Below are 112,071 nucleotides of genomic sequence, written 5' to 3'. Positions count from 1 at the left end.
CGAACGAGTCGAGCCCCGAGCTGACGTTCGCGGAGCCCTATGTCCTGGCGATGGCCAACGCGGGCCCCGACACCAACGGTTCGCAGTTCTTCATCACCGTCGCCGAGACCGAGTACCTGAACGGCGGCTACACCGTCTTCGGCGAGGTCACCGACGCCGCGAGCCGTGAGGTGGTGGACGCCATCGCCGCCACCCCGACCGAGGGCGAGCGGCCGGTGGAGGACGTCGTCATCGAGTCGGTCGAGGTCACCGGCTGACCGTCCGACCTGGTGGTTCCTCAGCACACGCCGTTGCGGGCCTACCGTCCGGACATATGCCGATCAGCCGATATGTCCGGATGGTAGGCTCGCGGCCGTGACCGCGCACGTACCCACCGAGGAGACAACAGCCAGGCCGCTGGCTCCCGTTGATGTGCCGTCCGGTGTGTACGGCGACGAGATGTCCACCTACGCCGTCGATCTCTGGGTCGCCGACCCGGCCGTCCTCACCGACGAACCGCGCCTCCTCGGCATCCTGCGGACAGCCGCCGCCGCGGGCGGCGCCACGGTCCTCGGCGAGGCCACCCACGTCTTCCCGAACGGCGCGGTGACGGCGATCCTCCTGCTGTCCGCGTCCCACATCAGCGTCCACACCTGGCCGGAACACCGGCTCGCGCACGTGGACGTCCTCGCGTACGGCCGGGGGAGCGGCGCCCGTATGGTCGCCTCGGTCGAGGCCGCGCTCTCCCCCGTGCACGTCACGACGGCACACGTCCCACGCGCCGTCACCTCCCTGACCGTCAGCACACCCTGACGGCCCGGCGCGTCAGGCCGTGAGCCGCGCCATCCACGCCTCGACGTCGTCCGCCCGACGCGGCAGGGCCGCCGACAGGTTGCGGTTGCCGTCCTCGGTGACGAGGAGGTCGTCCTCGATCCGGACGCCGATGCCCCGGTACTCCTCCGGCACCGTCAGGTCGTCCGGCTGGAAGTAGAGCCCCGGCTCCACCGTCAGGCACATGCCGGGCTCCAGCGTGCCCTCGACGTACGTCTCGCGGCGGGCCGCCGCGCAGTCGTGCACGTCCATCCCGAGCATGTGTCCCGTGCCGTGCAGCGTCCAGCGGCGCTGGAGCCCGAGGTCGAGCACCCGCTCGACCGGCCCCTCGATCAGGCCCCACTCCACCAGCCTCTCGGCCAGCACGCGCTGCGCCGCCTGGTGGAAGTCGCGGTACTTGGCGCCCGGCCTCACCGCCGCGATGCCCGCCTCCTGGGCGTCGAACACCGCGTCGTAGATCTTCCGCTGGAGCGGCGTGAAGCGGCCGTCGATCGGGAGGGTGCGGGTCACGTCCGCCGTGTACAGCTCGGTCGTCTCCACGCCCGCGTCGAGCAGCAGCAGCTCCCCGGCGCGTACCGCACCGTCGTTGCGCACCCAGTGCAGCGTCGCCGCGTGCGGACCTGCGGCGCAGATCGAGCCGTAGCCGACGTCGTTGCCCTCCAGGCGGGCGCGCAGGAAGAAGGTTCCCTCGATGTACCGCTCGGACGTCGCCTGCGCCTTGTCCAGCACCCGGACCACGTCCTCGAAGCCGCGCGCGGTGGCCTCGCAGGCGTGGGTCAGCTGGGCGATCTCGAACGCGTCCTTGACGAGGCGCATCTCCGACAGGAAGACGGTCAGCTCCTGGTCACGCTCGCCGGTGATCTTGTCCGCCAGCGCCGCCTCGACCTCGGCGTCGTGCGAACGGACCACGCGGACCGGGCCGGTCGCCGAGCGCAGCAGCTCGGGGACGGTCCGCACGTCGCCCACCGGCAGGCCGTAGAGCAGCCCGGCCTCGGTCAGGCTGTTGCGGCGGCCGACCCACAGCTCGCCCTGGCCGCTGAGCCAGAACTCGCCGTTCTCCCGGTCGGAGCGCGGCAGCAGGTAGAGCGTCGCCTCGTGGCCGCCCGACGCGTCCGGCTCCAGGATCAGGACGCCGTTCTCGGTCTGGTCGCCGGTCAGATAGGCGTACTCGACGGCGGCGCGGAAGGGGTAGTCCGTGTCGTTGGACCGCGTCTTCAGGCGCCCGGCCGGAATCACCAGACGCTCGCCGGGGAAGCGGGCGGACAGCGCGGCGCGGCGGCGTGCCGTGTCGGCGGCCTGGGGGACGGGGGCGAGGTCGGCGCGCTCGGTGTCGGCCCAGCCGCGCTTCATGCTCTCGGCCAGCTCGTCGGAGATCTGCGCCGTGACCTTGTTCTTCCGGTCCTGGCGCTCGTCGGGCTCCTCGGCGGGCTGCTCACCGCCGTTCACGTCCGGGGTGGTGCTCTCCGGGGTCTCCCGCCGGGCCTGCTCCTCGGCCATGCCACGCCTCCTCGCCTGCCGGTGCGCCGGTCGTCGGCCGGCCCGTCCATCGTATGCGGCGGGGGGCGGCGCGCGACAGGCCGGTGAGGTGGCGGGGACGGGGGCGGGGGTGGGCTCAGCCGAAGCGCGCGGCCAGCAGGACGGTGTCGTCGGCGCTCCCGGCGGACGGGTCCGCGGCGCCGTCCTGGGCGGGACGGACGGTCCGCAGGACGTGGTCCACGAGCAGTTCCGGATCGGCGCGCGCCTCGGGCCCGGCGCTGAGCGCGGCGTCGCGCAGCCGTCCGAACGCCCGGTCGAGCGGCTCGCCCGTACGGTGCAACAGCCCGTCGCTGTACAGCAGGACCGTTTCTCCGTCCGCGATGTCCAGCTCCACGCTCGGCGCCTCCCAGCAGGCCAGCATGTTGAGCGGCGCGGACAGCGCCGTCTCGGCGAACTCGGCACGCGCCGGGCCGACGACCAGCGGCGGCGGATGACCGGCCGAGGCCACGACGAGGCGGCGTGCGGACGGCTCCGCGTAGCCGAAGAGCGCGGTCGCCGGGCGGCCCGGCTCGGTCAGGCGCAGCAGGAGTTCGAGGTCGGACAGGACGGCGACCGGGTCCTCGCCCTCCATCACCGCGTAGGCGCGCAGCCCGGCCCGTAGCCGTCCCATGGCCGCGAGGGCGGCCGGGCCGCTGCCCGACGTGCCGCCGACCGCGAGGCCGAGCGCCTGGTCGGGCAGCGCGAGCGCGTCGTAGAAGTCCCCGCCGCCGCGCGGGCCCGTGCAGTGCCTGACCGCCAGCGTCACGCCGGGGACGCGCGGCAGGCGCGGCGGCAGCAGGCCCTCGTGGACTGCCGTGAACGCCGAGCGCGCGCGGGCCAGTTCGAGCCGGTTGGCGACGTGCTGGCCCGCCTGGCGCAGGTAGAGGGCCAGCAGGTGCCGCTGGCGCCGGTCCGGCTGCCCCGGCTCGTCGTACAGCCACACCGCCGCGCCGAGCGGCCCGGGGCCGTCGGCCGTCAGCGGCACGGCGTAGCTGGCGGCGAAGCCGAGGCGCGCGGCGACCTCGCGGTGCCGTGGGTGCAGCCGCTCCTCCCGCGCGATGTCGCGGTGCACCACCTCGGCCGTCTCGCCGTCGCCGCCCGGCACGGTGTGGAAGCCGCGCGGCACGGTCTCGATGTGCCCCAGATCGGCCCGGCCGAGGCCGAGTCCCGCCAGCTGTTCCGGGCCGAGCCCGTCCGCCGGGCGCAGGCTCACCAGGCCGCGCCGCGCCCCCACGAGCCCGGCGCCCGCCCGCAAGGTCTCATGCAACGCGTCGGCGAGGGTACGCGTACGGGCGAGCCGTTCCGTCAGGCTGTGCAGCGTCGTCAGGTCGGAGATCCAGGACGCCAGCCGGTCCTGGACGTCACCGGGGCGGGCGGCGCCGTCGGGGGGCCGCGCGGACTGCGGCACGGTGGACTGCGGCACGGAATTCTGCGACACGGAGGGAAGTGAAGAGTGGATTCCGGCCACTTTCGGCGAGGGGGATGTGCTCATGTGGGAGGACTTTCGTCAGGGAGCGCAGGCCCACGGAGGTCAGTATTGTCCTGCCGTGATGGATGATGCCCAGGGAAGCGGACCGTTCAGGGGCCGACAGGCCGGGCCGTGTGGACTTTGGCGGAAAACGGACTGCGGTGTCCCCGGGGCGCGATCCACTGGGCGGCCACGGCCGAGGGGCGGATCGGACGGACCGTGCACATATCGGAACGGATGGACGAGTTCCGGCGTCCTACAGGGTGAGGCGGTCAGGTCCCCCTCCCTCCGCTGCTCCTCACTGCGCGACCCGCTGCACACGGTGATCTGAAGTTCCACGTGGTGTATCCGAACCCGCGAAGGAAAGGAACGAGCGCTGATGCGCGAGATCCTCGGAGAGCGACGCACGAACGGAAACGGAGACGGCAAGGACGGCGACCCCGCCCTGCGCCGCTCCGCCCTGCGGTACGCGCGGGACTGGCGCTGGCCCGTGCTCCCCGGTGCCCTGGGCGCCCCGGACGGTACCTGTTCCTGCGCCAGGCCCGACTGCGTGGTGCCAGGCGCGCACCCGGCCGACCCCCCGCTCCTGGCCGCCACGACGGACCCTGCGATGGTCCACTGGTGGTGGACGGAGCAGCCCGCCGCGCCGATCATCCTGGCCACCGGCGGCCAGGCGCCGTGCGCCCTCGGCCTCCCGGCGCTGGCCGGTGCCCGCGCGGTGGCCGCCTGCGAACGGCGGGGCGTCACGACGGGCCCGGTGCTGGCGACCCCCACGCGCTGGATGCTGCTCGTCGAGCCCTACGGCCTGCCGGAACTCGGCGAACTGCTCGCCGAACGGGAGCACGTGCCCAGTTCCCTGCGCTTCCACGGCGAGGGCGGCTACGTGCCGCTGCCCCCCTCGTGCACCGGCGCCGGGAACGTCTGGTGGGTCCGTGAGCCGAGGGCGGACGGCGGCCGGATCGCCCTGCCGCGCGCGGCTGACCTGCTGGACATCCTGGTGGCGGCCGGGCTGACCGCCCCCGACCAGGGCAGCAGACTCGCGTACTGACCGCGCGCGCCCGGCCCCTGACCTGGGGGCGGACGCAAGAACGCCGCCCGGGAGGCGGGCGGCGCGACATGGACGGACCCGGTCGCTGGCGACGGGGGATGCACCAGCGACCGGGCCCACCTCAGAAGGTAACAACTGATCGGGGATTCGCAAATCCCGCGTGGCCGCACATTGGCCGAAGACGCCGCTGTGGCGGGGCGTTGTGACCGGAATCACTCGCCCGCCCGGCGGCGTGGCCCGCCTCAGCTCAGGGTGATCTGACGGTTCGTGAGACCGCTGCGCGCCCGGCGCTCGTCCGCGGAGAGCGGCGACGTGGCGGCCAGCGCCTCGGCCAGGCGTTCACCGAACGCCGCGGCGGGCTTCTCGCACTCCTCGGCGCCCATCGCGCCCGGCAGGTCCCACACCGGCACGGTCAGCCCGTGCGCGCGGAACGAACCGACGAGACGCGTCCCCTCGCCGAGCGACGACGCGCCCGCCGCGTGCAGCCGGGCCAGGGCGTCCAGCAGGTCGTCCTCTGCGTGCGGCATGACCCAGCGCAGGTGGTTCTTCTCCGGCGTGCGGCACCAGTAGGCGGCGGACACGCCCGCCAGCCGCGCCGTGGGCAGCGCCGCCTCGTTCGCCCGCTCCAGGGACGCGGTCACCTCGGGCGTCGCCTGCGCGGCGTCGTCCAGCCAGAACTCGAAGCCCTCGTGCACCTGCGGCTCGAACGGCGAGGACAGGTCGAGGAGATCCTGGAGACGCGGCCCGTCCGGCGCGGTGCGGGCGGAGGGGACCGGGTTCCCCGGCTCCGTGGCGAGCGCGCGGGTGAGGACGTCGGCGAGGTCGCGGCTCAGGTCGCCGGTGGCCGTGTCGTTCTGCACCCCGAGGAGCACCGCGCCGTTGTCGCGGCGCAGCGCGGGCCAGGCCATGGGCAGGACCGTCGCCAGCGTCACGGAGGGCACGCCGTCCGGCAGCCCGTCCCGCAGCGTCAGCGGCACCGTCGCCGCGGGCACCAGCTCGCGCAGCGCGACCCAGTCGCACTCGCCCGGCAGGCCCTCGAAGGGGCGCCTGACCAGCTCGGTCGCGGCCTGCGCGGCGGCGCGCCCGTGGCATGCCTTGTAACGGCGGCCGGAGCCGCACGGACACGCCTCGCGCGCGCCGACGACGGGGACCTCACCCGTGACGGGCTTGGGCGGGGAACTGGGACGGCGCTTTTTGGCCATGGCGGACGGGTCTCCTGCGTGCGGACGGCGTACGGGTACCGTCCGGGAGCCTAGCCGTCCTCCCCGTCGAGCACCGCCCATACGGTCACGGTGCCCGTCGCCTCCGCCTCGCGTACGCCCCAGGCCCGCGCGAGGGACCCGATGATCGTCAGCCCGCGACCGCCGCGGGCCGTGAGGGACGGCGAGCCGGGTCTCGGCCGCGTCGGGCCGCCGCCGTCCGTGACGGCCACCGTCACGGCGCCGTCGGTGTCGTGCGACCAGGCCGCCCTGACCTCCTGGCTCGCCGGGAGGGGGCGGGCATGCCGCCATGAGTTGCTGAGCAGTTCGGAAAGGATCAGTGCCGCGTCGTCGATGACGGCTTCCGCGGCGCCGCTGTCGGCCAGTTCGGCGCGCAGCCGGCGGCGAGCCGTCGCCACGCCCGACGGGCCGTGGAACACCGACATGGACGAAGACGTCGGTACCTGTTGTGTCACCACCAACGCCACCCCCGAGACCTCCTTAGCCCCACGCCACCTGATTCGTGCCCTTGCGCCATGGTCGGGAAACCGTTCGCCGGTTCCGTGTTGACGCAGTCGTAACGGGGGGACGCACAGCGGATGCGCCGGGGCACACGCGGTGAGATCAGGCCGCCGCCCGGCCGAGCTGTTCGCGCACGGCGCGTGGCCGGTTCGTGATGATGGCGTCCACGCCCAGCTCGGCGCAGAGCGCGACGTCCGCCGGTTCGTCCACGGTCCAGACGTGCACCTGGTTCCCGGCGCGGTGCGCGCGCTCCACGTATCCGGGGTCGCGCCGCAGGATGCGGATGCCGGGACCGGCGATCCGCATGCCGTCCGGCAGCCGCCCCGTCCGGTGCCTGGGCAGGAGGAACTGCATCAGGTAGACCGTGGACATGTCGGGCGCGGACTCGCGTACGCGGTGCAGCGAGCGGGCGGAGAAACTCATCACCCGCACGGGCCCGGGGACGGGATGGCGCTCCAGCAGGTCGAGCAGCCGCTCCTCCACGCGGCCCGCCCAGCGCGTCGGGTGCTTCGTCTCGATGGCGAGGCCGACCGGGCGGTCCGCCTCGGCGACCAGGCGCAGCAGCCGTTCCAGGGTGAGGACGGTGGTGCGCTCGGGGTCCGCGGTGTCGGGGGTCTCGGCGCCGGTCGGCGTCTTCCAGGAGCCGAAGTCCAGCTCGGCCAGCTCGGCGAGTTCGAGCGCGGCCACCGCCCCGCGTCCGTTGGACGTACGGTTGACACGCCGGTCGTGCACGCAGACCAGGTGCCCGTCGGCCGTCAGCCGGACGTCGCACTCCAGCGCGTCCGCGCCGTCGTCGATGGCCTTGCGGTAGGCCGCCAGGCTGTGCTCGGGCGCGTCCTCGGACGAGCCCCTGTGCGCGATGACCTGGATCCGGTGGCGGTCGGCAGTCACCGCGTCATGGTGCCACGTGCCGGGGACGGGCGGGGCTTATGCCCGTCTGACAGGTCATGGGCAACACTGGTCACCTACTTTGTCGTGCACCCGAGGAGATAGCTGTGAGCACCGAGAACGAGCGCTCCGGTCAGCCGGACGGGCCGACGGCCGGTGCGCCGGAGACCGGCAGCGGTCCGGCGGCCCCCGCAGCACAGCCCCCCGCCCAGCCGCCGGCCGGTGCGCCGTCCCCCTATGCTCCGCCGCCCCAGCAGCCGACCCCGTCCTACGGGACGCCTCCGGCCCACCCGGTGCCGCCGTCGCCCTACCAGTCGGCCCCGCCGCCCCACGCCCAGCCTCCGCAGCAGGGGCCGTCCCCCTACCAGCCGCAGCCGCAGCCCCAGCCGCCGCACCAGGCACAGCCGCCGCAGTCGCCCTACCAGTCGGCGCCGCCGCCCCAGGCCCAGCCCCCGCACGCCCCGGCCGCCCCTGCCGGTCCGCCCGCCGATCAGCCGTCGGGCCCCGCGACCACCGTGCTGCGTGCGCTGCCCCCTTCGCCCCCGGTCGGCCAGGTGCCGGGCCAGGGCGGCGTGGGGCCGCTGCCCCCCGCCGAGCCGTGGACGGCGCTGCCGCCCCCTCCGCCCAAGAAGAAGCGCAACGGGCTGCTGATCGGCATCCTCGTCGCCGCGGTCGTGGCCGGTTGTGTCGGCGGCGGTGTCGGGTACCTCGTCGCGGACGACGACGCGTCCCCGGCCGCGTCGGCCCCCGGCCGCGGTGACGGCGACGACGTGGTGGCCCGCCCGCCGGACTCGGTCGCCGGGATAGCGGAATCCGCCCTGCCCAGCGTCGTCACCATCGAGGCGGGCAACGGCGCCGAGGCGGGAACGGGCACCGGCTTCGTCTACGACGAGGAGGGCCACATCATGACCAACAACCATGTGGTCGCCCCCGCTGCCGACGGAGGCACCCTCAGCGTCACGTTCTCCGACGGCGAGAGCTACGACGCGGAGGTCGTGGGCCGTGCCGAGGGGTACGACGTGGCCGTCATCCGGCTCACCGACCTCGACGGCAGGGAACTCGCCCCGCTGCCGCTCGGCGACTCCGACGGCATGGCCGTCGGCGACGCGACCATCGCCATCGGCGCGCCGTTCGGCCTCTCGGGCACGGTCACCACCGGCATCATCAGCGCCAAGGACCGGCCGGTGGCCTCCAGCGACGGCCAGGGCGCCAGCGCCTCGTACATGAACGCGCTCCAGACGGACGCGTCCATCAACCCGGGCAACTCGGGCGGCCCCCTCCTGAACGCGAACGGCGAGGTGATCGGCGTCAACTCGGCGATCAGGTCCACGTCGAACGGCATGGGGGAGGCGGGCAGCATCGGCCTCGGCTTCGCCATCCCGATCAACCAGGCCGCGCGCGTCGCCCAGGACCTGATCGAGGGCGGCGAGCCGATCTACCCGATCATCGGGGCCTCGGTGGACAACGGCGCCTCGGGCGCGCAGACCGCCGGTGCGCCGATCGTCGAGCAGACCAACGACGGCAGCGAGGCCGTCGTCGGCGGCGGCCCGGCGGACGAGGCCGGCCTCCGTCCCGGCGACGTCATCATCCGCTTCGGCGACCGCCCGATCGACAGCGGCCCGACCCTGATCAGCCAGATCTGGACCTACGAGCCGGGCGACTCCGTGGAGATCACCTACACGCGGGACGGCGAGGAGAACACGACGACCCTCACCCTCGGACAGCGCGTGGGTGACTGACGGCCCAACCGCTAGGCTGTGCGGGCACCTCAAGGAGGCGTGCCCGAGCGGCCGAAGGGAACGGTCTTGAAAACCGTCGTGGCAGCGATGTCACCGTGGGTTCAAATCCCACCGCCTCCGCAGCGGAAGGAAACAGCAGGTCAGAGCGGCCCCCGGCATCCGGGGGCCGCTCCGCCGTTCACGGACAGTACGGGCGTGTCCCGCCCTGTCTCACCCTTGACCAGCCTGTGTGGCCAACCTGCGGCCAGTCGATCAGCCGGTCTCGCTCTCCAGATGGGCGTCGATCAGGGCGTTCGCCTGATGTTGCTGGCCCCGCAGGATCTTCGCGTAGAACCGCCACAGGACGGCCGGACTGTGGCCGGCGCGACGGGCGACCTCGGCCGGATCGACACGCGACTTGATCCACAGCGAGACACCCGCGTGCCGCAGCGAGTACGGCACCTCGGCCAGCGGCGACTCAACTTCCTCCGGGCTGAGTGCCCGGACTCGTGCGCGCTTCCACACCTCGGTGTACTCCGTCGAACGCACCCTGCCGCCGTTGACCGCCCGGAACAGCCGACCGTCCGGCGCGGTCCCGTACGCCGCCAGGTGGCGCCTGAGAAGCTGCACGAGAACCGGCGGAATCGGCACCGCACGGGTCGCGTTCCGCGCCCGTCGCTTGAGCGCTCGCGCCTCGAACGACCGGCCGTCGTCCGTCCACCCCGATCCCACCTCGGGGCGACTCCCCCGCAGCAGCAGTTCGCCCCACCCAGTCTCCGGCAGGCGGCAGTTCGCCTTGGTCAGCGCCGCCACCTCGGACGGCCGCATCGCGGCGTAGTACAGGCACCCGAAGAAGGCTTCCAGGTGCTCTCCGCGCGCCCCGTCCTCGGCGATTCCCCGTAGCAGGGCTTGGACCTGCCGGGGGTTCGGCACGTACTGGAAGTCCACCTCGTCGTCTGTCTGGGGAGGGTCCCAGTCGATCCGCCCGAGGGGGTTGCCAGGCAGCAGTTCCCGTTCCACCGCGTACCGCAGCGCGTTGCTGAACACGGCCCGCTTGCGCCGGAAGGTGTTCTCGGCGGCCGGGAGTCCGTCGAGCCGCAGCGACAAGGCGGTGAGCGCCAGCCGGACTTTCGTGGACTCCGCGACCTCGGTGACCTTCATGGAGTTCTCCGCGATCCAGTCGAGCGCCGCCGCCACCTCGGCCGGCGGCGTCTCCACGGCGGCCCGGTTCCTCCACTGGTTGCCGTCGTCCCTGCGGCACTGGAACGCCCACTGCTGCAAGGCGAGCCGCAGGAGCAGAGCCGAGGGCGCCCCGCGCTTCTTCTTGGCCAGCGCGGCCGTCACGACGGACAGCGACTCGGCGATCGAGGAACGGTGCTTGGCCGCCGCCTTCGGCCACTTCATCACCGCGTAGTCGCACGCGTGGGCGTACCACGTCGGCGAGGTCAGCTCCCGCAGCTCGGCGGCCGGAAGGCCGGTCTCCGTGTCGAACTGCTGCCCCTCGCGCAGGGCGGACATCAGTTCCGAACGGCGGCCGTCCGCCTGGGTCTTCGTCTGAAACGGCTGCTGGTGTCTCTCCGTCCCGACTCGCCAACGGAGCTGGAAGGGAGCCGTCTTGCTCGGGCGGGACCGGATGCCCCAGATACGCACGTCGTAGGTAAGCAATTCCGTCCTCGGGAAACGCAGGTGGGGTGCGCCGACTCGGCGCACCCCACGGTGGTGAAGAGGGAGGGTCTGATCAGGCGGCGGCGCTGTCCTGCTCGCCCCACCAAGCGTCCAAGTCCGTCCGGCGGCAGCGGAGCTGCCCGTTCGGCAACTTGACGAGCCTCGGCGCCTGCCCACGCGCACGCATGCGGTAGAAGGCGGCACGGCTCATACGGATTTCGTCCAGGACTTCGGCCAGCGTCAGCCGGATTTCGATGCGGGGCACGTCGTGTCTCCTCAGAGGCAGGTCCGCCGATCGGTCTGAAGAGACCACCCCCGCGCCGGGGTGGCTTCTTCACCAGGGAGGCCGTTCCGGCGGTCAGATGTCTTAGGTTCGGATTTGTGCGTCCCCTTCGTCCCCTGCGTCCCCCCGGGGCGTGTGACCTGCGACGTTGAGGGGACGCAGAGGGGGACGCAGGGCCGCAGGGGGGACGCAGAGACCACGGGAGGGGGGACGCAGGGGACGCAGAGGGGACGCAGGGATTCAGCTCTGCGTCCCCCCTATTTGCGCAGGTCACGGGGTGTGGAGAGGCGGAGGGGGACGCAGGGGACGCAGAGCTTTCCTACTTAGGACAGAAGCCGGTTGAAAGCACTACTGGGGGTCACGTGTGGGCGGTGGCGGTGATCTCGATGTATCGGGACCGCCCGGGGTCCTGCTGGCCCGGGTGACGGCCCCATTCGACCGCGACGCCGCGTGCGGCGAGGGTGGGCTGAAGGCGCTTGAGCCGGTCGGAGAGCACTTTGCCGGTGGTGGGCCATCCCTTCGGCAGGGGCCGGTAGGGGGTGTCCTCGGCGCTTCCGGCGTAGAGGCGGGTGAGGTTGTCCAGCCACACGGTTGCCGACTGACGGACAGGTCCCCCGCCCGCCGTGGCGGCGTACCGAAGCACGGTCTGCGCCACGACATCGCCCTCGATCACGTCGTCCGTCAGGTCGTCCAGACTGGCCCGGTAGGCGGTCAGCGCGCCGAGGTGGTGCACCTGGTCGAACTGGGCGCACAGCCGGGCGAAGTCGGCCATGCGCAGGTCGGCGGGCACTTCGGTGTCCTGTGCGCGAACGGTGACGGCCAGATCGAGCAGGCCGCCGAGGATCACGGGAAGGACTTCGGCGAACTCCGCCCACAGGTCGGCTTCGGACCTGCGCTGTCCGGGGCGTTCGAGCTTGAGGTGGAGGAGGCGTTCGCCGAGATCGGGCCGGATCACGCCCACGTCGATCCCGGTGATCAGCAGCGGCTTGCGGTAGCGGGAGCGGTGCACGTCGCCGTCCGTGAACAGCGCGCGCTTGATGGTTTCGGCGCCGGTGACGATGCAGCACATCAGGTCGGACATGTCGGCTGAGAGGTGCGAGAGGTTGTCGAGCGGGGTGATCCATCCGGCTGCGACGGCGGTGATCAGGCCGTCCTCATCCTTCGGGGGACGGCGCAGGTCGGCGCTCATGCCCTCGATCACCCGGGTCAGCATCCGCGCCGTGGTGGACTTCCCCGCTCCCTGCGGCCCGGTGAGGAACGGCGCCGGCACGGGCACTCCCGGATCGAGGCAGCCGAGCAGCCATGCGATGGCCAGGGCGGAGGACTCGGGGTCGGAGAAGTTGCACAGGCTCCACAGCCGGTCGATGCCCGCCAGGCCGTGACCGGTCGCGGGTTCGGGGAGTTCGCCGGTGAGCTGGGTACGCCGCCACACCACTTCGTCGGCGGATGGCACGCGCACCTCCCATCCGCCGGGCGCGATGCGTACGGATCGGCCGTCGTCGCGGCCGAGGTCGAGCCAGGTGACCCCGGGCGTGGTGCCGCAGGGGGCGACGCGGATGTGCACGGGCCGCAGGGTGCCGCTGATGGTCAGGGCCTCGATCAGTTCCAGGGCTTCCTTCATGGCCGTGCCGCTGAACAGCCCCAGTCCTTCGTGGAACATGTCGAGCATGAGTTCCTGCCGGTGGCTGCCGGCGACTCCCTGGCTCTTGAGCGGGCGGGCGATGGGGCGGCCGTTCCGCTGGGCGTAGGGGGTGCCGTCCGGGGTGCGGAAGTACGCGAAGTGCTCCATCGCGTACTTCACGATCACCTCGCGCACGGCCGGCTTGTCGTCCTCCCCGCTCACGACACCAGCTCCGCCCCGGCCTCGGCGAACCCGCGCTCCACCGCGCGGACCGCATACGCCTCGGGCACCCCGACCGCGACGGCCGCCCGGACGATCTCCCACCCGATCGCCTCCAACCCGCACGGCCCCGCGCACCCCGCGTGCCGCGCCGCGAGGAACCGCGCCACCCCGAACGCCTGCGACCCCGCCCCCTGCTCGGCACGCGCACGCACCATGGCCAGACCGCGCTCGACACCGCTGGTCACGTACTTCTGCGTGTGACGGCACCCGGCCGCCGGCGTGCGGTCCCAGCGGGCCCTCGACACGACAGCCCCGCCGCCCGGCGAGCCGTCCTTGCGCGGGAGGGCCCGCACGGCGTCCGGCAGAAGCGCCACCGCGCCGCCGCCGGGCCCGCGCCAACGGGCGTAGGCCATGGACGACTTGATGTCCACACCAGGCCGCACCGCATTGTGAGACGTCATGGCGCCTCGGTAGATCCAGTGCTCACCACGCGCCGTCGGAACGGTGCGGGTGGGCGGCAGCGTCTCGCGGGCCCAGGCGACCGCCGCCGCACTGTCGAGATCCACCACTGTCACCCCGGCGCCGCCAGGGTGATAGCCCACCCCACCCGCGTGGGCCCAGGCGCGCGCCCACGCACGCGAGGTGAGGACGGCCGGATCGGTGGTCGAGGCGGCCCACGCGTGGCACGGCGCCGCACACAGGCACGGCCCGGCCACCTTCATGTTCGGCCGGCCACCGCACCGGTTCCGCTCACAGCGGGCGCAGTTGGCAACCGGCCGTTTGTCGGCGTTCAGCGGCAGCACGGGCACACCCCGCGCGGCCAGATCGAGCGCCGCGTTCAGCCACGCGGCGCGGGAGTCAGATGTCATGCTGGGTCTCCGGCTTCTCTCTTGAGGGGCTGGGACCCGGGGCGACCGCGAGTCTTTGGTCAGAGGAGCGGTCACCCCGGGGGCAAAGTCAGGTGTGCTGGATGACGACGACGGTGGCGTCGTCGCGGTATCCCTCTAGGTCCGGCTGGACAGCGGCGACAAGAGCGTCGGCGAGGGTCTGCGGGTTGTCGGCGTGTTCGGCAACCAGACGTTCGATGTCGCCCGGGGGGATCTGTGCGTGTACGCCGTCGCTGGTGAGCAGTACCAAGGGGGCGGCGGTGAGGATGGTGTGCACCGTCCACACGTCGGCCCAGCCGATGTGGCCCCTGCTCCAGTTGTCGTGCGCGGCGGCCAGCAGTTCGATTCCCTCGTCCGTGTTGTGGCGGAGCCAGTTGCCGACGCTGTGGTCGGTGGTGAGCAGGTCGAGGGTGCCGTCCGCCCAGCCGTAGGCCCGGCAGTCGCCGATCCAGGCGATCTCAGTCTTGTGCCCGGGGCTGGTCACGGCGGCGATCGAGACACCGTTGGGGGCGTCGCGCGGGTGGTCCGCCGGAACGGAGACGACGCTCCCGGCGGCGAGCAGGGCGCTGAGGGCGTGGCGTCGGGTCGCGACGCGGGCGGCGACCTGAGCGCTGATTTGGCTCATCTCGGCGACGGCGGGGCCATGGCCGATGCCGTCCGTGATGGCGGCACCGACGATCTGGGTGCCGGGCAGGGTGTGGATGGCGTAGGCGTCCCCGGACGGACCGCCGGACCCCTCGCGGGTAGCGGCGGCCGTGGTGATGCGAGCAGTGTTGCTGGTCAAAGGATCTCCTGTTCGGAAGATTTGCTGCTGAGAGAGGAATGCACTGCTGTCAGTGGTGCCCGGTAGGTTTCTGGTATGGCGTCTTTCGAATTCGCTCCTGGTGTGATCACGACTCGGCAAGATGTGGTTGATGTGTACGGGGGGTCGGTGTCCAGTGGCGGGATCGTGCCTTCCGTGTCTGCCAAGAAGGTGTTCGTGTACTCGGACCCCGAGGTGGGGAAGAAGCACGGCTACACCTTTGATGGCCAGGCCGAAGACGACGAGTTCGGCACGCTCTACCTCTACACAGGCGCAGGAACAGAGGGGCACCAGCAGTTGGCCGGGGGAAACAAGTCGCTGCTGGAGGCAGGGCAGATGGGCCGCGAGGTTCACCTTTTCGTCGCGGCTGGCAAGGTGCTGAAGAAGAAGGAGAAGTACCAGCGGTACGTCGGGCAGGTCGTCATCGACCCGGTGCTGCCCTACGAGGAGCGCATGGCGCCCGACAGGAACGGCGCCATGCGCCGCGTCTTCGTCTTCAGGTTGCGCCCGGCGCCCGGCGCCACCTTGCACCTGACGGACGCAGATGCCGTGAAGCCGGCGACGAAGAACACCGTCGTGGAGGTGCCGACCCTCCCCGAGCCTGTGAAGCTGCCGGCCCAGACGAGCGCCAAGGACAAGAAGACCGAGAACCACGCGACGGACGAGACCACTTCGAACGTTGCAGGAGGAGCACGCAAGGTCATTCGCCGTGAGGGCCAGCTCACCAAGGCGTTCCAGGCGCATCTGACCGCGGCCGGCCACACGCACAAGAGCTTCCAGATCACCGTGGCCGGTGAACGAGGCACCCTCACGCCCGACATCTACGACGTCACCGACAACGTGCTCTACGAGGCCAAGGGCCTGTCCACCCGCGCCCACGTCCGCATGGCCATCGGCCAGCTGCTCGACTACCGCCGGCACATCAACGTACCGCCCGGCCTTCGCCTCGCCGTGCTCTTGCCGAGCAAACCCACCGCGGACATCCAGGCACTCCTCGACAGAGAGAACATCGCGCTGGTCACCCAGAAGGAGGGTGGCTTCGAAGGCTTCCCCCTGCCGCCAAGCTCCAACTAACGCACTAACTTTGGTTGGTGATGGTGCCGTTGGCCTTGCCGAACAGCCCAGTGGCAGTGACCTGTTGGGCGTTGTGGGCGGCGGTGTCCCTGGTCCTTGTTGAGGGAGTGACCGCCCCGGACGGGGGCTACCAGGTGGAGCGGAAGCCGGTTCCTCGGGCGGCGTTGTTCATGGCCTGGTGGTGTCGGCGGCTGCCGAGGAACTGCGCTTCGAACTTCTCGTCGTACTCGCGGTGTTCGCGCCAGGTGCGCAAGTCGCGGATATCGGGGTGGTCGCGGCGGTCGTAGACGTGGCCGTACCGCATCCACATCTCTTCGGGGGTGGGTCCGGCCGCGCCGTTCCCGGCACACAGGCCGATGAGGGGGACCCTGGTGAAGCGGAACTCCCAGACGCGCTTGCCGGGGTCGTGGCCGCCCGCCGTCTGGACGACGTAGTAGGTGCGGCCGGTGCGGGCGCGGCGTGCGAAGTCGCGCGCTTCCCGCTTCATCTGGCGGTACTCAGCGCCGCTGAGCGTGGACATGCTTCGCCTCCAAGAATGATCACGGTGTGTGACTGGGGAGGGGTGGGGAAGGCTTGCCGGGCCGTGTTTCCGGGGGGTTTTGGCAGGTCGGAGGGGGTGCTTCCCTGCCTCCCTCACGGGCTGTTGGTGCTGATCAGTGCGGGGAGGAGCGGCGGGGGAGGCAGTGGGGGAGTTCTCCCCGGCTCCCCCGCCGCCTCCCCTTACGGAGCGTTAGTCTTCGGGGGTGTCGGTGTCCCGCTCGGCGAGTGCTTCGAGGACGCGGGCGCGGCTGACGACCATGACGCCGCCGGACTTGTAGGGGGCGGCGTCGGCCGCTTCGAGCGCGCGGGTGAGGTCCTGCGCGGTCCATCCCCGGTACTCGCCCGGGTTGAGTTCGGCGAGCCGCTGCCGTACTTCGTCGGTGCGCACCCGCTTGTCCTCCCCGAGCGCGGCGGCGATGTCGGCGAGGTGATCGGCCGGTTCGTCGGTGCCGGCGGCGGTGCGGGTGGTGATCCCGGCGCGGCGGGCTTTGGCCCGGTCGGCGATCTCGGCGGCCTGCTCGGTGTCGATGTAGTGGGTCCGGATGGTCACCGACGACTGCCCCGCCGCGACCTTCACCCCGTCACCGGCCATGATGAGGGTGCCCTTGTCGAGGCCCTGCCGCAGCAGGTGCGGGGCGGCGCCGCCGTCAACGGCCTTGTCCCCCAGCGCCATGCGCGCCTGGGACTCGGTGCCGAGAGCGAGGGAGCCGCGCAGGTGCGCGCCCTCACGGACCAGCTTGGGAAGGTTCTGGTCCGTGGGGTCCTGCGTGCCCTGCCACAGGGTGACGTTGACCGCCCGTCCCTGGTTGTGGAGCTTCCGCGCGGCCATGAAGTAGCGGGAGGTGGCCTTCGAGCCGCCGTAGGGCCGCTTGTCCGCCCCGACCGCCGGGCACATGAACGCGACCTGCGCCTCATCGACCAGCAGGACCAGCGGCGGGAAGACAGTGCCGGGCGGCGAGGTGAGACGCCGCTCCATCTCCGCCACCCCGTCTTCCAGCATCTCGGTCGCCGCGATCACATCGTCATCGGTCGGGCCCTGGATCAGCACCGTGGCAAGGCCGTCGAACATGGCCCAGTCCCCGGCGCCCTTGAGGTCGGCGATGCGGAACTCGACGGACGCGTCGAGGGACAGCCACAGGGCCAGGGCGCGCAGGGCGGCGGTCTTGCCCTGGTTGGACAGGCCGGTCATCAGCAGGTGCCGCTGGAAGACGCTGACCAGCGCCGCGTCCCCGCGCAGGTCCTGGCCCCAGGGGGCGCGGCCGGTCTTGTAGCTGGCGGTCAGCTCGGGATCGATGACCAGCGGGGACGGGCCGATCGGCTCGTCCAGCGCGCCGGAGTCGGCGATCCACAGCCGCACGGTGCGGGCCGCCTGGGGGATGGTGATGAACACCTCGTGCTCATGCCGCGCGAGGTTTTCGGCGAGCTTGCGGCGCTTGTTCTGCACCTCGTCCGTCGAAACCCCGGACGGCAGTGTCACGTCCACCTCGACACCGCACCCGGCGATCGTGATCGGCCCGAGCATGGCGGCGCCGTTGTCGCCCATCTGCTGGACGGCCTTGCGCAGCGTCGCGACGCCCAGATCCCGCAGCGCGACCACCACGGCGGACGGCGTGATCGGCGTGCTGCCGCTGTCGGCGCGCTGGGCGGCGGGCAGCGTCCAGTTCGGCGCGGCCTGTTGCTTCCTGCCGACACCCCACAGGCCGGCGAGGACGAGCCACGGGGCGACGGTCACCAGCGGGCCCCACACGACTGCGGCGGCCATGACCGTCCAGCGGATCAACTCGACCATGGCGAGCGCCGGGGCGGCGACATCGCGCGGGTCGCCGTTGGCGTAGGCGAGGGCCACGCCGAGGGCGAGCAGCAGCCCGCCGGTCAGCCCGCCGCCCCACAAGGCGGCTTTCGCGGCCCGCTGCGGGGCGGCCAGCAGCTCCATGCGGCGCTGATGACGTGCCTCCCGCGCTGTCCGGCCGCGCGCCTCCCACTCCATGGCCATCTCGTGGTTGCCGGCCGCCTCGGCGGCCCGCATCATCCGCTCGTAACGGGCGGCCGTGCGGGCGTCCCACACCCGCCGCGACACGATGCGGGTACCGCCGACGACGAACAGGCCGTGCCGCACGGCAGCCTGGGCGACGGTGCGGGTGCGCTCATGCCGGGCGGCCGTGACCACGGCGCGGGGTACCTGCCGCAGCCGAGTATGGCGCCGCTCTACCGCCACCTCGGGAGCTTCGGCGGGCGGCGGCGGGTCGGTGTCCTTGACGAGCCGCAGCGGCGGACGGGTACGCGGCCCGGGGGCGTCGGGTACGGGCGTACCCGCCGTACCCGCCGGGTCGGGTACGGCCGGAACGCGCGCATCCCGGTCGTACCCGTTGAGGACTTCGGACATGATGAGGATTCCTCCAGTAGCCCCGCACGGGGGCGGTCGAGGGCCCGGGGCCGGTCCGGTTGCTGCCAGGCGAAGAGGACCGGCCCCGGGGCGGATTCAGCGGCGCCCGTCGCCCTGGATCTCGCGCCACAGGGCGCGCAGGACGAGCAGGCAGGTGGTCAGGGCCACCGCCGAGATGGCGATGGCCACGGCGAACAGCGCCACGGCCATGACCGTGAAGACCACGACGGCGGCGGCGCCGCCGTACTTGGCGATCTGCGCGGCGCGGTCGGTCTGCGGCACCGGGTACGCGGCGTGGGGCGGGTACGGGTGGACCGTGTACGGGCCGCCGGCCTGCTGCGGGGGCAGGTACACCGGCATGCACGGGTTGCTGTCGGGCGTGGCGTGCGGCTGCTGGTAGCAGCCGCACCCGCCGTGGTGGTCGTGTGCGGGCAGGTTCATCCCACCGGCTCCTTCGTCAGTTCGTCCCGGATGCGCCGGGCGCGGTCCTGGTTGATGCGGTACTTCGTGCGCAGAACGCGGAACGGCGGGACCTGACCAGCGGCCAGGTACTCCGGGAAGTCGCCCCGCGCCTGCGCGGTCAGCGGGTCCTCACCCGCGCCTTCGAGGGGCCCGGCAGGCTCCTCGGACGGTTCGGGTACGCGCGCTTCCACGCGGGTACGCGGCGCCGCAGCGGCGAGTACGGCCGCCCGGGGCCGCTCGCCCCGGGCCGTGAAGTCGGGCTCGGGGTCGGCGGCCGGCCGGGCGACGATCGGCAGCAGCCGCACCCCGGCGGGTACGGCCTCGGGCGGTCGCGGGTACGCCTCGGGTACGCGCACCCGCTCCGCCACCGCCACGGGTACGGGCGCCGGGGCGGCCGGTTCGAGCGGCGGCGTGTCGTCTGCTTCGAGTTCGGCGACCTTCGCCAGGATCGCCCGGCGGTAGGCCGTGACCGCTTCGGCGAGCACGATCAGCAGAACGGGCGGGATCGAGTGCAGGACCAGACCGGCCGCGTCCACGTGGTGCGGCACCCCGAACGGGGTGCCGGGCGGCCAGACGGACGACCAGCAGTTCATCACCCATGTGGCCAGACCCGCGAAGTACCGCAGGGCGGTGGACCAGCCGCGGGGCTTGATGCCGTACTCGGCCAACACCCCGTCCGTGATCAGCACCGCCCCGAGAGCGAGCGCCACCATCGGGTCGAGCAGCCACGCGATCCCCGGGTGTACCCCGTGCCGCATGGCGAACAGCGTCACCGACGTCGCGGTGAACACCAGCGCGATCACCGCGATCACGACCAGCACGGCGGTCAGCCGTTTCTGCACCCCTCGCAGACGGCGGATGTCCCGGGCGCTGTGCCTCACGACACCCACCCCCGACGACGCCGACCCGCCGCACGAGCCCCGGCGACCATGCCGACAGCGAAGGCGACGAGGAACGGCTGAGCCACCGCCCACACCGTCACCGCACCGACCACAGCCAGCAGAGCGCCGACCATGGCCATGAACCAGGCGGGAACGACGACCGCCAGCAGCAGAGCCAGCAGCAAGAAGAGCTTGGTCATGGCCGTTCAGCTCCCTTCCGCCAGGTCGAACAGCCCGCCCTGATCCGCGTCAGGCTCAGCGCGCGCGGCGCGCTTGGCGGCGCGTCGGGCGCCGTCGTGGCAGTCGGGGCACCACGCGCGCAGCTCGCCGCGCGGCAGGCGTGCGGCGGCCAGACCGGTCACCGCCGGGTCGGCGGGGGCGGCGGTCAGCCGCACCGGGGCACGGTGCATGCCCGGGTGCTTGTCGTGCTCGCGCGGGCAGCGGCCCTGGCCCTGTTTGTGAGGGTTGCCGCACTCGCCCCGGCACTGGCATTGGTATCCGGCCGCGCGCATGACCGCGTGCCACAGCCGGGTGTAGACGATCGGCTCACTCACGCCGCCACCTCCGCCGCTCTCTGGGTGTGCCGGTGGCGGTAGGCGCGCTTGCGGCAGGCGACGGTGCAGTACCGGGGCGGGCGCCCGGGGCCGGGCGGGAGAGGCACAGAGCGTCCGCATGCGGCGCACTGGATTTCGTCCCGCAATTCGTCCCGCAGCACCCCGATGGGCGGCAGCGGCAGTGCCCCCGCCCGGGTCTGCTCCCACAGGGTCCGGGCGATGCCGTCCGTGCCCCGGCCGGTCCGGCGGCGGGACGGCGTGTCCCACCCCGTGCGCGGGCGCAGCTCGGCGGCGCGGCGCCATCCGGCCGCCCGCAGGGACGCGCCGGACTCGCCGTCCTGGGTGTAGGTCAGGGCCCGGCGGAAGCCCATGGCCCGGGCGGTCTGCCACACCCCGCCGTACAGCGCACTGCACGCGTTGGGGCAGCCGTCTGTCGCGACCCGGGTGACCTCCACCGTCCAGCCGGTGTCCAGCACGCGCGCAACGGGGCGGCCGACGATCGCCACCCCACGCAGACGATCCGCGCCGTCGAGGACGCCCAGGGAGAAGCGGTGCCCCTGCGGGCGCCGGTGGTGGCGGTGCCAGCGGTCCACCGCCGCCCCCGCGTCCGCCAGCGTCAGCGGCACGACCGTGAGCTTCACGCCGCCACCCCCGCCGGTTCGGCCGTCGCGGGGACGGTTACGCCGTGGCCGGTCAGCTTGACTTCGGCGCCGCCCCACGTGCCGGTGACCGTGAGCCAGTCCGCTACAAGCTCGACCCCGGCGAGGTCCAGCCCCAGGGCCGCCCGCCACTCCTCGAACGCGGCCAGGTCGTTGTGCAGCGACAGGTCCAGCCGCCCGGGGTAATGCCTGGACAGCCCCACACTGACCGGCGGCAGATCCCCGAACGCAGCCAGCATCGCGGCCAGCGCGGTCACGGCCGGGCTCTGCCCGGTGAACGTTTCCGTGCTCACAGCGCACCCCCCACAGCGATGAGGGCGGCGACCACCAGCAGAACACCGGCGGCCAGGGTGAGGGTGACCGCCCGCTGCACCTGCCCGTACTTGGCCATGGCCAGACGGGACAGGGCGACGACGGCGCCCGCGCGCCGGTCGGCCGTCAGGTCCGCGATCAGGTCCTCGGCGGTCAGGGTGGCCCAGTGCGGGAACGTCCCCGCCGCACGCGGCTTCAGCTTCGGCCGCGCCGCCCACAGCAGCACACCCGCCGCCATCACGAGCAGCGCGACGCCGGCGCCGCCGACCAGGCAAGCCGCGAGCGGCAGAGGCATCGCGCCGCCCGCCAGCGTCACCCCGGTCAGCAACAGGCCGATGAACGTCGTCTGATTCGCGGTCTTGGTGTCCGTCCGCGCGATCTGCCCCTGCACCTCGGCGAACGCCGCGTCCAGCGCCGCGCTCACGTCACGGTCCGGCAGGCTGCTCATGCGCTCACCCCCAGGTGACCGCCACGGTTGGCCAGCTCACGGCGAGCGGCCAGCACCCGCCGGGCCGCCCGCCGCAGACGCCGCACATCCAGCTCGGACAGCGGCCGGTCAAGGGTGATGATCTCCGCGTCCAGCAACTCGACCTCCGCCAGAATCAGCGGGATCTCACGCTCGATCGCGTCCAACTCCGCCTTCGACGGCTCACCGTCCAGCGGATCGGCGGCCGACGCCGCCTGTGGAACCATGTACATGGGTCGTGGTCTCCCTAGCAGGTGGAACGGCCCGAACAGCACCCCCGGAGTTCCAGCTCCGGGGGTGCACGCCGTTCGTTGTCGGGTGGGGCAGTCCTGCATCCCCCCGAACACCACCGCCGCCGAACGCCGATGAGGCGCGGGGCGGTGGTCACGGGCAGCTCAGGTGTCTGCGGTTCGTGTGGCCTGAGATGACGCGGAAGGGCTCAGCTGCCGTGCCGGTCGAGCGCTGGCAGCCGCCCGTGTACTTCGCGGCATGAAGACCTCTTTGGTCGGTTCGGATATGCGTGTCGCACTGCAAAGGGCTCTCGTAGTCCCACTCTCCGGCCGTTGCTCGCGGTCGCCGGGCCACCTCGCCAGTCGGGCACCGAAGCGCCCTGTCCCCTGGCCTTTAGCGGGATTGCAGCGTCCCCGCCCTCAGCATGAGCAGCCCGAACGGGCCCCTCTGGCTCGTAGTCCTAGGACTGCGAGCCGTTGGACAAGAGAATGCACCACAGTCCCGGGACTGTCAACAGTCCCGGGACTGTGGCCCCTGTGCTTCACTGGCAAGAGCGAGAGGAGTCCTGCGTTGGTGTCGAAGTGGCGAGAGCTGGCGGACAGGCTGCGCGCGGAGATCGAAGCCGGCCGGTACAAGCCGGGCGAGCCGCTCCCGCACATCAGGGAGTTGGTTGACCGGGGTGAGGGATCGAAGACCACCGTGCAGACCGCCTACAAGGCGCTGGAAGCGGAAGGTCTCGTCATGTCCTCCCGGGGGCACGGGACCGTGGTGCAGGAACGCCCGACGTTGAAGAGGCTGGGGACCCAGCGGTACGACAAGGTGAAGTGGCGTGACGATGATCAGGTGGCGTTCATCGCCGACCGCGTGGCGTCCGGCCGTGAGTACAAGCGAAGTGACCAGACTCAGACGATCAGCCGAGTACCGGCCTCGGCCGACGTGGCCAAGGCGCACGGGCTTCCCGAAGGGGCCGAGGTGTACGCCCGCGCGCGGTTGGTGAAGGAGAAGGGCCGGCCGACCCACACCCTTACGAGCTACTACCTCCCGGAGCACGTCGAGGGGACGCGGCTGATCGATCCCACCCCCGGGCCTGCGGGAAAGGGCGGTGGCTTCCGCGTCCTGTACGAAGCTGGCTACGAGCCGGACTCCATGACGGAAGTGCTCAGGGCGCGGAAAGCGACGCAGGACGAAGCCGAACTACTCCAGATCCGATCGGGCGAACCGGTTGTAGAACTGCACCGGACGACCCGGACGGCGGATGGAACGGTGATCGAGTACGCCATTGGCGTTCACATCGCATCCCGATTTTCCTGGGAGTATGAGTTTCGGATTCCTGACTCGGCGCGGGATGGACAGGGGAGGGGCTGATGAGTGAGATTTCGGCGGATTCTTGGAAGGACGCTCAGGTCATCTGGGACTATCACCAGATGCATCACGAACCCCGCCCCTGCTCGGTCGCCATCGGACTGGGAAGCCATGACCTGGGTGTCGCCGATGCCACGGTGGGCTACTACCGGCAGGGACTCGCCCCGGTCATCGTCTTTACCGGGGCGACAAGTCCAACCAGCAAAGAGCGAATGCCCAAGGGGGAAGCCGTTCATTACCGAGAACGTGCGCTTGAACTCGGCGTGCCTGACTCGGCCGTTCTCGCGGAGCCGAGAGCGCGAAATACCGGCGAGAACATTCGGTTCTCGCGCGCTCTGCTGGAAGAGCGCGGAATCGAAGTGCGCTCCGTGCTACTGGTGAGCAAGCCCTACGAGGAACGACGGGCCTATGCCACCGCGCGGAAGCTCTGGCCCGAGGTTGAGGTAGTGAGCGCGTCCACGTCGATGACGCTCGCCGACTACGCCAAATCCGTGGGGGACGCCCGACTGGTCATCGACATGCTGGTGGGCGCCCTGCAACGGCTCCTGATCTACCCGGCGCAGGGCTTCATGGTCAGTCAACCCGTCCCGCCGAGCGTGTACGCGGCCTTCGAGCGTCTGTGTGCGGCCGGTTTCACCAGCCGCCTCGTCCGCTCGTCCGCCGCCTCCTGATCGGGCCTCGTTCGGCCTCTGTGGCCATCCTGTGGCCAAGGGGAGGGGTTCAGAAGGGCTGAGTGGTGGATAGGCCGAGGTCAGGCGGGTGAGGGGCACGTTCGGCTGCCCGGTCTTGAAAACCGTCGTGGCAGCGATGTCACCGTGGGTTCAAATCCCACCGCCTCCGCATCGCTAGCGGAACAGCAGCTCACAGCGGCCCCCGACCGGTACGAACCGGCGGGGGCCGCCGCTGTGTCCGCGCACCGCTCCCCGCCCGACACGGCACAACGAGGGGCCCGCGGCCACCCGGGCCGTGGCACGTACGTCCGGCACCGGCTTGAGGTCCTCATCGGCACGAGCGTCCTCCCTGGGCAAGCGAGTCGGCCTCCGTCGCCGGGGCGGAAATCGTGTGCGTGTCTCGGCGTGGGACCGGTAGCGTGCGCCGGATCGTGGTGCCGTGGGGGATGGGGTGAGGGACATGGATCTGCTGGTGACGACCGCCGAGCAGCGGCCCGACCTCGTGCCGCTGCTGGGGGACTTCGACGACTGGCCCCCGTTCATGACCCAGGACCCGGTCGCCCCGCTGTACTTCGGCGACCTCGACGCGGCGTTCCCCGAGTTCGTCCTGATCGCGATCGACCGGGACCGGCCGGATCGGCTGGTGGCCAAGGGGTACTCCGTGCCGTTCACCTGGGACCGCGCCCCGGACGCGCCGCTCCCGGCCGGTGGCTGGGACGAGGTCATCCTGACCGCGACCCTCGACCGGCTCGCCGGGCGCCGGGGCACGACGGTGTCCGCGCTGGAGATCTCCGTCCGTCCCGACCTCAGAGGCACGGGCCTGTCGTCGGTCATGCTCGCCGCGATGCGCCGCAACGCCGCCGACCGGGGGTTCGCCGACCTGGTCGCGCCGGTCAGGCCGAGCGCCAAGCACGAACACCCGGACGTGTCGATCGCCGACTATGCCCGACTGCGCAGGGACGACGGCCTGCCGGTCGATCCGTGGCTGCGGGTCCACGTCCGGGCCGGGGGCCTGATCAGCGGCGTGTCGGTCCGCGCGATGACCATCGCAGGTACCCTCGCGGACTGGCGCGCGTGGACGGGGCTGCCGTTCGACGCCACCGGCCCCGTGGAGGTGCCGGGCGCCCTGGTGCCGGTGCACTGCGACACGACGCACGGCCACGCCGTCTACTGCGAGCCGTGCGTCTGGGTGCGCCATCGGCTGTCGTGACGCACCGAACGCCGTGACGTCGGTGTGGGGTCGGGCGGGCCGGGGAGCTGAGAGAGTGTGAGCCCCGTCATGTCGGCGCCGCTGAACCCGTGTTCGGGTGCGTCGGGGCGCGGGGCGTGGTGAAGGTCTCGCGCCGGGCGTTTTTGCGTTCGCCCGTCCGGCTGGGAAGCTTCTCCCGTAGGGAAGTTCGACCGGTCCCGGGTGGGACACGGAGCGGGGACGACGAGAGGACCAGGAGGTCCGTGAACGAGCAGACCGCCGGGCGCCGCGGCGCCCAGGGCGCGGTTCCGCGGATACGGGAGGCCCGGCCGTGACCGGAAGCCCCTCGCCGCGCCGCCACGGTGTCGGCCGGCTGATCCCCCTGCCCGCGGATCTCCGCGCCTTCCACCAGCTCTACCGCCCCGCCTACGTCAGATGGGCCGAACTGCACCTCGGTGACCGGCAGGCCGCCGAGGAGACGGCCGACCGCATCTTCGAGCAACTGGCCGCCGAGTGGGGCGACGTGCTCCGGCTGGACAGCCCCGCCGGGTACGCGTGGACGGTCCTGAAGCGGTGCGTGCTGGACGCCGCCCGCGACCGCGGCCGACGCCCCGTCGTCATGGACACCGCGGCGTTCGAGACCGAGGCCCTGCGTACCGCCGTGGACCCGGTCGGCGAACTGGCCGACAGCCTCTCCCTCTACCAGGCCATCCGCGAGCTGCCCGAGCGTCAGCACGACGTGATCGTGCTGCGCTACTGCATCGGTTACGGCCCGTCGGAGACGGCGGACATCCTCGGCGTCACGGTCCCCGGCGTCCGGTCCACCGCCCGCTACGCCAAGCACCGCCTGAAGGAGTCGCTCGGCCTGGCCACTCCTGAGAAGGAGGGCGGCGACGATGACCCCGAGCATTGAGGACCTGCTGACCCGGGCCCTCCTCGCCCGCCCGCTCCCCGTGTACAGCCCCGCCGAACTCGACGCCGCCGAGCGGCGGATCGCCGTCCGGTTCGCCGCCGGACGCGCGCGCTCCCCGGGGCGGTCGGAGGAACGGCCCGGCGGGGTCGGCGGTCAGCTGGCCACGCTGTGCAGGACCGTGGCCGAACGGGACGGCGCCCTCCAGCACATGGCGGCCTTCCTCGGCGGACGGGTCCCGCAGCCGGAGGGGGCGCGTGTCCTCGGGTGTGTGCTCCAGCTGGCGGGGCGCGAGGACAGCGCGAGGTTCTGGTGGCAGTTCGCGGCAGGCGCAGGTGACGCCGCCGCCGCGTACTGCCTCTACCTCCACCATCTCTCCCTCGGCGAGGAGTGGGAGGCCGAGCTGTGGCGCCGCCAGGCCGACCCCGGGCATCCGCCGCGCGCCCTCCAGGACGGTGACGCGGACGACGGCAGCGACCCCGCGCTCGTGCTGCGCGTCCTCGCCCTGCTGCACGGCGACCACGCGTACCTGACGGACACCACGGCCGCGGTCGTGCACTACGTCCCCGAGGCGGTGCAGTTCGTGGACGAGATAGAGCTTCCGCTGCCGGGACCCGACTTCGTCCGGCGCATCGAGGAACTGACGGCCTGAGCCGCCGTGCGCCCCCTGTGCCGCGTGGGGGCGTTGAAAGGGCGTTTATTCCGCACCCGTCATTCGTGCGGGGGAATCGGGCCGGTACGGGTGGTGAGCCGGTGATCCGGTGGGCAACTCTGGTGTCACGACGTCGTGGTCCGTCCGAGGCAGTTCGGCCAACTGCTGTGCCACACCAACCGTCCGATCCCACGGAGGAATTGACTCATGGCAAGCATCCGCACCGCCCGTACCCTCGCCGTCCTCGCCGCCGCACCGCTCGCCCTCGGCGTCCTCGCCGGTGTCGCCCAGGCGGACAGCGTGGACGGGCTCAGCGGCAACTCCATCATCGGCGGCGGCGTCGGGGACGACCTGGAGGGCAACTCCACGGTCACCCAGCAGTCGTCGGTGGGCTTCGGCAACTCGAACGAGAGCAACGCCGCCAGCGTCAACGGCTTCGGGGTCATCGACCAGTCCGACAACACGTACACGCTGGTCGTCGCCAACTTCCTCCTGTGACGACGGGCGCACGGTGACGTCCCGGGGTACGTCACCGAGCTGATGGCAGGGTCAGCCGCGCGGTCCGCGCCTTCGGGTGCGGGCCGCGCGGTCGCGTGTGCGGCGGGCGCGCACTGCGCCGTACGGCTGAACCCGGCCCCGGCCGTGGGGAGTGTCGCGCCCTCCCCCGGTCGGCGACACATTGACTCATTCTCATGCGATATGCCGATCACATTCAGCACACCCGTCGGGCCCGCCACGCGCGCCCCGCCCAGCGGCACGCGCCGCACCTGCGGCACGTCCTGCTCGCGTTCGTCCTCAGCGTCCTGCTCGCCACCCCGGCGACCGCCGCCGAGGACCCCCGGCCCCTTCCCGCCCCGACCCTCATGAACGGCGACCTCGCCGCCGAGGGCGCGGAGATCTACGAGGGCGCCGCGTTCGACACGTGCGAGGCACCCTCCCTGGACACGATGCGCAGCTGGCTCGCCTCCCCCTACCGGGCGGTGGGCGTCTACATCGGCGGCGACGGCCGCGCCTGTCCCGCCCAGCCGAACCTGACGCCCGAGTGGGTCACCGAGGTCTCCGCCCTCGGCTGGCACCTCCTCCCGCTGCACGTCGGCCCCCAGTCGCCCTGTGTCCTCGACGCCGCAAAGAGCGCCGCCGCGATCGACGCCGACCGTCCCTGGCAGCAGGGCGTCGCCGAGGCCGCCGACGCCATCGCCTCGGCCGAGGCCCTGGGCCTCGCCCCCGGCAGCCCGATCTACCTGGACATCGAGGCGTACGACCACCTCGACAGCTCCTGCGCCCGCACGACCCTCGCGTTCGTCCAGGGCTTCAGCCGCGAGCTGCGGACGCAGGGCTGGATTCCCGGCCTCTACTCCAGCTCCTCGTCCGGCATCACCCACATGGAGAGCGTCCGCGCGGCCGGTGCCGTCGATCTGCCCGACGTGCTCTGGTTCGCCCGCTGGGACGCCCCGCCGTCGCTGGACGACGAGCCCGCGCTCGACCCCGCCGCATGGCAGCCGCACCGCCGCGTCCACCAGTACGCGGGCGACGTCAGCGAGACGCACGGGGGCCGCCGTCTGTCCATCGACCGCAACCTCGTGCACGCCCCGGTGGCCGTCCTCCGGTGAATCCCTGATACCCCTGGGGGGTCGGCGACCCGTCCCCTACTCCTGTGGGAGGTGCACTCCACACCACCTCTACTCCTTGGGGCGGATACGTCATCAAGACCTCTGGGCGATCCGCCCGAGGGGTGCCCCGGCCTAGTTTGTAGAGCATGACCACGCCCACCGCGGCCCAGAAGGCGCCACCGCCGACCTTCAGCTCGTACGTGCGGGCCCGCGGCCCGATGCTGCTGCGTACCGCCCGTTCCCTGACCTCGAACCCCTCCGACGCCGAAGACCTCCTCCAGACCGCCCTGACCAAGACCTACCTGGCCTGGGACCGTATAGAGGACCACCGCGCCCTCGACGGCTACGTCCGCCGCGCCCTGATCAACACCCGCACCTCCCAGTGGCGCAAGCGCCGCGTTGACGAGTACGCCATGGAGGAGCTGCCCGAGCCCGACCGCCGGCCCGACACCGACCCCGCCGAGCAGCAGGCCGTCCGCGACGCCATGTGGCGCGCGATAGTGAAGCTGCCCGACCGGCAGCGCGCCATGGTCGTCCTCCGCTACTACGAGGACCTGAGCGAGGCGTCCACCGCCGAACTTCTCGGGGTCTCGGTCGGCACGGTGAAGAGCGCCGTCTCCCGCGCCCTCGCCAAACTGCGCGACGACGAGCAGCTGATAGACATCCTGCGCGGCGCGGCTCCCACGGCCGCCGCCCCGGCGCAGCACGCCATGGCCGCCTGACCCCGACGCCGCCACCCGCCCGCGTACCCGGCCCCTCCCGGGCGCGCCACCCCTGGCCAAGAGCGCTGCCGACCCCGCAGAATCACCGGCACGGACGCACCACCATCGCTCAGCGGGAGGCCCTTGGTGTACGGCACGATGCAGGACACGCCCCTCCTCGTCAGTCGCATCCTGCGACACGGCACGACGGTCCACGGAGCGTCGTCCGTCACGACCTGGACCGGAGCGCCCGACGGGCCGCGCCGCAGCACGTTCGCCGCCGTCGGCGAGCGCGCCGCCCAGCTCGCCCACGCCCTGCACGACCACCTGCGCGTCGAGCCGTCCCAGCGCGTCGCGACCCTCATGTGGAACAACACGGAGCACCTTGAGGCGTACTTCGCCGTGCCCTCGATGGGCGCCGTGCTCCACACCCTGAACCTCCGGCTGCCCGCCGACCAGCTCGCCTGGACCATCGACCACGCGGCCGACCGCGTCCTCCTCGTGGACGGCACCCTCGTCCCCCTGCTCGCGCCGCTGCTCCCCGCGCTCCCGTCGGTCGAGCACATCGTCGTGAACGGGCCGGGCGACCGCACCCCCCTCGACGGCGCCGCCGCCGCCGTCCACGACTACGACGAGCTGCTCGCCGGGCGCCCCACCACCTTCCCCTGGCCCGAGCTGGACGAGCGCACCGCCGCCGCCCTCTGCTACACCTCAGGGACCACCGGCCACCCCAAGGGCACGCTCTACACCCACCGGTCCATCTACCTGCACTCGATGCAGGTCGGCATGGCCGAGTCGATGGGCCTGAGCGCCGACGACACGTCCCTGCCGGTCGTCCCGATGTTCCACGTGCTCGGCTGGGGCCTGCCGCACGCCGCGTTCATGCTGGGCACCGGCCTCCTCCTGCCCGACCGCTTCCTCCAGCCCGCCCCGCTCGCCGCGATGATCGCCGCAGAACGGCCCACGCACGCCGCCGCCGTCCCCACCATCTGGCAGGGCCTGCTCGCCGAACTGGCCGAGCGCCCGCAGGACATCGGCTCCCTCACCCGCGTCACCATCGGCGGCTCCGCCTGCCCGCCCGCGCTCATGCGCGCGTTCGACGAACGGCACGGCGTCCGCGTCGAGCACGCGTGGGGCATGACCGAGACCTCGCCCCTCGGCTCCGTCGCCCGCCCCCCGGCCCGCCTGACGCCGGAGGAGCAGTGGCCGTACCGCGTCAGCCAGGGCCGCTTCCCCGCCGGGGTCGAGGCGCGCCTCGCCGGGCCCGACGGCGCGATCCTGCCCTGGGACGGCGCGTCGGCCGGTGAGCTGGAGGTCCGCGGACCGTGGATCGCCGCCGCCTACCACGGCGGCGCCGACGGCGAACCCGAGCGGCCCGCCGACCGGTTCAGCCCGGACGGCTGGCTGCGCACCGGCGACGTCGGCGTCATCTCCCCCGACGGCTTCCTGACGCTCACCGACCGCGCCAAGGACGTCATCAAGTCGGGCGGCGAGTGGATATCGTCCGTCGCCCTGGAGAACCACCTCATGGCGCACCCGGACGTCACGGAGGCGGCCGTCGTCGCCGTGCCCGACGACCGCTGGGGCGAACGCCCCCTGGCCACCGTCGTGCTCACCCCGGGGACGGCGCCCGACAGCGCGTTCCCCGCCCTGTGCGCCTACCTCGCCGACCGCGTGCCGCGCTGGCAGCTCCCCGACCACTGGGCGGCCCTCGACGCGGTCCCGAAGACGAGCGTCGGCAAGTTCGACAAGAAGCTGATCCGCGCCCGGCACGCCGCGGGCGAGCTGACCGTCGCCACGCTGCCCCGCCCCCGGTCCGGCGAGGACCGCTGAGCGGGGCGGCGGACGGCCGTCAGTGCGCGCCGATCTTCGTCAGCAGGTCCACGATGCGCTCCTGCACGTCCGCGCTGGTCGAGCGCTCGGCGAGGAACAGCACCGTCTCGCCCGACGCCAGCGACGCCAGCTGCGCGGGCTCGCTCTCGGCGGCCGTGTAGACGACGAACGGCGTCCGGTGCAGCAGCCCGTTGACGCGCAGCCAGTCGATGATCCCGGCACGCCGTCGCCTGACCTGGCCCAGGTCCATGACCACCAGGTTCGGCCGCAGCTGCGCGGCGACCTCCATCGCCTCCGCGTCCGACGCGGCGTGCGCGGCCTGCATGCCCCGGCGCTCCAGCGAGGCGGCGAGCGCGCTCGCGATCTCGGGCTGCTCCTCCACCAGGAGGACGCGCGGCGGGTGCTGCTCGCTGTCGCGCGGCGCGAGCGCCTTCAGCAGCACGGCCGGATCGGCGCCGTACGCCGCCTCCCGGCTCGCCTGCCCGAGCCCCGCCGTCACCAGCACCGGCACCTCGGCCGCCACCGCCGCCGCGCGCAGCGACTGGAGGGCGGTCCGCGTGATCGGCCCGGTCAGCGGATCGACGAACAGCGCCGCGGGATAGGCGGCGATCTGCGCGTCCACCTCCTCGCGCGAGTGCACGATCACCGGCCGGTAGCCCCGGTCCGTCAGCGCCTGCTGGGTGGACGGGTCGGGCTCGGGCCAGACGAGGAGCCGACGCGGGTTGTCCAGCGGCTCGGGCGGCAGTTCGTCGTCCGCGGGGGCGGGCGGTCCCGCGGACGCGGGGTTGTCGGTGACCTCGACGGCGCCGTTCGGCCCGTCGAGCGGTTCCGGGCCCTCGGCCGCGCCCGCGGCCGGGGCGCCGATCGCGAACCGGCGGCCTCTGCCGTGTGTGTCGGGCCCCTGCTGCTTCGGCACGGGCGCCGTGGCGCCCGGCGTGCCGTCGCCCTGCTCGGGCTCCTCCGCGGGCGGCGTCGCCAGCTTCCTCCGCCGCGCGGGCACTTGCTGGGGCACCACGGCCGCCTGCATCGGCGGCGCGGGCGGCGAGGGGACGCCGGGCAGCGGCCGTCGGTCCGGCAGCGCGGGGGGAGCCGGAGGCGGCACGGGCACGCCCTGGCCCAGCGTCTGCACGCTCACGCCTGGCAGGGCGCGCTCCACCCGCTCGCTGCCCGGCATGGGCAGGGGCCGCGGCTGCCGTGGCGCGTTCACGGGCGGGGGGGCGCTGCCGTCCAGGATGGGGCTCGCCGCGACCACCGAGTGCTCGACGGGCGGCGGCTCGTCCTGTTGCTGCTGTTGCGGGGCGTCCGGCTGCTGCTGGTCGGGCTGCTCCACCACCTGCTGCTGCGGCGGTTCCGGCGCCTGCGCCGGTAGGTGCGGCTGCTGCGGGGGGGCGTGCTGCTCGGCGACCGCGACCTCGACGGGCTGCGGTCCTTCGCCCTCGGACGCCTGCCTGCGCCGCCGCCCCGTGGGCTGCGCCGCGGGGGGCGTCGGCTGTGGGGCCTCCGGCTGGGCGGCGGGGACGTCGGGCTGTTCCTCCACCGGCCCGAGCGCGCGCCGACGGCGTCCGCGTCCCGACGAGTCCACAGAACCGGTGTCGTCACCGCTCGCGGCCGTCTCCTCCGGCGCCGGAGCGCCCGCCCGGCGGCGTCGCCCCGTGGGCGTGTCCTGCACCGGCTCGATCGCCACGGCGGGCTTCCCCGACCGCGCGCGTGCCATCCCCCGCGCGGGCTCGACGGGCACGGGCATCACGGTCGTGTCGCCGCTCGCGTCACGCGTCGCGGGCGCCGCCGACACGGCCCCGCCCCCGGCCAGCACCGGTACCTCCAGCACGTACGCCGACGCGCCACCCACCTCGTGCGTCTGCAACACACCGCCGTGTTGACGGACGATGCCCCGCACGATCGGCTCGTGCACCATGTCGCCGCCGGGATAAGGACCGCGCACCTCGATGCGCACCACGTCCCCGCGCTGCGCGGCGGCCACCACGATCGTCGAGTCCCCGGCCGCCGCGCCCGTCGCGGCGCGCCCGGTCGCGTCCACCCCGGCGACGTCCGCCACCAAGTGCGCCAGCGCCTGAGCCAGCCGGTCCGGATCGACCTCGGCCTCGATCGGCGGCGCGTGCACGGCGAACTGCGCCCGTCCCGGGCCGATCAGCTCCACCGCGCCCTCGACGCCCGCCGCCACGACGGCGTCGAGCGACACGCGCTTCACCGACAGCTTCTCGTGCCCCTCGTCCAGCCGCTGGTAGCTGAGGACGTTGTCCACGAGCGTGGTCATCCGCGTGTAACCGGCCGCGAGATGGTGCAGCACCTGGTTGGCCTCGGGCCACAACTGGCCGGCGGGGTCCGCCGCGAGGGCCGTCAGCTCGCCGCGCAGCTGCTCAAGCGGACCGCGCAGGCCGTCCCGCAGCACCGACAGCAGCTGCTGGTGGCGGGCGGCGAGCGCGTCGTAGGAGCGCCGGTCGGTGAAGGCGAGGACCGCCCCGACCAGTTGGTCGCCGTCACGCACCGGCGCGGTCGTGAGGTCAACGGGGACGGCCCTGCCGTCCTTCGTCCACAGGACCTGCCCGCGTACGCGGTGCTTGCGGCCCGACGACAGCGTGTCGTGCAGCGGGGTCTCCTCGAACGCCAGCGGCGTCCCGTCCACCCGCGAGTGCTGCACCAGCGGGTGCAGTTCCTGGCCGCCGAGCTGGCTGGCCCGGTGGCCCAGGATCTGCGCCGCCGCCGGGTTGACGAGCACGATGCGGCCCGCGGTATCGACGCCGACGACGCCCTCGGACGCCGCCCGCAGGATCATCTCCGTCTGCCGCTGCTGGCGGACGAGTTCCGCCTCGGTGTCGAGGGTGCCCGACAGGTCCCGGATGATGAGGACCAGCAGTTCCTCACCCGAGTGGTCGTCGGCGAACGCCGCCTCGATGGCCGACGCGTACGGCGTGTGGCCCGAGTTGAGCCCGGCGCTGGTCACCTCGACCTGCAACGCTCCGCCGTCCGTCCGCCTGGCCACCATCCGTGTGGGCCTGGTCCTGACACTGGGGTCCTCCTCGGGACGGCGCATCGAGCCGGGAATCCGGCGCGGATCGAAATCCGGGACGATGTCCAGCAGTCCACGACCGATGAGGGGGGCGCCCGGAGCCTCCAGGGTCTCCACGGCGATGGCGTTGGCATTGACGACCGTGCCGTTCCCGTTGACCAGCAACAGCGCGTCGGGCAATGCGTCGAGTATGGCGGCGAGGCGAGCAGCGCCTCTCGCTGGCCTGCTGCTCACGACGTCGGTTCCTCCCTTGACCCACGTGATTCAGGTGCACGGACCCCGTGCGTGTCTTCAGGGGAGTCTACGGCCAGCGGGGACGGGAGCGGCGGTGCGTTCCGAAGTCGCCGCCCGTAAGGGTCAGGTCACGACGCCGGGCAGCACCGGGACGAGGGCGTCCCAGCGCGCGATCTCGCAGCCGTTGGTGCGGTCGTACTCGGCGTGGACCGGCCTTCCGTCCCACACGCCTTCGACCGTCGCGGTGGCCGGGCCGCCGTACACGTAGGTGCACAGCGGCTCGGCGCCGTCCGTCCCGGTGGTCGTGGCGAACGGCTCGCGCGCGCCGCGCAACACCTCGCACGCGCCCTCCGGATCGGGGTGCGTCCCGCCCACCGGCGCGCACTCCAGCTCGTGACGGCCGTCGGCCTCCTCCCCTGCGCCGCTGACCGTGATCGTCAGCCGGTGCGCCGCGCCGCCCGCCTCCCGGGCCTCAGCGGCGACGGCCGGGGAGGGGAGGGCGAGCGAGGCGGCGAGGACGGTGGCGGCGACGAGGCTCTTGCGCAGCGACATGCGGGTGCTCCAGGGGTGCGTACGAAGGGTGAGCGGATCTCTCCCCTCTGCTAACGCTCCCGCCCCCGGACCGTTGCGCAACTCGACGCGGGGGCGCGTACCCCCGTAGGGTGGGATCCGATTGGCTGCGGCCGTTCGGGCTGTGGCATCATTTGCACGCACGCATCGTCCGCGCTGCCGTGCAAGGAGGCTTCGCCTAGTCTGGTCTATGGCGCCGCACTGCTAATGCGGTTTGGGGTAACCCCCCATCCCGGGTTCAAATCCCGGAGCCTCCGCAGTGTCCCCGCGAGCCCCGTCGTGACGGCGGGGCTTTCGCATGTGCGCAGGTCAGCGGGGTAGGCGATACGGATTTCACCCCGGCGCCCACCGTCATGTAGTGTTGTCCACGCAACGCCCCGCAGGGGGCGGAGCGCTCGTAGCTTAACGGATAGAGCATCTGACTACGGATCAGAAGGTTGCAGGTTCGAATCCTGCCGAGCGCACACCTCAAAGCCCCGTTCCGAGACCGGAACGGGGCTTCTTCGTGCCGTACAGCAGCGGAGTACCGCAACGGCTTTACCCGCCGCCGAAGCCACCCGCGAGCCGCTGCAACGCTTCCCTGACCTGTTCCTCGGTCGCCTCGGCGTACACCTCAAGGGTCATCGCGCCGAGCGACGCGGCCAGGGCGATGAGGAACCAGCACCAGCCCGCAGCCTTGGGCCCGCCGGAGCGCAGTCGTCGCCACGCGGCCACCAGCAGCAGGTCAACGGAGACCGGATAGGCCCACGCCTTCCAGCCGCCCTGTCCGGCCGCCGCCGCCAGGTCGTGGATGTGCGCGAAGGACAGCGCGGCGGCGATGACCGCCTGTACGAGCACGGCGTCCACGCGGGCGGCGAGAGCGCGCACAGCAGGTCACCTCCTTCCTGTTTTCGGCATGGGAGGGGTAGGGGCATGGCGCGAGGCAGCCATGCGAGCCGTCGAGGGGCTACGCGTCCGGGTGGGATTCCACGGTCGCTGTCGAGCTGACCGGGGCGAACGGCGCCAGCTCGACGCCCCGCTTGCAGTCGATCCCGACCGGGGCGACGCTTTGGGGAGCCAGGCCGCTGATGAGGTTGCGCAGGAACATCGACTTGCCGGACAGCGTGGCTCCGAGGGTGAGCTGATGGGGAACCGTGCGGTAGTCCCGTAGGAACGGTGTCGCGTCCTCGCGCAGCGCGACCGGCACCTTCAGGAAGCCGGACGTGAGGCGGCGCGGCATCCGGACGTCGCGGAGGACGTCGAAGCCGACGAGCCGCAGTTCGACGGTCCCCGGCTTGATCTCCGAGACGTGGACGGCGTGAACGCCCCACGCGTGCCGCAGCCGCTCCGTCGGCGCGAGCCTCGAAGATCACGGTCTCAACTTGTGCTCTACCGGGCAGGTCCACAGACTGCCCGACGCGTCGGAAGCTTAGGGGGCCGTGATCACTCGCACCGAAGCGACTCCAGCCCAAAGCTGCTCCATTAACCTGAGCGTCGCAAGCCTCAGCCGGATCTAAACCGCTGTACCACCAGAGACAGGAAGATACGGTCCTTGAGCAGAGAAACCTTGTAGACGAACCAGGCCTTGGTGTGGAGACGCAAAAAGCATGTCACCCATTGGCAGTAGCCTTTCTGCGCCTGACGCATCAAGGATAACCCTGCTATCCGTCGCGCTCCTCACCATGAGAGACAGGCGCGCGAAGTTGGCCTTCATTACCCCAGGGACAATTTCAACGCTTGGACGCTGTGTGGCAGTGATCAGATGCCCTCCAACTGCTCGAGCCCGCTGAACGAAACGCGTAACCAGAGTTTCGAAGCGTCGACGATCCGAGGAGGAAAGCGCAATTTCGGAGAACTCGTCAATCACAACGATTAGCGGCCTCAGCGGGGCATCCACTCCGTGTGCGGCTGCGTCCTCGCAGAGCGAAACCACATCAGTGATGTTCTTCGGATCTGGACGATACATCGCGGCTTCGGCATATTGATTGAAAGTTTCGATGCGCTCCGGAACGCGCCTCTCCACGATGTCACCGAGCAGATCCAAAGCTCCGTCGGCTCCGAGGTAATAGTCACTGCTCTGCCGGATCTGAGGCGCTCTGGCGAGATCCCTGAAGTCGCCCATACCCTTAGCATCTACGAGCACTAGGTCGAGAGCATCGACAGAGTACATTCGCGTCAGTTGCCACAGGATGGAGCGGAGCAAAGTGCTCTTTCCGCTCCCAGTCGTTCCAGCGATCAGGAGATGGGGAAGCTCGTGCAGCGGCACCCAGAATGGGTTGAAATCATAATCTGTGCCGAGAGCTACCGAGATGGCATGCCCAGCCGGAGCCTCCAGTTCGGAGACGTCTGCGATACTCCGATGCTGCCGCGGGATCTCTAGGACCGCATAGCGCGCCCGACCGGGAAGGTTATCCACCCGGATCCCTGAAACTCCAAGATCGCGAGCGATATCCAATTCCTGATTTGCGAGAGTTGAAAGCCTGGCTCCCGGCTCCAGCTCGAACGGTACCCGCAATACTGATGGGCCAGCAACAATATCCTTCTCATTCAGACTACGTAGGGGAACATTGCGGGCTCGCAAAGCATTGACCACTTGCTGAGCTAGTCCGGCACGCTCGGCTCCGTCATCCCACCGCTCCGCCACCTTCTCAGACTCTGACCGCGTCTGAGTATCTTGCTTTGCATCAGTGGTCGGTGTCTTAGAAGTCTGAGGATCGACTGCTGTCGCCGTCATCGCGTCCTGAGGCGATTCTCCGACGAGGCTGGAAATGAGTTCGCCGAGGTAGCTCGGGACCGCTACCTGGTCTCTTCCATGACGAAGTGCATGTCGCAACCAATCTCCCCCCAGGACCTTCAATGGCAAGCCGGCCTCTCCAATCCGGTCAGGGAGGTTGGTCTGTGGGGCATCAATGCCCACCACCACGACCTCGCCATCCAAATGGACCGGCTCCGAAGAAGGATCTAGCTCGAAAAGATTGTTTAGACTACGAAGACGTTTCCTGTACTCAGGCCAGTCCTGAACACGAGTTTCTTCCCACTGCTGCAACGCTTCGAGGAATACCTGACGCTTAAGAATCTCGCGACGACTCGCGGCGAATAGGTCTCCGCTGGACTGAGAGAAGACGCCGCGCAGGACATCCATCATCTCGAGTACCTGATCAGAGGCATCGTGCACATGCTGAGGAATGCTGCCGCCATCCAAGGCATCTCGAGTTGACTTAACTTCAATCACCTTGACGCATGGACCGCTTTCGGTCCATTTGATTTGTAGAAGATCAGCACGCCTGTTGCTGCGACGACGTTGCAGCCATTTTCGGGCAGCATCAGTGTCCAGGCTCATAACCAGACTGCCTTTGTCCTCCTGCAGTTCGGCCAGGACCGCAGCTACCCCGATCCTTCCAAGAATCGCATCATCGCTGAGAGGTCCCTTGGTTCCGAAGAAGCCTAGAAGTCCTTCAGGGAGAGCGCGGCGAACCGTGTTGGTGAGGAAGGCCATCAGGCTGTTAGGTTCGGGATCAAGCCAGCTGTTTCCTTGCATCATGCGCAAAGGCGGGTCGACCAACAGCGTCAGGTCCCGACAGTAAACGTAGGCGGTGTGAGAACCTGTTCCTACGCGCCCAAGAAGGTTGAGTCGTTCGTCATTTCCGCTCTCGGAGAGTAGTTGCTCATCAACTGACTCCGGCGACTCAATGGTCTCGGGCGCAGCAAGGGCGCTCGTTGACTCAACCAGTACTAGCCAACTGGTTGCTTGCCCGAGTTCCGAAAGGTGAGTAGTTTCCGCGGGCGAAAGCAGCGGGCTGCGATCCAGTTCGGCCGGATCAGCACTGGACAGTTCACTCTGCTGATTCAGGAGCGCCGCCAGACGACCAGAAGCGGCTGGCTTGATGACGGTCGTGCGTTTGTGCGTAACAAAGGTCCATTCCGTGACAACGCTCCCCTGCTGCTCCGACTGCAGTAGGTTCCCGAACCCAGCGGTCCCGCCATCGGAGACGTCAAACAGAAAGGTTACGTGCGGCGCTCCGCCGTCTTGAAGCTCAGTCACGTCGGGATCAGTTTCGAAGATCTGCACGTCTACTCGACCACGATCATCGTGCTCCGCCGCAGCTGCCGCTACCAAGTTCCTGATCTCGGCCGCATTCTCCGGGCTAAACACGCGCAAAACAATGCGCGTCGCAGAACAAGATCTGGGATCTTGCAACCGCTCAAAAAGGCGTCGCACTACTGGCGAGGTTGGACGGATCAACGCAACGCACAGACTAAGCTGCGCGAACGGATAGGCTACCAGGAACCGATCAATGACTTGCTGGACAGTATGCGTAGTCTCAGGGGTACCCGATGCGAGTCGCTTCTTTCCGTAGACTGGTTCTCCAGTCTCAGAGGTACCGGAGAAAGCCAGAGCCTCTGGGTCTTTCCCTATTACGATTCCCAAAGAGGGCGCAGCAGGATCGATGTTGGCTGACACGGTATCGATGAACTCGCTGTCCAGTTCACCACCCGACTGCATTTCACGGAGCATTGTAGCGGCCCGAACCCGCGGCTCGAGAACGACAGGGTGCAGCGGCAGAAGGCGGACACGAGTTCCCTGGGAGTCGCGCTCTGCCACTACGTCCACCAGCGTGAGGGCGTCAGCCAAGCGCTTCACGAAGGAGGCTTGTTCGTTGGGGATCTCCTGACGCATCTGACTTAGAGCTGACCACAGGTCCGCCCACGATGATACGAGTTCATCGCCTTGGCTACGCAGAGTCTCTGAACTCATGAAGAGCCTGATGCCTTCGGTTGCGATAGACGGCGCGAAGGGCGCTAGGGCCATTCTGCGATCGGCCAACCGGTCGAAAGCATTCAGGGCCAGACGTCCAGCAATAGGCGCATCATCAGCCAGATCCTCGAGTTCTTGGCGCAAATCTCCAAGTGACTGCCATTGTGTCGCTGTACCGAATTTGGAGGTCGTTCCGCCAGCCGTAGAGCCGTAAAATGTCGCTAGGGTATCCTCGTTGGCCGGCTGTTCTTGAGTCAGACTGTCAAACAGCGTGCGGGACTCCCCCGCTGCCTGTTCTGAAGTTCTCGGCTCAGCGGCGACCAAAGACGGGTCGTTGAGTACCTGCTCCAAGCTCGGAGCATCCCATACTACGCCGCCGCTATTGAGGTCGAGTTGATTACCGCCGTCGTGATCTCGAATGGCTTCGAGTAGATCCTCTTCTGAGACCTCGCCTGAATCGACCAAATCTAGAATGTCAACTCGGTCGTCTGGGCCGTTGGTGTCATCTCTGGATCGCGTGCGAGAGCGGATGGAGGCCACTCGCATAGCATCAATAACGTCATCTAGGTTCAACCCTGCAAGCAGTTCGCGCTTGCCAGACCGGCCGAACTTTCGGAGTTTGGCGTACTCGGCAGTGGAATTTGCGATGAATCGCTGGAGAGTTCCCGGATCCGCCATTCTGACAGAATCCACGGTTTGCTCGTTCAACTGTAGACGATTCGAATCGATTGTTTGGGCAGTTCGGTGATCGGGTAGCAAACCCAGACGCCAGAGAAATTTGCGCGAGAGATCGCCACTGCCCGGCTGCAGAGGGTTCAGGGCAGCGCAGTAGTCTGCCGCGTAGTCCAAGGGAATATTACGCTCTTGAAGGGCAGCCAAAAGTGGCGCGACGTTCTCGCTAACTCCCTGAGCAAATTCAGCCCCTAGGGTGGCAAAAACTGCGCGCCTTACTTCATCGGCAGTGACCTGAGGTACATTCATCAGCCCGTGAGCTCTGTTCCGATGAAGGTCACCAACTACGAGAATTGGACGCCTTCCCTCATTTCGCCAGCGGATGGCCACTGTAACCCGATCAGTCACGTTATCGCGCTCGATTCGGGTCGAGGCGAAGTTTGCAACGTTGAGTCCGGGTACCTCTTCGGAGAGCCGGTCGACGATTCGCTCCAGAGGCATTCCAGGTGACAGGTAGGGGAGCCGAAGGTATCCGAATCCTGTCTCGAATTTACCGCTGACGGTGACGCAAATAGCCTCGGTAATTACATCCTGAGCATCCATTGCCGACTCCTCTGTAAGGTTCATCGGATGTTCCACATCTGGAGTGGGTTTAGCACCTCTGTCGTGTTATCACTGTAGGCGCGAGCTAGGCCAAGACGTGTCAGAAGATGTGCCAATGCATCCCTGTTCGACTCTAGCTCCGATTCCGATGCTCGCGGCGCCATGGAGCGCGTCTGTGCTGTTGGTCCTACCGCGATACCGAACCGCGTTTCAAGTCTGTTCAGAAACTCATCAAAGGAGACTTCCGACTCCTGTTCTTCGAGCACAGCCAGAACGAGCGTCGTCACCAAGTTAGCTTCGATACAGAAACGCTTACTGGTGTTCCCTCTCCGCGGTGCCAGAAAACCGCAGTGTCGAGCATGATGGTCAAACCACTGTGCGTAGCTCTGTGCCATTGTTGTTTTTAGGAGGTCGAGGAGCACCAACGCGACTGGTCCGCTGAGATCTTGCGGAGCATGTGTGGGGTCATCTTTCGGGATCAAGTGTTCAAGGGCTTCGGGCGTCTTCTCAACCAATAGCCGACTGCGCTCGAGGCGCTTCTCCTTTGCTCCCGCTGAGAACGGTACTGTCTGCAGGAGGAAGGCTTCCGAAGCACTCTTGTCTTGAACCGCATCCCCAAGTCGTTCGCGTACAGTCCGCTGAAGTTTAGATGCGATCCAGTTATCCATCGCACTGTGCATCAGAGGAAGTGAGCCTCGAGCGGACGAGTCGAGCACAGTATCTGCATCGGAGGAGACTACTGCCAGGAGCGGTGTGAAATCGCCAACAACCAGCAAGCTGGGAACTTGGGCATACGAGAGAACACATGCGAACTCTATTGCATTGGCGAGTACTTTCAGCGCATCGAGGCTATCAGCGGCCACACTGCCTAGTTGCACCGCTCGACGTAGCATGTTGCCGAGGTTGTTGGCGAGCTGTTTAGTGACATCGTTCGTGGCCCACGGGACGGGACGGACTTCCGAGATGCTGAAGCTGTTGGAATCAACCGGCCCCGCAAGGGCTGACTGCAGCACCCAATAGGGGTTTGGCTGCGTCTCGCAAAGGCGCTCCACTAGGGCTAGCAGTTCATCAGTCCCAGAGGCGTAATTGAGTAGTAGCGAGGCGCAAAGAAGCCCCATAGCCCCACCCGTAGGGTCGTTTGTGATAAATGCCGGATGCGCAACTTGGTAGGACTGCATAGTCGCGAATACCGCTCTATCGCCCGCCAGTAGCGCTCTCAGTAGGTGACGAACTTTATCTAGATCAGCAGAGTTGGACGGGACCTTGAAGGACTGTGGCGCCTGCGCAAGTAGTTGGCGAAGGGGTTTTTCGGCGGTGACCCACGAATTGCTGTTCCTGGCAATCAGAGCACTCGCTAGCTTCGGCGCTCGAGGGCCTTCCAGGCACTTCGCGAGGAAGCCATTCAATACATGGACTGGCTTCGCGCTCGTAGCGGCCGTACTGAAAACGAGAGTATCCGTGACGTTCTCTCTGAACCATGGGGTTAGATCGATGCCAGCTACGAACGTCATGAATTCACCTCAATTTCTGGACGGCGTCCACCTCGCACGGTAACTGTAGTGAGCACACCAGTAGCATGGTCGACTGCAGTGATCTCTGGATCAGTTACTGGTTTGGCTGGTGCCTGGCCAATGAATAGATCAAGCGCCATGTCTAGCGCCTCTTGAGTTCTGTCTGATTGAACAGTTCGAGGCTGATGCAACTGTCGCCACGTTTCATAGTCAAGTGAGAGGACGGCGCCGCGACCTTGCTTCCATGAAAGCTCGAGCTTCGATGGTTTGAATCCCGCGGACTCGACCCCGTGGTCCTCGTGCAGGTACGGCAACCGCACTGTGAGTTCATCCGAGCTAATCGATGCGCTGGCAGCCAGCACAGATGGCCGAGTCACAGCTGTGAGTCCATGGTGGCGACTGAGATGTAGTTGCTTACCTGTTCCCACCGTTAGGCGGTAACGATTTATTTCGGCGACTACCCGCTGGACGGCGCGGTGAGGTTCTTCTCGAGCCTCTTGAAGCAGATCTACATAATCTGGGATATGTGACTGCCTATCGATGAATTGCTCAACACGCAAGTCCCTTGCAAGGAAAAACCAGGCACGCTTGGCCGCCGCGAAGGCCTTGAGTGCGCCGTTTCGGTCTCTTCTGTGGATGAGAGCAGGATGAAACAACGGCACTTCGGGTGCGACGCCGACCCGTTCGTTGTTACCTAGCCAGAGGTGACTGTCGACAAATGAATTTGCGGTGTGGATGGGGTCGAACTCTCGGTTAATCATTCGACCCATAGATGTGGCAGGATCGAAGACTCTCGACCACCACCATCCAGCCAGCTTCTGGACGTCGCGCGCACGAGGCGGGCATTGCCAGGAGAAGAAGAGCTCCGCAAGGAGAACCCACAATTCCCGGGCGGTGAGCCGAAGCCCGGACTGGCCCAGCAGTGACAGGAGCTTCGTGAGGCGGTCAGTTGCCTGGGGCGATCGAGCGAGTAGGTCTCGGCCAGCGGTACGTGGGCACGTGGTGTCATCGCCACATGTGCGGCAGGGATCGACTGCAGGCAACAGGCGGTCAAGGGCACGCGCGATGAAACCCGCGTGAACCAGTTGCCGGCCCGCAAGGTTGACCAGCAGGACACCGCTTGGATCGTCCATCTCTTCGCCCCGAGCACGAGCGTGCGTGACCTCACGCACCTGCTCGTAGAGACCTTCGCCTTGGAGCCGCGCCAGCGACGACAACGGACCTTCGTTGAGGGTGATGACGAGTTGGCAGCCGTTCGCAGTAGCCGCATCGGTCCAGGCAAGGATCGCTGCATCATCTAGCGTCGCCGCGTCCCGGATGAACAGGCGATGCCCCGGACTCAGGGCCGCGATAGAGCGATCGTCCGCCTCAAGGGATGGCTCCGGCGCACTCGCGTCGAGGGCCATCGACAGGAGGTGGCTCTTTCCGTCTCCTGCGTTGCCAGTGATCACCACGTGTCGACCGTCGTTCAGAGCCTGTGTCACAAGCCCAACTAGAGGGTCTTCGACGTTGAGTTGACGTCTGACCTCAACGGACCAGGAGTCTGCATACACTTCGCCGCGTCGGAAGAGCGTCGCTAGGTCTGTCATCGATGAGTCGCGGATGATGGCCGTCTCCCCTGTGCTATGTCCACGTTTTCCCACAGGTCACGTTACAGAAGGCGACTGAGACTCACCTGCAACTTCAAGCAAAACAAGTTAGAGAGCAAGCGTTAGTTGCTCCGGCTCGTCGGGGCGCTTCGGTTCATCAGGAGCCGGCCCGACCTCTCGCATCATCCCGGCAAGTTCGTCGATGAGGTCTGGCGTGCATCGGGCCTGTTCGGCTAGGAGGGCGCCTCGCGCGCTCACCCACCGATCCCACCACTGCTTGGCGAGATCGATTGCTGTGGCCCCTGACACGTCCCCTGGAGCCTCCCACCCCAGAAGTACACCTCCTGGGTCGTTGACCAGAGGCAGGGCATACATGGGGCGACGCGTGTCGTGTCTCCTCAGATCAGGAAGCCCCAATCCTGACAAAGCCTTCCCAATCGCTCTAAAACGTGCGCTGGCTCCCTCACCGAACGTTCTTGTGATGTGCGAGTACCCATCGGCTGCCACATTGTATTCATCGATCGCATCGATGGTCTCGGCTGCGACATGGAAAGATCCGAAACCGCGGGTTTCACCGATTCGGATCCATTTACGCTCACCGCTAGTGGCTCGATTGTACTGGGAACTGTGACCTGGATAAAGGCCGCTGGTGAATACCACGAGGGGCCCCGGGTTCGGAATTTCCTCTCGCACCTCAGGCTTATAGACGGTGGCGGCAATCTGCCCCAGGGGGCGATCCCGGCCCCACGCTTCGAGTACCGTTTCGCTACCGGCTACCGCGGCCGCCAGTTTACCCACCCTCATCGGGCCGAACGGTGGCGCAGCGCCACAAACACTCATTTCGAGAGCAACAAAACCCATGTGGTAGTGCCAGATTTTTCGCAGACCTGAATCCACCAAACGCCGCATCAGAACATTCTCACGCAAGAACTGGGCAGCATTCGGAGATTCGAGGCAGGCGCGGAGGCCAGCAAGGCCGAGGCTGAGCTCGGCAGCAGTTTCAGCGCGCTTGGTCTGCGCCAGGAGTTGACGAGACAACTCCCGCTGACCCAATTTGCGGGCATCATTGTAGGCGATACGCAATCGGGCAGCCAGTTTTTGCAAGCTTGCCGCTTGCCGTGTTCCACCGGAAAGTTCGATGGGCGGAAGCCCGTCCGGGTTCACTGCGCCAAGCAAAGATGTCAGCACCTGTACCGTGGCAGAAATTCTATCCTTGGCGTCAGGAACTCGATCCAACCGGTCGACAAAGCCTCCGGGTCCGCCCTCTGAGTTTCGCGAAGTGAGGCCAAGCCATGAATCTCTGCAGCGAATCTCAGGGACCACATTACGAAATTGCGCAACTCCCAGAGGAGTTCCCGGGAACTTTCTGTCCTCCAGTACTACTGAGACTTCGCGGCCTGGTGCGCTAGCATCCGGAGTCATGGACCACGTGGCCCTTACAGCCCTCCACACTGCCCTCCCAGCGCCCTGTCCTGCCACAGTGAGCTGCAACTCTGGTGGGCCGTCCGCAAGTGAAGCGATGCCTTCCTCCGAGCGATACTGGCTTTTAGTAAGTGTCCCCAAAAGGCGCTCAAGCGACTTACGTTGCCCCGGAATCCTCAGAGCGTTTGTCCGTGCTTGTCGATACAACTTTCGAAGCGCTTCACGGCGTTGCGCTTCGTCAGCGTTCTCTGCCTCGAGTAGGGGCGCCAGAACGAGGTCGTCACCCTGCATCAAAGGATAGTAGCCCGAGTCAATGTAGTCCCGAAGGATGAGGAGGGTTACACGGAATGACTTAGCAGATGGAGTGTCCTGTCCGCAGTTCTCAGCCTCCCGCCTCAGCGCTTCGCGGATCCGACTGGGGAGTGCTCCGTCTAGCGATTTGACGATTTCCTTGAACTTAGGCCCAAGAGCGCCAAGTTCCTGTGGCTGGAATTCAACGAGCTTATCTACAGGGATAAGCAAAGTGGTGCGGTCGTCCATAAGCACGGGGTAGCTGCTCGAGTCATCGTGGGGGAACGTTAGGGACAGAAATCCATCGGCCACGTGCCACTGGACATGCGCCGGTCGCCCGTCCGCCGGCGTTCCCCTGTCATCCGCGTTCAGTGGACTCCTCCGATCATGACGTTGCCGCTGGCTGCGCACCGTGAAGGCTACCTGCTCACGCAGGCTCTCCAGCATCAGGCGGCTATGCAGGCGACTTAGTCCCCATCGCTGGACCAAGACCTAGATCGTATGCGGTCGCCAAGTGAGCCGTGGTCGGCCAGCGGCGCCATGGGCCGCCACAACCCGGACGCAGTACGCGTGCCGCTCCGCAGCCTCTGAGACGTGGGTTGACTCGCCGGGGTAGCTGTGCGCCTCAATGGAGGGCGGGGTCTTACGCTGGCATGGCGGGCGGGTGCGTCAAGTCGCCGAGACGACGACTACCTGTCAAGAGGCTACGGTAGTGAGATGCAGACGACTCCTTCCGCTTCTCAAGACACTGAGTAAGCAGGATCGGATGCCCGGACCGCGTTGGTAGGGTTCATCGCAAACCAAAACCCTTACCGACCGCCTCGCCCCTTAGGGAATCAGGATGCCCGGCTCGCCCAACAAGGCCACCGATGTAGTCACCGCCGCAAAGTTGATCTCCGATCATGCAGTCGGAGCGACCTTGAGCTCGTTTCGAGTATTCGGAATCAATAGCCTGAAAACTTACTTGGACCTTGATGTACTAAAAGATCAAGTCCTCGAGTCTGTAGAAGCAGTCGAAAATATCCTTCATCTGGAATTTACGCGCCATTCCATCGATATCGACTTGCAGCGGACAGGCTCCGTGTCCTGGCATGCGATCGAGAGTGAATCTGCCGGCAAGAATCCGACGGGGGGATTCTTTTTCAGTAACGGATTTACCTTGACGCTTGCTGAGCCCGCAAGAACCAAGCGCATTTCGTTTTGGGTCAGGGAACGCTCCACCTGATAGAATCCGCTGAGGGAGGCAGCCCGTTGCGGACCACCCGTGGACAGGAAGGGTCAACGCAGAAGGTTGAAGTCTCCCAGCTTGCGATGATGTACTGAGCTTGATCATTAACCTCACTGCTGTTTCAGACGGACGTGTTCGGCGAGGGTTTCGATTCCTTTCAGGATTTTTCCGGGCTTGTGGCATGGGGCTGGCCTGGGGTTTGTCGAGCCGGGTGGGCGTCCGGGGCTGGGCTTGGGCACGCTGGCGGGACGGGCGGTCTTCATGCGGAGGTGACGGAACCCCCTGCGGACCCGGGCCGGGGTGAGTCGACGCGGTTGCTGGGTCGTTCCCACGGACGTCGGAGGTCCTCCGTGAGAGGGTGGGCGAGGCAGAGTTGAGTGTGGGCGCCGATGATCAGCCAGATCCACAGGTCGGCCGTGTGCGGATCGCGGACTTTCGGGACGGTCCAGCCCAGGGTCAGCTTGAACAGCCGGAGAATATGCTCAAGATGGAACCTGTGGAGGAACGCCTGCCAGCGCACATCGACGTCCCGCCCGCTCATCCCGGTGTGCGAGGACCACAGCCAGACCTGCTTGGGGGGCGGTCACCGGGCAGGTGTCCGACCTTCAGCCGAATCAACGTGCCGTGGAACAAGTCGAGTTCACCGTAGCGGTCGAGCCAGGGGCCTCGAGTTTGTAATCGGGCTGCATCCGGGACTAAGGGCTGTCCCGTAAAGGGCTGTGAGTTGGGAGGTCGGCTGGCGGTACTGTCGGCCGATGGAGGCTGAGAAGTCGAACAGGTGCCCGCTTCATGGTGGTGGGGTGGCTGCACAGACTCTCGTGGGACGCCTGCTCGCGGGGGTCGTCGGATCGCAGCATGTGTATGGCAGCGATGCTCCTGCGGGGCCGCTGGGCGTGTGGCTGATCGATGACCGGGGTGCAGTCGTTCACGTCACAACTGGATCGGACGGGTGTCTGATCGTCGAGGAGTCGGAGCCGCACACCGGCTACGACATGGGCGACTCGGGACGCGTCACCGTGGGAGCGATCGGCAACGAGACACCGTTCGCAGATCACCTCGGGGAAAGCATTCTGGCGGTGCGGGAAGAGCACGAACCGAACACCGGACGCGTAGCTCTGGAGATCTCATTCCCCAGAGGTCGCGTCCGCTGCGAGAGCTGGGCTGAGGACCTCCGTCTGACCCTGATGTGATGATCTTGCTGTGGCTGGTGTGATCACGGCGTTAGAGCCGTCCTGGATGGCCCCGTTCACCGGGCTGAGCCTGCGGCGGTTCGGTTAGCTGGTGACGGTGCTGCGACGACAGTCAGCAGGGGCCGGCCGTGGAGCCTTCCGCTGGAGGACCGTGCCCTGCTGGTCGCGGCCTACTGGCGCACGAATCTGGGCCCTGTCGAGTGATCGGCAGGGCCTTTCGCATGTCCTCAGCCGTGCCGCGCGCGATGCCCTGGGGTGTCGAGGGGCGTGTGATCAGAAGTGAGAGAAAAAGTGGCCGATGTGATCAAGTGGTCGGTTCTCTTCGCAAGATGGCCATCTGATGTTCGGATCGTCTGTACTGTGGGGCCTCCGCCGCGCACAGGGGGTGTGCGGGGGGTGGGTCGTGTGGGGAGATGTGTGTGATGAAGGCTGTTCGTCTTGCCGTCGTGGCGCTTGCCTCGGCGTGTGTCGCCGTCCTGGTCCCTGGGCAGGCGCAGGCCGCCGAGTACAGCTCGGCGCTGAAGGTGAAGGGCGTCCAGTACGACGCCCCGGGGCGGGATTCCAACAGCTGCTCGTCGGGGAACACCGACGAGGAGTTCCTGGTGATCACGAACTTCTCGCGCACCGCGACGGTCAACCTGCGCGGGTACGTGGTGAAGGACGCGGCGGGGAACCGTTTCACCTTCACGCGCAACCACACCCTTCAGCCGGGTGACTACGTGCGGCTGCGGGGCGGGCGGGGCACGGACTCCGACGGGAGCAACGTCGTCTACCGCAACAACTGCAACTTCCTGTGGAACAACGCGGGCGACACGATCTACCTGTACAAGCCCTCGGGCGACCGCGCCGACGTCCACAGCTACACCAAGGCGAAGCACGACCGCGACGGCAACGGGTACGTGACCTTCCACCGCTGAGCCGGACCGCTCAGTACTCCTCGTTGTCCCGGATCTCCTGGACGTAGGCGTTCGCGGCGGCGGTCTCGACCATCAGCTCGGGGAGCAGGTCGATGGAGGCCAGCAGGTGGGACGCGGGCCCTTCGGTCGGCTCCCACTCCGCCGCGATGATCCGCTGCTTGTCCTCCGGCTGGCTCTCCAGCCACTGCCGGTTCTCGGGGCTGAGCTGACGGAGCAGGTGCGTGAGCGGTTCGGCGGGCATGGCCGTCGTCTCCTGACCGGTCGGGGCGCGGTGCGCCGGGGCGACGGCCCCGGCGCTCGGGACCAGCCTCCGTGAGCGGCGGGTGAGGGAGGGGGCCACGGCGCCGGGGCACCGCATGTCTCACCCGGTCGGGCGCCGCGCCCGGGGGTTCGACGGGGGGTGGCGCGGCCGGTACCGGTGCCGCACCGCCTGCGGTGGCGCGAAGTGCACCGGGCGGCCGTGCCGTTCGCGGACGGCGGCGGGGGTGACGGGGACGGACACCGGGTCAGGAGAGCGCGTGGCGCTGCTGGCGCGCGCGGCGGTTCGCCTCGGCGACGCGCTGCCGCAGGGATTCGCTGGCGCTGACGGGCCGCACGTCCTCGGGCAGCGCCGTCCACTCACGGCCGCCGCCCGGGGGGCGGAGCCAGATGTGCCCCGAGAGGTGGGCCATGACGCGGCCGACCCGGTCGTGGGACGTGTCGTAGGCCATCGCGCCTATCTCCGGCTGGGCGGGCTCGTGGGTCATGGCCGGACTCCGAACGCTGAAGCGGTCGCTGGCGTGAGGCCGTGTGAGCGGCTTCACGTTCTCCACCATGCCCGAGCAGCGGGGTCCTGAACGGCCAGGACCCCGCTTCCAGAGGGAAATTTGAGGTTGTGGTGCCCTGTTTATCCGGTCGGCGGCTTTCCTGCACGGCGGCATATGCCACCGGTGTGGGACAAGTCGATCACGCCGCCTTGCCGAGGGACAGCGCCTCGGCGAGCAGTCGGTAGCCCTCGCGCGGGACGACGGTACGCGGTTCGTCGTTCACGACCTGGACCGCCACGTGGTCGGCGCCCGCCGCGAAGAACTGGTCCACCTTGTCGCGGACCGCCTCGGGGTCGCCGAGGGCGTACACCGCGTCGAGCAGCCGGTCGCTGCCGCCGTCGGCGAAGTCGTCCTCGGTGAAGCCACTGCGCAGGAGGTTGTTCGTGTAGTTCGGCAGCTGGAGGTACATGGCGAGGTACGCGCGGGCGGTGGCGCGGGCCGCGGTGAGGTCGGGGTTCAGCACGACCTTCAACTCGGGCGCGAGCGTGGGCCCGTCGCCGAGCCGTTCGCGTGCGTCGGCCACCTGCTCGGCCGTGACGAGGTACGGGTGCGCGCCGCCCGCGCGGTCCGCGCCGAGCCGCAGCATCTTCGGCCCCAGCGCGGCCAGGACGCGCCGCGCGGTGGGCACGGGCTCCTCGGCGGCGTCGAGCCCGTCGAGGAAGTCGCGCATGGACGAGTAGGGGCGGCGGTACTCCTCGTGTATGGCGCTGTGGCTGACGCCGACGCCCAGGACGAAGCGGCCTCCGTACGTGCGGTTCAGCTCTCCGAACACGCGGGCGACGGCGGCCGGTTCCTCGGACCAGATGCTCGTGATGCCCGTCGCCACGGTCAGGTGGGAGGTGGCGGCCAGGGCGGGGACCGCGCGCTCGGGGGCGGGGCTGCCGCCGAGCCACAGCGTGCCGTAGCCCAGCTCCTCCAGTTCGGCGGCGGTCTCGGTGATCTCGCCACGGCGGTCCGGGTCGGGGGAGGCCAGCAGGGCGCTCCAGATGCCGACCCGGCCGATGTCCTCGCTCAGTTGGGTACCCATGAAGAGGTCAAACCGCTGACTCTGCGCGGTTATTCCGCGACGATGCGATCACCTTCGATCTTCACCCGGACGGTCGGCAGCGGTTCCAGGGCCGGTCCTGTGACGACCTCGCCGGTCGCCGCGTCGAAGACCGATCCGTGGCACGGGCAGCGCAGTTCGACCCCGGCGGGCTGGAGGGCGCAGCCCTGATGGGTGCACGCCGTGCCGAAGGCGGTGACCGTCGTCTCGTCCGACCGGAAGAGGAAGGCCTCGCCGCCGCCGCCCGTCCTGGCGAACGTCGGCTCGCCGATCGGCACGTCCTCCAGCGCGGCCAGGTCCTCCCCGGTCGCGACGCCGGGGTCGGGCGTCTCGCCGCCCCCGCCCCCGCTCTCGGCTCCGCAGGCGGTGAGGGCCAGGGCACCGGCGGAGGCGGCCGTGACGGTGAGGAGGGTGCGGCGGCTCGCGGCGGGGGGCGCGGCCGACGGGGGTGGCGTGGGCGTGCGTGGGGCGTCCATGCGGGGAGAACGAATCACGGCCGCCCCGGGTGCCCGGCGCGCGACCTGGGGCGCGCGCCGGGGGCCGTCACGGGCGGGTGGGTCAGGGGGCGGTCCACTTCTGGTTCGCCGTGCCGGTGCAGGTCCAGATCTGGAGGCGTGTGGCGTTGGCCGACGTGTTGCCCGTCACGTCCAGGCACTTGTTCGCCTGGGGGTTGACGATGTCGTTGGCGCCGCTGATGGTCCAGCGTTGGTTGGGCCCGCCGGTGCAGTCCCACAGCTGGACCTGGGAGCCGTTGGCGGTGCCGTTGCCCACGACGTCGAGGCACTTGCCGAGGGCGCGCAGCGTGCCGTCCGTGCCGACGGTCCACTGCTGGGCGCCGGTGCCGTTGCAGTCGTAGAGCTGCACGGGCGTGCCGTTGGCCGGGCTGGCGCCCGCGACGTCGATGCACTTGCCCGCGAGGCCGCGGATCGGGCCCGTACGGCCGCCGCCGGGGGTGTCGCCCGTGCTCACGCGCACGTAGTCCACGGTGAGCTGGCCGGGGAAGGGCGTGGAACCGTTGGGGTCGCCCGGCCAGTAGCCGCCGACCGCGAGGTTCAGGATGAGGAAGAACGGCTTGTTGAAGACCCAGGGGTCGCCGCCGAGGTCGGCGGGCGTGCGGGTCTGGTAGACGTTGCCGTCCACGGACCAGGTGATGCGGTTGGGCGCCCAGTCGATGGCGAACGTGTGGAAGCCGTCGGCGAATGCCTGGCCGCCCGGCAGGGTGTAGCCCGCGCCGATGCCCTGGGCTCCCGAGTAGCCGGGGCCGTGCAGGGTGCCGTGGACGGTGCTCGGCTCGAAGCCGACGTTCTCCATGATGTCGATCTCACCGCTGGAGGGCCAGCCGATGGAGCCGATGTCGTTGCCCAGAGCCCAGAAGGCGGGCCACATGCCCTGGCCGCGGGGGACGCGCAGGCGGGTCTCGATGTGGCCGTACTGCGCGGTGAAGCGCCCGGCGGTGTTCATACGGGCCGAGGTGTACTCACATCGGCCGTACCAGCACTGGTAGTTGCCGGGGTTCTTGCGGCGGGCGGTGATGACCAGGTTGCCCTGGCCGTCGAGGGCCGCGTTGGAGTTGCCCGCGGTGTAGTACTGGCGTTCGTGGTTGTTGACGTTGTCGCCGGTCTCCAGCTGCCAGCGACCGCCGTTGACGGCGGACCCGGCCGGGCCGTCGAAGTTGTCCTCGAAGACGACGGCGAGCGGGGCTGCGTCGGCGACCGGTGCCTCGGCGGCGGTGGGGGTGGTGGGCGCGGCGTCGGCCGCGGTCTGTAGGAGGGTTGCGCTCAGGACCACGGTGGCCGCGGCGGCGAAGAAGCGCCGGAAGCGGCGGCGCGACAGTATCTTCATGGCCATGACATAAGCGGTTGGCGTAGACCAATACAAGGCGCTGGACGTGAACCGGGAGTTCCGGAACTCGGCGGGTGCGTCCCACCGTTCACGCCCGCCCCAGGAGGAGACACCGGCGGACCGGAGTGACCGTGCCCGCCAGGTATTCGCTAGGGTCGGCAGGCATGGCCCACAATCAGCAGCAGCCGTACGGTTCCCAGAACCCCGACACGGCCGGAAGTACGCAGATGTTCCAGGCGTTCGTCAATGACGGAGGCACGCCACTGAACGGCCCCGCCGCGCCCGCGGCCCCGTCGTCGGGCCCGCGCGTCGGGCTGATCGTCGGTGTCGTCGCGGCCGTCGCGGTGATCGCCGTCGTCGTCTTCCTGGCGCTCGGCTGAATCCTCCCCGGACCGGCGAGCGTCACGCTGCCGGTCCGGGCCCCGTCACTCCTCGGCCGTGAGACCTTCGCGCAACTGCGCGAGCGTGCGCGTGAGAAGCCGCGAGACGTGCATCTGCGAGATGCCGACCTCGTCGCCGATCTGGGACTGCGTCATGTTGGCGAAGAAGCGGAGCATGATGATCCGCCGTTCGCGCGCGGGCAGTCGGGCGAGCAGGGGCTTGAGGGACTCGCGGTACTCGACGCCCTCCAGGGCGCTGTCCTCGTACCCGAGACGGTCGGCCAGCGAGCCCTCGCCGCCGTCCTCCTCGGGCGCGGGGGAGTCGAGGGAGCTGGCGGTGTAGGCGTTGCCCACCGCGAGGCCGTCCACGACCTCTTCCTCGGACACCCCGAGGCAGACGGCGAGTTCGGCGACGGTCGGGGAGCGGTCGAGCCGCTGGGACAGCTCGTCGCTGGCCTTGGTGAGGGCCAGCCGCAGCTCCTGGAGCCGGCGCGGGACGCGCACGGACCAGGACGTGTCACGGAAGAAGCGCTTGATCTCGCCGACGACGGTCGGCATCGCGAACGTCGGGAACTCCACGCCGCGTTCGCAGTCGAAACGGTCGATCGCCTTGATGAGGCCGATCGTGCCGACCTGGACGATGTCCTCCATCGGCTCGTTCCGGCTGCGGAAGCGGGCCGCCGCGTAGCGGACCAGCGGCAGGTTCAGCTCGATGAGGGTGTCACGGACGTAACCACGCTCCGGGCTGTCCGCGTCGAGCCCGGCGAGGCGCTGGAACAGGGACCGGGACAGCGTGCGCGTGTCGAGGTTGTCGGTCTGCACGGGAGGGTCTGGCGGCAACGAGGGTACGTGCGGCGCGGGAACGTGCGGCGTGCCGGTCGTGGCGAGCACCTTGGAGCTGCCCAGTTCTACGGACATGCCACCCCCTTGAGGTCGTGGACGGTTCGCGACGGCGCGCTTCCGATGTGACTTCCGACGAGAGAAGTGCGCCCTCTCGTGGATACCGGTCCCGCCGCCACGGCAAACGCGGTTCCAACAGAATGTCACATGTCATCAACGCGACGTAGCTTCATGTCGATAAAACGGCACAGCTGGTGTGGAAGTTCCCGGAGTTGGGTCGCTCGTCGGAGTTACTTCTCGACAGGGTTTGCGGATCGGAGCCGGGTGACGCTCCGGGCGAGCAGCCGGGACACGTGCATCTGCGAAACACCCAGCTCCGCGCTGATCTGTGACTGCGTCAGGTTCCGGTAATAGCGCATCAGCAGGACGCGGCGCTCCCGTTCGGGGAGCTGGACGAGGAGGTGGCGTACGAGCGCGCGGTGTTCGACGCCCGCGAGCCCGGGGTCCTCGTAGCCGAGCCGGTCGATCAGCCCCGGCGCGCCCTCGTCGTGCTCCTTGTCCGCCTCAAGCGAGGACACGCGGTAGGCGCGGCCCGCGTCCACGCTGGCGAGGACCTCTTCCTCCGGCACGCGCAGCCGGTCGGCGATCTCGGCCGCGGTGGGGGTCCGTTCCAGCGCCACCGTGAGGTCCTCGGCGGCGGTCCGCACCTGGACCCACAGCTCGTGGAGCCTGCGCGGGACATGGACGGTCCGCACGCTGTCGCGGAAGTAGCGGCGGATCTCGCCGACGATCGTCGGCAGCGCGAACGTGGCGAACTGGACGCCGCGGCCGTGGTCGAAGCGGTCGATCGCGTGGATGAGGCCGATGGTGCCGACCTGGACGATGTCCTCCATCGGCTCGTTGCGGCTGCGGAAGCGGAGCGCGGCGTAGTGGACGAGCGGCAGGTTGGCCTCGATGAGCGCCCCCCGCACCCGCGCGTGCCCGGTGCTCCCGGCGTCATGGCGGTCCAACTGCTCGAACAGCGTGCGCGTCAGCGCGCGCGCCTTGGCGCCCCTGGTCTGCGTCACCGCCACTGCCGACCACCCCTTACGGTGCACTCGCCGCAAAAGCAGTCATAGCATCACAAGACATATCCACCGTGCGCAAGCACCGTGTGTCGCCGTGTTAAGGCAGGGGATCGGTGACCAGCTCGCCCACGCCCTCGGTCGCGTCGGCCACCGCGGCGAACATCAGCGCGGTGAACTCGGCGGACCTGGCGGGGTAGGTGACGGCCGCGTAGAGCACGAGGACGGCCGCCAGGAACAGCCCGAACCTGCGGGCGGCCCGTGACTGCGGGAGCTTGCTCATCGGCGCCCCTCTCGGGCGTTCGCCTCGGGAAACGGCCCGCGCGGTGCCGGGCCGGGGCACATTGAACCACGCGCCCGTGGCCTCCGGGAGTACGAACGTATCGTCCGATCGATCCGGTCGGGGGGCGGTCCGGTGCGGGCCCGTAAGTCGGGCGCCGGGTACGGCGGTTCGGCGTCGTCCGTGGGGACCTGCGCAGCGGCGGCGGAACGGCGAGAGGGCGGGCCCCGTGGGGTCCGCCCTCTCGTACGTCCTGCTCAGAAGCGGTAGCGGAGGGATTTGAACCCTCGGTGGAGTTGCCCCCACACTCGCTTTCGAGGCGAGCTCCTTCGGCCGCTCGGACACGCTACCGGGGGTAGCCTAACCCACGGCGCGGCCCGCGCAGAAATCGCCGCTCAGCCGCTCTCGGGCGCCGGGCGGAAGAAGCCGGTCAGCAGCTCGGCGCACGCGTCGGCCATGACCGAGCCGATCACCTCGGGCCGGTGGTTGAGCCGCCGGTCGCGCAGCACGTCCCACAGCGAGCCCGCCGCGCCCGTCCTCGGCTCGCGCGCCCCGTAGACGACCCGGTCCACACGCGCCAGGACGGCGGCCCCGGCGCACATCGTGCACGGTTCGAGGGTGACGACCAGCGTGCAGCCCGCCAGCCGCCAGCTCCCGAGCCGGGCCGCCGCCGCGCGCAGCGCCAGTATCTCGGCGTGCGCGGTCGGATCGCCGGTGGCCTCGCGCTCGTTGCGCGTGGCCGCCAGCTCCTCGCCCGCCGGGCCGCCGGGGCCCAGCAGGACCGCGCCCACGGGGACGTCGCCCGCGTGCCCGGCCGCGGTGGCCCGTGCCAGGGCCCGGCGCATCGCCGGGTGCCACGGGTCCCGCAGCGGGTCGCCCGTCACCGGGCGCCGGGGTCCGTCACCTGACCGCCTCCAGCACGTCCGCGCAGCCCAGGGCGTCGGCGATCTCGCTCAGCGCGTCGTCGGGCGTGAGGCCCCGCACCACCGCGGCGTCGATGCCGAGGTCGGTGAGCAGACCCGGGTCGCCGAGCGGACCGCGCGGCACGTCCTGGCCGCCCGTCCCCTCGTCGCCGTCGTCCTCGCGTCCGGCGGCGGCCGGTCCGCCGTCGTCGTCACCCTCGTCCACGCCGTCCACGCCGTCCCCGGCGTCGTCGTCGAGGCCCGTGAGGCCGTCCAGCACGTCGTCGTCCTCCGGCCGCCGGCCCAGCAGCTCGTCGGTCAGCAGGATCTCGCCGTACGCGCTGCGCATGGCCCGCGCGGCGTCGGAGACATAGACGCGCGGATCGTCCTCGCCGTCCACGCGGACGAGGCCGAACCAGGCGCCCTCCTGCTCGATGCAGACGAGAACGGTCTCGTCATCGGGAGCGGACTCGCGGGCCAGCTCGGCCAGCTCGTCCAGACTCTCCACGTCGTCGAGCTCTGTGTCACTCGCTTCCCAACCATCATCGGTCCGCGCGAGCAGTGCGGTGAAGTACACCGTGACTCTCCCCACTCGGTTAGGCAGTGCCACCAGCATCGTGGCAGATAAGGGGTGTCCTGTCGGGTAACCCGGCAGTTCACCGATGGCATGTCCGTACGTGTCGTCACCGGGGTCACCGGCGGTCCCGGGGGTGGGCGGATGTCAGGGCATATGCCCTCTCCTCCCTCCACGCACCACTCTCCATGTCGCCGTCGTCCTTTGTCCACCGGGGCGGACACCAGGAAACCAGCCGGTCAGACGCCGGTCGTCAGTGGGGTTCGGTACTGTCGGGCGCATGCGGACCCATGTCGTAGACCACCCTCTGGTGGCCCACAAACTGACCACGCTGCGCGACGCGCGTACCGATTCACCGACGTTCCGGCGACTCGCCGACGAGCTGGTCACCCTGCTCGCGTACGAGGCGACGCGTGACGTCCGCACGGAGGTGGTGGACATCACGACACCCGTGGCCGAGACCACCGGCGTACGGCTGTCCCATCCCCGTCCGCTGGTCGTGCCGATCATACGGGCAGGTCTCGGCATGCTCGACGGCATGGTGCGGCTCCTGCCCCCGGCCGAGGTGGGCTTCCTCGGCATGATCAGGGACGAGGAGACGCTGGAGGCGCGGACCTACGCCAATCGGATGCCCGACGACCTGACCGGACGTCAGGTGTACGTGCTCGACCCGATGCTGGCGACGGGCGGCACGCTGGTCGCGGCCGTGCGTGAGCTGCTGGGGCGTGGGGCCGACGAGGTGACGGTGATCTGTCTCCTGGCCGCGCCCGAGGGTGTGGCGCGGCTGGAGAAGGAGCTGGCCGGTGCGCCGGTCACCGTGGTCACCGGCGCGCTGGACGAGCGGCTGAACGAGCAGGGCTTCATCGTGCCGGGCCTCGGGGACGCCGGGGACCGGATGTACGGCACGGCGGGCTGACGCGGCGCGGTGGGTCAGCAGCCGGCGGCGGGCGTCTCCTCTGCCGACGGGGTGGGGGAGGGGCTGGCCAGCTCGGCGAGGCGGCGTTCGGCCTCGTCGGCCGCGGTCAGCTCGGTGAAGTCCTCGCCGATGACGAAGTCCAGGACCGCGGGGTCGTCCTCGCGCGCCCCGGACTCGGGGGCGCCGGTCTCGGCGCCGTCGAGCTGGGCGGCCAGGACGCGCAGGGCGCCGGACTCCTCGGCCGCGGCGGTGGCGAGCAGCAGTCCTGGCGCGTCCACCTCGCCGTCGAGGCCCTCGGGGGCGTTCTCGACCTCGCCGATGACGAAGCCGCGTTCTTCGAGCGCGTCGGCGGTCTCCTGGGCGAGGCCGGTGCGGCTGGTGGCGTTGTAGACGTTGACGGTGATGGTGTCCGGCTTCGGCACCGGCACGGGGTCGTCCGGCGCGCAGTCCTGGCGCTCGGCGGCGTTGCGCGCGCCCGCCCCGGCGGGACGGTCGCCGTCGTCGCCCGAGAAGACATCGACGATCTGGAGCGTCCCGTAGCCGAGCAGGCCGAGCACCGTGACGACGGTGAACAGGGCGAATACGGTCCGGCGGCGGCGGCGCGGACGGCGCATTCTCGGGTAGCGGTCACCCGTGACGCGGAATTTCTTGCCGCCCATGCCCGGTGGCGTCAGCATGCTCATGGCCGCAGCGTAGCCACGCGGGCGCCGGGGGCCCAAGACATGATCAGCTAAACGGCGGCGGGCGCCCCGAACAGCCCAGTCGTCGGCCGGGCGCGCCGTGGTCCCCGCGCGGGGCGCGGCGCCCGTGCGGCGGGCTCAGCCGAGTTCGAGGACCCGGGCGTGCAGGACCTGCCGCTGCTGGAGCGCGGCGCGGACCGCGCGGTGCAGGCCGTCCTCCAGGTACAGGTCGCCCTGCCACTTGACGACGTGGGCGAAGAGGTCGCCGTAGAAGGTCGAGTCCTCGGCGAGCAGTGTTTCCAGGTCGAGCTGCTGTTTCGTGGTGATCAGCTGGTCGAGCCGGACCGGGCGCGGTGCGACGTCCGCCCACTGCCGGGTGTTGTCCCGGCCGTGGTCGGGGTACGGTCGTCCGTTTCCGATGCGCTTGAAGATCACACGGGAAGCCTACCGGGCTGGGGCCCGCCGCCGCAGCCTCCGGTCGGCGGGCGGCCGATGGGAGGAATCCCGAGGGGCCCGTCGTCGGGGCCGCGGCGGTGTCGCGCCGCGGAGTGCGGGGTGTGAATCAGGGCGCGCTGTGGGGGAGTTGCCAGGCGTAGCCGCCGACGCTGTGGGCGATCAGGCGGACGGTGACGGCGAGCGCGTCCCGGCTGATGTTGGCCAGGTCGTCGCACGCCTGGTGGTAACAGGGGTCGTAGGGCGTGTCGGCGGTGCCGCCCCACAGCTCCGCCTCGGCGGCCGTCTTGGCGCCTTCCGCGCCGGTGAAGACCCCGCCGACGCGGACCCCGGCCTCGTGGAACGGCGCGTAGTCGCTGCGTCCGTCGAAGGGGACGGAGCCCGCCGTGTGGCCCTCGTCGCCGAGGAACGCGGTGAGGTCGGCGGCGATCGCGGTGTCCTCGGCCTGCACGAACAGGCCGTGGTTCGGTGAGCCGATCATGTCGAAGTTGAGGTAGAGCGCGATGTCGGACAGCTGGCCTCGGGTGAGGTCGGCCACGTAGTGCTCTGAGCCGAGCAGGCCGGACTCCTCGGCGGACCACAGGGCGAAGCGGACGCGGTGCGGGGCGCGTCCCTCGGGGTCGGCCTCGGCGAGGCGTAGCGCGGTCTCCAGGATTCCGGCGGAGCCCGAGCCGTTGTCGTTGATGCCGGGGCCGTCCGCGACGGAGTCGAGGTGGGCGCCCGCCATGACGACGTGGTCGGGGTCGCCGCCCGGGGTCTCGGCGATGACGTTGACCGTCTCGCGGTCCTCGGCGAGTTCGGCCAGTTCGAGCCGGAGCGTCACGGGGGCGCCGCCCGCGTCGCCCGCGTCCGTGAGGGCGGTGGCGAGGGCGGCGCCGTCCGCGCGGGTGATGCCGCCGACGGGGATGCTGTCGGCCTCCGGGCTGCCGAGGGTGCCGCGGAGCGGGCCTTCCGCGTTGTTGGCGACGACGGCGGCGAGGGCGCCGCCCGCGGCGGCGTTCGCCTGCTTCTCGGCGAACGTGCAGTCGCCCCGGGTGACGAGGACGATGTGCCCGGCGTACGCGTCGGGGGCGGGCGCGGGGGCGCAGGCGGTGCCCGCGTCGGTGAGGGGCGCCTCGATGCCGCCGTCGGGGGTGGCGGGCGTGTAGGTGAGGGTCCGGACGGGGATGTCGCGCTGTTCCGGGGTGAGTTGGGTGAGGCGCTCGGTGACGGCCTCGCGGTAGGAGAAGGGGAAGCGCTGGTACGTCACGTCGTAGCCCGCGGCGGCGAGGAGCGTGCCCGCGTAGCGCGCGGAGCGTTCGTGGCCCGGGGTGCCCGCGGCGCGGTTGCCGTCGGAGGCGTCGGCGATGCGCTGGAACGCGGCGAGGTGGCGCATGGCGCCCTGCGCGGTGGCGCGGTCGGCGAGGGCGTCGGCGAAGGCGTCGGGTGAGGGGTTCTGGCGCGGCGTCGCGGTGGGGGCTGCGCCGACGAGGAGGGGGACGGTGAGGAGCGTGGCGGTGGCTGCGGCCAGGAGGCTCGCGAGGCGGCGTGCTGTCACGGAACGGGACGGTATCGCACGGTTTGGCGTGTCCGTGGGGAGCGGCGGGTAGCGGACGTCACGTTGACCTGTGACCGGATTCGTTCGAGAGTGCGCGCATGGGGGGCGTGATCACCGGGTTCGCGATCATCGCCGTTGTCATCGCGACCGGATATGTCCTGGGGCTGCGCGGTTCGCTCGGTGGGAACGGGCGTGAGGTGCTGACCAGGCTGGCGTTCCACGTGGCGACGCCCGCCCTGCTGTTCACCACGCTGGCGGAGGCCGACCTCGGCGTCATCCTGTCGCGCCCGCTGCTGGTCACCGCGCTCGCGACACTGATCGCGTGCGCCGTCTTCGTCGTGGTGGGCGCGTCGGCGCGCTGGGGTGTCGGCCCTACGACCGTCGGTGCCCTGTGCGCCTCCTACGTCAACGCCGGTAACCTCGGAATTCCCATCGCGGTGTACGTACTCGGCGACGCGTCGCTCGTCGCGCCCGTGCTGCTTCTCCAGCAGCTCACCCTGTCGCCCGTCGCACTGACCGTGCTCGACCTCGTGACGCGGGACACCGACGCGGACAGTGGCTCCCGCCCTTCCGTGCTGCACAGGCTCCTCACCCCCTTCCGGAATCCCGTCGTCGTCGGCTCACTCGCCGGGGTGACCGTCGCCGCCTCCGGGTGGACCGTGCCACGCGCGGTGTTCGACCCCGCCGTGCTGATCGGCAACATGGCAGTGCCCGCCGTGCTGCTCGCGTTCGGCATCTCCCTGCGCGGCGCCGCGATGCCCGCGCGTGGCCCGGAACGCGTCCCCGTGCTCGTGTCCGTCGCGGTGAAGTCGGTGGGGCAGCCGCTGGTGGCGTGGCTGCTGGCGGTGGCCTTCTCCCTCGACGCGGACGAGCAACTGCATGTCGTCGTGCTGGCCGCGCTGCCCGCCGCGCAGAACCTCTTCACGTACGCGTCCCGGTACGGCGTCGGCGTGCGGCTCGCGCGTGAGTCGGTGCTGCTGTCCACGGCGCTGTCCGTACCCGTACTCACGGTTGTCGCGGCCCTGCTGGGCTGACGGGCTCCTCGCCCGAGCCCGCGTAACTGTGCGCGAACGCCACGGAGAACGGGCCCGGTACGGCGAGCCGCTCCAGCGTGGCCAGGCGCAGCCGCAGCGCGAAGCGTGGATCGGCCGCCGCCTCCGACCCCGCGGGCAGGTGCAGCAGGCCGAGCAGCCGGTCGGAGAACTCCTGGGTGCGCCACACGTCGGGCAGGCGCCTGGCGGTGTACCCGTCGAGCGCGGCCGGGCCGCTGATCAGGGCCTCGGCGAGGTCGGCGGCGTCGGCGACGGCCAGGTTCATGCCCTTGGCGCCCGACGGCGTGAGGACGTGCGCGGCGTCGCCCGCCAGCAGCAGCCGTCCGCGTGCCATGGGTTCCGTGACGTCGGCGCGCATGCGCAGCATGCGGGTCTCGGTGAGGGCGCCGATACGGGGGAGGTGCGCGCCGTTCAGCCTGCGGCGTAGTTCGGAAAGGACGCGGGGGGCGGGCCAGGCGGACAGGGTGTCGCCCGGCGGGCATTGGAGGTAGAAGCGCGCTATGCGGGGGGAACGCGGCATCATGCCCGCGAAGCCGTTCTGGTGCAGCCCGTACACCACGCCGGGGACCGGGCGGTCCACCTCGGCGAGGACGGCGAGCCAGTCGTACGGGTAGCGCCGCCGGTGGGCGGTGGCGGCGGGGGAGAGCGCGCCGCGCGCCAGGCCCTTCGGGCCGTCGCAGCCGACGACGTGGTCGCAGACGACGGTCGGGCCGTCCTCGCAGCGGATGGTGGCGCGGGGGCCGTGGATGTCCTCGACGGCGACCGCCGCGCACTCGAACAGCGGCGGTCGGCCCGCCGCGTCCAGGCTGGCTATCAGGTCGCGGACGAGGAGCTGTTGCGGATACACCCGGTGCCGCGCGCCCGAGAGCGCGCCGTAGTCGAGGCGTATGACGCGGCCGAGGCAGAGGAAGTCGCACCACCCGTGGGGGATGCCGTCGGCGAGGAGGCGGTCGGCGAGGCCGTGCGCGTCCAGCAGGCGCACGGTGCGCTGCTCGACGAGCCCGGCGCGGGCACGGCGTTCGACGCGGGCCCGGCTGTGCCGTTCCAGGACGACGCAGTCGATGCCCGCGGCCGTCAGCAGGTTCGCCAGGACGAGCCCGGCAGGTCCGGCGCCGATGATGCCGACCTGGGTGCGGAGTGTGCGCGCGGGCATGGGGGTCCTCTCAGCCGTCGGGGGAGCGGGATCGGTCGGGTCGGCAGGGGGGCACGAGGTCCGGGTGGAACAGCTCGTGGACCAGCGCCAGGGGCTCGTTGCCGTGCCAGATCAGGTAGGTCTTGTAGCAGGCAGGACGTGGCCCCCACGAGCGGCGGCCCACGTCCAGGACGGTCCGCCGGTGACCGGCTCCCGCCGCGCTCAGCGCGGGGCCCAGGGGGACGGTGTCGCCCGTCAGGCATGCGGCGATGTCGGCGGGCAGGTCGGGGCCCGCGCGGGCCACGACGTGGTTGGCGGAGAGCGCGGCACCTTCCGGGCGTAGCAGCGCGGAGTGCCGTACGAGGACCGTGGCGTGCCCGTCCGTGCGCAGCAGGGCGGGTACGGCGGGGCCCGCCGTGTCGGCGGAGGTGCGGCCCTGGGCGATGCGGTGCAGTCGCAGCCGTTCACCGGCGAGGGCTTCGAGGAGGGTGGTCGTCAGGCCGTCGCTCGCGAGCAGCATGCGTGTCAGGGGGGAGGCGAAACGAGCGCCGTCCGCGCGTGGGTCGCGTGTGTCGCCGAGGGGAAAGGTGGCGCATGGCGCCGGTATGGACATTCCGCTTCTCGCCCTCCCGGGTGCGCGCGCACCCTCCGAGGGAAACGGCGCGGGGCGGGCTGAGGTCACGGGCGCCTGAGGGCGGGCAGGGCCGGGGAGGGAGAATCCGGTCATGGCTTCGGAATCGGCGGCACCGCAGACCTTCGACGACCTCATGGCGCTGCTCCACGAGCGGCGGCCCGTGCTCACCCGTTCGCAACGGCTGCTCGCCGACCGGGTGCTCGCCGATCCGGAGGGGGTGGCGTTCATGACGATCTCGGAGCTGGCCGCGGCGGTGGGCGTGAACGAGGCCACGGTCGTGCGGTTCGCCACCACCCTCGGCCTTGAGGGCTACCCGGGGCTGACGCGGCTGTGCCGCATGCGGCTGCGGGAGCAGGCGCAGCTCCTGAACCGGTTCCGCACGCTCGAACAGCTGGGCAGCGACGGGGGTGACCTGCTGGAGCGCGCGGTCGCGCTCGACCGGGCCAACATCAGCCGGACGTTCGCCCGCATCGAGCCCGACGTGTGGGACGCCTCGGTGCAGGCGCTGGCCGAGGCGCCGCGCGTGCACGTGATGGGGCTGCGCAAGTGCCACGCGCCCGCGTACCTCCTGGGCTATCTGCTGCGCATGCTGCGCGAGGACGTGGTGACCGTGTCCGCGGGGGTGGGCACGCTGACCGACGAGCTGCGCCGCGTACGTCCCGGGGACTGCTTCGTCTCGCTGGCCATCCACCGCTACTCGTCCGACACGGTGCGCGCGGCGTCCTGGGCGCGGAAGCGTGGCGCGCGGTGCGTGGCGCTGACGGACAACGCCGCGTCGCCGCTGGCCGCGTCAGCTGAACACGTGTTCTACGTGGACGCTTCTGGGCCGTCCGTCCTACGGTCGCTCACCGGCTTCACCTCCCTGGTGCAGGCGCTCGCCGGTGGGGTCGCGGCGCTGCTGGGGCAGGAGGTGCGGTCCTCGCTGCTGCGTGAGGAGGAACTGCTGGAGGAGTTCGGCGTGTACGACGACCCCGACCGCAGGCCGTAGGCCGTAGGGCGCGCGGCTGCGGTTGCGGGGTCACGGGGGGCGGCCAAGCATGGGGGCATGAGCCTCGACCACCCCTTGTGCCTGGTCACGGGCGCGAGCGGCTACATCGGCGGACGCCTCGTGCCGGAACTGCTGGCGGCCGGGTATCCCGTGCGTTGCCTGGCCAGGACACCAGGCAAGCTCGCCGGGCGCCCCTGGATCGACCGGGTGGAGACGGCCCAGGCGGACGTCACCGACCCCGACGGGCTGGCCGACGCCCTGCGCGGCGTCGAGGTCGCCTACTACCTCGTCCACTCGATCGGCGGCGGCAAGGACTTCGAGGAGACCGACCGCCGCGCCGCGACCACGTTCGGGGAGCAGGCGCGCGCCGCCGGGGTCCGCCGCATCGTCTACCTCGGCGGCCTCACCCCGCAGGGCGTGCCCGCCGAGGAGCTGTCCCCCCACCTGCGCTCGCGCGCCGAGGTGGGACGGCTGCTGCTCGCCTCCGGCGTACCGACCGCCGTGCTGCGCGCCGCCGTCGTCATCGGCTCGGGCTCGGCGTCGTTCGAGATGCTGCGCCAGCTCACCGAACGGCTGCCCGCCATGGTCACGCCGCGCTGGGTCCGCACGCGCGTCCAGCCCATCGCCGTACGGGACGTGCTGCGGCTGCTCGTCGCCTGCGCCACGCTCCCGCCCGACGTCAACCGCACGTTCGACATCGGTGGACCCGATGTGGTGACGTACGAGCAGATGATGCGGTGCTACGCGGAACAGGCCGGGCTGCGGCGCCGACTGATCGTGCCGGTGCCCGTCCTCACCCCCCGGCTGTCCGGCCTGTGGGTCGGCCTGGTCACGCCGGTGCCGGGCAAACTGGCGCGCCCGCTCGCCGAGTCGCTGCGGCACGAGGTCGTCGTCCGCGAGCAGGACATCGAGCGGTACGCGCCGCAGCCGCCCGGCGGCTCCCTCGGCTTCGACGCCGCCCTCCACCTCGCACTGCGCCCCTCCCGGGAGGCCGAGGCGACCGTCCCGGGCGGCGCCGCGAGCGACCCGCAGGACGCCGACCCCCGCTGGTCGGGCGGCAGCCACTACCAGGACCGCCGCCACCGCTGCGTCAACGCGTCACAGGACGCGGTCTGGCGCGTCGTCGCCGCCATCGGCGGGGAGCACGGCATGTACTCCGCGCCCCTCGCCTGGGCCGCGCGCGGCTGGATCGACATGCTGCTCGGCGGCCCCGGCGTACGCGGCGGCCGACGCGGCGCGGGGCCGCTGCGCGTCGGCGACCGGCTGGACTTCTGGCGCGTCGAGGAGATCGCGCCGCCCCGGCTGCTGCGGCTGCGCGCCGAGATGCGGCTGCCAGGACGCGCCTGGCTGGAACTCGCCGTCGAGCCCGCCCCGGGGGACCGCGCGCTCTACCGGCAGCGCGCCGTCTTCCGGCCCAGGGGCACGGCGGGGCACCTCTACTGGTGGGCCGTCAGCCCGTTCCACGCCGTAGTGTTCCGGGGCATGGTCCGCAACATCGCCGCCACGGCGGAAGCACAGGAACGCGCCGCCCGCGCCGCCGCGGCCCGCGCCCGGGACGCCGAGCCCACCACCGACGCCGACGCGGCATGACCGCCGCCGTCGCCCTTTTCACCTCCGACCTGCGGCTGCACGACAACCCCGTGCTCCGCGCCGCCCTGCGCGAGGCGGACGAGGTCGTCCCGCTGTTCGTCCTGGACGACGGGGTACGGGACGCGGGCTTCGCCGTGCCGAACCGCGCCGCGTTCCTCGCCGACTGCCTCGCCGACCTCGACGCGGGCCTGCGCTCGCGCGGCGGACGGCTCGTCGTGCGGCGCGGCGACGTCGTCGCGCAGACCTGCCGCGCGGCGGCGGAGGCGGACGCCCGTACGGTGCACGTCGCCGCCGCCGTCACCGGCTACGCGGACAGGCGCGAGGGCGCGCTGCGGGCCGCGCTGGCGGAGGACGGGCGCGAGCTGCGCGTCCACGAGGCGTCCCGCACGATCGTCCCGCCCGGCGCGCTGACGCCGGGCGGCAAGGACCACTTCGCCGTGTTCACGCCCTACTTCCGCCGCTGGGCGGACGCGCCGCGCCGTACGGTCATGGGCGCGCCGCGCGCCGTACGGGTGCCGGACGCGGTGCGTTCGCAGGACGTGCCGTCCGCCCGCGCGCTGATCCGCGCGCTGTGCCGTCCGGGCGGCGCGGGCCCGTCACCCGGCCTGCCGCGCGGCGGCGAGACGGAGGCGCGCCGCCGCCTCGCCGCGTGGGAACGCGGCCCGCTCGCCGACTACGAGGAGCGTCACGACGACCTGGCCGCCGACGCCACCTCCCGGCTCTCCGCCGACCTGCACTTCGGCACGCTCTCCCCGACCGAGGTCCGCGAGCGCGCGGCCCGGCGCGGCGGTCCCGGCGCCGAGGCGTTCGTCAGGCAGCTCGCCTGGCGCGACTTCCACCACCAGGTCCTCGCCGCCCGCCCCGACGCCGCCCGGCAGGACTACCGCACGCGAAACGACCGCTGGCGCGACGACCCGGAGGCGGCCGAGGCGTGGCGCGCGGGCCGTACGGGCTACCCGCTCGTGGACGCCGCCATGCGGCAGCTGCTGCACGAGGGGTGGATGCACAACAGGGCGCGGCTGGTGGCCGGGAGCTTCCTCACCAAGTACCTGTACGTGGACTGGCGCGTCGGCGCCCGGCACTTCCTCGACCTGCTGGTGGACGGGGACGTGGCGAACAACCAGATGAACTGGCAGTGGGTCGCCGGGACCGGGAACGACTCCCGGTTCAACCGGATGCTCAACCCCCTCACGCAGGCCCGCCGTTTCGACCCGCGCGGCACGTACGTACGCCGCTGGGTGCCCGAGCTGGCGGAGGCGGAGGGCCTGGGCGGCGCGGCCGTGCACCGGCCGTGGCGGCTGCCGGAGCCGGAGCGGGCCGCGCTCGGCTATCCGGCGCCGATCGTGGACCTCGACGTGGCGACCGGGCGGTTCCTCGGGCACCGGAAGGGGTGACGGCCCCGTCCCGCAGGGGTCACAGGGTTCACGGGACCATCCACTCGACGAAGCTGCCCGGTTCCAGCTCCCGGAAGACGTCCCGGTAGATCCCGGACCGCCGTCGGTGGCGCGGGGTGCCGCGCACCGGGCCGAGCCCGTCGCCGTCCTTGCCCGTGGCGACGTCGGTGAACCAACTCGCCACCCACCCGCCCGGCATGCCCAGCAGGCTCGTGTGCGAGCCGAGGCGGATGCTGCCGGTCGCGTCGCCCACGCCGCAGACGGCGGCGAGGAGATGGGCGACCACGGCGTCCAGCGGCTCGGCGCCGCCCGCGTGGCGCACGGCGACCAGCGGGCGCAGCAGCGGACGGGACCCCCGGGCCGCGGACCTGCGCGGCGGGCGGGTCAGCGCGGCGACCGGGCGCCCGTCCCGCAGGACGGCGGAGGAGCGGCGATCGACGTGCCGGAGCGTCCACCGTCCGTGCGCCGAGGCGACGGTGACCTGACCGCCGCCGTCCCTGGCCCGGGCGGGGACGAGGGAGGCGAGCGCCGTTCCGAGGGACAGCGCGAGGCCCGCGGCGAGGCCCGCGCGTTCGGCCGGGCGGCCCGCGGGGCCGCGCAGGCGGGCGGCGGGGAGCCCGTCCGCCCAGACGTCGGCGCGGGCGAGTGCGCGGTCCAGGGTGACGGTGACGGGTCCTGCGGGGCTCGCCGCGACCCGGCGGGCGAGCCAGAGGGGCACGCCCTCGGCCGCCGCTCGCGCGGCCTGGGCCGCGACGCCGTGGGGGCCTCCGCTGTGGTGCACCGCGAGCTCGCCGAGCCGCTGGGCGAACTCCCGTGGGTCCTTCGGGTACAGCGGACGGGTCGCCCCCGACACGAGGGTCACGGGCACGTTGCCCGGCGGCGCGCCCGGCAGGTCGAGCGGACGGACGCCGCCGCCCCCGCCGAGCCACTGGCCGCGCAGGAACGCGTCGGCCATCGCCGCCAGGTTCAGATGACCCAGGGGGACGCGCCCGCCCGCGTACAGATATGCGTCGTCCAGTGCCACGCCACGGCGCAGCGGATTGCGGCCCGGTTCCGTGTACACGAATCGGGTCATGCGGCCCCCTCCCCAGGGTCCGCCGCGTGGTGTGCGCGGCGATCCGGCCTCAGACCGTCAAGCGTACGGGGTGCGGGGGCCAACGGCCGCTCGGCGGGCGGAAGTTGGCGTCACTCGCCGCCTCCCCCGCCACCTCCGCCTCCGTCGCCCCCGCCGCCACCTCCGCCGTCGCCGCCTCCGCCACCGCTTCCGCCATCACCGCCGTCCCCACCGCCGCCGTCCCAGCCGCCGCTGCCCCCTTCGCCACCCCCCGACGGGCGGTCGTCCCGGCCGCCGCCGACGTCGGTGAACCACGGCTCCGACCACTCGGCGAACTCCTCCAGGTGGCCGCGGAGTTCGCCACGACTGCCGAAACGTATCCGCCCGATGTTCGAGCCGAGGCCGCAGACCACGCCGAAGAACTGCGCGACCACCGCGTCCAGGGGATCGTCCGACTGGTGCAGCACCGTCGCCAGCGGACGCACGACCGACTTCGCGGGCGGCGGGTCCGGGTAGGACACCACGGCGACCTGCTTGTAGTCCCGCAGCACGCGCGACGAGCGCTTGTCCCGCCACCGCAGCTCCCAGCGGCCGTGCAGGGACTGGACGATGACCGTCCGGCGTGTGGTCCGCGTGCGCAGCGCGGCGATCAGCTCGGCGGGCTGCTCCCCGATCGTCACGGTCAGCCCGGCGGCCGGGTTCGCGCGCCGCGCGGGCAGCCCGCGGGGGCCGCGCAGCCGTACGGCCGGGACGCCGGGCGTCCAGACGTCGGCGCGCACGAGGGCGCGGTCCACGCTCACGGTGATCGGCCCCGCCGGTCCCGGCGCGACCCTGCGGGCCATCCACAGCGGCACGCCCTCCGCCGCCGCCCGCGCCGCGTGCGCCCGGACCGCCTCCTCGCCGCCGGACGCGCGGACGGCGAACTCGCCGAGCACGCGGGCGAACTCCCGCGCGCGCCGGACCCGCACGGGCCGCGTCGCGCCCGTCACGCGGGAGACGGGCACCGTCCCCGCGCCCTCGGGCAGCGACCCGAACGGCACCTCCTGGCCGCCGCCCCCGAGCCACTGCCCGCGCAGGAAGGCGTCCGCGACGGCGACGAGGTGCAGCTCGGCCGTCGGCGTGCGGCGGCGGCCGAGGGACAGGTGGGTGTCGGAGAGCCGCACACCGGCGGCGAGCGGGTTCCAGGACTTCTCGGCGTACAGCGGCTGCGGCATCAGGTGCCCCTCCCGAGAGTTCACCCCTGCAACGAGAGGCGAACGGAACGGTGTTCCGATGGTAAGGAGACGCCGCAGCCGCGCGCGGGGTTCCGGCGGACGGCGAAGTGACGTACGGGCCGCGGACGTTCGTCCACCGCCTGTCCCCCGCGCGCTCACCTCGCGTGACGGACCGGCCCGTTCCGTCGCACACGTCAGCGGGGCGCGTCGGGCGCAGATTCACCCGAGCGGGTGGTTTGGCGTCAGCACTCTGTAACGCCAATGGGCAGCCGGAATGCTGGCGGGGTGACTCAGCCCTTCCACCTCCCAGCGTTCTACACCCCCTATCCCGCGAGGCTGAACCCCCATCTCGAAGAGGCCCGCGCCCACACCAGGCGCTGGGCGCGCGACATGGGGATGCTCGAAGGATCGGGGATCTGGACCGGGCGCGACCTCGAAGCCCACGACTACGCGCTCCTGTGCTCCTACACGCACCCCGACGCGTCCGCCGCCGACCTGTGCCTGGTCACCGACTGGTACGTGTGGGTCTTCTTCTTCGACGACCACTTCCTCGAACTCTTCAAGCGCACGCAGGACCGGCCGGGAGGCAAGCGCTACCTCGACCGGCTCCCTGCGTTCATGCCCATGGACCTCGCCGCCGGGATGCCCGAGCCGACCAACCCCGTCGAGGCCGGGCTCGCCGACCTGTGGTCCCGCACCGTCCCCGCCATGTCCCCCGCCTGGCGGGGGCGGTTCGCCGAGAGCACCGAGCACCTCCTCAACGAGTCGCTGTGGGAGCTGTCCAACATCAACGCGGGCCGCATCCCCAACCCCGTCGAGTACATCGAGATGCGCCGCAAGGTCGGCGGGGCGCCGTGGTCGGCCGGGCTCGTCGAGTTCGCGGCGCACGCCGAGGTCCCCGCCGAGGTGGCCGCCGACCGGCCGCTGCGCGTGCTGCGCGACACGTTCTCGGACGGCGTCCACCTGCGCAACGACCTCTTCTCCTACCAGCGCGAGGTCGAGGAGGAGGGCGAGTTCAGCAACGGCGTCCTCGTCCTGGAGACCTTCTTCGGCTGCTCCACGCAGGACGCCGCCGAGGCGGTGAACGACCTGCTGACCGCCAGGCTCCAGCAGTTCGAGCACACGGCGCTGACCGAGCTGCCGTCCCTCTTCGCCGAGCGCGGCATCGGCCCCGACGGCGTCGCCGACGTGCTGGCGTACGTGAAGGGCCTCCAGGACTGGCAGTCGGGCGGCCACGAGTGGCACCTGCGCTCCAGCCGGTACATGAACGACGGCGGGGCGGCGGCCGAGGGGCGCGGCGGCAGCCGGGTCGGCGCCCTGCTCGGCCTCGGCGGGCTCGGCACCGGCACGGCCGACATCCGCCTCACCACGCGCCGCGCGGAAACGGCGCGGGCCCGCCGCTTCAGCCACACCCCCTACCGGCGGGTCGGGCCGTCGCGGCTGCCGGACTTCGAGATGCCCTTCACCACCCGCCTCAACCCCCACCTGCCCGCCGCGCGCCGCAACACCGTGGCCTGGGGCCGTGCGATGGGGATGCTGAACGAGGCGCCCGGCGTCTGGGACGAACGCAAGCTGGACGGCTACGACTTCCCGCTCTGCGCGGCGGGCATCCACCCGGACGCCGCCGCCGAGGACCTCGACGTGTCCTCGCAGTGGCTGACCTGGGGCACGTACGGCGACGATTACTACCCGGTCGTGTTCGGGCGCACGCGTGACCTCGCGGGCGCGCGGCTGGCGACCGAGCGCCTGAGCGCGTACATCCCGGTGGAGGACCCGTCGGCCACGCCCCCGCCCACCAACGCGCTGGAACGCGGGCTGGCGGACCTCTGGCGCCGCACGGCGGGGCCGATGACGCTGGACCACCGCCGCGTCTTCCGGACCACCATCGAGGAGATGACGGCCAGTTGGGTGTGGGAACTGGACAACATGGCGCTGCACCGCGTCCCGGAGCCGGTGGACTACCTGGAGATGCGGCGGCGGACGTTCGGCGCCGACTTCACGATGAGTCTGTGCAGGCTGCGGCGCGGGCAGACCCTGCCGCCCGAGGTGTACGCGAGCGGGCCGCTGATCTCGCTTGAGCGGGCCGCGGCGGACTACGCGGGGCTGATGAACGACGTGTTCTCCTACCAGAAGGAGATCGAGTTCGAGGGGGAGATGCACAACGGGATCCTCGTCGTGCAGAACTTCTTCGACTGCGACTATCCGACCGGGCTCGCGATCATCGACGATCTGATGAAGTCGCGGATGCGTCAGTTCCAGCACATCGTCGCGCATGAACTGCCGGTGGTGTGTGCGGATCTGGGCCTGGACGATCAGGCGCGGGCGGCGCTGGACGCGTACGTCACCGACCTGGAGAACTGGCTCGCGGGCATCCTCATCTGGCACCGGGGCTGCCGCCGCTACCGCGAGGAGGACCTCGGGCACGGGCCGCTCGGGGCGCCGTCGGGGCTCGGCACCTCGGCTGTCAGGCCCTGGGCGCGGCAGGCGGGCTGACGGGGCCGGCGGGGACGGGTCGGCCGGGGCAGGGCCGGGTGCCGGGCACGGCCGTGCCCCGGCCGCCGCTCGATCGGCGCCCGCCGGCGCGCACCGGCGCACCACCGCCCGTACCGCACTCCGGGCGGTCGGTGCGCCGGGGCTTATAACACATGCCAGAGGGCTAGGGAAAGGTTTCCTCAGTCGCCCTGTCGCGGACTGTAAGTACGCCTGTACGCTACGTAGCGTGCACATGGATGAGACCTTTTTCGCAGATCCGTACGGGCCGTACGCCCGGCTGCGGGCCGGCGGCTCCGTGCACCACGTCACGGGACCGGACGGTGCGCCGGCCTGGCTGGTGACGCATTACGCGGACGTACGCGCCGCGTTGCAGGACCCCCGGCTCTCGACCAACGCGGACCACAGCAACGGCTGCGGCTACCGCGGACTCCCCCTTCCTCCCGCCCTGCGCAACGATCTGCTGCACCTCGACGGGTCCGACCACACCCGGCTGCGCCGACTGGTCTCCCACGCCTTCACCCGCCGGTCCGCCGACTCCCTGCGCCCCGCCGTGGAGGCCCATGCCGAGGAACTGTTCGACGCCGTGGCGCCCACCGGCCGGGCCGACCTGATGGCCGACCTGGCGCTCCCGCTCCCGCTGCGCGTCATCAGCGACATGCTCGGGCTCCCGCGCGAGGAGTCGGCCGAGGTCGCGGAGTGGACCAACTCCCTCCTGATCCCCGGCTGTCCCGGGGCGGCCCGCGCGGCGATAGCACAGGCCGTCGAGCAGCTGCGGCGGGTCATCGCCGCGAAGCGGCGACGGCCGGGCGACGACCTCCTGACGGCGCTGATCGACGCGCGGGACGAGCAGGGCAGACTGACGGAGGACGAACTGATCAGCGTCGCGTTCATCGTCCTGGCCGCCGGACACGAGACGACGGCCAGCTTCATCGGCAACGGTGTCCTCGCCCTGCTCCACCCGCGCACCCACTGGGAACGCCTCAGGGCCGAGCCCCAGTTGCTGCCCGCGGCCATCGAGGAACTCCTGCGGTTCGACGGCCCCCTGCCCCTGGCCATCCGCCGCTTCGCCACCGAGGACATGCGGATCGGCGGCGTCGCGGTCGCGGCAGGGGACTCGGTGATCCTCTCCCTCGCCTCGGCCAACCGCGACGAGCGGCGCTTCCCGCAGGGCGACCGGCTCGACCTCGACCGGGGCGGCCAGGGCCACCTGTCGTTCGGGCGCGGCATCCACCTCTGTCTCGGCATCCCGCTCGCCCGTGTCCAGGCCGGGATCGCGCTGTCCACCCTGCTGCGGCGCGCGCCGGGGCTGGAGACGGCCGTGCCGCCCGACGAGCTGAGGTGGCGGCCGTCCCACCGGACGCGGCGGCTCGAATCCTTGCCCGTCAGCTTCTGACAAGTCATCACATCACGAAAGGCGAATCGATTTTGTTGATGCCCATCCGCCGTCAGCCGCTCCATCCGCGCTCGGACGAGCTGGAGGACCAGGCGTACGCCTGGGCCGCGGCGCGCGGCCTGGTGCCGGACGGGGGGGCGCGCCGGCTGGCGGCCTCGCGGGTCGTCACCCTGGCCACCAGCTACTACCGCACGGCCGGTTACGCCGAGATGGCCGTGCTGGCGCGCTGGTACGTCTGGCTGCTGACGCTCGACGACTGGTTCGACCACGCCGGGCGGCTGCCGCGCGGGGTGCCCCGTCCGTTCCACGAGGCGCTGGTCCGTGACCTGTGGCCCGTCACGGCCGAGGGTGCGCCGGGTGGCTGGCGGAATCGTTTCGCGCGCCACCTGCGGGAGTGTGTGGCGGGTTACCGGTGGCAGGCGGGGGTGCGGCTCGGGGCCGTGCCGGTGCCCGATGTGGCCGGGTATGTGGCGTGGCGGCGGCGCTCGTTCGGGGCCTACCCGGTGTTCGACCTGGTCGAGTACGTGGAGCGGCAGACGTTTCCCGTGCGGCTGGCCGAGGGGCGCGCGGCCCGTGCGGCGGTCGCGGCGGCGAGCGACGTCATGGCGTGGACGAACGACGTCCACTCCCTGCCGCGTGACATACGGGCGGGCGAGACGGCGAACCTGGCCGTTCTCGTCCGGGCGCGTGACGGGGGCGGCTGGCCGGAGGCCCTGGCGGAGGTGGACCGCATGACGACGGCCCGGGTCGTGGACCTGCTGCGCGCCCGCGACGAACTGGCCGAAGCGGGCCGCCAGGGACGGCTGCTCGGGGCGCGCGTCACGGGCGCGGTGCGGGGGGCGTGGGACTGGCACCGCGACAGCGCGCGGTACCGCGAGGAGGAGCCGGTGACCGTGCCGCCGTCCTCGACGGGGTGGACGACGGCGGGGTGGACGACGGCGGGGCGGTAGGGCGTGCGCGGCGGGCCGTGGGGGCGGAGGTTGAGGAAAACGGACGTTCGTCTTCTTGAGCTGCTGCCCGCTGGTGGCGAATAAAAAACGAACGCTCGTTTTGCAACCTCTCGCCGAACTCCGCGGCGGGTAGGGGCAGAACGAGCGTTCGTTTTGTGCTGGCGAGCCCGGGGCGGTGGGGGCGAGCGAATGTTCGTTTTGCTTACGCCCGCCCCCGCCCCCGGTCCTGCCCGCCGACCGGCCCCGGTCAGCGGTGCGTCGGCTCCGGCTCGCGGTTCCCGGCGGGCGCCGGGGCGGGCGCCACGTCCGCCGCGTCCCCGTGCTCCAGCCGGGGCAGCCACCCCAACCAGCGGGGCAGGTACCAGCTGCGCTCGCCCAGCAGCGCCAGCAGGGAGGGCAGCAGCACCATCCGCACCACCGTGGCGTCCACGAGCACGGCCACCGCGAGGCCGACGCCCATCTGCTGCATGTCCTGCATCCGCAGCAGCGCGAACACCGAGAAGACCGCCACCATGATGGCCGCCGCGCCCGTGACCGGCCCGGCCGTGGCCCGTATCCCGTCCCGGATCGCCTCCCGCGTCGAGAGCCCCCGCTCGTGCGCCTCCCGGATCCGGGAGACCACGAACACGTGGTAGTCCATGGACAGTCCGAAGAGGATGACCAGCACGAACAGCGGCATCCACGCCTCGATCGCGCCCACCTTCTCGGTCCCCAGGGCCTCCGCCCCCCAGCCGTGCTGGAAGACGGCGGTCATCGTGCCGTAGGCCGCGCCGACCGACAGCAGGTTGAGCACGATCGAGACCAGCGCGACCGGCAGCGAGCGGAAGCAGACCAGCATCAGCAGGAACGTCACCGTCGCGATGAAGAGCAGCACGGGCACGATGTCGCTGCCCAACTGGTTTGTGAAGTCGAGTGATTCGGCCAGGTTGCCCGCGATCAGGGCCTCGCCCTGCTCGCCGAGGGTGCCGGGCACGATGTCGTCGCGCAGGACGTCGAGCGCCGCCTTGGACGCGTCGTCCGTGCCGTTGCCCGCCAGCGGGACCGAGATCCGGACGACGCCCTGGTCCTCGTACGTGTCCACCGTGACGCGGTCGCCGAACCGCCCGGCGTCGGCGATCTCCTGCCGGAACGAGGCGAGCGCGTCCTCGAAGGCGGGCGCCGTCACGTCGTCCGCGCGGACCACGACCTCGGCGGGCTCGGGGCCGCCGGGGAAGGCGCCGGTGATCTCCCGGAAGGCGATGGTCAGTTCGGAGTCGGAGCCGAACTGCTTCTCCATGCCGAGCTGTTCCGTCTTCATACCGAGCGCGGGCGCGCACATCACCAGCAGCACGGCGCTCGCGGCGACCGCGAAGAGCCCTGGCCGCGCCAGCACCGGCCGCATGACCCGCCCCGACAGCCCGCCCGACCGCTCGCCGCGCCGCTCGCCGCCCCGCCCACCGGCGCGCTTCCCGCGCCTGGCCCGGCCGAGGAACGGCAACCGCCCGGCGTTCACCCGGTCCCCGAGCCAGGCCATCGTCGCGGGCAGCACCGTGACCGACCCCAGCATCGCCATCACCACGACGAGGATGGTCGCGACCGCGAATCCGTGGAACAGGCTGAGCCCGGACAGGAACATCCCGGACATCGCCAGCAGCACCGTGCACCCCGACACCAGCACCGCCCGGCCGCTCGTCGCCGCGGCGATCCGCAGCGCCGTCCCGGCGTCGCGCCCCGCCGCGCGCTCGTCCCGCTCGCGGCGCAGGTAGAAGAGGCAGTAGTCCACGCCGACGGCCAGGCCGACGAGGAACATCACCGAGTTCGTGGCCTCGTCCAGCGGCACCTGGTGGCTCACCACGGCGAGCAGACCGAACGTGCCCACGCAGGCGGTGAGCGCCAGGAAGACGGGCAGCAGCGCGGCAACCAGCGCGCCGAAGACCACCAACAGGATGCCGAGGGCCAGGGGCACCGCGGTGAACTCGGCCGTGCGCAGGTCGTTGGACAGCATCTCGCTGAGCTGTGTCCCGGCCGTCGCCTCCCCGAACCCGTAGTACTCCAGCTCCGGATGCGCCGCCCGCGCCTCGTCGATCGCGTCGAGCACGGGCTCCGCGCGGTCCACCGCCGTCTCGGGGTCGCCCGCTATCTGGTAGGTCAGCAGTCCCTCAAGGCCGTTCTCCGAGGCCACCGGCTCCTGGAGGGCGGCGGTCCCGCCGGTCGCGTCCAGGGCGTCCGCGAGTTCACCGGCCGCGGCGCGCCAGCCGTCCGGGTCCTCGCTGCGCAGCATCACCATCTCTCCGGCGGGCTCCTCGATCCCGGCGTCCTCCAGGATCTGCGCGGCGCGGCCCGAGTCGCCCGTGCCGTACTCGGCGCCGGAGAGCTGCCTGGTCCCGGTGGCCGATCCGGCGACGACGGCCACCACGACGAAGAGCAGCCAGCCGATGATCGCGGTCTTGCGGTGGCGGGTGCTCCAGCCGCCGAGGCGTACGGCGAGACCGGGCCGGGTCCGGCCGCCCGCCGGGGGAGTGTGGTGTGTAGGCGTCATGGCTCACACGCTAGGAATCGCGGCGGCCGGTCCCCAGCCGTCTGAGTGCCCGTCCGGTGGGACGCAAGGCGACTTCGGGGGTGGTGCAAAGTACACCCCCGGGAGGCGTGTCAGGGCGGCTGACCTTCCCGGGGCGTACGGGAAGAGTGGTCCACGTACTCACCGAGCGGCGGTCGCCCGGTGCGGTGGACGGAAGGACGACTGATCATGACGACGCTCCGGGACACCCTGGTCGCCCCGCTCCGCGGGTTCGCCGTCTCCCTGGTCGCGGTGGTGTGCTCCGCGCTGCTGTTCAGCGTCGCCCTGACGTCGGTCGCGCTGATCCCGGTCGGCATCGGCCTGTGGACGACGCCGCGGGTCGTCCGGCTCCTCGACCGGTACGCGGCCTGGCGCGGCGACCTCGCCGCGCGCTGGGGGAACGTCGCGATCGCCCCGCCGCCGCCCGCCAACCGGCTGCTCCCGGCCCGTCACCTGGGCTGGCTGCTCTTCGACATGACCGCGGTGTGCGCCCTGGCGGCGCTGCCCCTCGGGCTGATCGCGCAGGGGCTCTTCGGCTTCGTGCTGGCGGCCGGTGTGTGGGAGCCGATCTACGACGCCGGGGGTACGCAGTGGTACGCCTTCATCCCCGTGGACTCGCAGGACACGGCGAACCTGGCGGCGGCGCTCGGTGTGGTGTCGCTCGCCGCGGGGCTGGCCCTGGGACGTCCCGTGCTGCGGGCCGGCCTCCGGACGGCGGGCCGTACGCCGGTCGCCGCCTGAACCTCCCCGACGATGCCCGGCCGTGGCGGACCACGGCCGGGCACGCGTCCGTCTTGACCTCAAGTGACCTTGAAGGGGGACGCTCGGCATGCCGGGCAGGTCCGGCGGACAAGGAGCACTCCCATGCGGCACTTCCCCTCGACGACCGTGCGCGACTGGCTCGACGCGGTGGCGCGTCCCCTGGACGTGACGGCCGCCGACGCCCCGGCCGACGATCCGCGTCCCCTGCTCCACCTCACCCGTGACGCGGGCGTGGTGGCACTCGGTACGGCGGTCCGCGCGGCGCGTGAGCCCTCGGTCGCCGCCCACCGGGCGCTGCGGACACTGGTCGAGGAGGCGGGCTTCCGCGCGCTGCTGCTGGAGGGGGACGACCCCGTGCGGACCGGCGTCGCGGCGTACATCGCGGGGGAGGGCGACGACCCCGACACGCTGGTCGCCACGGCCCGCACCTTCTGGCGCACCGAGGACATCGTTGTACTCCTCCGCTGGCTGCGTGCCTTCAACGCGCGGCACCCCACGGACCCGGTGCGCTTCGTGCCCGTCCCCGACGGGGGCGGCGACGTCGAACGCGCCTTGGCCGACGGGGCGTCGGACTGGCACGGACGCACCGGTGACCGCGTCGTCCACTGGGGTGGCTACGCCCACACCGCCGCCGCCCCCATCGGCGAGCGGCGCACGGCGGGAAGCCTGCTGCGTGAACGGCTCGGCGCGGCGTACGTCTCGGTCGGTATCACGTTCCACCACGGCCTGATCCCGGTGCCGTTGGACCCGCCGGGGCCCGAACTGGCCGAGGCCGTGCTCGGCACGGCCGCCGCGGACGCGTACCTGCTCGACCTGACCGCGACCGAGGGGGCGCCGCAGGCGGTTCTGGACTGGCTCACAGGACCGGCGCGCGTACGGATCATCGGCCCTGACCCGATCCACCCGGGGATCGCCTCGGGCGCCTCCCTGCGCGACTGGTTCGACGCACTGGTGCACATCCGTGAGCTGACCCCGGCCCGCCCGTCGGTGACGGGGCACCGCTGACGGTTGAACGTGCCGTTCACCCCGGCCCGTTCACCCCGGCTGGTTCGCCCCGGCTGGTTCACCCCGCGCCGTTCGCCCTGGCCCGTTCAGCCTGGATCATTCAGCTCCGGCAGTTCGCCCCGGCCCGTACGCTCCGGCCCGTTCACCCCGCGCCGTTCAGCCCGGGCCGTTCACCCCGCGTCGTTCGCCTCACGGCGTTCCCGTCCGGCCGCCGAACCAGCCGTCCGAGCCGAGGAGCCCGTGCCGCCGCACCGGCCCGCCCACGGCGCCGGGCGCCGGGCCGCGCTCGCGCGGCGGCGTCGCCTTCGGCAGCCCGTCCCGCCGCGCGCCGCCGGGGCGCGGCGCGGGCCACGGATCGTCCCGCCCGGTCCGCCGCGCCAGTTCACGGACGCGCGCCCCGTACGTCCCCACGGCGGGCGTCGTGTGCTCCGCGCAGAACGCGCGCATCAACACGCCGTCCGGGTCGGCCGCGTCGTAACGGGCCCACTGCTCGGTCAGGTAGAGGAACGCCGCCCTGCTCCCGCTCCAGCACAGGCCCGCGTCCAGCGCCGCCGCCAGCGCCTCCGCGTCCCGCCCCGTCGCGGCGATCCGGCAGACCTCGTCCTGCGCACTCCCCGTTGTCAACGAGCGCAGCGCCCGGCGGCAGGCGTCGGTGAACTCTCCCGACGTGGCGAGCCGCGCCCCGCCGAGCAGCGCGCCGACCGTCCCGGCGGCGCCCCGCGCGCCGACGTAGTCGGGCACGAGGTCGAGCCGCCCCTTCAGGACGGCGAGCAGGACGCCAGAGCGCGTCGCGTGCACGCTGAACCCGCCGCCGTCCACGGGGGTCAGCGGCAGTCCGGGGTTCGCCAGGCAGGCGCGGGTCAACGGCGAAGGGCGGCCGTCCGCGTCCCACAGCGGCCCCGTGGTGCCGCGCAGCGAGACGCCGTGCAACTCCGCGTCGGCGTGCCGCACGAACTCGCCTTCGAGCACCCGCAGCAGCCCCGGATGCCCGCTGCGGCCCAGCAGGCGGACGCCCGCCTCCCGCACCTCCTCGTCGTCCGCGCCGCACGCGGCGGTGACGAACCAGGTCAGCAGCCCCCGCCCGCGCGTCCCCGCGTAGGCGGTCAGGCGTAACCCGCCGCCGGGCGACGGCCCGCCGAGGAACGCGAGCAGCCCCGCCGTCAGCACGCCGTCCCTGCTGTCGCGCCACGGGCCCTCGACGGCGTCCGCCAGCCGCTCCAGCACGTACGTGAGCACGTCGGGATCGGCGCACGCGACCTCCAGGGCCGCCCGCAGCGGCACGGTGACCCGCTTGTCGCGGGCCCGCGCCAACAGGCTTATGGCCGAGGTCAGTTGAGAATCCGACGGCGGGCGGCGCCGCCGCCGGACGCGGCGGCAGAGCCGCGCCGTGGCCCGGCGTGAGGCCGCGCCGCCTTCGCTCCGCAGGGCCCGCGCCACGAGCCGGTCCGGCTGTCCACCACGCATGCCGCTCATGGTCCTGAGCGGCGGGCGCGGCGACAAGGCCGCCCCGGCCCGCAGCGCGTCGTTTCAGCCGAGCATCGCCTCGATCAGGTCGGCCGCCCGCGCCGTGCCGCCCTCCGCCCGCGCCGCCGCCCGCAGTTCGGCCGAACGGCGTGCGACCGCCGGGTCGCCGGTGAGCGCGAGCAGCGCCGCCCGCAGCGCCTCGGCCGTCGCGTCGGCGGTGTCGATGCGGCGCCCGACCCCCAGCTCCACCAGCCGGTCGGCGTTGGTGAACTGATCGACGGCCTGCGGCACCGCGATCATCGGCACCCCGGCGTACAGGCCCTCGCTGCTGCCGCCCATCCCGGCGTGCGTGACGAACGCGTCGGCCTGCTCCAAGATCGCGAGCTGCGGCACCCAGGGGTGGACCTCGACGTTCGGCGGCACGTCTCCCAGCTCGGCCGGGTCCGTGTGCTTCCCGATCTGCAGGACCACGTGCCAGCCCGGCAGCCCGCCGAACGCCGCGACGCACTGCCGGTAGAACTCCGGCCGCCGCGTGAACGCCGAGCCGAGCGAGACCAGCAGGACCTTCACGTCCCTGGCCGGGCGCGTCCAGCCGCCCTGGTCCGTGCGCGGCGCGAAGCAGGGGCCGACGAACGTCACCCGCTTCCCGTCCACCCGGTCCGCGTTCGGCTGCATCGCGCGGGGGATCAGCGCCAACGCCCGCTCGGGGCGGCCGAGGAACGCGTCCAGGTCGGTCGTCACGGCGCCGCTCCCGGCGAGCCAGTCCGTGTACTTCGCCTGGAACGCGTCGGCCCCCGGCAGGCCCCACAGGAGCGCCCCGACCTCCTCCTCGTAGCCCTCCCAGGAGACGTAGGTCGGCGACAGCTGCACGCAGGGGCGGCCCTGCGACTCGGCGAGGGCGCGGGCCGCCATCAGACCGATGTCGTAGAGGTAGAGGTCGGCCGGATCCCGGTCGTAGAAGGCCCGGAGCTGGGGCAGGGCCTGGATGCCGTCGTCCAGGAAGAGGTCCATGGAGGCGATCGGGTCGTCGGGCCAGACGTTGTCGGCGACCGGCAGTCCGGACGTGCACGGCACCAGTTCGGCGCCGGTCGGGGCGATCAGGTCGGCGACGGCGGGGTCGTTCGCGTACGTCACCCGGTGGCCGCGCGCGACCAGTTCACGGATGACTTCGAGGCTGGGGAGGGTGTGGCTGACGGCCGGGATACCGGCCATGGCGATGTGGGCGCGGCGGGCGCGCCGGACGGGGCGTGACATGGGGAACCACTCGTCTCAGGTCGTTACGGGCATGACGGACGGCGCGCACCGGCACATGTGCACTCGGCGGGCCGAGGCGTGCGGGCGCGGGGGCGGCGGCGAGGCCGCGCCGGTCCGTTCAGCCGTAGATCTGGGCGAGGAAGAACATGGGAGCCAGGTTAGCCCGGTACGGGCGCGGTGCCCACCCCGCCCCCCGCCTCGGACGGTGGCAGGTCGCGCAGCCAGTCGGGGCGTGGCCGGTCGGCGCGTCCCGGCGCGGGCCGCCAGGTGTCGAGGGCGTGCGCGGCGACGGCGGCGAACCGTTCCGCCAGCGCCTGGACGTCCGCCGGTGCCGCGCGCCAGGTCCGCTCGCCCGCCGTCGTGGGGTCGAGGAGGGCGCGCCAGCGGCCGGTGGCGGCGCGTTCGGCCCATTCGGCCGCCGCGTTGACGCCACGTTCCGGGGCGGCGCCGAGGGTGCCGAACCAGGCTTCGGGGAACGCACGGACGTCGGGCGGCAGGGCGTCCAACTCCCCTGCGACCTCGGCCCGCACGTCCTGCGGGGTGCGTCCCGCGCAGAGGAGGCGGCAGATGCGGGCGGCCAGCAGCGCGCCGTCGAAGCGGGACAGGTCGTCGTCGGCCAGTTCGGTCAGCAGGTCGGGGGCGACGGCCCAGGGCAGGGTGCCGAGCAGCAGGTCGCGGACGACGTTCCCGGCGGGTGTGCCGGTGGTGAGGGTGACGACGGCGCGGTGGCGGTCGGGGTGTGTCAGCAGCACGTCGCGCCACATGGTCTGCCAGGCGTTCAGCGCGGCGCGGTGCCGGGAGACCCAACTGCCCAGGTCCTCGCCGTCGCGCAGGGCGGCGGGGGCGTCGGGGAGGAGGCGGACGGCGGCGGCGAACACCTCGTCGTCCAGCGGGGGGCCTGCAGAGAGTAGCGACTGCGGGGGAGTGGGCGCGTGCAGGAAGTCGGGTGTCATGCAGGGGGGTTCGCCGGTGCGGCGGGCGAGTTCGTGGGCACCGTACGGGCCCCAGTCGCGCAGTTCCGCGGGGGTGCACGCGCGCAGGACCGTGTCGCGTAGCGGGTGCGGGGGGTCGGGGGCCGTGCGCAGGGCGCGGTGGAGCGTGGTGAGCAGCGCGTCGCGTTCCGGGCCGGCGGGTGTGTGGGGGAGGGCGGCGGCAGCCTGGGCTATCGGGGAGGGGGCGGTCATGCGTCGGGGCCCTTGCGTTCGGGCCACAGCAGACCGGCCACGGACAGCGCCCCCCAGCCCACCGACACGGCGACGGCGCCCCAGCGGCGGGAGCGCCCGGGGAGGGTGCGGCCGAGCAGCACGGCGTCCCCCGCGTCGGCGGCGATGCGCAGTGCGGCGGCCGTGACCAGAGCCGGGCCGCGTGGGGCGAGCAGCAGTGCCGCGCCGCTGGCGGCGTCGCGCAGGCCCACCGGGCGGAGGGAGATGCGTACCGGCTCCTCGTTGCCCAGTCCCGACGGGAGGCCCAGGAGGCCGGGGCGGGCCGTCACCGCCGCTCCGTACGCGGCGGTGGCGGCGCCGACGGCGCGTAGCAACCGAACGTTCATGCGCGCCAGTATCCTCCCCGTCCGCCCACCGTCCCGGAGGCCAGGGGCGCGGCGGGCGCGTTTCTGTGTCATGTACCGCCCGTTCTCCGGGCCTTCCCGATCGCCTGCGACGCCTTCCGGCCGTGCCCGGTCACGGGGGTGACGCGCCGCGTCGGGCGGCCTGCTCGCGCAGTGCGGGCAGGTCGGACAGCCGGTCGAGGTTCTTCACGGTCCGCGCCATGCGGTAGTGGTGCCCGAAGTGATCGCGGTGCCGGTCGAGGAACGCCCAGTACCCGACCGTGAACGGGCAGGCCCGATCCCCCGTGTGATCGCCGGGCCGGTAGGCGCAGCCGCCGCAGAAATCGCTCATCCGGTTGATGTACGCACCGGCCGACGTGTACGGCTTCGTCGCCATCAGCCCGTCGTCCGCGTACTGGGACATGCCGACGACGTTCGGCAGCATCACCCAGTCGTAGCCGTCCACGAACGACCGGTGGAACCACTCCGTCAGCGCCGCCGGGTCCCACCCGTCCTGCAACGCCCTGCTGCCCAGCACCATCAGGCGCGGGATGTGGTGCGTCCACCCCGTGTCGCGCACCTGCGCCAGCACGGTGGACAGGCAGCGCGCGGTGACGGCGTCGGCGTCCAGCTCCTCGAACCACCTGGGGAGCGGCTCCGTGTGACCGAGCGCGTTGTGCGCCCGGTACTCCTCGCCGAAGTGCCAGTAGAGCTGCCACACGTACTCGCGCCATCCGGCGACCTGCCGCACGAAGCCCTCCACGCTGCTCAGCGGCGCATGTCCCGCGCGCCATGCCCGCTCCGCCTCGGCGACGCACTCGGCGGGGTGCAGGAGGCCGAGATTGAGCGCGGCGGACAGGCGGCTGTGGCTCATCGCCCCGTCCGCCGCCAGCATCGCGTCCTCGTAGGGGCCGAAGTCCGCGAGCCGGTGCCGTACGAAGTGGCGCAGCGCCGCGCGTGCCTCGTCGCGTGTGGCCGGAAACCGCCGTGGCCCGTCCCGGCCGGTGAACGTCACGAGGCCCTTGCGTTCCCACCGGTCGAGGTCGTGGCGCACCTCGTCGTCGATCGCGTCCTCGTCCGGTGCCCACACCTCCCCGGCCTCCAGCGTCTCCTGGCCCCTGGGCGGTGGCTGCCGGTTCTCCTGGTCGAGGTTCCACGTGCCGCCCGCGGGCTCGTCGCCGTCCATCAGCAGCCCGTGCTCACGCCTGACCCAGCGGTAGAAATCCTCAAGCCGCGCGCCGCCGACCCGATGCTCACCCGCCCACGCGCCGAACCGCTCGCGCGAGACGATCCAGCCGCGCTCCGGGAGCACGTCCACCCGGTCCAGGCGCGTCACGAACTCCAGCGCGCGCCGCGACGTGGGCCGACACACCGTCACCCGGTCGCTGCCCGCGCCCTTCCGCAGCCCCTGCCCGTACGTGTCGGCCCGCACGTACCGCGCCCGCTCCCCCAACTCGGCGGCGCGATGCCGCATGGCCGACAGGACGAGGTGCGCCTTGGCGCGGTGGAACCGCCTTCTCGCCAGAACACCCCGCGCCTCCACCATGAGCACGGGCTCGTCCTTCTCCATCCCCTCGACAAACCAATCCCCCAATTGATCCCCGAAAACCCAACGCACAGTGTCAAGACCTCCATCGATCCGCCCTGATCCGCCAAAATAACGCTCCGGGCGTGGCGCGCCGCTCCGGGAATCGCCAGGTCTCCGATCTTTATGCGGGCGCCGTGCCGCAGAAAGGACACGGGGAAAGGCTCTGTCGGTAATTTCCCGCTACTTCACCCTCTGCGGTCCCGTCGATGGCTGTGACCTGCGGATCTCGCCGGGTATCCCGGTTTCGCCGCGCCATAAGGCTCCTGGTCCCTACAGTTTTGGTCATGACTGAAGGGGCATCGCGGAAACACGGACCGACGCTGCGCGACTTCGTCGGTGACCTGATATGGAGTGAGCTGACTTCCGATGCCTACTCCCGCTCCCACCCGCCAGGAACGATTCTGCTGCGTCAGGGGGAGAAGGGCACCCATCTGCTCGCGTTGCTCGACGGCGTCGCCAAGGTGGTGCGCACCGGTCGAAGCGGCGAGTCCACGCTGCTTGCCTTCCGGGGGCCGGGTGAACTGCTCGGAGAGGTCGCCGTCCTCGACGGCGGCGAGCGGGGGGCCACCGTGGAGACGCTCACCCGCTGCACGGTCGTCGTCGTCAAGGCCGACGACTTCCTGCGGTTCGCCACTCAGCGGGACATCTTCCCCGCCCTCGTGCGCTACGCGTTCGGCCGACTCCGCGAGTCGGACCGTGCGCGAGGCACCGGAAACGCCCTGGCCCGTCTCGCCGACACCCTGGTCAGCCTCGCGCACATGTCGGGACACCCACCGCCAGGCGCCCCCGCCCCGCTCGACCTGGCCCTGACCCGCGACGAACTGGCCCAGTACCTCGGTACGTCACGCAACACGATCACCGCCAAGCTGGCCGAGCTGGAGTCCTGCCACGTCGAGACCGCCGGACGGCGGCACATCGTCATCAACGACCTGTCCGCCCTGCGCAGGACCGCCGCCCTGCTCCGCCGATGACCCGGGCACGGCATGTGGCGGGCGTCACCGCCCGAGCGCACCGCGAGTGCACAACGCCCGGCGTCTGCTTGCCACTCTCGGACTGCGAGCGGACGACCACCGCTCGTCCACCGTGCCGACGCAGGAGCGACCACATGTCCGAGAACCTTCCCCTGCCGACGGGCCTCGTGCCCAACTCACGAAGCCGCCGGCTCCCTCCCTACCGCGGCATCGTGGCCGTGGACGCGAAGGACTTCACCGGCTTCCAGGCCGTCCAGCACAAGGAGATCAGCCGGGCCATCCCCGGCATGCTGGAGCAGTCGTTCCGGCGCGCCGGTCTCGGCGACGTCTGGGAGGACCGGCGGTTCCCCGCCTCCACCGGCGACGGCTACGTCTTCGGGTTCGACCCGGCCGCCATGCCCTGCCTCATCCACCCGTGGCTCGGGGTGCTCCAGGAGACGCTCGCCGAGTTCAACATCCACTCCGCGGGCGCCGTGCGCATCAGGCTGCGCGTCAGCCTGCACATCGGCCCGCTGCCCGACGACGGCGACGAGGCGGACGGCAACGGCACGCCGCGCAACGACACCCACCGGCTCCTCGACTCCCGTCCGGTGAAGATGATGCTCTCCTCGTCGAGCGAGAACGTCACCCATGTCGCCGCCATCCTCTCCGACCGGTGCTTCGAGGACGCCGTGGCGGGCGGCTACGCCGGACGGCACCCTGACCACTTCATCGAGGTCCCGGCGACCGTCGAGGGCAAGGTGTTCGCGCAACGGGCCTGGCTGCACGTCCCGGCCCCGTCCGGGAACCTGTACGACCGACGCGTCCTCGGCGACCGGGTGATCGACGACCTGGAGCGTCCGTCCGGCGCCCCGGGGCGCGCCGCTGCCGACCGTCCCGCTCCCGACCGTCCGGCCCCGGCCACGACCGTCTACCGCGTCGATCGCGGCTTCCAGAACAACGGCCAGGTCCACGGCGGCCAGACGTGGAACGACAACTCCACAGGGCGAGGGGACGGCGGCCGATGACGGCGGACCCGGAGCCCGTGGAACCGCCGGGTGACGAGCCGCCGCCCGACCCGCGTCCTGGCGCGGAGGAGCCCGCCGACACCGGGAGCGACGAGGAGGAGCGGGACGAACTGCGGTTCCTGGCCTCCCTGCCGCCCGAGATGGCGGCCCTGCTCCCTGACGGGGCGCTCGCCGATGTCGGCCGCCCCTTCGTGCTGGCCGCCAACAGCGTGGTCAACACCGGCCCCGTGTGGGGGGACCAGCGCCTCGACAACGACGGCCGGGGCCCCGAGGACGAGCGCACGGCACGCCCCCGGGTGGACTCCAGGGAAGGCCCCGTCTCCCCCGGCGAGATCTTCGACGCCAAGGCCGGATTCGTCGAACCCGACTGCTTCCCCGACGCGCTCGCCGAGCTGGACACCGGGCTGCTGTTCCTGATCGGCGAGCCGGACACGGGCCGCCGCACCACGGCACTCAACCTGCTGGAACGGCACAGCAACAGCCTCGACCTGCGCTCGGTGGACAGCGACCGTGACCTGACGACGTGGAAGCCGTCCCACAAGGGCACGCGCGGGTACCTCGTGGACGAGCCGGTCCTCGTCGGTTCCCTGCGGCGCGGCGACATCGACCGGCTGCGACGCACACTCGGGGACGCCGACGCGCGCATGGTCGTCGTCCTGGCCGACACACCGGAGCTACGCCGCCACTGCGTGCGTACCCTGCGCATGCCGTTCGTCCACCACGTGACCCCGTCGCCACGGCTCATCTTCGAGGCGCATCTCCGCGACGCCGTCCCCGGCAGGGCGGCCCGGGACCAGCTCCTGTCCGTACTGGACGGCGGTCTCCTCGACGAACTCCTCGGGCCCGGCACGCTCCCGGCCCACGTGGTCGAGCTGGTGGCCGCCGTCGTCGAGGGCACCACGGACCCCGACACGCTCAGGGAACGGCTCAGCTTCCTCGCGCGGGAGGAGGTGCCCGCCCTCCTCGCCGAGCTGAAGCACGATCCGGACGCGCTGTCGTTCCTCCTCGCGGCCTCGGTCTTCGAAGGGCTGGACCACCGGGTCGTCATGCAGGAGTCCGAGCGGCTCCTCGCGCTCGCGGACGGCCGGCTCGACGCCGTCACGGAAGGCGAGGCCGCACGGCAAGGCACTCGCCCCAACCCCGACTTCGTCTTCCGCCGCTCCCTCACGGAGCAACTCCGCGCCATCGGGGCGAACCCCCGCCCGCCGGAGATCCGCAGCGCCGTGGGATATCGATACACCAGCGAGCCCGTCGTGTTCACACGCCACCGGCGCGGCGAGGCAGTGCTGCGGCACGTGTGGCACGAGTACGGATCGCTCTCCACCCTGCTGACCGAGTGGCTGGCGAAGATCGAGCCGAGACCGGAGCTGACCGCCCCGGTCGGCCGCATCATGGGGCTGGCGACCCGATGGGGCGGCGGCCACCAGGCGCTCAGGCATCTGAGGGACCTCGCCCTCTCCGAGCGGCGCACCACCCGCTCGATCGCCGCCTACGCCCTCGGCCTCGCCGCCCAGGACCCCGTCCTGACGGGTGAGGTCAAGCACCGGCTCGTGAGCTGGAGCGTGGCCGCCGACTGGCGGCTGCGCTCCACCGTCGCTCTCGCCTGCGCGACCGACTTCGGGCTGTCGAGGCCCGATCAGGCGCTCACCCTTCTCGCGCACCTGCCGCGCCCGCAGGACGCCGAGCAGGGCGTTCCGATCTCCTCCGGCATCCGCGAGGCGCTGCTGTCCCTCTTCGACGGCGGGCACGAGAGCATGGTCGTCCGCGAGCTGTTCACGTGGCTGGCCGGTGAGGACCTGCGGACGGCGCTCGCGCTCGACACCTTCGACCAGGTCCTCCGGCACCGGACGCACTGGTTCGCGCGGGAACTCCTCGGCCCGGACGGCAACCGGGACCGGCTCATCGGCCTCGTCCGCCGCATGCTCGACGACGACGAGCGGTTCGCGGGCACGAGCGTGGCCGTGGTCCGGCTCTGTGGCAGGGCCACATGGCAGGCCTCCCTGCGCCCGGCGGTCGAGATCCTGCTGTCCGCCCTGGCGGCGGAGATGACGCACGGTGCCCTGCGCCTCTTCGTACAGATCCGGCAGAACCAGGAACGCGACCTGTTCGGCAAGGACATCGCCGAGCGCGCCCTGGCAGCCTGGCGCACCGGCCAAGCCCGGCCGCAGGGCGCCGACCACACCACCGGGAGGACCGTATGAACGCCGCAGTTCCCCAGCCCCTCTACACCGCCGGTGCCCACGCCCCCTGGCTGGAGATCATCGGGCACCGTCTGTCCGGGCACACGGACCGCGCGCTCGTGCTGCTCGACAGGGACGGCCGCCACAGCGTCCGCTGGCCGCGGGCGCGGAGGAAGAAGGAGGCGATGGCGGTACGCACGGGGCTGGAGCGGCCCACACCCCGCAGGCCCGCCAGCGGCTACGAGGGCGCTTTCCGCGTCCTCGTCGGGGAGCATCACGCCACCCGGGCGATCCGCCTGCCCGGGCAGTACGGTCCTGCCGAGGCGGCGGACATCCGCGTGACCTGGTGGGTCCACGACCCCGCGCAACTCGTCAGGACGGGGACCGAGTACGGGTGGCCCGTGGTCGCGCGCGACCTGGACACCCGCCTGCGGAACCTGGAGAACTCGTACACCACCGCACGCCGTGTCCTCGGGCCCGACGAGGTGGCCCACCACCTCTCCCTGCCGCACGAGCTTCCGGACCGCGGGCTCAGCTACCGGGTCGCGCACGTCCACTCCCGCGAGGCGGACGGCGAGTTGCTGCTCACCCAGCCGGGCGGCGCGGGCTACCCGGCCGAGTGGTCGGCCGCCCACCGCGAGCAGTACAGCTTCTGTGCCGAGGCCATCAGGTCGGGGCCGGTGGCGCTCGCCGCCCTGTGGCTGCTGCGCAGGCCGGACGAGATCCGGGACGTCCTCGACTGGCGTGTCGGCAACGGGCATCTGGTCAAGGAGGAGACCAACTGGCAGGACGAGATGGCCGGGCTGCTCGGGATGCTGTCGGAGGAGGAGCGCGAGGAGGTGTCCAAGCTGCTCCGTGACCGGCTCCTGTCGATCGGTCGCCGTGTCGGCCATGACGCGCCGGGGGACGACTGGCCCCCGCGGTGAGGCGGGCGGTGGTCGCCCGCGGCCGTCAGGCTTCCGGGCGGGCGACCCTGCTGCGGAAGACCTGGCGGTAGGTCTGGGGGGAGACGGAGGTCGTGCGGGTGAAGTGGTGGCGGAGGTTGGCGGAGGTGCCGAAGCCGCAGCGGTGGGCGATGGTTTCCACCGGGGCGTCCGTCGTCTCCAGCAACTCCTGCGCGTGACGGACGCGTTGCTGGAGCAGCCACTGCAACGGGGTCGTGCCGAGGCGGTCGCGGAAACGGCGAGCGAACGTTCGTTCGCTGAGGTGGGCGGCGCGGGCCATGGCGCGGACGGTCAGGGGTTCGTGCAGGCGCTCCTGCGCCCAGTGCAGGACGGGCGCCAGCTCGTCGGCCCGTCCTGGGGGCGGGGCGGCCGAGCGCGCGTACTGCGCCTGGTCGCCCTCGCGGTGCGGCGGGACGACCATGCGCCGCGCCACCTCGTTCGCCACCGCCGCGCCGTGGTCCTCGCGGACCAGGTGCAGGCACAGGTCGATGGCCGCGCCCGTCCCTGCCGAGGTGAAGACCGGCCCGGAACGCGTCCAGAGCGCGGCGGCGCGGACGTCCACGGCGGGGTAACGGTCGGCGAGGTCGGGGGCGTTCATCCAGTGCGTGGTCGCGTCGCGCCCGTCGAGGAGCCCCGCCGCGGCCAGGAGATAGGCCCCGGCGCACAGCGAGACGATCCGGCGGCCCCGTTCGTGGGCCGTGCGCAGCGCCGCGAGGAGCGCCGGTGGCGGGTCGAGCTGGACCGTGCGCGAGCAGGCCGGGACGAGCACGGTGTCGGCGTCCGCGAGCGCGGCCCACGGGTACGGCGTGTCCGCCCGCAGCCCCGCCGCGACGGGCACGGAGGCGCCGTCGCCGCACATCCGCAGCTCGTACCAGGGATCGACGAGGTCGGGCCTGGCCAGGCCGAACACCTCGCACGGCACGGCGAGCTCGAAGATCGGCGCACCCTCGGTCACGGCCAGCGCGACGACATGACGGCCCATGGCGGTAATTTAGCGGAGCACGGCAATTCTGCCCATGGTGTGCGCCGGGCCCCGCCGCGACGCTGGCCTCCATGACCCCATCCGCCGCGCCCCACGGGCCTCGCGAACCCCACGCCCCCCGGGAACAGCCCGCCACCGGCCGCCTCTCCGCCGTCCAGGGCACCGCCCTGTACGTCGGCGCCGTCCTCGGCACCGGCGTCATCGCGCTCCCCTCCCTCGCCGCCGAGGTCGCGGGCCCGGCGTCGCTGCTCGCCTGGCTCGGGCTCGTCGTGCTGTCCGCGCCGCTGGCCGCGACGTTCGCCGCGCTCGGGGCGCGGCATCCCGACGCGGGCGGCGTGGCGACGTACGCACGCCACGCGTTCGGCGAACGGGCGTTCGCTGTCGTCGGCTGGTGTTTCCTGCTGGCCGTGCCGCCCGGCGCGTCCGCCGCCGCGCTGTTCGGCGGGGCGTACGTCGCGGCGGCGTTCGGCGGCGGGACGACGACCACGGCCGTCACCGCGCTCGTCCTGATGACCGGCGTGACGGCGGCCAACGCGGCCGGGCTCAAGGTCACCGGCCGCCTCCAGACGGTGCTCGCCGTCCTCCTCGTCGTCCTGCTGCTGAGCGCGGTCGCCCTGTCCCTGCCGGACGCGCGGGCCGCGCACCTCGAACCGTTCGCCCCGCACGGCTGGACGGCCGTCGCCCCGGCGGCGGCGCTGCTCGTCTGGAGCTTCGCGGGCTGGGAGGCGATCACGCACCTGGCCGGTGAGTTCCGCCGCCCGGCGCGTGACCTGCCGAGGGCCGCCGGTGCGGCCGTGGTGATCGTCGGGGCGCTGTACCTGCTCGTGGCGTTCGCCGTGATCACGGTCCTCGGCCCGGCCGCCGGGGACACCGAGGCGCCGCTCGGGGAGCTGATGGCCCGCGCGATGGGCACGGACGCCCGCTTCCCCGCCGCTGCCGCCGCCGTCCTCCTCACCACAGGCGCCATGAACGCGTACTACGCCGGGGCCGCCAACCTCGCCGCCGCCCTCGGCCGCGACGGCGCGCTCCCGCCGTGGCTGTCTCGCGGCAGCGCGGCCGGGGAGATACCGCGCCGGGGCCTCGGCCTCGTCGCGGCGCTCGGCCTCGCGTCGCTCACGGCGGTGCTGGTGACGGGCGTCGGCACCGACCGGCTCGTCCTGCTGACGACGGGCTCGTTCGTGACGGTCTACGCCGTCGGCGTCGCCGCCGCCCTGCGCCTCCTGCCCCGCCGGACGGCCGGGCACCGCGCGGCGGTCGTGGCGTCGGGGGCGGTGGTGCTGATGGTGGCGATGTCCGGGGTGTACCTGCTGTGGCCGCTCGCCGTGGCGACGGCCGCGCTGCTGTACCGCGCCCGCCGGGTGCGGCGCGCTGTTCGGGAGCCGCTGCCCGAGCCCCGGGTCGTCGCGCCGAGGCGGCCGTCCGAGTAGCCGCCTCGGCGGGGGGCGTCACGGGGCCGGGGAGGGGCGGTTGTCCAGGTGGTCCCGCAGGAGCGAGACGCCGCCGGGGACGCACTCCTCGCAGATCCGCAGGTGGTTCGCCCGGTTACGCGCCTGCGCCGCGCGCAGGCGTGCGGCGGCGGCGTGCACGGCGTCCGGCGCCGACGCGTCCTCGGGGAGACGTTTCAGCGCCCGGCGCAGCGCGCCCATCAGCCGGGCCATCTCCCGGTGTTCGCGGTTGAAGACGCCGGAGAACCCCGGGCCGACGAACGGCGGCTCCATCGTCGGCCGCACCCGGTCCCGGTAGGTGCCGGGGTCGGACGACGCGGCGTACGTCATCGCGGCGGTGGCCGCGTCGTACAGCGGGACGAGGCGGTCGATGAGGGCCACCAGCCGCGCCGAGTCGGCCGTCGCGGCGGCGGCGAGGGCGGCGTCCAACAGGGTGTTCATCAGGGTCAGTTGCAGGTGGAAGATCTGGTGCCCGAGCCGCCAGCGCACGAGCGCCGGATCGTCGTCGTGGCCGCTGTCGGCATCGGTGCCGGGGCCGCTCGGCGACGGCGGGGCCTCCCGTACGCGGGCACCCGCCGTGAGGGCGGCGTCCGCCAGGAGCGCCATGCCGGTGAGCAGGTCGGCGCGGTCCCGGTCGCCGAGCCCCGCACGCGGCAGGTCCGCCAGGAGCGCCCGCTGCGCGACGAGCAGGGTGCACGTCCAGCCGTCCAGGTCGGGCGCGGCGCGGTCGATGCGGAAGTACGCCTCGTACGCGCCGACATCGGCGGCGGCCTGGGCGGGGAAACGCAAATCGTCGGGAAGTGGCAGGCCGGTCACGGCAGTTCCCCGTCACGGCACGCGGCGGAGGCCAGCTCCTCGACGCGCCCGTGCAGCCGGTCGAGGTACGGCTCGGCCTCCGGTTTCATCAACACGCTGCGCAGCACGGCCGTTTCCTCCGCGTCCACCACGGCGTCCCCCCGGCGGGCGGCGAACGCGTCGGCGCCGATCCGGGCGGTGCTGACGTACACCGGGTCCTCCTGCCCGCCGCGCATGCCCGCCCGCAGCACGTGCTCGCTCGCCGCCGTGATCCGCTTCAGCGAGGGCGGGTTGACGCGCGGGTGGTAGGTGACGATGTCGAGTTCCGGCGGTTGGAAGAGGTCCAGGTGCGGCGAGGCGGCGATACGTTCCGCCCACCGCAGCGCCGTGCGCCTGCCCGCCGCGACGACCTCGCCGAGCCCGTCCCTGGTGAGCGGGAAGAGCCGCAGCGTCAGCCACAGCGCCGCCGCGCTCGCCCCGGCGCGCGAGCACTCCAGGCTGATCTCGCCCAGGTGCGGGCGCGACGAGGTGAAGTACGTGTACGGCGAGTCGTGCCGGTAGAAGCGCTGCACCGACGGGTCGCGGAAGAGGACGGCGCCGCAACCGTACGGCTGCATCCCGTGCTTGTGCGGATCGACCACCACCGAGTCGCAGCGGCGCAGCGCCCGCCACGGGGCGGGGTCAACGAGCGGTGTGCCGTGCGGGACTTCGTCGGCGAGGAGGGCGAAGAAGCCGCCGTACGCGGCGTCCACGTGGACGCGCACCCCGGCCGGTTCCGTGAGGTCGAGGACGCGGTGCACCGGATCGACCGCGCCGAGGCCGGTCGTGCCGGTGGTGACGACGACGGTGCCGATCCGGCCGCCGTCCAGGAGCCGTTCGAGGGCGGCGACGTCCATGCGGCCCCGGTCGTCCGTGGGGACGGCGTGCCCCTCGACGCCGAGGAGGTGGCACATGCGGGCGTGCGTGTAGTGGCTCTCCGCGCTGTACGCGATCCCCTTGCCCGGGTGGGTCTCGCGGGCGACGAACAGCGCCTCCAGGTTCGCGACCGTGCCGCCGCCGGTGAGGTGGCCCAGGTGGTCGCCGGGGAAGCCGACCATCGTGGCGAGCGCCGCGACGACCTCCTCCTCCAGCGCGGACGTCGCCGGACCGCCGTCCAGGGCATGATTGTTGGGGTTGACGAGCATCGCGGCCAGGTAGCCGGTGACGGCGACGGGGTGGGGCGGCTTGAGCATCTGCCCGGCGTAGCGCGGGTGGAAGAACGGGTAGCTGGTGCCGAGGCGTCCGGCGAGTTCGGCGAAGGCGGTGGACAGCGCCTCGTCGTCCACGGCGAGCGCCGGATGCCCGGGGCGCGGGCCGTGGCCGTCCGCCCACGCGGCGTGCGTGTCCACGGCCCGGCCGAGCCAGTGGTGGAGATCCATCCGGGGCCTTCCCTCTCGGTGCTCCGGGTGTGGTCAACCGCTGATCAGTACACCCGCTGAGCCGACGGTAGGGGCGGCGCGGGAGGGGCCTTGTCGGCTTCGCGGAACGCGCCGGGGAAACGCGCTCCATCGGGTGACGCGCGCCGAACGCGTGGGGCAGCGGGCCGCGTTCGTTCGAGTCGGCACCCGTGCGTAGCAGGTCCACCCGAACGGGTGACGCTCGCCCGCGGTGCGGCAGTGTCAGCGGCATATGACCTGTTCAAAGCCTTGACACCGGCCGGATTGCCCCGCCCTCGGACGTGTTCAGGCTCCCGGGCGCCGGAGTACGGTCGGGGGGCGCCGCTGTCGAGACGGAGGTGGGACCGGCATGCCGCACAGCGCCGACGAACACACCGGGGCCCGGATCGCCGACTACCGCAAACTGCGCGGGCTCACCCAACAGGCCCTCGCCGCACGTGCCTTCGCCAACCGGGGCACCATCGCGAAGGTGGAGGCGGGGCTGGCGGCGGCGAGCCCGGCGCTCGTCGCGGCCGTGGCCCGCGCGCTCAGCGTCGATCCCGGCGCGCTGCACGGCCAGCCGTACCTCCCCGAGTTGCAGCAGGACCGGCTGGACCGCATCATCGCCCCCCTCTCCGAGGCGCTCGACCTCTACGACCTCGGGCCCGACCCGGCGATCACGCCCCGCTCGCCCCGCGTGCTGCTCGGGCAGGTGGACCACCTGATGCGCCTCACGCGCCAGGCCGAGTACGTACGCATCGGCGCGCTTCTGCCGGGCCTGCTCGGCGAGTTGACGACCGCCCAGGTGCTCGCGTCCGGCGCCGAGGAACGGCGCCTCCTGGCAGGGGCGTTGGCAAGCACCTACCGGACGGCGCACGAGTTCGCCTACCGGCTCGGATACACGGACCTCGGTCTGGTCGCCCTCGAACGGATGGGCTGGGCCGGCCACATGGCGGACGACCCGCTGATGCTCGCCGTGCGCCTGTACCGGCGCGGGCTGATGGCGCTCGGACGCTCGGGGCCCGGCACCGCGCAGCGCGTGCTGGCGCGCGGGCAGGCGCTCGTCGGGCAGTCGGACGACCCGCGCGGCACGGCGGCCCGCGCCGTGTCGGGGGAGCTGCACATGACGGCGGCGGTCGTCGCGGCGCGTGAGGGCGACACGGCACGGGCCGACGAGCACCTTCAACAGGCCGCGGAGCACGCCACGTTGATCGGTGAGGACGTCCCCGAGGTCTACTGGCTCAGCTTCGGCCCGACGGACGTGCGGCGGCGGCAGGTCGAGACGGCACTCGAACTCGGGCGGCACGGCGCGGCGATCGTCGCGGCGCGTGACCTGCGGTTCGGGCCGGGGCACTCCCCGATGCGCGTCGGGCGGCACCACATCACGATGGCGCGGCTGTACGCGCAGATCGGCAAGGCGGAGGCGGCCGAGCGCCACCTCAGCCGGGCCCGGGAGGTCACCCCGCAGCAGGTCCGCTACAACCCGCTGGCCAGGGACGTGATCATGCTGCTGGTGCGCCGCAGGCGGCGGGCGCACGGGTCGCTGACGGCGCTGGCGGAGTGGATCGGCGTCGTCTGAACGAGTGTTCCGCGACAGGGAACACCCACGGGTTACGTGCGGGGATTCGCGCCCGGGATTCTGTGACGACCGGCACACCGACCGTCACAGGAGCCCCGCATGGACGTCCGGCCACCCCCCGCGCCTCACCGGCCACCGCAGCGACGGGAGTTACACGTACGGGTGACGGGGAGGCGCTGTGCCTGAGCCGTGCCGCCCCCGCCATCTCACCCCGGCGCCGGTGCGTGAGGAGAACCCGCGCATCACCGTCATCACCGGGCTGGAAGGCCCGGTCCTGCCCCTGCCCCAGCCCGAGCCGAGCGACCCCGTCGAGCCCGTCGGGCGGGACGAGGGGCCGGAGGGCGGTCAGGAGGTGGTCAACCTCGCGTGACCGCGAAACGTGAAGTTCTGCCCATAGTTGGTGAATCGGACAGCGATCGGGTTACGCTCGCCGCTCGATCTTGGTCCAGACATGATCGACCCCGGCGGTGCGCCAACACCCCGGGGTCCGACACCGAAGAAAGCAGCTTCGATGCACGTCCACCTTAGCGCGCGCACCCGTCACTTCACGGTCCTCGGAAACGACGTCCTCCGCGACAACCGCCTCAGTTTCACCGCGCGCGGCATCCTCTGCTACCTGCTCTCCCTCCCCGACGGCGCCCGCGAGGACGTCCGCACCCTCGCGGACAAGCACCCGAACGTGGGCCGCCGGGGCGTCGCCAAGGCCCTCGACGAGCTGGTCGCCCTCGGCTACTACGTGCGCCGCAGCGTCCGTTGCGCGCGGACCGGACACGTCCGCACCGAGACACACGTCTTCGACGTGCCGCAGACCGGCCCCCCACCCACACCCCCACCGGCCCCACCGCCTCCCCCACCACCGGGAACCGGTGAACCCCCCGGCGGCGGAGCGGGAGCGTCCCCTGAAGGGGTGAAGAACCCGGGGGAAGAACCCTCCCTCCCCGGCGCCCGCTGGCTCGTCCGCCTCACCGCCACCGAGCCCCGTCTCACCCTCGGCGCGGCCGAGGCCGCCGCCCTCGCCCCGCTCGCCGAACCGTGGCTCGCCCGGGGCGTGCCGGAACCGGAGGCGCGCAGCCTGCTGACGGCCGGGCTGCCGTCGGTCGTCCACTCGGCGCGCGCCCTCCTCGCCAACCGCCTGACGCGCAAGCTCCCCGCGCAGCGCGCCGCTTCACCGCCCCCGCCGACCGCGCCGCCTCCACCGCTGCGCGAGTGCGCCCGCTGCCGCGACCCGCTCCCGCGCGCACGGCGGCAGGCCCTCTGCGCGGGCTGCGACGGCACGGCGCCCCCGCCCCCCGAACCGGCGCTGGCCCACGAAGCCGTCACCGCACACGTCACCCGCCTCCGCGAACTGCTCCGCGGCGCCCCCGCCACCCCGTCCCTGGCCCTCTGACCTGCGGCCGGTTACCCTGCTGGCGACTGGGTGTGGGATACATCCTTCGTCGCGAGGAGGGGGAGTCGTCAGGTGGACGTCGTGACGTCGGGCGGGCAGGAGCGCGCCGGGGAACCGGTCGAACTGCGGTCGCAGGCAAGTGCGGAGGAGATCCGCGAGGCGCTCGACGCCACGCGGAAGCTGCGGACATCGCCGTGGTTCTACCGGCTGTTCGCGCTGCTCGGCGCCGCGTTGATCGCCGGCCGGGGGGCGTCGGCGGACGGCGGGGCGCGCGTGGCGATCATGGTCCTGGCCGCTGCATACCTGCTCTACGCCTCGCTCCACCTGCCCAGGCAGCTGCGCGGCCCGTCGCGCCTCCCCTCCAGGCGCACCGTCGTGGGCGCGGACGGCGTGACGCGCGTCCTGTCCGAGGACGGGAAGGACATCACCACGCCGTGGGCCCGCGTGCCGCGCTGGCGCGAGACGCCGGGCACGTTCGTCCTGCTCAACGGCTCGTGGCCGGGGATGTGCGTGCTGGTCCTGCCCAAGCGCGCCGTCGTCGGCGACGGGGGCGTGGAGCGTCTGCGGGCGCTGCTCGGCAGGCACTCGACGGAGAAGTGACCGCCCTGCGTCAGCCCGTCCTCGCCTCCGCCATGGCCGTGAGGCGGCGGGCCAGCGCGGCGATCGCGTCCCGCAGTTCCGGCGGCTCCACGACCTCGGCCTCGAAGCCGAGCCGCGCGATGTTCACGGCGAGCCAGTTCAGGTCGTCGCCGCCGAGGGCGAGCAGGCACCACCCGTCGCCCTCGTCCGTCACCCGCCCCACCTCGGGCGGCACCATCCGCCGCACGTGCTCGGGCTCGGCCCGTACCCGTACGCGTGCGGAGTACGGGTACGGGGCCTCCGTCACCGACTGCTGCACGTAGGCGACCGGGTCGGGGTGCTCGCGGGGGCGGAAGCGCCAGGTCGTCGCCTCCGCCGCGCGCATCCGGTCCAGCCGGAACGTGCGCCAGTCGTCGCGAGCGACGTCCCAGGCCATCAGGTACCAACGGCGGCGGGTGGCCACCATCCGCACCGGCTCCACCGTGCGCTCGTGCTCCGCGCCGCCCCTGGCCTCGTACCGGAACCGCACGCGTACGGCGTCGCGGCAGGCCCGAGCGAGCGTCGTCAGCAGCTCCGCGTCGATCTCGGCCCCGGGGCCGGGCAGCGTCGCGGTCGCGCTCCGCACCGCGCGGACCTCGGCGCGCAGCCGGGGCGGCATCACCTGGTCGAGCTTCGCCAGCGCGCGCAGCGCCGCCTCACCCGTTCCGGCGATCGTGCCGCCCGACGCGAGCCGCAGGGACACCGCCGTGGCGATCGCCTCGTCGTCGTCCAGGAGCAGCGGGGGGAGCCGGGTGCCCGCGCCGAGCTGGTAGCCGCCGCCGACACCGGGCGTCGCCCGTACGGGATAGCCGAGGGCGCGCAGCCGTTCCACGTCGCGCCGCACCGAACGGTCGGTGACGCGCAGCTCGGCCGCCAGTTCGGCGGCGGTCCACGACGGACGGCTCTGGAGCAGGCCGAGCAGCCGCAGGACCCGCTCGGTCGTCGCCTCGACGGTCACGGGATCGTCCTTTCGTGCTACATCGCGGAACGCAGCTGTCCGCTATCGGCGGCAGGCTTCCAGCATGACCGACCAGACCTGGAACGTGCTCCTCCGTGACCAGATGACGTGGCACTGGACCCACCAGCTGCGCCCGCGCCTCGACGGGCTCACCGACGACGAGTACCTGTGGGAGCCGACGCCCGACTGCTGGAGCGTCCACCCGGGCGGGAGCTGGGCCGGGGCGATGACCCTCGACACGGAGCGGACGGTGTCCTGGCCACCGCCCTTCACGACCGTCGCGTGGCGGCTGGGGCACGTGATCGCGGACGTGTTCGCCGCGCGCAACGCGTCGCACTTCGGCCGCGCGCCCGTGGACCGCGCGACCTTCCCGTTCGCCGCCACCGCGGCCGGGGCGCTCGCCCAACTGGACGAGGAGTACGCCACGTGGACGGCCGGGGTCGAGAGCCTGGACGAGGCCGGTCTCGCCCGCCCGTGCGGCGAGGCGGAGGGACCGTACGCGGACTATCCGCTGGCGGCGCTCGTGCTGCACATCAACCGTGAGGTGATTCACCATATGGCCGAGGTCTGCATGCTCCGCGACCTCTACCTGCACAAACAGCTGAACAGCCACCGGCAGACCCGACAGGAGGCGAGCTGACATGGCCCGCGAAGTCCAGTTCACGTTCGACTGCGCCGACCCGGCCGCGCTGGCCTCGTTCTGGGCCGAGGTGCTCGGCTACCGGGTGCAGGCGCCGCCGGGGGGATTCGCGACCTGGGACGAGGCGCTGGAGGCGATGGGCGTGCCACCCGAACGGCGCAACGACGCCTCGGCGCTGACCGACCCGGAGGGGGTGGGGCCGCGGTTGTTCTTCCAGCGGGTTCCCGAGGAGAAGCGGGTGAAGAACCGCGTGCATCTCGACGTGCGAACCGCTCCCGGGCTGACGGGCGACGCGCGGATGGAGGCCCTGGAGGCGGCGGCCGACCGGCTCATCGCCCACGGCGCCACCCGCCTCGAACGCCACGACCCCGACCCGCCGCTGGGCACGGGCCACCTCGTGATGGCCGACCCGGAGGGCAACGAGTTCTGCCTCGACTGACCCACCCCTGGCCCGGGGCCGCGCGGTGCGGCCCCGGCCAGGGGTGGTGAGCGCGGCGCTCGGCCGGGTCGAGAACCGGGTGGGGTTCGGAATCTCTCGAAGGCCGATGACGACGGACAGCCCCCTGGTCACGCTGCGCCAGCCGCTGCGGTTCCTAACCCTCCGAAGGCTGATGACGACTTTCGGACCGTCACGAAGACAACGCCTTTCGCCACGTTGTTGCGACCCTTCCGAGGACTGATGACGACCCGAGGGCGAAGCAGCTGGTCACCGTGGGGGTGCGGGGCCGTGGACGGGCCCGAGATGCGGTGATCCGACGGTAGTGCATCAGCGCTGCTCAGAACGTTAGCGGCTGTACAGCCGACCTGTGCCTCGTGGGCCGAGGGGCAACCTATCGGAGCCGCACGGAGCATGGTGAGGGTGATTGTCAGTGGTGGGCGCTAGCTTCCCATGCAGGCGAGACAGGAGGGGGCTGCTTATATCATATTCACTAGCCAAGTATTGCATTTCACCGTAAATCACCATCTGGCTCGATCAGTTGGCTAACATGCCGCCCAGTAGCTGGCCAACCGCACTCCGCGACAGGTGTGCGAACGACTGGGTGGGGGTGTTGTGCGGTGAGGGTCAAGGTAGACGTCGGTGCTGACGTGGGCAGCTTGCCGTGGGAGGACGTCCACGGACCGGCGCGTGCCGTCGTCTACGGGCTGCTGAGCAGCGAGAACCCCGTACTGGCGAAGTCGTTGCACGACGAGGGGTGGAACGGGCAGCCGCTCAAGCCGGTGGGCGGCACGAGCCCGATGTTCCGGGGGGCTCCTCGCCGCAAGGGCGTCTACACCACGTCGAAGGACGGGTCGGTCTGGTTCGGTTCACCCGTACCGGAGATCGCGGCCGTCCTGGTGACGGCCCTCGCTTCGTGCCAGACGATCACGTGGGGAAGCGCACGGCTGCGGGTGCAGGGGTTCTCGTTGGACGTCGTGCCGAACGCGTCCGACGGGCCGGTGCAGTTGGAGTCCGTCACGCCGACCGTCGTGAAGCACGAGAACCGGTACGTGCTGCCCGGTGAGCCGCACTACCTGGACCGGCTGACACACAACTTGCACCACAAGGCCGACATCCTCGGCCTGCCCCGCCCCGAGGACGTGCACGTCCTCGACGCAGGGCCACGGCGGCGGTTCACCGTGAGCGGCGCCCCGCGCATCGGCGCCCAGGTGCGGATCGGCATGGAGGCCGACGCCCGTTTCGTGGACGCGCTGCGCTCCTGGGGCCTCGGGCTCGACACGGTGCAGGGGTTCGGATGGCTGCGCTGATCACGAACGGGCCGCTCACCCCGACGCATCACCCCCTGCAGCGCGCCGGGGCATGGGCCGTGGCCGTCCTGGCCGGTCGTGCCACGCCGGACGAGGTGAGCGGCGGCGACCTCGACACCGTGGCCACGCTCCTGGTGGACGAGGTGTGTGCCGCCGCCGTCGCGCCGAAGGACTCTCCGGCGTACGACTGGTGGAAAGTACTCTTCGCGCTCTACCCCAACTCCAAGGCCACGCATGCGCGCAGGCCACGTGAGGTGGAAGCCCTCCGCCCCTCGATCGCGGCGATGTTCGCGCCCGACCTCGCCACGGACCTCGCGCGCCCCTGCACGTTCTGCGGCGCGGACACCACCGTCCTGTGGGCCAAATCGACGCTTCCTCTCTTCGACACGAATCGCGCGCTGAACACCCTGCCCCCCGGCGTCCTCGGCTGGCCGGTGTGCCGTGGCTGTCGCGTGGCCGCCTGGGCGCTGCCGTACGGCTCGCAGGTCACGGCCGGTTCGGCGACGGTGGTCACGTGCGACGCCGACGCGGCGGAACGGACGTTCGCCGAACGCAACGTCCGGCGCGCCCGCCGCATCATGCACGTCGGCTTCACGGGGCTCGGCGCCGTCGCACCGCCTGAGCTGGTCGTCGCACGCGCCCTGCGTGACCTCGACGCGGCCCTGTGCGCGACGACCCTGTGGAGCTTCAAGAACGACAACCAGGAGCCCTGGCTCCGGGCGACGCGCACCCGTCGCGCCGTCCCGCGCTTCCTGCGCCGGGTGAAGGGCAATGCCCAGCTCCGGCGCGGATGGTCGCTGTTCGAGCAGTGCTCGACACGGCGTGACCGGGGCGGGCAGGTGACGATCAGCGGTGCAGCGGCCGTCGCGCGCCTGCTCTTCGAGCCGGAGGCCGGGCGCCATGAGCCGTTCCTGTACCGACTGCACACCCTCATGGCGGACCCCGACCGGCCCTGGAGCGCCCGCGACCGCTTCGCCGTGATCCGGCTCGCGCAGACCTACGCCGAGGAGATTCTAGGAATGTCTTACGACCTGGGCCCGATCGCCGAACTCCTGACGAGGTGGATCGCGCATGGCGACGCGAGCCCGCGCGGGCGCTTCGCCGAGTACCGGCAGGTGGCCCTCAAACAGGGCGCCCTGGGGAGGCTGCTGGTGCACGCGCAGTCCCGGCTGATGTTCGACGGCCAAGAGGTGAAGGTCGATCCCAAGTACTGGGCCCGGCTCCTCGAACGGCGCCCGCAGGCATGGGAGATGCGGATGCTGCTCTTCGCCGACGTCGCCTTCCGCCTCCAGGAGGAGAAGGTGCCGATCGGGCAGAAGCCCAAGGATCTGGACGAACAACTACAGGTCGAGCAGCAGGTCAACACCCCGATCCTGCCCTCAGAGGACGTTCTGGACAACGACGGCTACGACGAGTCAGGGATCTGACCATGTATCTCGCTGGCAAGCTGGTGCTCTCCGTCGAGGCGGGGGCGCCGAACAACGGGCGCGCCGAGGACACGACCGCGCGCGTCAAGTACACCTATGTACGCGGCCGTCGCCGCCCCTACGTCTCGGCGCAGGCCGTGCGGCGGTGGATTCGTGACGGCATGGTCGAGCGCGGCTCGGTCCCCTCGCCCGTCACGCGCGTCGGCAAGGCGCAGCAGAAGGCGCAGAAGGCCACCACCGAGGCCAATCCGGCGCGCTACGCCGACGACGACCTGTTCGGCTACATGCACGCCGCCGTCAAGGGCAAGGACACGGCCACGACGCTGCGCGACAGCCCGTTCATGCTCGGGACGCTGCTGTCCGTGGAGCCGGTCCGCATCACCGAGGACTTCGGCGTCATGTCGCGCGGCATCCCCGAACCCGTCCTGCACGGGCACGAGTTCTACTCCGCCGACCTCGCCGCCCCGTTCCTCCTCGACCTGCCACGCATCGGCACCTTCACCGTGCCGAACGCGGACGGCGCCGGACGCCCCAACTACCTGTCGAAGGAGCAGGCGCTCACCGTCGCCCAGGCCGTGGCGGAGAAGGCGGAGGGCACGCTCTTCCGCGAACTTCCCGCCGTACGGCTGCCGCTGGAGGAGCGCCGCGCCCGGGCCGCGATCCTCCTCGAAGCGCTGGCCGACCTCAGCGGCGGCGCCAAGCAGGCGCTGCACTACGGAGACCGGGTGCCGTCGCTCGTCGTACTCGTCCCCTTCAAGGGCGGCATCAACCCGCTCGCGCACTGCGTGGACGGCGACGAGATGGGCGACGGCCTCCGCGTCCGGGGCGACGTCCTGCGGAAGGAACTCGACGCCTGGCGCGGCGAGTGGGAGGGCCCGGTGCGGATCGGCTGGCGGCCCGGCTTCCGGGACGACCTGCGCAAGCAGTTCGAGGAGGAGTGCGAGGCGGAGATCGCGCGGAACGAGATCGTCATCGGCCATCCGCGCACGGTGCTGCGGGACTTGGCGGCCGAGCTGCGTGACGGCCGTCTGGACCACTGGTTCGACGACCCGGCGCGGTGACTCCCGTGCCGCGTGAACCGCTGACGGCCTGGCGGGTGGAGTTCGAGGCGCCCGTCGCGTCGTTCCGCGACCCGCTGTTCCCCGGCGTGACGCGGGGCCTGCGGGTGCCGCCGCCCTCGACCGTACGGGGCCTGCTGGCGGCGGCGACCGGCGCGCCCGCCGAGACGCTGCCGCTCGGCATGGCGTCCGAGGCGGACGGCTGGGGCATGGACGCGGAGACGTTCCACCCCATCGCCGTGGACGGCTCGGACCCTGCCGTCTCTGGCCGGGTGTCGGCGGGGAAGGGCGGGATGACGCTGCGCATGCGGCCGTTCCTCACCGACGTCCGCCTCACCGTCTGGCTGCCGGGGCCCGACGGCGAACGCGTCGCCCGCGCCCTGCGCCGCCCGCGCTGGCCGCTGCGGCTCGGGCGGTCGCAGGACGTCGTGCACTTCCTGCCGCCCCGGCGCGTCGAGTTGGAGCCCACCGACGACGCGGTCGTCGGGCATGCCCTCGCGCCGCGCGACGGGCACGACGTCGGCTCGGCGTTCGAGCACCGCCTCGCCGCGTCCGTCTCCCCCGACCGGCTGCGCACCACCTGGGCCGACTACCTGTGGTGCGACGCCCCGGCCGGGCGCCACCCCGTCCGCGGGGCGTACGCCGACCGGACGAGTGGAGGGGACCAGGCCGTATGGCTGCTGACCCCGTGAGAACCCTGCCCGCACGCCCCACGCTCACCGACGTGCGCGCCAAGTCGAAGCCGAAGGAGGACCCCGAGCGGCTGACGGCGCACCTGCGCGCGGTCCACGACACGGTCGCCGCCGTCGAGGCACGGGTCGCGCGGGCGGGCGTGCTCGCCGCCGACCCCGGCTTCTGGCGGCGCGTCCGGCACGCCGCGCTGCTCCACGACACGGGCAAGATCGCCGCCGGATTCCAGCGGCAGCTGCTGCCCGGCGGTGAGGTGTGGGGGGAGCGGCACGAGGTGCTGTCGCTGGCGTACGTCGATCTGCTGGCCGGTCCTGCGCGCTGGTCCGAGGAGGACCGGCTGCTGATCGCCTCCCTCGTCGCCACCCACCATGTCGCGCTGCTCGGCGACGGCGGGAGCCGGCGTACGCCCCTGGTGCAGCGGTACAACGAGTACACCGACTGGGCCGAGGCGTTCACGCGCGACCCGCGTACGGGCGAGGTGCAGGTCACGCGCACCGTGCACCGCGAACTCCTCGCCTGGCTCGCCGGGTTCCTCGCCGTGGACCCGCCGCCCGTCACGCCGGACGACCCGCCGCTCGCCGAGCGCGCCCGCGCCGTCCACGAGCGCCTGGTCGCCGCTTGGCGCGCGCCCGTGAAGCCGGAGCGCGGCCTGCTCGCCGTCCTCGCGCAGGGTGCCCTGACCCTCGCCGACCACGCGGGCTCGGCCCACGAACCCCTCCAGACCCACCTGCCCCTCCTGCCCGACTACCTCGAACGGCAACCGCACCCGCCGTACGACCACCAGCGCGCCGCCGCCGGCACCAGCGGCCACCTCGTCCTCGTCGCCCCCACGGGCAGCGGCAAGACGGAGGCCGGACTCGCCTGGGCCGCCCGGCAGGTGCCGACGATGCCCGGCCTGCCGCGCGTCGTGTGGACGCTGCCCTACCGGGCCTCCCTCAACGCGGCGCGTGAGCGGTTCCGCGCGACCCTCACCCCGCCGCCCGGCGGGCGCAAGCCGGACATCGGCCTGCTCCACGGCGCCGCAGCCCGCCGTCTCCTCACCGAGGCGGTCGGCGACGACTGCGCCCACGCCGACGCCGAGGACGCCAAGAAGGCCAAGGCGACGGCGGGCGCCATGCGGCTGTTCGCCCAGCGCATGCGCGTCGCGACCCCGCACCAACTGCTGTTCGGCGCCATCGCGGGCGCCTCGCACTCGTCGGTGTTGCTTGAGCAGGCGAACTCGCTCTTCGTACTGGACGAGTTGCACGCCTACGAGCCGCGCGTCCTCGGCCGGATCTGCGCCGCGATGGGCCTGTGGGAACGGCTCGGCAGCCGCGTCGCCGTGCTGTCCGCGACCCTGGCGCCGCCCGTCATCCGGATGATCGACGAGAGCCTGACCGGCCAGGTGACCGTGCGCCGCGCCCCGCAGGGCACAAGTCCGGTGCGCCACCGGCTCGTTCTGGACGAGTCGCCGATCACGTCAGAAGCGAGCCTGGACCGGCTGCGCTGCGAACTGCGCGCGGGCTACAGCGTGCTCGCCGTCGTCAACCGCGTCCGCGACGCGCAGCGCCTCTTCGCCGAACTGGCCGACGACGCACGCGACTCGACACCCGGCGACCCGCACGCCGCGCTCCTCCTGCACTCCCGCTTCAAGCACCGCGACCGCGACGCGATCGAGAAAGCTCTGCTCGCCCGGCATCCCGAGCGCACCCCCGACCAGAAGGCCGCGCGCGGCGGGCTCGTCGTCGCCACGCAGACGGTGGAGGTCTCGCTCCAGCTCGACTTCGACCGGGGCGCCGTCGAGAACGCGCCGATCGAGGCCGTCGCGCAGCGCGCAGGACGCGTCAACCGGCGCGGACTTCACCCCGAGGGGCCCGTCGAGTTCCGCGTCCACGCGGCGGACGGGCACCTGCCGTACCAGCGTGCGGCGGTCGAGGCGTCCTGGACGGCGCTGCACGCCCTCACGGCGGACGGCACCGACACGCTCAGCGAGGAGGACATCGACCGCCTCCTGGAGACGGCCTACGCCACCGAGTGGGGCGAGGCGTGGATCGAGGAGGCACGGGCGGCGCGCGACGCGTTCGCGGACAACTTCCTCACGTTCACCGACCCGTTCCACGACCGCAGCGAGTTCGCGGACCGGCTGAGCAGGGAGTTCGACACCGTGGAGGTGCTCCACGAGGAGGACCGCGAGGAGTACGCGCGCCTCTCCCACCGCCGTCACGGCGACGCACTCCTCGCCTCCCGCCTGCTGATCCCGCTCGGCTACGGCCAGGCCAGGCAGTTCGGCGCGACGTACGACCGCAAGCTGAAACTCCTGGTCGTCGAGGGGGAGTACGACGCGCAGCTCGGCCTCCGCCCACCGCCGGAACTGGACACCGTCGTATGAGCCACCTGCCGCACGACCCGGCCCCTGACGCCGCCGACGCGATCGGCGGGGTCCACGTCAAGTACCTCGTCCACTGCCCACGTCAACTGTGGCTCTACGCGCGGGGCTACCGGCCGGAGGGGCGCAGCGAACTCGTCGCGCTCGGCGAGTTCGTGGACGAGACGACGTTCACCCGCCGCCGTGACATCGACCTCGGCGAGGCCCGGATCGACTGGGTGACGACCGGCGCCGTCGTGCACGAGACGAAGTCGTCGCGCTCCCCGGCGCCCGCGCACGCCGCACAAGTCAGGCACTACTGCCTGCTGTTGGAGCGGCGCGGCGTCGCCGTGCGCGGCGGCATCGTGCACTACCCGCTGATCCGCCGCACCACCGACGTCCCGTGGGACGCCGCCGCCCGCGCCGAGGCGGAGGCGACGGAGGCCGCGGCCCTCGCCGTCATCGCCGCCGACGCGGCGCCGCCGCGCCTGGCACGGAGCGCGTGCCGCGGCTGCTCGTACCGCGACTACTGCTGGGGAGACTGATGCCCGCCGCCGGACGGACGTACTGGCTGACCGAACCGTGCCGCATCCGCCGCGAGGACGACAGCGTCCGCGTGGAGCGGGCCGACGGCTCGCCGGTCCGCATCCCCATCACCGACATCCGCGACCTCGTCGCCTTCGACCACGTGGACGTCAACACGTCGGCCATGTCGCTGCTCAGCCGCAACGGCGTCGCGCTCCACGTCCTCGACCACTACGGCAACCACGCGGGGCACTTCGCCCCGGCCGAGTCGATGGCCTCGGCGCGCGTCGTGCGGCGGCAGGTCGAGCTGACGGCCGACCCGGAGCGGCGGGCGGCGCTGGGCCGTTCCCTCGTCCTCGCGGCGGCCGAGAACGTGCGCTGGGCCCTCGACACGGACCTTTTGGACGCCGCCCTCGGCCGCCTGCGCGAGGCGTTGCCCGGCTGCGAGGACAGCGAGGGGATCATGGGCCAGGAGGGCAACTTCCGCCGCACCGGCTGGGCGGCGCTCGACACGTGCCTGCCCAACTGGCTCCGGCTCGACGGCCGGACGCGCCGCCCGCCGACCAACGCGGGTAACGCGTTCGTCAGTTACCTCAACTCGATCGTCTACACGCGCGTCCTCACCGCACTGCGCAGCACGCCGCTGCACCCGGCGATCGGCTTCCTGCACGCGGACACCGACCGGCGCCGCAACACGCTGGCGCTCGACCTCGCCGAGCCGTTCAAGCCGCTGTTCGCGGAGCGGCTGCTCAAACGGTGCGCGGCGCGGCGGGAGTTGAAGCCGTCGGACTTCGAGACGGAGGTCGGCCGGGCGTCGCTCAGTTCGGCGGGGCGGAAGAAGGTGGCGACGCTGACGCGTGAGGAGCTGACGACGACGGTGTACCACCGGTCGCTGCGGCGGAAGGTGAGTTACGAGGAACTGTTCCACCTGGAGGCGCTGAAGGTCGTGCGGCTGTGCCTGGAGGACGAGCCGTACAAGCCGTTCCGGCCGTGGTGGTGAGGGGCGGGCGGCGATGTTCGTGATCCTGGTGTACGACACGGCGGCGGAGCGGAATCCGAAGGTGCTGAAGGCGTGTCGGCGGTACCTGCACTGGACGCAGCGCAGCGTGTTCCAGGGGGAGTTGTCGGGGTCGCAGTACCGGGCGCTGATGGCGGCGCTGGACGGGGTGATCGACCGGACGTACGACAGCGTGGTGACGTACACGGTGCGTTCAGCCGAGCTGGTCGAGACCGACACCCTCGGCGTCGCCCTCGGGGGGCCCGGCGACATCCTGTGAGCCGACCGGGCCGACCGGGCCGACCGGGCCGACCGGGCGGACTGAACCGACGAGGGCTTCGAGGGCGGGGCGCAGGAGGGCCGCGATCCGGTCGGCGGGCACGTCGCGCAGGGGGGCGAGGCCGAGCAGCTGGTGCCCGATGGTGACGCCGACGAGGGTGGTGACGACGAGGGCGGCGCGGGCCTGGGCGTCCTCGTCGTCTGGCGGGAGGGCGGCGGCGACGCTGTCGGTCTGGCGGCCGAGGCTCTGACGGGCGTGCTCGGCGGCGTCCGGGTCGGTGAGCATCGAGCGCAGCGCGGCGAGGGTGCCGTCGGGGAGTCCGCCGAGCTTGACGCCGAGGGTGGTGAGCAGCTGGTCCACGAGCGCGCCGGGGTCGGGGGCCGGGGTGGTGGGCGTCGGCGGCGGGGGCGGGATCTCGACGGCGCGGAGGAAGAGGTCGCGTTTCGAGCCGAAGTACTGCATGACGAGCGCCGGATCGACGTGCGCGTCGGCGGCGATGGCGCGGATCGTCGTGCGGTCGAAGCCGCGTTCCGCGAAGAGGCGGCGGGCGCGGTCGAGGACGCGGGCCTCGGTGGCGCGGCGGCGTTCTGCGCGGGACGGGGAGGTGGGCACGGGTTCACTCTACAGGCGTTGACCGAGATGGTGGCCGGGTCGTAGGGTCGTTCGCTCAACGAGTGTTGAGTGAAGAGGAGTGGTCCCGTCATGCCCGAAGCGCCGAGCGCACCGTCCGTCCGTACGCCCCGAGCCGTCCTGGCCGCCTACCACCAGGCGATCCGCGACAAGTCCGCCGACGCACTGGCCGACCTGTATGCAGAGGACGCCGTGCACGAGTTCCCGTTCACCAGCCCGGGGTTCCCGTCGCGCTTCGAGGGGCGCGAGGAACTGCGCGCCGGGTACCGCGCCGCGTGGGGCGCGAGCCCGGTGCGGGTGGAGGAGATCCGTGACGTGACCGTCCACGAGACGAGCGAGCCGGGCGTCCTGATCGAGGAGCACGTGATCGTGGGCACGTTTCCGGGCGCCGAGGCGGCGTTCACCGTTCCGGGGCTGCTGGTCCTGCACGTCCGGGACGGGCTGCTGGCGTACGTCCGCGACTACATGGACGCGCTTGCCGTCACCGACGCGCTCGGCGCCGCCCGGAGTTGAGCGGAGTTGACAGGAGTTGAGCGGGGGCGCATCCGGCCCACGGCTCACTGTCAGTGGTGGGGACTAGTCTCGTCGGTGATGGGTGAGCCGGGGTGGAACGGTGAGTGGGGATGAGCCATGGGGATCAAAGCGGCGGTGATCGGCTTCGCGCCGGAGAGCCCGCGTGCGGCGCTGCGGGCCGGGCTGGTGGCGGGCCCGGAGGCCAGGCCGCTGGCTGAACAGTTCGCCGGGGACGGGCCGTTGACGTATCTCGGCGCGGCGCCACTGCACGAGGCGCTGTGGCCGGAGGAGGGAACGGTCTGCGCGGGCCGGTTCGACGGCCTCGACATCGTCGCCTTCCGGGATCTGGCCCGCTCCCGGCCGAGCGAGATATCCGAGGCCGTGCTCGACGTCGCCGCCGGGCGGCGGGCGTACGCCGTCTTCCTGCACAGCGTCGTGGACTGGGCCGCGTTCGCCGTGTGGGACGGGGAACGGCTCGTCCGCAGCCTGAGCCTGTCGCCGGGCGAAGGGGTGGTCGAGGACATAGGCGGCCGGATGCCGTTCGAGCGACCGTACTGGGCGGGTGCGCACGCCTTGGACCACGCTCCGGACTACCCCCTGCCGTTCCATCCGCTCGAACTGGGAGATGAGGCCCTGGCCGCACACTTCGGCTTCGCGCTGGAGGGCGCCCTCGACGACGACATCCTCGATCCGGAGGACGTGAGCCTGGCCGTGTTCCGCACGGCGTAGGCCGGGGCGGGCGTCGAACTTCGGCCGTTCTCGGACACGTCGGCCACACCCTCTCGCGGGATAACCCCTATGGGGTTACTGTGGGGGTATTCCGCGAGAAGGGTGTCGGCGATGCCGAAGATCAACGTCTACCTGCCCGACGAACTGGCCGAGGCGGTCAAGGAGACGGGCGTGCCGGTCTCGGCCGTCTGCCAGCGGGCGCTCGAACAGGCCGTACGTCGGGTGACCGCCATCCGCGAGTCGGTCCTCGACGGCCTCGACACGGCCGAGCCCACGGGCCCGCTCGCGCACCTCACCGACCGGACGCGACAGGTGCTCAAGCTCGCCGTCGATGAGGCCGTCAGGTCTGGCGCGTCGAAGGTCGGGACGGAACACCTCCTGGCGGCGATGCTCGCCGAGGGCTCCAACCTTGCCCTGCGCGTCCTCCGCGCGATGGACGTCGAGCCGGAGCGCGTCGCGCGCGAGCTGGCCCGCCGGACGCCCGACGCGGGCGGTACCGCGCCGACGGACGGCGAGCGGCGACGGTTCGACGCGCACGCGGCCGGTGCGATCGAGCTGACCGCCACCGAGGCCATCGCGCTGGGCCACAACTACATCGGCTGCGAACACCTGTTGATCGGCCTGGCGTCCGAGCCGGAGGGCGTCGCCGGCCAGGTCCTGCGGGAGCTGGGCGCCGAGCCCAAGGCCGTACGCCGGGCTGTCACGGCGGCGCTGGCCGGGTACGTCCACCTGCGGGCGGCGTCGCAGGACAGCCGTCCGGCGGCGACGTCCGTGCCGGAGATGCTGGCCACCGCCGTCCGCCAGGAGATCGCGCCTCTCACGGCGCGGATCTCCCGCCTGGAGACGCATCTCGGCCTGGCGACGGCGGACACCTCACCCGCCGGAGACTGACGCCCCGGCCGGTCCACCGCGACGTCCGCGCGGGTCAGGGGATGTCGCGCAGATGGATGACGGCCTTGCCGTGGTCCAGATCTACGTTGGAGTGGGGAGGGGCGCCGTCCCCTTCCTCGTCGCGCAGCAGCGTCATGGTTTCGCGCTGCTGCAACTCGTGCTCCTTGCCGGGAAGGAGGCTTGCGTGCAGCATCTCGAAGCCGGTCGCGGAGACACCACCGTGCCCACCGCCTCGCCAGGCCACCAGCACGCGATCGACGAAGGCCATCCCGATCAGGAGTATGACCAATCCGGGCAGCGTCATGAACACCACGAGTTCCACAGGGCACCCTCCCAGTCACGCACCAGTCTCCCGCATGGACGGCGCGGGAGGCAGGTGCGGTAAGTGGCCGCTTCCGGCGAGAAGTTGAGGCAGCTCCCCGGAAGCGATGCTTCACCGCACCTGACCGGGCAGAATGGACACGCGGCCGGAGGCCGACGCGCGCCCCTCTGACCAGCACAGATGCACTACCGCCGGTCCGCTGCAAAACTCCCTCTCCACCAGCGCCTCTCCACCCCAACGACCTGCGGCTTTACCCTCGGGTCGCTCATCACCCCTGAAGGGTTCGCAACACGAACCGGTTCCTGTGGCGCGACGGTGTGATCCAACGGGTCGCTCATCACCCCTGAAGGGTTCGCAACTGGCCTACGGCTACGCGATGCAGGCCGACTGGTACACGGGTCGCTCATCACCCCTGAAGGGTTCGCAACCGCCGGTCATCCACCGCAACAGCACAGGCCAGCCACCGTCGCTCATCACCCCTGAAGGGTTCGCAACTTGTAGA

105 protein-coding genes, 5 tRNA genes, 4 pseudogenes and 1 CRISPR repeat array (2 of these 115 only partly in view) are annotated in these 112,071 nt (G+C 71.6%); of the genes and pseudogenes, 55 read left to right on the top strand and 59 right to left on the bottom strand.

Annotation, left to right across the window (positions count from 1 at the left end; all coding sequences use genetic code 11):
* Positions 1-257, top strand: the 3' portion of a protein-coding gene (locus IF27_RS01820) for a peptidylprolyl isomerase (protein WP_052847889.1). It extends 226 nt beyond the left edge of the window; only the last 257 of its 483 coding nucleotides appear in the window; its start codon lies beyond the left edge, outside the window; it ends in the stop codon at positions 255-257.
* A 97-nt stretch (positions 258-354) separates the two neighbouring features.
* On the top strand, positions 355-792 hold the full coding sequence (speD, locus tag IF27_RS01815) for an S-adenosylmethionine decarboxylase (RefSeq protein ID WP_223290870.1): 438 nt from the start codon (positions 355-357) through the stop codon (positions 790-792).
* 12 nt (positions 793-804) lie between these two features.
* On the opposite strand, the gene IF27_RS01810 is transcribed toward speD, so the two are convergent.
* Both IF27_RS01810 and IF27_RS01805 read right to left on the bottom strand, forming a co-directional pair.
* Positions 805-2,307, bottom strand: a complete 1,503-nt coding sequence (locus IF27_RS01810; RefSeq protein WP_052847438.1) for an aminopeptidase P family protein — start codon at positions 2,305-2,307, stop codon at positions 805-807.
* Positions 2,308-2,422: 115 nt separating this feature from the next.
* Positions 2,423-3,817, bottom strand: a complete 1,395-nt coding sequence (locus IF27_RS01805; RefSeq protein WP_052847437.1) for a PP2C family protein-serine/threonine phosphatase — start codon at positions 3,815-3,817, stop codon at positions 2,423-2,425.
* 355 nt (positions 3,818-4,172) lie between these two features.
* Between IF27_RS01805 and IF27_RS01800 the strand changes: the two genes are divergently transcribed.
* Positions 4,173-4,841, top strand: a complete 669-nt coding sequence (locus tag IF27_RS01800) for a bifunctional DNA primase/polymerase (protein ID WP_052847436.1) — start codon at positions 4,173-4,175, stop codon at positions 4,839-4,841.
* 242 nt (positions 4,842-5,083) lie between these two features.
* Here the strand turns inward: IF27_RS01800 and IF27_RS01795 are convergent, their stop codons facing one another.
* The 3 genes from IF27_RS01795 to IF27_RS01785 all read right to left on the bottom strand — a co-directional run bounded on the left by IF27_RS01795 (position 5,084) and on the right by IF27_RS01785 (position 7,453).
* Positions 5,084-6,043 (bottom strand): DUF5926 family protein, encoded by a 960-nt coding sequence (locus tag IF27_RS01795; RefSeq protein WP_052847435.1) that lies wholly within the window; start codon positions 6,041-6,043, stop codon positions 5,084-5,086.
* A 50-nt stretch (positions 6,044-6,093) separates the two neighbouring features.
* Complete coding sequence (locus tag IF27_RS01790) at positions 6,094-6,486, bottom strand: ATP-binding protein (RefSeq protein ID WP_110945432.1); 393 nt, start codon at positions 6,484-6,486, stop codon at positions 6,094-6,096.
* A gap of 178 nt (positions 6,487-6,664) precedes the next feature.
* The gene (locus tag IF27_RS01785; RefSeq protein ID WP_052847433.1) at positions 6,665-7,453 is read right to left on the bottom strand and encodes a glycerophosphodiester phosphodiesterase family protein; all 789 of its coding nucleotides are present in this window, start codon (positions 7,451-7,453) and stop codon (positions 6,665-6,667) included.
* A 104-nt stretch (positions 7,454-7,557) separates the two neighbouring features.
* On the opposite strand from IF27_RS01785, the gene IF27_RS01780 reads away from it, so the two are divergent.
* Together IF27_RS01780 and IF27_RS01775 are read left to right on the top strand one after the other, a co-directional pair.
* Positions 7,558-9,189 (top strand): S1C family serine protease, encoded by a 1,632-nt coding sequence (locus tag IF27_RS01780; RefSeq protein ID WP_052847432.1) that lies wholly within the window; start codon positions 7,558-7,560, stop codon positions 9,187-9,189.
* Positions 9,190-9,222: 33 nt separating this feature from the next.
* Positions 9,223-9,309: transfer RNA gene (locus IF27_RS01775), tRNA-Ser, on the top strand.
* Positions 9,310-9,441: 132 nt separating this feature from the next.
* Here IF27_RS01775 and IF27_RS01770 read toward each other — a convergent pair.
* The 5 genes from IF27_RS01770 to IF27_RS01750 form a co-directional block, all read right to left on the bottom strand.
* Positions 9,442-10,686 carry a tyrosine-type recombinase/integrase gene (locus IF27_RS01770; protein WP_338058184.1) on the bottom strand — a complete coding sequence of 415 codons (1,245 nt, stop codon included), beginning with the start codon at positions 10,684-10,686 and terminating at the stop codon, positions 9,442-9,444.
* Positions 10,687-10,906: 220 nt separating this feature from the next.
* On the bottom strand, positions 10,907-11,098 hold the full coding sequence (locus IF27_RS01765; protein WP_110945430.1) for a helix-turn-helix transcriptional regulator: 192 nt from the start codon (positions 11,096-11,098) through the stop codon (positions 10,907-10,909).
* A 376-nt stretch (positions 11,099-11,474) separates the two neighbouring features.
* Positions 11,475-12,905 (bottom strand): ATP-binding protein, encoded by a 1,431-nt coding sequence (locus IF27_RS01760; protein ID WP_052847886.1) that lies wholly within the window; start codon positions 12,903-12,905, stop codon positions 11,475-11,477.
* Between the two features lie 50 nt (positions 12,906-12,955).
* A complete protein-coding gene (locus IF27_RS01755; protein ID WP_052847430.1) occupies positions 12,956-13,828 on the bottom strand; it encodes a bifunctional DNA primase/polymerase in 873 nt (290 codons plus the stop codon).
* A gap of 88 nt (positions 13,829-13,916) precedes the next feature.
* Complete coding sequence (locus tag IF27_RS01750; RefSeq protein WP_052847429.1) at positions 13,917-14,630, bottom strand: PP2C family protein-serine/threonine phosphatase; 714 nt, start codon at positions 14,628-14,630, stop codon at positions 13,917-13,919.
* A 75-nt stretch (positions 14,631-14,705) separates the two neighbouring features.
* Here IF27_RS01750 and IF27_RS01745 point away from each other — a divergent pair, with 75 nt between their 5' ends.
* Complete coding sequence (locus IF27_RS01745; protein WP_052847428.1) at positions 14,706-15,722, top strand: SRA domain-containing endonuclease; 1,017 nt, start codon at positions 14,706-14,708, stop codon at positions 15,720-15,722.
* Between the two features lie 127 nt (positions 15,723-15,849).
* Here IF27_RS01745 and IF27_RS01740 read toward each other — a convergent pair whose 3' ends face one another.
* From IF27_RS01740 to IF27_RS01695, 10 genes are all read right to left on the bottom strand, one after another.
* Positions 15,850-16,242, bottom strand: a complete 393-nt coding sequence (locus IF27_RS01740) for a hypothetical protein (protein WP_052847427.1) — start codon at positions 16,240-16,242, stop codon at positions 15,850-15,852.
* Positions 16,243-16,452: 210 nt separating this feature from the next.
* Complete coding sequence (locus IF27_RS01735; RefSeq protein WP_052847426.1) at positions 16,453-18,645, bottom strand: cell division protein FtsK; 2,193 nt, start codon at positions 18,643-18,645, stop codon at positions 16,453-16,455.
* A gap of 96 nt (positions 18,646-18,741) precedes the next feature.
* On the bottom strand, positions 18,742-19,086 hold the full coding sequence (locus IF27_RS01730) for a hypothetical protein (protein WP_052847425.1): 345 nt from the start codon (positions 19,084-19,086) through the stop codon (positions 18,742-18,744).
* A complete protein-coding gene (locus IF27_RS01725; RefSeq protein ID WP_190232764.1) occupies positions 19,083-19,988 on the bottom strand; it encodes a hypothetical protein in 906 nt (301 codons plus the stop codon). The genes IF27_RS01730 and IF27_RS01725 overlap by 4 nt, the downstream gene beginning before the upstream one ends.
* Positions 19,985-20,188: a hypothetical protein gene (locus IF27_RS01720; protein ID WP_052847423.1), complete on the bottom strand. Its 204-nt coding sequence runs from the start codon at positions 20,186-20,188 to the stop codon at positions 19,985-19,987. The genes IF27_RS01725 and IF27_RS01720 overlap by 4 nt, the downstream gene beginning before the upstream one ends.
* Before the next feature lie 6 nt (positions 20,189-20,194).
* Positions 20,195-20,542 (bottom strand): hypothetical protein, encoded by a 348-nt coding sequence (locus IF27_RS01715; RefSeq protein WP_052847422.1) that lies wholly within the window; start codon positions 20,540-20,542, stop codon positions 20,195-20,197.
* Positions 20,539-21,183: an XF1762 family protein gene (locus IF27_RS01710; protein ID WP_223290868.1), complete on the bottom strand. Its 645-nt coding sequence runs from the start codon at positions 21,181-21,183 to the stop codon at positions 20,539-20,541. Before IF27_RS01710 ends, IF27_RS01715 begins: the two co-directional genes overlap by 4 nt.
* Positions 21,180-21,494 carry a hypothetical protein gene (locus IF27_RS01705; RefSeq protein ID WP_052847421.1) on the bottom strand — a complete coding sequence of 105 codons (315 nt, stop codon included), beginning with the start codon at positions 21,492-21,494 and terminating at the stop codon, positions 21,180-21,182. Before IF27_RS01705 ends, IF27_RS01710 begins: the two co-directional genes overlap by 4 nt.
* The gene (locus tag IF27_RS01700; protein WP_052847420.1) at positions 21,491-21,961 is read right to left on the bottom strand and encodes a Pycsar system effector family protein; all 471 of its coding nucleotides are present in this window, start codon (positions 21,959-21,961) and stop codon (positions 21,491-21,493) included. Before IF27_RS01700 ends, IF27_RS01705 begins: the two co-directional genes overlap by 4 nt.
* Positions 21,958-22,212, bottom strand: a complete 255-nt coding sequence (locus tag IF27_RS01695; RefSeq protein ID WP_052847419.1) for a DUF6284 family protein — start codon at positions 22,210-22,212, stop codon at positions 21,958-21,960. The genes IF27_RS01700 and IF27_RS01695 overlap by 4 nt, the downstream gene beginning before the upstream one ends.
* 568 nt (positions 22,213-22,780) lie before the next feature.
* On the opposite strand from IF27_RS01695, the gene IF27_RS01690 reads away from it, so the two are divergent.
* The 10 genes from IF27_RS01690 (at position 22,781) to IF27_RS01650 (ending at position 31,138) form a co-directional block, all read left to right on the top strand.
* Complete coding sequence (locus IF27_RS01690) at positions 22,781-23,575, top strand: GntR family transcriptional regulator (RefSeq protein ID WP_052847418.1); 795 nt, start codon at positions 22,781-22,783, stop codon at positions 23,573-23,575.
* Positions 23,575-24,243: a YdcF family protein gene (locus tag IF27_RS01685; RefSeq protein ID WP_052847417.1), complete on the top strand. Its 669-nt coding sequence runs from the start codon at positions 23,575-23,577 to the stop codon at positions 24,241-24,243. Before IF27_RS01690 ends, IF27_RS01685 begins: the two co-directional genes overlap by 1 nt.
* Before the next feature lie 41 nt (positions 24,244-24,284).
* Positions 24,285-24,412 (top strand) — tRNA-Ser (locus IF27_RS30785).
* A gap of 291 nt (positions 24,413-24,703) precedes the next feature.
* On the top strand, positions 24,704-25,453 hold the full coding sequence (locus IF27_RS01680; RefSeq protein WP_052847416.1) for a hypothetical protein: 750 nt from the start codon (positions 24,704-24,706) through the stop codon (positions 25,451-25,453).
* A 310-nt stretch (positions 25,454-25,763) separates the two neighbouring features.
* The gene (locus IF27_RS01675; protein ID WP_223290867.1) at positions 25,764-26,345 is read left to right on the top strand and encodes a sigma-70 family RNA polymerase sigma factor; all 582 of its coding nucleotides are present in this window, start codon (positions 25,764-25,766) and stop codon (positions 26,343-26,345) included.
* Positions 26,329-26,994: a hypothetical protein gene (locus tag IF27_RS01670; protein WP_052847415.1), complete on the top strand. Its 666-nt coding sequence runs from the start codon at positions 26,329-26,331 to the stop codon at positions 26,992-26,994. Before IF27_RS01675 ends, IF27_RS01670 begins: the two co-directional genes overlap by 17 nt.
* Positions 26,995-27,201: 207 nt before the next feature.
* The gene (locus tag IF27_RS01665; RefSeq protein WP_052847414.1) at positions 27,202-27,492 is read left to right on the top strand and encodes a hypothetical protein; all 291 of its coding nucleotides are present in this window, start codon (positions 27,202-27,204) and stop codon (positions 27,490-27,492) included.
* 194 nt (positions 27,493-27,686) lie between these two features.
* Positions 27,687-28,604 carry a DUF1906 domain-containing protein gene (locus IF27_RS01660; RefSeq protein ID WP_052847413.1) on the top strand — a complete coding sequence of 306 codons (918 nt, stop codon included), beginning with the start codon at positions 27,687-27,689 and terminating at the stop codon, positions 28,602-28,604.
* Between the two features lie 146 nt (positions 28,605-28,750).
* A complete protein-coding gene (locus IF27_RS01655) occupies positions 28,751-29,326 on the top strand; it encodes a SigE family RNA polymerase sigma factor (protein WP_052847412.1) in 576 nt (191 codons plus the stop codon).
* Positions 29,327-29,452: 126 nt separating this feature from the next.
* Positions 29,453-31,138, top strand: a complete 1,686-nt coding sequence (locus IF27_RS01650) for a long-chain fatty acid--CoA ligase (RefSeq protein WP_110945429.1) — start codon at positions 29,453-29,455, stop codon at positions 31,136-31,138.
* 19 nt (positions 31,139-31,157) lie between these two features.
* Here the strand turns inward: IF27_RS01650 and IF27_RS01645 are convergent, their stop codons facing one another.
* Together IF27_RS01645 and IF27_RS01640 are read right to left on the bottom strand one after the other, a co-directional pair.
* Positions 31,158-34,400, bottom strand: coding sequence for a response regulator (locus tag IF27_RS01645; RefSeq protein ID WP_110945428.1), 3,243 nt, complete (start codon positions 34,398-34,400; stop codon positions 31,158-31,160).
* 123 nt (positions 34,401-34,523) lie between these two features.
* Positions 34,524-34,952 (bottom strand): SSI family serine proteinase inhibitor, encoded by a 429-nt coding sequence (locus IF27_RS01640; RefSeq protein WP_052847410.1) that lies wholly within the window; start codon positions 34,950-34,952, stop codon positions 34,524-34,526.
* Positions 34,953-35,137: 185 nt separating this feature from the next.
* On the opposite strand from IF27_RS01640, the gene IF27_RS01635 reads away from it, so the two are divergent.
* Positions 35,138-35,227, top strand: a tRNA-Ser gene (locus IF27_RS01635).
* Between the two features lie 134 nt (positions 35,228-35,361).
* Positions 35,362-35,434: transfer RNA gene (locus IF27_RS01630), tRNA-Arg, on the top strand.
* Between the two features lie 160 nt (positions 35,435-35,594).
* Here IF27_RS01630 and IF27_RS01625 read toward each other — a convergent pair.
* The 6 genes and pseudogenes from IF27_RS01625 to IF27_RS30770 form a co-directional block, all read right to left on the bottom strand.
* Positions 35,595-35,837, bottom strand: a pseudogene (locus IF27_RS01625) (DUF2637 domain-containing protein); the annotation flags it as partial.
* Positions 35,838-35,940: 103 nt separating this feature from the next.
* A pseudogene (locus IF27_RS01620) lies at positions 35,941-36,306 on the bottom strand (FtsK/SpoIIIE domain-containing protein); the annotation flags it as partial.
* 156 nt (positions 36,307-36,462) lie between these two features.
* Complete coding sequence (locus IF27_RS29840) at positions 36,463-40,980, bottom strand: DNA translocase FtsK (RefSeq protein WP_190232763.1); 4,518 nt, start codon at positions 40,978-40,980, stop codon at positions 36,463-36,465.
* 20 nt (positions 40,981-41,000) lie between these two features.
* The gene (locus tag IF27_RS30780) at positions 41,001-42,491 is read right to left on the bottom strand and encodes a methylation-associated defense system protein MAD7 family protein (protein WP_190232762.1); all 1,491 of its coding nucleotides are present in this window, start codon (positions 42,489-42,491) and stop codon (positions 41,001-41,003) included.
* On the bottom strand, positions 42,488-43,945 hold the full coding sequence (locus IF27_RS30775) for a hypothetical protein (RefSeq protein WP_190232761.1): 1,458 nt from the start codon (positions 43,943-43,945) through the stop codon (positions 42,488-42,490). The genes IF27_RS30780 and IF27_RS30775 overlap by 4 nt, the downstream gene beginning before the upstream one ends.
* Before the next feature lie 243 nt (positions 43,946-44,188).
* The gene (locus IF27_RS30770; RefSeq protein WP_190232760.1) at positions 44,189-45,244 is read right to left on the bottom strand and encodes a Druantia anti-phage system protein DruA; all 1,056 of its coding nucleotides are present in this window, start codon (positions 45,242-45,244) and stop codon (positions 44,189-44,191) included.
* Between the two features lie 1,390 nt (positions 45,245-46,634).
* Here IF27_RS30770 and IF27_RS30765 point away from each other — a divergent pair.
* The gene (locus IF27_RS30765) at positions 46,635-47,018 is read left to right on the top strand and encodes a hypothetical protein (protein ID WP_190232759.1); all 384 of its coding nucleotides are present in this window, start codon (positions 46,635-46,637) and stop codon (positions 47,016-47,018) included.
* Positions 47,019-47,131: 113 nt separating this feature from the next.
* Here the strand turns inward: IF27_RS30765 and IF27_RS31370 are convergent.
* Positions 47,132-47,702 (bottom strand): annotated as a pseudogene (locus tag IF27_RS31370) (NF041680 family putative transposase); the annotation flags it as partial.
* Positions 47,703-47,776: 74 nt separating this feature from the next.
* On the opposite strand from IF27_RS31370, the gene IF27_RS01600 reads away from it, so the two are divergent.
* The 3 genes and pseudogenes from IF27_RS01600 to IF27_RS01595 all read left to right on the top strand — a co-directional run bounded on the left by IF27_RS01600 (position 47,777) and on the right by IF27_RS01595 (position 49,128).
* Positions 47,777-48,211, top strand: coding sequence for a hypothetical protein (locus IF27_RS01600; protein ID WP_052847405.1), 435 nt, complete (start codon positions 47,777-47,779; stop codon positions 48,209-48,211).
* 10 nt (positions 48,212-48,221) lie between these two features.
* Positions 48,222-48,400: pseudogene (locus IF27_RS29835) on the top strand (IS5/IS1182 family transposase); the annotation flags it as partial.
* 233 nt (positions 48,401-48,633) lie between these two features.
* The gene (locus tag IF27_RS01595; RefSeq protein WP_110945427.1) at positions 48,634-49,128 is read left to right on the top strand and encodes a lamin tail domain-containing protein; all 495 of its coding nucleotides are present in this window, start codon (positions 48,634-48,636) and stop codon (positions 49,126-49,128) included.
* A gap of 10 nt (positions 49,129-49,138) precedes the next feature.
* On the opposite strand, the gene IF27_RS01590 is transcribed toward IF27_RS01595, so the two are convergent.
* From IF27_RS01590 to IF27_RS01570, 5 genes are all read right to left on the bottom strand, one after another.
* Positions 49,139-49,369, bottom strand: a complete 231-nt coding sequence (locus IF27_RS01590; protein ID WP_190232758.1) for a hypothetical protein — start codon at positions 49,367-49,369, stop codon at positions 49,139-49,141.
* A 265-nt stretch (positions 49,370-49,634) separates the two neighbouring features.
* Positions 49,635-49,874, bottom strand: coding sequence for a hypothetical protein (locus IF27_RS01585; protein ID WP_110945505.1), 240 nt, complete (start codon positions 49,872-49,874; stop codon positions 49,635-49,637).
* Positions 49,875-50,073: 199 nt separating this feature from the next.
* Entirely contained in the window at positions 50,074-50,961 is an 888-nt protein-coding gene (locus IF27_RS01580; protein WP_052847402.1) for an LLM class F420-dependent oxidoreductase, read from the bottom strand.
* Positions 50,962-50,990: 29 nt separating this feature from the next.
* Entirely contained in the window at positions 50,991-51,455 is a 465-nt protein-coding gene (locus IF27_RS01575) for a Rieske (2Fe-2S) protein (RefSeq protein WP_052847401.1), read from the bottom strand.
* 82 nt (positions 51,456-51,537) lie between these two features.
* On the bottom strand, positions 51,538-52,821 hold the full coding sequence (locus IF27_RS01570; protein WP_110945504.1) for a ricin-type beta-trefoil lectin domain protein: 1,284 nt from the start codon (positions 52,819-52,821) through the stop codon (positions 51,538-51,540).
* 164 nt (positions 52,822-52,985) lie between these two features.
* Here IF27_RS01570 and IF27_RS01565 point away from each other — a divergent pair, with 164 nt between their 5' ends.
* A complete protein-coding gene (locus tag IF27_RS01565; protein ID WP_052847399.1) occupies positions 52,986-53,201 on the top strand; it encodes a hypothetical protein in 216 nt (71 codons plus the stop codon).
* A 45-nt stretch (positions 53,202-53,246) separates the two neighbouring features.
* Here IF27_RS01565 and IF27_RS01560 read toward each other — a convergent pair whose 3' ends face one another.
* The 6 genes from IF27_RS01560 to IF27_RS01535 all read right to left on the bottom strand — a co-directional run bounded on the left by IF27_RS01560 (position 53,247) and on the right by IF27_RS01535 (position 56,864).
* Positions 53,247-54,119, bottom strand: coding sequence for an RNA polymerase sigma factor SigF (locus IF27_RS01560; RefSeq protein WP_052847398.1), 873 nt, complete (start codon positions 54,117-54,119; stop codon positions 53,247-53,249).
* A gap of 212 nt (positions 54,120-54,331) precedes the next feature.
* On the bottom strand, positions 54,332-55,114 hold the full coding sequence (locus IF27_RS01555; protein WP_110945426.1) for an RNA polymerase sigma factor SigF: 783 nt from the start codon (positions 55,112-55,114) through the stop codon (positions 54,332-54,334).
* A gap of 91 nt (positions 55,115-55,205) precedes the next feature.
* A complete protein-coding gene (locus tag IF27_RS01550) occupies positions 55,206-55,388 on the bottom strand; it encodes a hypothetical protein (protein ID WP_052847396.1) in 183 nt (60 codons plus the stop codon).
* Between the two features lie 261 nt (positions 55,389-55,649).
* Positions 55,650-55,736: transfer RNA gene (locus IF27_RS01545), tRNA-Ser, on the bottom strand.
* 44 nt (positions 55,737-55,780) lie between these two features.
* Positions 55,781-56,230: a nucleoside deaminase gene (locus IF27_RS01540; protein WP_110945503.1), complete on the bottom strand. Its 450-nt coding sequence runs from the start codon at positions 56,228-56,230 to the stop codon at positions 55,781-55,783.
* A 55-nt stretch (positions 56,231-56,285) separates the two neighbouring features.
* Positions 56,286-56,864, bottom strand: a complete 579-nt coding sequence (locus tag IF27_RS01535; RefSeq protein WP_052847394.1) for a tRNA adenosine deaminase-associated protein — start codon at positions 56,862-56,864, stop codon at positions 56,286-56,288.
* Between the two features lie 277 nt (positions 56,865-57,141).
* Between IF27_RS01535 and upp the strand changes: the two genes are divergently transcribed.
* On the top strand, positions 57,142-57,777 hold the full coding sequence (gene upp / locus IF27_RS01530; protein WP_052847882.1) for a uracil phosphoribosyltransferase: 636 nt from the start codon (positions 57,142-57,144) through the stop codon (positions 57,775-57,777).
* A 14-nt stretch (positions 57,778-57,791) separates the two neighbouring features.
* Here the strand turns inward: upp and IF27_RS01525 are convergent, their stop codons facing one another.
* The 3 genes from IF27_RS01525 to IF27_RS01515 all read right to left on the bottom strand — a co-directional run bounded on the left by IF27_RS01525 (position 57,792) and on the right by IF27_RS01515 (position 60,447).
* Positions 57,792-58,460 carry a LytR C-terminal domain-containing protein gene (locus IF27_RS01525; protein WP_110945425.1) on the bottom strand — a complete coding sequence of 223 codons (669 nt, stop codon included), beginning with the start codon at positions 58,458-58,460 and terminating at the stop codon, positions 57,792-57,794.
* Between the two features lie 135 nt (positions 58,461-58,595).
* The gene (locus IF27_RS01520; RefSeq protein ID WP_052847392.1) at positions 58,596-58,892 is read right to left on the bottom strand and encodes a type II toxin-antitoxin system VapB family antitoxin; all 297 of its coding nucleotides are present in this window, start codon (positions 58,890-58,892) and stop codon (positions 58,596-58,598) included.
* Between the two features lie 127 nt (positions 58,893-59,019).
* On the bottom strand, positions 59,020-60,447 hold the full coding sequence (locus IF27_RS01515; RefSeq protein WP_052847391.1) for a M28 family peptidase: 1,428 nt from the start codon (positions 60,445-60,447) through the stop codon (positions 59,020-59,022).
* Positions 60,448-60,545: 98 nt separating this feature from the next.
* On the opposite strand from IF27_RS01515, the gene IF27_RS01510 reads away from it, so the two are divergent.
* Positions 60,546-61,481 (top strand): AEC family transporter, encoded by a 936-nt coding sequence (locus tag IF27_RS01510; protein ID WP_052847390.1) that lies wholly within the window; start codon positions 60,546-60,548, stop codon positions 61,479-61,481.
* Here IF27_RS01510 and IF27_RS01505 read toward each other — a convergent pair.
* Positions 61,453-62,652, bottom strand: coding sequence for a 4-hydroxybenzoate 3-monooxygenase (locus tag IF27_RS01505; protein WP_052847389.1), 1,200 nt, complete (start codon positions 62,650-62,652; stop codon positions 61,453-61,455). The genes IF27_RS01510 and IF27_RS01505 overlap by 29 nt on opposite strands.
* A 10-nt stretch (positions 62,653-62,662) precedes the next feature.
* Complete coding sequence (locus IF27_RS01500) at positions 62,663-63,151, bottom strand: hypothetical protein (RefSeq protein WP_052847388.1); 489 nt, start codon at positions 63,149-63,151, stop codon at positions 62,663-62,665.
* 205 nt (positions 63,152-63,356) lie between these two features.
* On the opposite strand from IF27_RS01500, the gene IF27_RS01495 reads away from it, so the two are divergent.
* From IF27_RS01495 to IF27_RS01485, 3 genes are read left to right on the top strand one after another with little or no spacing between them, the layout of a single operon-like run.
* On the top strand, positions 63,357-64,253 hold the full coding sequence (locus IF27_RS01495; RefSeq protein ID WP_052847387.1) for a MurR/RpiR family transcriptional regulator: 897 nt from the start codon (positions 63,357-63,359) through the stop codon (positions 64,251-64,253).
* A 57-nt stretch (positions 64,254-64,310) separates the two neighbouring features.
* Positions 64,311-65,843 (top strand): SDR family oxidoreductase, encoded by a 1,533-nt coding sequence (locus IF27_RS01490; RefSeq protein WP_052847386.1) that lies wholly within the window; start codon positions 64,311-64,313, stop codon positions 65,841-65,843.
* Positions 65,840-67,237, top strand: a complete 1,398-nt coding sequence (locus IF27_RS01485) for a cryptochrome/photolyase family protein (RefSeq protein WP_052847385.1) — start codon at positions 65,840-65,842, stop codon at positions 67,235-67,237. The genes IF27_RS01490 and IF27_RS01485 overlap by 4 nt, the downstream gene beginning before the upstream one ends.
* A 28-nt stretch (positions 67,238-67,265) precedes the next feature.
* Here IF27_RS01485 and IF27_RS31765 read toward each other — a convergent pair whose 3' ends face one another.
* Positions 67,266-68,312, bottom strand: a complete 1,047-nt coding sequence (locus tag IF27_RS31765) for a serine/threonine-protein kinase (RefSeq protein WP_052847384.1) — start codon at positions 68,310-68,312, stop codon at positions 67,266-67,268.
* A gap of 110 nt (positions 68,313-68,422) precedes the next feature.
* The gene (locus tag IF27_RS01475) at positions 68,423-69,505 is read right to left on the bottom strand and encodes a hypothetical protein (RefSeq protein WP_052847383.1); all 1,083 of its coding nucleotides are present in this window, start codon (positions 69,503-69,505) and stop codon (positions 68,423-68,425) included.
* A 285-nt stretch (positions 69,506-69,790) separates the two neighbouring features.
* Between IF27_RS01475 and IF27_RS01470 the strand changes: the two genes are divergently transcribed.
* From IF27_RS01470 to IF27_RS01460, 3 genes are all read left to right on the top strand, one after another.
* The gene (locus IF27_RS01470; protein ID WP_052847382.1) at positions 69,791-71,998 is read left to right on the top strand and encodes a terpene synthase family protein; all 2,208 of its coding nucleotides are present in this window, start codon (positions 69,791-69,793) and stop codon (positions 71,996-71,998) included.
* 232 nt (positions 71,999-72,230) lie between these two features.
* Complete coding sequence (locus IF27_RS01465) at positions 72,231-73,391, top strand: cytochrome P450 family protein (protein WP_052847381.1); 1,161 nt, start codon at positions 72,231-72,233, stop codon at positions 73,389-73,391.
* Between the two features lie 38 nt (positions 73,392-73,429).
* Positions 73,430-74,341 (top strand): terpene synthase family protein, encoded by a 912-nt coding sequence (locus IF27_RS01460; RefSeq protein WP_052847380.1) that lies wholly within the window; start codon positions 73,430-73,432, stop codon positions 74,339-74,341.
* A 247-nt stretch (positions 74,342-74,588) separates the two neighbouring features.
* On the opposite strand, the gene IF27_RS01455 is transcribed toward IF27_RS01460, so the two are convergent.
* The gene (locus IF27_RS01455; RefSeq protein WP_110945424.1) at positions 74,589-76,859 is read right to left on the bottom strand and encodes an MMPL family transporter; all 2,271 of its coding nucleotides are present in this window, start codon (positions 76,857-76,859) and stop codon (positions 74,589-74,591) included.
* Positions 76,860-77,066: 207 nt separating this feature from the next.
* Here IF27_RS01455 and IF27_RS01450 point away from each other — a divergent pair, with 207 nt between their 5' ends.
* Both IF27_RS01450 and IF27_RS01445 read left to right on the top strand, forming a co-directional pair.
* Complete coding sequence (locus tag IF27_RS01450; RefSeq protein ID WP_052847379.1) at positions 77,067-77,618, top strand: hypothetical protein; 552 nt, start codon at positions 77,067-77,069, stop codon at positions 77,616-77,618.
* 123 nt (positions 77,619-77,741) lie between these two features.
* Complete coding sequence (locus tag IF27_RS01445; RefSeq protein ID WP_052847378.1) at positions 77,742-78,644, top strand: erythromycin esterase family protein; 903 nt, start codon at positions 77,742-77,744, stop codon at positions 78,642-78,644.
* 189 nt (positions 78,645-78,833) lie between these two features.
* Here the strand turns inward: IF27_RS01445 and IF27_RS01440 are convergent, their stop codons facing one another.
* The 5 genes from IF27_RS01440 to IF27_RS01420 form a co-directional block, all read right to left on the bottom strand.
* The gene (locus IF27_RS01440; protein WP_190232757.1) at positions 78,834-80,108 is read right to left on the bottom strand and encodes a hypothetical protein; all 1,275 of its coding nucleotides are present in this window, start codon (positions 80,106-80,108) and stop codon (positions 78,834-78,836) included.
* 63 nt (positions 80,109-80,171) lie between these two features.
* Positions 80,172-81,362 carry a macrolide family glycosyltransferase gene (locus IF27_RS01435; protein WP_052847376.1) on the bottom strand — a complete coding sequence of 397 codons (1,191 nt, stop codon included), beginning with the start codon at positions 81,360-81,362 and terminating at the stop codon, positions 80,172-80,174.
* A gap of 158 nt (positions 81,363-81,520) precedes the next feature.
* A complete protein-coding gene (locus IF27_RS01430; RefSeq protein ID WP_052847375.1) occupies positions 81,521-82,546 on the bottom strand; it encodes a hypothetical protein in 1,026 nt (341 codons plus the stop codon).
* Positions 82,543-82,911, bottom strand: a complete 369-nt coding sequence (locus tag IF27_RS01425) for a hypothetical protein (RefSeq protein WP_052847374.1) — start codon at positions 82,909-82,911, stop codon at positions 82,543-82,545. The genes IF27_RS01430 and IF27_RS01425 overlap by 4 nt, the downstream gene beginning before the upstream one ends.
* A 130-nt stretch (positions 82,912-83,041) precedes the next feature.
* Complete coding sequence (locus IF27_RS01420; protein ID WP_223290866.1) at positions 83,042-84,526, bottom strand: cryptochrome/photolyase family protein; 1,485 nt, start codon at positions 84,524-84,526, stop codon at positions 83,042-83,044.
* Positions 84,527-84,780: 254 nt separating this feature from the next.
* Here IF27_RS01420 and IF27_RS01415 point away from each other — a divergent pair, with 254 nt between their 5' ends.
* The 4 genes from IF27_RS01415 (at position 84,781) to IF27_RS01400 (ending at position 89,580) form a co-directional block, all read left to right on the top strand.
* On the top strand, positions 84,781-85,467 hold the full coding sequence (locus IF27_RS01415; RefSeq protein WP_223290865.1) for a Crp/Fnr family transcriptional regulator: 687 nt from the start codon (positions 84,781-84,783) through the stop codon (positions 85,465-85,467).
* Positions 85,468-85,601: 134 nt separating this feature from the next.
* The gene (locus tag IF27_RS01410) at positions 85,602-86,474 is read left to right on the top strand and encodes a hypothetical protein (protein ID WP_052847372.1); all 873 of its coding nucleotides are present in this window, start codon (positions 85,602-85,604) and stop codon (positions 86,472-86,474) included.
* The gene (locus IF27_RS01405; protein WP_052847371.1) at positions 86,471-88,675 is read left to right on the top strand and encodes a hypothetical protein; all 2,205 of its coding nucleotides are present in this window, start codon (positions 86,471-86,473) and stop codon (positions 88,673-88,675) included. The genes IF27_RS01410 and IF27_RS01405 overlap by 4 nt, the downstream gene beginning before the upstream one ends.
* Positions 88,672-89,580 (top strand): hypothetical protein, encoded by a 909-nt coding sequence (locus IF27_RS01400; protein ID WP_110945422.1) that lies wholly within the window; start codon positions 88,672-88,674, stop codon positions 89,578-89,580. The genes IF27_RS01405 and IF27_RS01400 overlap by 4 nt, the downstream gene beginning before the upstream one ends.
* A 25-nt stretch (positions 89,581-89,605) precedes the next feature.
* Here the strand turns inward: IF27_RS01400 and IF27_RS01395 are convergent, their stop codons facing one another.
* A complete protein-coding gene (locus tag IF27_RS01395) occupies positions 89,606-90,580 on the bottom strand; it encodes a GlxA family transcriptional regulator (RefSeq protein ID WP_052847370.1) in 975 nt (324 codons plus the stop codon).
* A 71-nt stretch (positions 90,581-90,651) separates the two neighbouring features.
* Here IF27_RS01395 and IF27_RS01390 point away from each other — a divergent pair, with 71 nt between their 5' ends.
* Positions 90,652-92,007 (top strand): APC family permease, encoded by a 1,356-nt coding sequence (locus tag IF27_RS01390; protein WP_110945421.1) that lies wholly within the window; start codon positions 90,652-90,654, stop codon positions 92,005-92,007.
* Between the two features lie 18 nt (positions 92,008-92,025).
* On the opposite strand, the gene IF27_RS01385 is transcribed toward IF27_RS01390, so the two are convergent.
* Both IF27_RS01385 and IF27_RS01380 read right to left on the bottom strand, forming a co-directional pair.
* The gene (locus IF27_RS01385; RefSeq protein ID WP_052847369.1) at positions 92,026-92,841 is read right to left on the bottom strand and encodes a hypothetical protein; all 816 of its coding nucleotides are present in this window, start codon (positions 92,839-92,841) and stop codon (positions 92,026-92,028) included.
* On the bottom strand, positions 92,838-94,238 hold the full coding sequence (locus IF27_RS01380) for a pyridoxal phosphate-dependent decarboxylase family protein (RefSeq protein WP_052847368.1): 1,401 nt from the start codon (positions 94,236-94,238) through the stop codon (positions 92,838-92,840). The genes IF27_RS01385 and IF27_RS01380 overlap by 4 nt, the downstream gene beginning before the upstream one ends.
* A 367-nt stretch (positions 94,239-94,605) precedes the next feature.
* Here IF27_RS01380 and IF27_RS01375 point away from each other — a divergent pair, with 367 nt between their 5' ends.
* From IF27_RS01375 to IF27_RS01365, 4 genes are all read left to right on the top strand, one after another.
* Complete coding sequence (locus IF27_RS01375; protein ID WP_052847367.1) at positions 94,606-95,814, top strand: helix-turn-helix transcriptional regulator; 1,209 nt, start codon at positions 94,606-94,608, stop codon at positions 95,812-95,814.
* 178 nt (positions 95,815-95,992) lie between these two features.
* On the top strand, positions 95,993-96,184 hold the full coding sequence (locus tag IF27_RS30760) for a hypothetical protein (protein WP_190232756.1): 192 nt from the start codon (positions 95,993-95,995) through the stop codon (positions 96,182-96,184).
* A 141-nt stretch (positions 96,185-96,325) separates the two neighbouring features.
* Positions 96,326-97,201 (top strand): helix-turn-helix domain-containing protein, encoded by an 876-nt coding sequence (locus IF27_RS01370; RefSeq protein ID WP_052847366.1) that lies wholly within the window; start codon positions 96,326-96,328, stop codon positions 97,199-97,201.
* Positions 97,202-97,273: 72 nt separating this feature from the next.
* Positions 97,274-97,801, top strand: coding sequence for a YcxB family protein (locus tag IF27_RS01365; protein ID WP_052847365.1), 528 nt, complete (start codon positions 97,274-97,276; stop codon positions 97,799-97,801).
* Between the two features lie 10 nt (positions 97,802-97,811).
* Here IF27_RS01365 and IF27_RS01360 read toward each other — a convergent pair whose 3' ends face one another.
* A complete protein-coding gene (locus IF27_RS01360) occupies positions 97,812-98,777 on the bottom strand; it encodes a helix-turn-helix transcriptional regulator (RefSeq protein WP_052847364.1) in 966 nt (321 codons plus the stop codon).
* Positions 98,778-98,841: 64 nt separating this feature from the next.
* Here IF27_RS01360 and IF27_RS01355 point away from each other — a divergent pair, with 64 nt between their 5' ends.
* From IF27_RS01355 to cas2, 10 genes are all read left to right on the top strand, one after another.
* Complete coding sequence (locus tag IF27_RS01355) at positions 98,842-99,417, top strand: DinB family protein (protein ID WP_052847363.1); 576 nt, start codon at positions 98,842-98,844, stop codon at positions 99,415-99,417.
* 1 nt (position 99,418) lies between these two features.
* A complete protein-coding gene (locus tag IF27_RS01350) occupies positions 99,419-99,856 on the top strand; it encodes a VOC family protein (RefSeq protein ID WP_052847362.1) in 438 nt (145 codons plus the stop codon).
* 647 nt (positions 99,857-100,503) lie between these two features.
* Positions 100,504-101,163 carry a CRISPR-associated endoribonuclease Cas6 gene (gene cas6, locus IF27_RS01345; RefSeq protein WP_223290864.1) on the top strand — a complete coding sequence of 220 codons (660 nt, stop codon included), beginning with the start codon at positions 100,504-100,506 and terminating at the stop codon, positions 101,161-101,163.
* Positions 101,151-102,590, top strand: coding sequence for a hypothetical protein (locus IF27_RS01340; protein WP_052847360.1), 1,440 nt, complete (start codon positions 101,151-101,153; stop codon positions 102,588-102,590). Before cas6 ends, IF27_RS01340 begins: the two co-directional genes overlap by 13 nt.
* A gap of 2 nt (positions 102,591-102,592) precedes the next feature.
* On the top strand, positions 102,593-103,651 hold the full coding sequence (gene cas7i, locus IF27_RS01335; RefSeq protein WP_052847359.1) for a type I-B CRISPR-associated protein Cas7/Cst2/DevR: 1,059 nt from the start codon (positions 102,593-102,595) through the stop codon (positions 103,649-103,651).
* A 5-nt stretch (positions 103,652-103,656) separates the two neighbouring features.
* Complete coding sequence (gene cas5, locus IF27_RS01330; RefSeq protein WP_223290863.1) at positions 103,657-104,340, top strand: CRISPR-associated protein Cas5; 684 nt, start codon at positions 103,657-103,659, stop codon at positions 104,338-104,340.
* The gene (locus IF27_RS01325; RefSeq protein ID WP_052847357.1) at positions 104,322-106,706 is read left to right on the top strand and encodes a CRISPR-associated helicase/endonuclease Cas3; all 2,385 of its coding nucleotides are present in this window, start codon (positions 104,322-104,324) and stop codon (positions 106,704-106,706) included. Before cas5 ends, IF27_RS01325 begins: the two co-directional genes overlap by 19 nt.
* The gene (locus tag IF27_RS01320; RefSeq protein ID WP_052847356.1) at positions 106,703-107,227 is read left to right on the top strand and encodes a CRISPR-associated protein Cas4; all 525 of its coding nucleotides are present in this window, start codon (positions 106,703-106,705) and stop codon (positions 107,225-107,227) included. The genes IF27_RS01325 and IF27_RS01320 overlap by 4 nt, the downstream gene beginning before the upstream one ends.
* Positions 107,227-108,207: a type I-B CRISPR-associated endonuclease Cas1b gene (gene cas1b, locus IF27_RS01315; RefSeq protein WP_052847355.1), complete on the top strand. Its 981-nt coding sequence runs from the start codon at positions 107,227-107,229 to the stop codon at positions 108,205-108,207. The genes IF27_RS01320 and cas1b overlap by 1 nt, the downstream gene beginning before the upstream one ends.
* 13 nt (positions 108,208-108,220) lie before the next feature.
* On the top strand, positions 108,221-108,484 hold the full coding sequence (gene cas2 / locus IF27_RS01310; protein ID WP_052847354.1) for a CRISPR-associated endonuclease Cas2: 264 nt from the start codon (positions 108,221-108,223) through the stop codon (positions 108,482-108,484).
* Here the strand turns inward: cas2 and IF27_RS01305 are convergent.
* Positions 108,419-109,096, bottom strand: coding sequence for a TetR/AcrR family transcriptional regulator (locus IF27_RS01305; protein ID WP_110945420.1), 678 nt, complete (start codon positions 109,094-109,096; stop codon positions 108,419-108,421). The two genes, cas2 and IF27_RS01305, sit on opposite strands and share 66 nt — an antisense overlap.
* 90 nt (positions 109,097-109,186) lie before the next feature.
* Here IF27_RS01305 and IF27_RS01300 point away from each other — a divergent pair, with 90 nt between their 5' ends.
* The 3 genes from IF27_RS01300 (at position 109,187) to IF27_RS01290 (ending at position 111,247) form a co-directional block, all read left to right on the top strand.
* Entirely contained in the window at positions 109,187-109,627 is a 441-nt protein-coding gene (locus IF27_RS01300; RefSeq protein ID WP_052847353.1) for a nuclear transport factor 2 family protein, read from the top strand.
* 117 nt (positions 109,628-109,744) lie between these two features.
* Entirely contained in the window at positions 109,745-110,356 is a 612-nt protein-coding gene (locus IF27_RS01295; protein WP_052847352.1) for a DUF6928 family protein, read from the top strand.
* Between the two features lie 111 nt (positions 110,357-110,467).
* On the top strand, positions 110,468-111,247 hold the full coding sequence (locus IF27_RS01290; RefSeq protein ID WP_052847351.1) for a Clp protease N-terminal domain-containing protein: 780 nt from the start codon (positions 110,468-110,470) through the stop codon (positions 111,245-111,247).
* A gap of 34 nt (positions 111,248-111,281) precedes the next feature.
* Here IF27_RS01290 and IF27_RS01285 read toward each other — a convergent pair whose 3' ends face one another.
* Complete coding sequence (locus IF27_RS01285) at positions 111,282-111,569, bottom strand: DUF6191 domain-containing protein (RefSeq protein WP_052847350.1); 288 nt, start codon at positions 111,567-111,569, stop codon at positions 111,282-111,284.
* Between the two features lie 260 nt (positions 111,570-111,829).
* A CRISPR array of direct repeats spans positions 111,830-112,071; the repeat unit is 30 nt; unit sequence GTCGCTCATCACCCCTGAAGGGTTCGCAAC; it runs 324 nt beyond the window's last position.

Origin of the sequence: Streptomyces avicenniae (genome assembly GCF_000719135.1) — a bacterium.
GTDB classification, from domain to species: Bacteria; Actinomycetota; Actinomycetes; order Streptomycetales; family Streptomycetaceae; genus Streptomyces; species Streptomyces avicenniae.
Note: the sequence above shows the minus strand (reverse complement) of the source record. Positions and strands in the feature narration are given on the sequence as shown.

Coding starts and splice junctions, on each gene's coding strand:
- IF27_RS01450 (WP_052847379.1), top strand. CDS start 77,067: ATGACGACGCTCCGGGACACCCTGGTCGCCCCGCTCCGCGGGTTCGCC.
- IF27_RS01640 (WP_052847410.1), bottom strand. CDS start 34,952: ATGTCGCTGCGCAAGAGCCTCGTCGCCGCCACCGTCCTCGCCGCCTCG.
- IF27_RS01475 (WP_052847383.1), bottom strand. CDS start 69,505: ATGCCGCAGCCGCTGTACGCCGAGAAGTCCTGGAACCCGCTCGCCGCC.
- IF27_RS01560 (WP_052847398.1), bottom strand. CDS start 54,119: ATGTCCGTAGAACTGGGCAGCTCCAAGGTGCTCGCCACGACCGGCACG.
- IF27_RS01585 (WP_110945505.1), bottom strand. CDS start 49,874: ATGACCCACGAGCCCGCCCAGCCGGAGATAGGCGCGATGGCCTACGAC.
- IF27_RS01600 (WP_052847405.1), top strand. CDS start 47,777: ATGGAGGCTGAGAAGTCGAACAGGTGCCCGCTTCATGGTGGTGGGGTG.
- IF27_RS01800 (WP_052847436.1), top strand. CDS start 4,173: ATGCGCGAGATCCTCGGAGAGCGACGCACGAACGGAAACGGAGACGGC.
- cas1b (WP_052847355.1), top strand. CDS start 107,227: ATGCCCGCCGCCGGACGGACGTACTGGCTGACCGAACCGTGCCGCATC.
- IF27_RS01405 (WP_052847371.1), top strand. CDS start 86,471: ATGACGGCGGACCCGGAGCCCGTGGAACCGCCGGGTGACGAGCCGCCG.
- IF27_RS01720 (WP_052847423.1), bottom strand. CDS start 20,188: ATGACCAAGCTCTTCTTGCTGCTGGCTCTGCTGCTGGCGGTCGTCGTT.
- IF27_RS01340 (WP_052847360.1), top strand. CDS start 101,151: ATGGCTGCGCTGATCACGAACGGGCCGCTCACCCCGACGCATCACCCC.
- IF27_RS01810 (WP_052847438.1), bottom strand. CDS start 2,307: ATGGCCGAGGAGCAGGCCCGGCGGGAGACCCCGGAGAGCACCACCCCG.
- IF27_RS01695 (WP_052847419.1), bottom strand. CDS start 22,212: ATGTACATGGTTCCACAGGCGGCGTCGGCCGCCGATCCGCTGGACGGT.
- IF27_RS01655 (WP_052847412.1), top strand. CDS start 28,751: ATGACCACGCCCACCGCGGCCCAGAAGGCGCCACCGCCGACCTTCAGC.
- IF27_RS01430 (WP_052847375.1), bottom strand. CDS start 82,546: ATGACCGCCCCCTCCCCGATAGCCCAGGCTGCCGCCGCCCTCCCCCAC.
- IF27_RS01595 (WP_110945427.1), top strand. CDS start 48,634: ATGAAGGCTGTTCGTCTTGCCGTCGTGGCGCTTGCCTCGGCGTGTGTC.
- IF27_RS01460 (WP_052847380.1), top strand. CDS start 73,430: ATGCCCATCCGCCGTCAGCCGCTCCATCCGCGCTCGGACGAGCTGGAG.
- cas2 (WP_052847354.1), top strand. CDS start 108,221: ATGTTCGTGATCCTGGTGTACGACACGGCGGCGGAGCGGAATCCGAAG.
- cas7i (WP_052847359.1), top strand. CDS start 102,593: ATGTATCTCGCTGGCAAGCTGGTGCTCTCCGTCGAGGCGGGGGCGCCG.
- IF27_RS01295 (WP_052847352.1), top strand. CDS start 109,745: ATGGGGATCAAAGCGGCGGTGATCGGCTTCGCGCCGGAGAGCCCGCGT.
- IF27_RS01290 (WP_052847351.1), top strand. CDS start 110,468: ATGCCGAAGATCAACGTCTACCTGCCCGACGAACTGGCCGAGGCGGTC.
- IF27_RS01465 (WP_052847381.1), top strand. CDS start 72,231: ATGGATGAGACCTTTTTCGCAGATCCGTACGGGCCGTACGCCCGGCTG.
- IF27_RS01490 (WP_052847386.1), top strand. CDS start 64,311: ATGAGCCTCGACCACCCCTTGTGCCTGGTCACGGGCGCGAGCGGCTAC.
- IF27_RS01390 (WP_110945421.1), top strand. CDS start 90,652: ATGACCCCATCCGCCGCGCCCCACGGGCCTCGCGAACCCCACGCCCCC.
- IF27_RS01400 (WP_110945422.1), top strand. CDS start 88,672: ATGAACGCCGCAGTTCCCCAGCCCCTCTACACCGCCGGTGCCCACGCC.
- IF27_RS01350 (WP_052847362.1), top strand. CDS start 99,419: ATGGCCCGCGAAGTCCAGTTCACGTTCGACTGCGCCGACCCGGCCGCG.
- IF27_RS01370 (WP_052847366.1), top strand. CDS start 96,326: ATGCACGTCCACCTTAGCGCGCGCACCCGTCACTTCACGGTCCTCGGA.
- IF27_RS01445 (WP_052847378.1), top strand. CDS start 77,742: ATGCGGCACTTCCCCTCGACGACCGTGCGCGACTGGCTCGACGCGGTG.
- IF27_RS30780 (WP_190232762.1), bottom strand. CDS start 42,491: ATGACGTTCGTAGCTGGCATCGATCTAACCCCATGGTTCAGAGAGAAC.
- IF27_RS01755 (WP_052847430.1), bottom strand. CDS start 13,828: ATGACATCTGACTCCCGCGCCGCGTGGCTGAACGCGGCGCTCGATCTG.
- IF27_RS01730 (WP_052847425.1), bottom strand. CDS start 19,086: ATGAACCTGCCCGCACACGACCACCACGGCGGGTGCGGCTGCTACCAG.
- IF27_RS01805 (WP_052847437.1), bottom strand. CDS start 3,817: ATGAGCACATCCCCCTCGCCGAAAGTGGCCGGAATCCACTCTTCACTT.
- IF27_RS01700 (WP_052847420.1), bottom strand. CDS start 21,961: ATGAGCAGCCTGCCGGACCGTGACGTGAGCGCGGCGCTGGACGCGGCG.
- IF27_RS01795 (WP_052847435.1), bottom strand. CDS start 6,043: ATGGCCAAAAAGCGCCGTCCCAGTTCCCCGCCCAAGCCCGTCACGGGT.
- IF27_RS01455 (WP_110945424.1), bottom strand. CDS start 76,859: ATGACGCCTACACACCACACTCCCCCGGCGGGCGGCCGGACCCGGCCC.
- IF27_RS01580 (WP_052847402.1), bottom strand. CDS start 50,961: ATGGGTACCCAACTGAGCGAGGACATCGGCCGGGTCGGCATCTGGAGC.
- IF27_RS01325 (WP_052847357.1), top strand. CDS start 104,322: ATGGCTGCTGACCCCGTGAGAACCCTGCCCGCACGCCCCACGCTCACC.
- IF27_RS01790 (WP_110945432.1), bottom strand. CDS start 6,486: ATGTCGGTGTTCCACGGCCCGTCGGGCGTGGCGACGGCTCGCCGCCGG.
- IF27_RS01590 (WP_190232758.1), bottom strand. CDS start 49,369: ATGCCCGCCGAACCGCTCACGCACCTGCTCCGTCAGCTCAGCCCCGAG.
- IF27_RS01495 (WP_052847387.1), top strand. CDS start 63,357: ATGGCTTCGGAATCGGCGGCACCGCAGACCTTCGACGACCTCATGGCG.
- IF27_RS01395 (WP_052847370.1), bottom strand. CDS start 90,580: ATGGGCCGTCATGTCGTCGCGCTGGCCGTGACCGAGGGTGCGCCGATC.
- IF27_RS01570 (WP_110945504.1), bottom strand. CDS start 52,821: ATGAAGATACTGTCGCGCCGCCGCTTCCGGCGCTTCTTCGCCGCCGCG.
- IF27_RS01435 (WP_052847376.1), bottom strand. CDS start 81,362: ATGTCACGCCCCGTCCGGCGCGCCCGCCGCGCCCACATCGCCATGGCC.
- IF27_RS01500 (WP_052847388.1), bottom strand. CDS start 63,151: ATGCTGCTCGCGAGCGACGGCCTGACGACCACCCTCCTCGAAGCCCTC.
- IF27_RS01670 (WP_052847415.1), top strand. CDS start 26,329: ATGACCCCGAGCATTGAGGACCTGCTGACCCGGGCCCTCCTCGCCCGC.
- IF27_RS01525 (WP_110945425.1), bottom strand. CDS start 58,460: ATGAGCATGCTGACGCCACCGGGCATGGGCGGCAAGAAATTCCGCGTC.
- IF27_RS01565 (WP_052847399.1), top strand. CDS start 52,986: ATGGCCCACAATCAGCAGCAGCCGTACGGTTCCCAGAACCCCGACACG.
- IF27_RS01760 (WP_052847886.1), bottom strand. CDS start 12,905: ATGGAGCACTTCGCGTACTTCCGCACCCCGGACGGCACCCCCTACGCC.
- IF27_RS01540 (WP_110945503.1), bottom strand. CDS start 56,230: ATGCGCCGGGCCCTGGCACGGGCCACCGCGGCCGGGCACGCGGGCGAC.
- IF27_RS01425 (WP_052847374.1), bottom strand. CDS start 82,911: ATGAACGTTCGGTTGCTACGCGCCGTCGGCGCCGCCACCGCCGCGTAC.
- IF27_RS01735 (WP_052847426.1), bottom strand. CDS start 18,645: ATGTCCGAAGTCCTCAACGGGTACGACCGGGATGCGCGCGTTCCGGCC.
- IF27_RS01685 (WP_052847417.1), top strand. CDS start 23,575: ATGAGTGAGATTTCGGCGGATTCTTGGAAGGACGCTCAGGTCATCTGG.
- IF27_RS01355 (WP_052847363.1), top strand. CDS start 98,842: ATGACCGACCAGACCTGGAACGTGCTCCTCCGTGACCAGATGACGTGG.
- IF27_RS29840 (WP_190232763.1), bottom strand. CDS start 40,980: ATGGATGCTCAGGATGTAATTACCGAGGCTATTTGCGTCACCGTCAGC.
- IF27_RS01660 (WP_052847413.1), top strand. CDS start 27,687: ATGCGATATGCCGATCACATTCAGCACACCCGTCGGGCCCGCCACGCG.
- IF27_RS01680 (WP_052847416.1), top strand. CDS start 24,704: ATGGATCTGCTGGTGACGACCGCCGAGCAGCGGCCCGACCTCGTGCCG.
- upp (WP_052847882.1), top strand. CDS start 57,142: ATGCGGACCCATGTCGTAGACCACCCTCTGGTGGCCCACAAACTGACC.
- IF27_RS31765 (WP_052847384.1), bottom strand. CDS start 68,312: ATGACCCGATTCGTGTACACGGAACCGGGCCGCAATCCGCTGCGCCGT.
- IF27_RS01375 (WP_052847367.1), top strand. CDS start 94,606: ATGCCGCACAGCGCCGACGAACACACCGGGGCCCGGATCGCCGACTAC.
- IF27_RS01550 (WP_052847396.1), bottom strand. CDS start 55,388: ATGAGCAAGCTCCCGCAGTCACGGGCCGCCCGCAGGTTCGGGCTGTTC.
- IF27_RS01770 (WP_338058184.1), bottom strand. CDS start 10,686: ATGTCCGCCCTGCGCGAGGGGCAGCAGTTCGACACGGAGACCGGCCTT.
- IF27_RS01505 (WP_052847389.1), bottom strand. CDS start 62,652: ATGCCCGCGCGCACACTCCGCACCCAGGTCGGCATCATCGGCGCCGGA.
- IF27_RS01415 (WP_223290865.1), top strand. CDS start 84,781: ATGACTGAAGGGGCATCGCGGAAACACGGACCGACGCTGCGCGACTTC.
- IF27_RS01740 (WP_052847427.1), bottom strand. CDS start 16,242: ATGTCCACGCTCAGCGGCGCTGAGTACCGCCAGATGAAGCGGGAAGCG.
- IF27_RS01665 (WP_052847414.1), top strand. CDS start 27,202: ATGGCAAGCATCCGCACCGCCCGTACCCTCGCCGTCCTCGCCGCCGCA.
- IF27_RS01510 (WP_052847390.1), top strand. CDS start 60,546: ATGGGGGGCGTGATCACCGGGTTCGCGATCATCGCCGTTGTCATCGCG.
- IF27_RS01745 (WP_052847428.1), top strand. CDS start 14,706: ATGGCGTCTTTCGAATTCGCTCCTGGTGTGATCACGACTCGGCAAGAT.
- IF27_RS01575 (WP_052847401.1), bottom strand. CDS start 51,455: ATGGACGCCCCACGCACGCCCACGCCACCCCCGTCGGCCGCGCCCCCC.
- IF27_RS01320 (WP_052847356.1), top strand. CDS start 106,703: ATGAGCCACCTGCCGCACGACCCGGCCCCTGACGCCGCCGACGCGATC.
- IF27_RS01300 (WP_052847353.1), top strand. CDS start 109,187: ATGCCCGAAGCGCCGAGCGCACCGTCCGTCCGTACGCCCCGAGCCGTC.
- IF27_RS01380 (WP_052847368.1), bottom strand. CDS start 94,238: ATGGATCTCCACCACTGGCTCGGCCGGGCCGTGGACACGCACGCCGCG.
- IF27_RS01410 (WP_052847372.1), top strand. CDS start 85,602: ATGTCCGAGAACCTTCCCCTGCCGACGGGCCTCGTGCCCAACTCACGA.
- IF27_RS30765 (WP_190232759.1), top strand. CDS start 46,635: ATGCCCGGCTCGCCCAACAAGGCCACCGATGTAGTCACCGCCGCAAAG.
- IF27_RS01485 (WP_052847385.1), top strand. CDS start 65,840: ATGACCGCCGCCGTCGCCCTTTTCACCTCCGACCTGCGGCTGCACGAC.
- IF27_RS01440 (WP_190232757.1), bottom strand. CDS start 80,108: ATGCGTGGTGGACAGCCGGACCGGCTCGTGGCGCGGGCCCTGCGGAGC.